The organism is Erythrobacter sp. QSSC1-22B (genome assembly GCF_001678665.1).
Taxonomy (GTDB): Bacteria; Pseudomonadota; Alphaproteobacteria; order Sphingomonadales; family Sphingomonadaceae; genus Qipengyuania.
The window spans coordinates 1-112031 of sequence record NZ_LZRP01000007.1; the positions used below are offsets into that span (position 1 = coordinate 1).

The 112031-nt window shown below is 63.7% G+C and carries 110 protein-coding genes, 5 tRNA genes, 2 pseudogenes and 1 riboswitch (1 of these 118 running past the window's edge); of the genes and pseudogenes, 77 read left to right on the forward strand and 40 right to left on the reverse strand.

All coding sequences use genetic code 11. The features are described 5' to 3' along the window. Positions 1–186, forward strand: a pseudogene (locus A9995_RS17405) (response regulator); the annotation flags it as partial. A 276-nt stretch (positions 187–462) separates the two neighbouring features. Here the strand turns inward: A9995_RS17405 and A9995_RS17665 are convergent. The 8 genes from A9995_RS17665 to A9995_RS12005 all read right to left on the reverse strand — a co-directional run bounded on the left by A9995_RS17665 (position 463) and on the right by A9995_RS12005 (position 7471). Further along, entirely contained in the window at positions 463–975 is a 513-nt protein-coding gene (locus A9995_RS17665) for a BLUF domain-containing protein (protein ID WP_082992692.1), read from the reverse strand. Positions 976–1036: 61 nt separating this feature from the next. Beyond that, entirely contained in the window at positions 1037–3295 is a 2259-nt protein-coding gene (locus A9995_RS11980; RefSeq protein WP_067613324.1) for a bifunctional diguanylate cyclase/phosphodiesterase, read from the reverse strand. A gap of 67 nt (positions 3296–3362) precedes the next feature. Then, positions 3363–3650, reverse strand: a complete 288-nt coding sequence (locus A9995_RS17670) for an alpha/beta hydrolase (RefSeq protein ID WP_369815847.1) — start codon at positions 3648–3650, stop codon at positions 3363–3365. Further along, positions 3545–4252, reverse strand: coding sequence for an alpha/beta hydrolase (locus A9995_RS11985; protein ID WP_233998199.1), 708 nt, complete (start codon positions 4250–4252; stop codon positions 3545–3547). The genes A9995_RS17670 and A9995_RS11985 overlap by 106 nt, the downstream gene beginning before the upstream one ends. A 21-nt stretch (positions 4253–4273) precedes the next feature. Next, positions 4274–4684, reverse strand: a complete 411-nt coding sequence (locus A9995_RS11990) for a response regulator (protein WP_067613328.1) — start codon at positions 4682–4684, stop codon at positions 4274–4276. Beyond that, positions 4681–5700: a sensor histidine kinase gene (locus A9995_RS11995; protein ID WP_233998214.1), complete on the reverse strand. Its 1020-nt coding sequence runs from the start codon at positions 5698–5700 to the stop codon at positions 4681–4683. Before A9995_RS11995 ends, A9995_RS11990 begins: the two co-directional genes overlap by 4 nt. A 5-nt stretch (positions 5701–5705) precedes the next feature. Continuing rightward, positions 5706–6146, reverse strand: a complete 441-nt coding sequence (locus tag A9995_RS12000; protein ID WP_067613332.1) for a response regulator — start codon at positions 6144–6146, stop codon at positions 5706–5708. Beyond that, complete coding sequence (locus A9995_RS12005; RefSeq protein ID WP_067613334.1) at positions 6143–7471, reverse strand: ATP-binding protein; 1329 nt, start codon at positions 7469–7471, stop codon at positions 6143–6145. The genes A9995_RS12000 and A9995_RS12005 overlap by 4 nt, the downstream gene beginning before the upstream one ends. A 331-nt stretch (positions 7472–7802) precedes the next feature. On the opposite strand from A9995_RS12005, the gene A9995_RS12010 reads away from it, so the two are divergent. Continuing rightward, the gene (locus A9995_RS12010; RefSeq protein WP_067613336.1) at positions 7803–8630 is read left to right on the forward strand and encodes an IS5 family transposase; all 828 of its coding nucleotides are present in this window, start codon (positions 7803–7805) and stop codon (positions 8628–8630) included. Between the two features lie 56 nt (positions 8631–8686). On the opposite strand, the gene A9995_RS17090 is transcribed toward A9995_RS12010, so the two are convergent. The 3 genes from A9995_RS17090 to A9995_RS16745 form a co-directional block, all read right to left on the reverse strand. Continuing rightward, positions 8687–8857 (reverse strand): hypothetical protein, encoded by a 171-nt coding sequence (locus A9995_RS17090; protein ID WP_168157397.1) that lies wholly within the window; start codon positions 8855–8857, stop codon positions 8687–8689. Positions 8858–9052: 195 nt separating this feature from the next. Next, the gene (locus tag A9995_RS17675) at positions 9053–9382 is read right to left on the reverse strand and encodes a helix-turn-helix domain-containing protein (protein WP_369815848.1); all 330 of its coding nucleotides are present in this window, start codon (positions 9380–9382) and stop codon (positions 9053–9055) included. Between the two features lie 489 nt (positions 9383–9871). Continuing rightward, complete coding sequence (locus A9995_RS16745; protein ID WP_145916937.1) at positions 9872–10039, reverse strand: SOS response-associated peptidase; 168 nt, start codon at positions 10037–10039, stop codon at positions 9872–9874. 112 nt (positions 10040–10151) lie between these two features. On the opposite strand from A9995_RS16745, the gene A9995_RS12020 reads away from it, so the two are divergent. Continuing rightward, positions 10152–11693 (forward strand): ISNCY family transposase, encoded by a 1542-nt coding sequence (locus tag A9995_RS12020; protein WP_067613340.1) that lies wholly within the window; start codon positions 10152–10154, stop codon positions 11691–11693. A 112-nt stretch (positions 11694–11805) separates the two neighbouring features. Here A9995_RS12020 and A9995_RS12025 read toward each other — a convergent pair whose 3' ends face one another. Further along, complete coding sequence (locus tag A9995_RS12025; protein ID WP_082992695.1) at positions 11806–12300, reverse strand: SOS response-associated peptidase family protein; 495 nt, start codon at positions 12298–12300, stop codon at positions 11806–11808. A gap of 430 nt (positions 12301–12730) precedes the next feature. Then, positions 12731–13669, reverse strand: a complete 939-nt coding sequence (locus tag A9995_RS12030; RefSeq protein WP_067613342.1) for a HEPN domain-containing protein — start codon at positions 13667–13669, stop codon at positions 12731–12733. Between the two features lie 618 nt (positions 13670–14287). Here A9995_RS12030 and A9995_RS16750 point away from each other — a divergent pair. Further along, on the forward strand, positions 14288–14530 hold the full coding sequence (locus A9995_RS16750) for a membrane dipeptidase (RefSeq protein ID WP_145916938.1): 243 nt from the start codon (positions 14288–14290) through the stop codon (positions 14528–14530). On the opposite strand, the gene A9995_RS12040 is transcribed toward A9995_RS16750, so the two are convergent. After that, complete coding sequence (locus tag A9995_RS12040; RefSeq protein ID WP_067613635.1) at positions 14502–14963, reverse strand: Lrp/AsnC family transcriptional regulator; 462 nt, start codon at positions 14961–14963, stop codon at positions 14502–14504. The two genes, A9995_RS16750 and A9995_RS12040, sit on opposite strands and share 29 nt — an antisense overlap. 124 nt (positions 14964–15087) lie before the next feature. On the opposite strand from A9995_RS12040, the gene A9995_RS12045 reads away from it, so the two are divergent. From A9995_RS12045 to A9995_RS12080, 8 genes are all read left to right on the forward strand, one after another. Continuing rightward, positions 15088–16137: a Glu/Leu/Phe/Val dehydrogenase gene (locus A9995_RS12045; RefSeq protein WP_067613346.1), complete on the forward strand. Its 1050-nt coding sequence runs from the start codon at positions 15088–15090 to the stop codon at positions 16135–16137. Further along, positions 16115–16393, forward strand: coding sequence for a hypothetical protein (locus A9995_RS12050; protein WP_168157398.1), 279 nt, complete (start codon positions 16115–16117; stop codon positions 16391–16393). Before A9995_RS12045 ends, A9995_RS12050 begins: the two co-directional genes overlap by 23 nt. A gap of 188 nt (positions 16394–16581) precedes the next feature. After that, a riboswitch (cobalamin riboswitch) is annotated at positions 16582–16819 on the forward strand. A 173-nt stretch (positions 16820–16992) separates the two neighbouring features. After that, the gene (locus tag A9995_RS12055; protein ID WP_067613350.1) at positions 16993–18927 is read left to right on the forward strand and encodes a TonB-dependent siderophore receptor; all 1935 of its coding nucleotides are present in this window, start codon (positions 16993–16995) and stop codon (positions 18925–18927) included. A gap of 17 nt (positions 18928–18944) precedes the next feature. Continuing rightward, complete coding sequence (locus tag A9995_RS12060; RefSeq protein WP_145916939.1) at positions 18945–19493, forward strand: hypothetical protein; 549 nt, start codon at positions 18945–18947, stop codon at positions 19491–19493. Further along, a complete protein-coding gene (locus A9995_RS12065) occupies positions 19493–20422 on the forward strand; it encodes a cobalamin-binding protein (protein ID WP_067613354.1) in 930 nt (309 codons plus the stop codon). The genes A9995_RS12060 and A9995_RS12065 overlap by 1 nt, the downstream gene beginning before the upstream one ends. A 436-nt stretch (positions 20423–20858) precedes the next feature. After that, entirely contained in the window at positions 20859–22001 is a 1143-nt protein-coding gene (locus A9995_RS12070) for a beta-ketoacyl-ACP synthase III (RefSeq protein WP_067613356.1), read from the forward strand. Positions 22002–22049: 48 nt separating this feature from the next. Further along, entirely contained in the window at positions 22050–22802 is a 753-nt protein-coding gene (locus A9995_RS12075; RefSeq protein ID WP_067613358.1) for a phosphatidylserine decarboxylase, read from the forward strand. 155 nt (positions 22803–22957) lie between these two features. Next, positions 22958–23677, forward strand: coding sequence for a phosphatidylcholine/phosphatidylserine synthase (locus A9995_RS12080; protein WP_067613637.1), 720 nt, complete (start codon positions 22958–22960; stop codon positions 23675–23677). Here A9995_RS12080 and A9995_RS12085 read toward each other — a convergent pair. After that, positions 23643–23879, reverse strand: a complete 237-nt coding sequence (locus A9995_RS12085; RefSeq protein WP_067613360.1) for a hypothetical protein — start codon at positions 23877–23879, stop codon at positions 23643–23645. The genes A9995_RS12080 and A9995_RS12085 overlap by 35 nt on opposite strands. 357 nt (positions 23880–24236) lie before the next feature. Here A9995_RS12085 and rpsB point away from each other — a divergent pair, with 357 nt between their 5' ends. The 12 genes from rpsB to rpmE all read left to right on the forward strand — a co-directional run bounded on the left by rpsB (position 24237) and on the right by rpmE (position 36009). Next, a complete protein-coding gene (rpsB, locus tag A9995_RS12090; protein WP_067613362.1) occupies positions 24237–24986 on the forward strand; it encodes a 30S ribosomal protein S2 in 750 nt (249 codons plus the stop codon). A 103-nt stretch (positions 24987–25089) separates the two neighbouring features. Further along, positions 25090–26016: a translation elongation factor Ts gene (gene tsf, locus A9995_RS12095; RefSeq protein ID WP_067613364.1), complete on the forward strand. Its 927-nt coding sequence runs from the start codon at positions 25090–25092 to the stop codon at positions 26014–26016. A 303-nt stretch (positions 26017–26319) separates the two neighbouring features. Then, on the forward strand, positions 26320–27039 hold the full coding sequence (pyrH, locus tag A9995_RS12100; RefSeq protein WP_067613367.1) for a UMP kinase: 720 nt from the start codon (positions 26320–26322) through the stop codon (positions 27037–27039). Between the two features lie 105 nt (positions 27040–27144). Next, on the forward strand, positions 27145–27702 hold the full coding sequence (gene frr / locus A9995_RS12105; RefSeq protein ID WP_067613370.1) for a ribosome recycling factor: 558 nt from the start codon (positions 27145–27147) through the stop codon (positions 27700–27702). A gap of 127 nt (positions 27703–27829) precedes the next feature. Next, positions 27830–28471, forward strand: a complete 642-nt coding sequence (gene uppS, locus A9995_RS12110; RefSeq protein WP_067613639.1) for a polyprenyl diphosphate synthase — start codon at positions 27830–27832, stop codon at positions 28469–28471. Next, on the forward strand, positions 28458–29252 hold the full coding sequence (locus A9995_RS12115; RefSeq protein ID WP_233998201.1) for a phosphatidate cytidylyltransferase: 795 nt from the start codon (positions 28458–28460) through the stop codon (positions 29250–29252). Before uppS ends, A9995_RS12115 begins: the two co-directional genes overlap by 14 nt. Then, positions 29249–30406 carry a 1-deoxy-D-xylulose-5-phosphate reductoisomerase gene (locus A9995_RS12120; RefSeq protein WP_067613373.1) on the forward strand — a complete coding sequence of 386 codons (1158 nt, stop codon included), beginning with the start codon at positions 29249–29251 and terminating at the stop codon, positions 30404–30406. Before A9995_RS12115 ends, A9995_RS12120 begins: the two co-directional genes overlap by 4 nt. A 25-nt stretch (positions 30407–30431) precedes the next feature. Then, positions 30432–31535, forward strand: a complete 1104-nt coding sequence (gene rseP, locus A9995_RS12125; RefSeq protein WP_199797267.1) for an RIP metalloprotease RseP — start codon at positions 30432–30434, stop codon at positions 31533–31535. Between the two features lie 228 nt (positions 31536–31763). After that, positions 31764–34427 carry an outer membrane protein assembly factor BamA gene (gene bamA / locus A9995_RS12130; RefSeq protein WP_067613375.1) on the forward strand — a complete coding sequence of 888 codons (2664 nt, stop codon included), beginning with the start codon at positions 31764–31766 and terminating at the stop codon, positions 34425–34427. Next, the gene (locus A9995_RS12135) at positions 34427–35110 is read left to right on the forward strand and encodes an OmpH family outer membrane protein (RefSeq protein ID WP_067613379.1); all 684 of its coding nucleotides are present in this window, start codon (positions 34427–34429) and stop codon (positions 35108–35110) included. The genes bamA and A9995_RS12135 overlap by 1 nt, the downstream gene beginning before the upstream one ends. 31 nt (positions 35111–35141) lie before the next feature. After that, on the forward strand, positions 35142–35639 hold the full coding sequence (gene fabZ / locus A9995_RS12140; RefSeq protein WP_067613381.1) for a 3-hydroxyacyl-ACP dehydratase FabZ: 498 nt from the start codon (positions 35142–35144) through the stop codon (positions 35637–35639). 145 nt (positions 35640–35784) lie between these two features. After that, positions 35785–36009, forward strand: a complete 225-nt coding sequence (gene rpmE, locus A9995_RS12145; protein WP_067613387.1) for a 50S ribosomal protein L31 — start codon at positions 35785–35787, stop codon at positions 36007–36009. A gap of 132 nt (positions 36010–36141) precedes the next feature. Here rpmE and A9995_RS12150 read toward each other — a convergent pair whose 3' ends face one another. Then, positions 36142–36786 (reverse strand): 2OG-Fe(II) oxygenase, encoded by a 645-nt coding sequence (locus A9995_RS12150; protein WP_067613646.1) that lies wholly within the window; start codon positions 36784–36786, stop codon positions 36142–36144. 222 nt (positions 36787–37008) lie between these two features. Here A9995_RS12150 and A9995_RS12155 point away from each other — a divergent pair. The 10 genes from A9995_RS12155 (at position 37009) to A9995_RS12195 (ending at position 45355) form a co-directional block, all read left to right on the forward strand. Beyond that, positions 37009–37085 (forward strand) — tRNA-His (locus tag A9995_RS12155). Positions 37086–37174: 89 nt separating this feature from the next. Continuing rightward, on the forward strand, positions 37175–38239 hold the full coding sequence (locus A9995_RS12160) for a Glu/Leu/Phe/Val dehydrogenase dimerization domain-containing protein (protein ID WP_067613648.1): 1065 nt from the start codon (positions 37175–37177) through the stop codon (positions 38237–38239). A gap of 49 nt (positions 38240–38288) precedes the next feature. Next, the gene (ccmC, locus tag A9995_RS12165; protein ID WP_067613389.1) at positions 38289–39008 is read left to right on the forward strand and encodes a heme ABC transporter permease CcmC; all 720 of its coding nucleotides are present in this window, start codon (positions 38289–38291) and stop codon (positions 39006–39008) included. A 1-nt stretch (position 39009) separates the two neighbouring features. After that, the gene (locus A9995_RS17095) at positions 39010–39165 is read left to right on the forward strand and encodes a hypothetical protein (protein WP_168157396.1); all 156 of its coding nucleotides are present in this window, start codon (positions 39010–39012) and stop codon (positions 39163–39165) included. Continuing rightward, complete coding sequence (gene ccmE / locus A9995_RS12170; RefSeq protein WP_067613392.1) at positions 39162–39632, forward strand: cytochrome c maturation protein CcmE; 471 nt, start codon at positions 39162–39164, stop codon at positions 39630–39632. Before A9995_RS17095 ends, ccmE begins: the two co-directional genes overlap by 4 nt. After that, positions 39629–41668 carry a heme lyase CcmF/NrfE family subunit gene (locus A9995_RS12175; protein ID WP_082992697.1) on the forward strand — a complete coding sequence of 680 codons (2040 nt, stop codon included), beginning with the start codon at positions 39629–39631 and terminating at the stop codon, positions 41666–41668. Before ccmE ends, A9995_RS12175 begins: the two co-directional genes overlap by 4 nt. Next, positions 41665–42195 (forward strand): DsbE family thiol:disulfide interchange protein, encoded by a 531-nt coding sequence (locus A9995_RS12180; protein WP_067613394.1) that lies wholly within the window; start codon positions 41665–41667, stop codon positions 42193–42195. Before A9995_RS12175 ends, A9995_RS12180 begins: the two co-directional genes overlap by 4 nt. Then, positions 42192–42641 (forward strand): cytochrome c-type biogenesis protein, encoded by a 450-nt coding sequence (locus A9995_RS12185; RefSeq protein WP_233998202.1) that lies wholly within the window; start codon positions 42192–42194, stop codon positions 42639–42641. Before A9995_RS12180 ends, A9995_RS12185 begins: the two co-directional genes overlap by 4 nt. Further along, the gene (locus tag A9995_RS12190; RefSeq protein WP_067613400.1) at positions 42638–43285 is read left to right on the forward strand and encodes a tetratricopeptide repeat protein; all 648 of its coding nucleotides are present in this window, start codon (positions 42638–42640) and stop codon (positions 43283–43285) included. Before A9995_RS12185 ends, A9995_RS12190 begins: the two co-directional genes overlap by 4 nt. Before the next feature lie 120 nt (positions 43286–43405). Further along, on the forward strand, positions 43406–45355 hold the full coding sequence (locus A9995_RS12195) for a potassium transporter Kup (RefSeq protein WP_067613402.1): 1950 nt from the start codon (positions 43406–43408) through the stop codon (positions 45353–45355). Positions 45356–45376: 21 nt separating this feature from the next. On the opposite strand, the gene A9995_RS12200 is transcribed toward A9995_RS12195, so the two are convergent. The 5 genes from A9995_RS12200 to A9995_RS12220 are packed head-to-tail and all read right to left on the reverse strand — an operon-like array spanning position 45377 to position 50640. Continuing rightward, complete coding sequence (locus A9995_RS12200) at positions 45377–46039, reverse strand: inner membrane-spanning protein YciB (protein ID WP_067613404.1); 663 nt, start codon at positions 46037–46039, stop codon at positions 45377–45379. Beyond that, the gene (gene ftsY, locus A9995_RS12205; RefSeq protein WP_067613406.1) at positions 46039–46962 is read right to left on the reverse strand and encodes a signal recognition particle-docking protein FtsY; all 924 of its coding nucleotides are present in this window, start codon (positions 46960–46962) and stop codon (positions 46039–46041) included. The genes A9995_RS12200 and ftsY overlap by 1 nt, the downstream gene beginning before the upstream one ends. Then, the gene (locus A9995_RS12210; protein ID WP_082992698.1) at positions 46959–48146 is read right to left on the reverse strand and encodes a MiaB/RimO family radical SAM methylthiotransferase; all 1188 of its coding nucleotides are present in this window, start codon (positions 48144–48146) and stop codon (positions 46959–46961) included. The genes ftsY and A9995_RS12210 overlap by 4 nt, the downstream gene beginning before the upstream one ends. Next, positions 48128–48952 carry a diaminopimelate epimerase gene (dapF, locus tag A9995_RS12215; RefSeq protein WP_067613652.1) on the reverse strand — a complete coding sequence of 275 codons (825 nt, stop codon included), beginning with the start codon at positions 48950–48952 and terminating at the stop codon, positions 48128–48130. The genes A9995_RS12210 and dapF overlap by 19 nt, the downstream gene beginning before the upstream one ends. 50 nt (positions 48953–49002) lie before the next feature. After that, positions 49003–50640: a bifunctional diguanylate cyclase/phosphodiesterase gene (locus tag A9995_RS12220; protein ID WP_145916940.1), complete on the reverse strand. Its 1638-nt coding sequence runs from the start codon at positions 50638–50640 to the stop codon at positions 49003–49005. 247 nt (positions 50641–50887) lie between these two features. On the opposite strand from A9995_RS12220, the gene A9995_RS12225 reads away from it, so the two are divergent. Further along, positions 50888–51298, forward strand: coding sequence for an EVE domain-containing protein (locus tag A9995_RS12225; RefSeq protein WP_067613412.1), 411 nt, complete (start codon positions 50888–50890; stop codon positions 51296–51298). On the opposite strand, the gene A9995_RS12230 is transcribed toward A9995_RS12225, so the two are convergent. Continuing rightward, the gene (locus tag A9995_RS12230) at positions 51278–52981 is read right to left on the reverse strand and encodes a thiamine pyrophosphate-dependent enzyme (RefSeq protein WP_067613414.1); all 1704 of its coding nucleotides are present in this window, start codon (positions 52979–52981) and stop codon (positions 51278–51280) included. The genes A9995_RS12225 and A9995_RS12230 overlap by 21 nt on opposite strands. A gap of 146 nt (positions 52982–53127) precedes the next feature. On the opposite strand from A9995_RS12230, the gene A9995_RS16755 reads away from it, so the two are divergent. Further along, positions 53128–53319 carry a hypothetical protein gene (locus A9995_RS16755; protein WP_145916941.1) on the forward strand — a complete coding sequence of 64 codons (192 nt, stop codon included), beginning with the start codon at positions 53128–53130 and terminating at the stop codon, positions 53317–53319. On the opposite strand, the gene A9995_RS12235 is transcribed toward A9995_RS16755, so the two are convergent. Beyond that, positions 53316–54629, reverse strand: coding sequence for an MFS transporter (locus tag A9995_RS12235; protein ID WP_067613417.1), 1314 nt, complete (start codon positions 54627–54629; stop codon positions 53316–53318). The two genes, A9995_RS16755 and A9995_RS12235, sit on opposite strands and share 4 nt — an antisense overlap. Positions 54630–54744: 115 nt before the next feature. Here A9995_RS12235 and pgsA point away from each other — a divergent pair, with 115 nt between their 5' ends. Next, positions 54745–55338, forward strand: coding sequence for a CDP-diacylglycerol--glycerol-3-phosphate 3-phosphatidyltransferase (gene pgsA / locus A9995_RS12240; RefSeq protein WP_067613419.1), 594 nt, complete (start codon positions 54745–54747; stop codon positions 55336–55338). Positions 55339–55352: 14 nt separating this feature from the next. Here pgsA and A9995_RS12245 read toward each other — a convergent pair whose 3' ends face one another. Both A9995_RS12245 and rnd read right to left on the reverse strand, forming a co-directional pair. Beyond that, positions 55353–56249 carry a LysR substrate-binding domain-containing protein gene (locus A9995_RS12245; RefSeq protein ID WP_067613421.1) on the reverse strand — a complete coding sequence of 299 codons (897 nt, stop codon included), beginning with the start codon at positions 56247–56249 and terminating at the stop codon, positions 55353–55355. Continuing rightward, positions 56246–57547, reverse strand: coding sequence for a ribonuclease D (gene rnd, locus A9995_RS12250; protein ID WP_082992699.1), 1302 nt, complete (start codon positions 57545–57547; stop codon positions 56246–56248). The genes A9995_RS12245 and rnd overlap by 4 nt, the downstream gene beginning before the upstream one ends. Positions 57548–57713: 166 nt before the next feature. On the opposite strand from rnd, the gene aspS reads away from it, so the two are divergent. From aspS to A9995_RS12280, 6 genes are all read left to right on the forward strand, one after another. Next, on the forward strand, positions 57714–59531 hold the full coding sequence (gene aspS / locus A9995_RS12255; protein WP_067613423.1) for an aspartate--tRNA ligase: 1818 nt from the start codon (positions 57714–57716) through the stop codon (positions 59529–59531). A gap of 169 nt (positions 59532–59700) precedes the next feature. Beyond that, positions 59701–59937: an acyl carrier protein gene (locus tag A9995_RS12260; protein WP_057883643.1), complete on the forward strand. Its 237-nt coding sequence runs from the start codon at positions 59701–59703 to the stop codon at positions 59935–59937. A gap of 98 nt (positions 59938–60035) precedes the next feature. Beyond that, a complete protein-coding gene (fabF, locus tag A9995_RS12265; protein WP_067613425.1) occupies positions 60036–61295 on the forward strand; it encodes a beta-ketoacyl-ACP synthase II in 1260 nt (419 codons plus the stop codon). Position 61296: 1 nt separating this feature from the next. Beyond that, on the forward strand, positions 61297–62268 hold the full coding sequence (gene mltG / locus A9995_RS12270; protein WP_067613427.1) for an endolytic transglycosylase MltG: 972 nt from the start codon (positions 61297–61299) through the stop codon (positions 62266–62268). A gap of 8 nt (positions 62269–62276) precedes the next feature. Continuing rightward, entirely contained in the window at positions 62277–62786 is a 510-nt protein-coding gene (locus A9995_RS12275) for a 2'-5' RNA ligase family protein (RefSeq protein ID WP_233998203.1), read from the forward strand. Positions 62787–62878: 92 nt separating this feature from the next. After that, positions 62879–62955 (forward strand) — tRNA-Met (locus tag A9995_RS12280). Positions 62956–62976: 21 nt separating this feature from the next. Here A9995_RS12280 and A9995_RS12285 read toward each other — a convergent pair. After that, the gene (locus A9995_RS12285; RefSeq protein ID WP_082992700.1) at positions 62977–63330 is read right to left on the reverse strand and encodes a DUF393 domain-containing protein; all 354 of its coding nucleotides are present in this window, start codon (positions 63328–63330) and stop codon (positions 62977–62979) included. Between the two features lie 155 nt (positions 63331–63485). Between A9995_RS12285 and otsB the strand changes: the two genes are divergently transcribed. From otsB to A9995_RS12310, 5 genes are all read left to right on the forward strand, one after another. Then, entirely contained in the window at positions 63486–64229 is a 744-nt protein-coding gene (gene otsB, locus A9995_RS12290; protein ID WP_067613431.1) for a trehalose-phosphatase, read from the forward strand. A 5-nt stretch (positions 64230–64234) separates the two neighbouring features. Then, the gene (locus A9995_RS12295) at positions 64235–66031 is read left to right on the forward strand and encodes a glycoside hydrolase family 15 protein (protein ID WP_067613433.1); all 1797 of its coding nucleotides are present in this window, start codon (positions 64235–64237) and stop codon (positions 66029–66031) included. Further along, positions 66028–67416 carry a trehalose-6-phosphate synthase gene (locus tag A9995_RS12300; RefSeq protein WP_067613435.1) on the forward strand — a complete coding sequence of 463 codons (1389 nt, stop codon included), beginning with the start codon at positions 66028–66030 and terminating at the stop codon, positions 67414–67416. The genes A9995_RS12295 and A9995_RS12300 overlap by 4 nt, the downstream gene beginning before the upstream one ends. A gap of 167 nt (positions 67417–67583) precedes the next feature. Next, positions 67584–68792 (forward strand): acyl-CoA dehydrogenase family protein, encoded by a 1209-nt coding sequence (locus tag A9995_RS12305; RefSeq protein WP_067613437.1) that lies wholly within the window; start codon positions 67584–67586, stop codon positions 68790–68792. A gap of 18 nt (positions 68793–68810) precedes the next feature. After that, positions 68811–69881, forward strand: coding sequence for an acyl-CoA dehydrogenase family protein (locus A9995_RS12310; protein WP_067613439.1), 1071 nt, complete (start codon positions 68811–68813; stop codon positions 69879–69881). A gap of 173 nt (positions 69882–70054) precedes the next feature. Here A9995_RS12310 and A9995_RS12315 read toward each other — a convergent pair. Continuing rightward, positions 70055–71801: pseudogene (locus A9995_RS12315) on the reverse strand (class I adenylate-forming enzyme family protein). 243 nt (positions 71802–72044) lie between these two features. Here A9995_RS12315 and A9995_RS12320 point away from each other — a divergent pair. From A9995_RS12320 to A9995_RS12340, 5 genes are read left to right on the forward strand one after another with little or no spacing between them, the layout of a single operon-like run. Continuing rightward, a complete protein-coding gene (locus tag A9995_RS12320) occupies positions 72045–73277 on the forward strand; it encodes a serine hydrolase (RefSeq protein ID WP_067613441.1) in 1233 nt (410 codons plus the stop codon). Between the two features lie 12 nt (positions 73278–73289). Further along, positions 73290–75326 carry a 3-hydroxyacyl-CoA dehydrogenase NAD-binding domain-containing protein gene (locus A9995_RS12325; RefSeq protein WP_067613443.1) on the forward strand — a complete coding sequence of 679 codons (2037 nt, stop codon included), beginning with the start codon at positions 73290–73292 and terminating at the stop codon, positions 75324–75326. Between the two features lie 21 nt (positions 75327–75347). Continuing rightward, positions 75348–76298, forward strand: coding sequence for an acyl-CoA thioesterase II (locus A9995_RS12330; RefSeq protein ID WP_233998204.1), 951 nt, complete (start codon positions 75348–75350; stop codon positions 76296–76298). A 14-nt stretch (positions 76299–76312) separates the two neighbouring features. Beyond that, positions 76313–77077, forward strand: a complete 765-nt coding sequence (locus A9995_RS12335) for an SDR family NAD(P)-dependent oxidoreductase (protein ID WP_067613446.1) — start codon at positions 76313–76315, stop codon at positions 77075–77077. After that, positions 77074–77898, forward strand: a complete 825-nt coding sequence (locus A9995_RS12340; protein WP_067613449.1) for an SDR family NAD(P)-dependent oxidoreductase — start codon at positions 77074–77076, stop codon at positions 77896–77898. Before A9995_RS12335 ends, A9995_RS12340 begins: the two co-directional genes overlap by 4 nt. A 100-nt stretch (positions 77899–77998) precedes the next feature. Here the strand turns inward: A9995_RS12340 and A9995_RS12345 are convergent, their stop codons facing one another. Then, positions 77999–80419, reverse strand: a complete 2421-nt coding sequence (locus A9995_RS12345) for a TonB-dependent receptor (RefSeq protein ID WP_067613451.1) — start codon at positions 80417–80419, stop codon at positions 77999–78001. A gap of 121 nt (positions 80420–80540) precedes the next feature. Between A9995_RS12345 and A9995_RS12350 the strand changes: the two genes are divergently transcribed. The 4 genes from A9995_RS12350 (at position 80541) to A9995_RS17410 (ending at position 83715) form a co-directional block, all read left to right on the forward strand. Further along, positions 80541–81191 carry a TetR/AcrR family transcriptional regulator gene (locus A9995_RS12350; RefSeq protein WP_067613453.1) on the forward strand — a complete coding sequence of 217 codons (651 nt, stop codon included), beginning with the start codon at positions 80541–80543 and terminating at the stop codon, positions 81189–81191. Between the two features lie 30 nt (positions 81192–81221). Then, positions 81222–82505, forward strand: coding sequence for an MFS transporter (locus A9995_RS12355; protein WP_067613455.1), 1284 nt, complete (start codon positions 81222–81224; stop codon positions 82503–82505). 280 nt (positions 82506–82785) lie between these two features. After that, positions 82786–83400, forward strand: a complete 615-nt coding sequence (locus A9995_RS12360; protein WP_233998205.1) for a serine hydrolase — start codon at positions 82786–82788, stop codon at positions 83398–83400. Between the two features lie 120 nt (positions 83401–83520). Continuing rightward, positions 83521–83715, forward strand: a complete 195-nt coding sequence (locus tag A9995_RS17410; RefSeq protein ID WP_233998206.1) for a hypothetical protein — start codon at positions 83521–83523, stop codon at positions 83713–83715. Positions 83716–84015: 300 nt separating this feature from the next. Here the strand turns inward: A9995_RS17410 and A9995_RS12365 are convergent. After that, positions 84016–84092, reverse strand: a tRNA-Pro gene (locus tag A9995_RS12365). Between the two features lie 148 nt (positions 84093–84240). Here A9995_RS12365 and thyA point away from each other — a divergent pair. From thyA to A9995_RS12385, 4 genes are all read left to right on the forward strand, one after another. Continuing rightward, positions 84241–85158 carry a thymidylate synthase gene (gene thyA / locus A9995_RS12370; protein WP_255360156.1) on the forward strand — a complete coding sequence of 306 codons (918 nt, stop codon included), beginning with the start codon at positions 84241–84243 and terminating at the stop codon, positions 85156–85158. Positions 85159–85253: 95 nt separating this feature from the next. Next, the gene (locus tag A9995_RS12375; RefSeq protein ID WP_067613457.1) at positions 85254–86555 is read left to right on the forward strand and encodes a 3-methyl-2-oxobutanoate dehydrogenase (2-methylpropanoyl-transferring) subunit alpha; all 1302 of its coding nucleotides are present in this window, start codon (positions 85254–85256) and stop codon (positions 86553–86555) included. A 77-nt stretch (positions 86556–86632) separates the two neighbouring features. Further along, positions 86633–87631 carry an alpha-ketoacid dehydrogenase subunit beta gene (locus A9995_RS12380; protein ID WP_067613658.1) on the forward strand — a complete coding sequence of 333 codons (999 nt, stop codon included), beginning with the start codon at positions 86633–86635 and terminating at the stop codon, positions 87629–87631. A gap of 5 nt (positions 87632–87636) precedes the next feature. Further along, positions 87637–88959, forward strand: coding sequence for a dihydrolipoamide acetyltransferase family protein (locus A9995_RS12385; RefSeq protein WP_067613458.1), 1323 nt, complete (start codon positions 87637–87639; stop codon positions 88957–88959). A gap of 17 nt (positions 88960–88976) precedes the next feature. On the opposite strand, the gene A9995_RS12390 is transcribed toward A9995_RS12385, so the two are convergent. Beyond that, entirely contained in the window at positions 88977–89426 is a 450-nt protein-coding gene (locus A9995_RS12390) for a hypothetical protein (RefSeq protein ID WP_233998207.1), read from the reverse strand. 199 nt (positions 89427–89625) lie between these two features. Between A9995_RS12390 and A9995_RS12395 the strand changes: the two genes are divergently transcribed. Continuing rightward, positions 89626–89702: transfer RNA gene (locus A9995_RS12395), tRNA-Asp, on the forward strand. A 14-nt stretch (positions 89703–89716) separates the two neighbouring features. Here the strand turns inward: A9995_RS12395 and A9995_RS12400 are convergent. The 5 genes from A9995_RS12400 to A9995_RS12420 form a co-directional block, all read right to left on the reverse strand. After that, complete coding sequence (locus A9995_RS12400; RefSeq protein WP_067613462.1) at positions 89717–90505, reverse strand: DNA-formamidopyrimidine glycosylase family protein; 789 nt, start codon at positions 90503–90505, stop codon at positions 89717–89719. A gap of 46 nt (positions 90506–90551) precedes the next feature. Then, on the reverse strand, positions 90552–90767 hold the full coding sequence (locus tag A9995_RS12405) for a DUF2842 domain-containing protein (protein ID WP_067613464.1): 216 nt from the start codon (positions 90765–90767) through the stop codon (positions 90552–90554). Then, a complete protein-coding gene (locus tag A9995_RS12410; protein ID WP_067613466.1) occupies positions 90767–91339 on the reverse strand; it encodes a 5-formyltetrahydrofolate cyclo-ligase in 573 nt (190 codons plus the stop codon). Before A9995_RS12410 ends, A9995_RS12405 begins: the two co-directional genes overlap by 1 nt. 231 nt (positions 91340–91570) lie before the next feature. Beyond that, a complete protein-coding gene (locus A9995_RS12415) occupies positions 91571–91879 on the reverse strand; it encodes a cell division protein ZapA (protein WP_067613468.1) in 309 nt (102 codons plus the stop codon). Beyond that, complete coding sequence (locus tag A9995_RS12420; RefSeq protein WP_067613470.1) at positions 91876–92082, reverse strand: hypothetical protein; 207 nt, start codon at positions 92080–92082, stop codon at positions 91876–91878. Before A9995_RS12420 ends, A9995_RS12415 begins: the two co-directional genes overlap by 4 nt. Before the next feature lie 179 nt (positions 92083–92261). On the opposite strand from A9995_RS12420, the gene tkt reads away from it, so the two are divergent. The 3 genes from tkt (at position 92262) to pgk (ending at position 96525) form a co-directional block, all read left to right on the forward strand. Continuing rightward, the gene (tkt, locus tag A9995_RS12425; protein ID WP_067613472.1) at positions 92262–94241 is read left to right on the forward strand and encodes a transketolase; all 1980 of its coding nucleotides are present in this window, start codon (positions 92262–92264) and stop codon (positions 94239–94241) included. A gap of 15 nt (positions 94242–94256) precedes the next feature. Further along, entirely contained in the window at positions 94257–95264 is a 1008-nt protein-coding gene (gene gap / locus A9995_RS12430) for a type I glyceraldehyde-3-phosphate dehydrogenase (RefSeq protein ID WP_067613474.1), read from the forward strand. A gap of 61 nt (positions 95265–95325) precedes the next feature. Then, positions 95326–96525 (forward strand): phosphoglycerate kinase, encoded by a 1200-nt coding sequence (pgk, locus tag A9995_RS12435; protein WP_067613476.1) that lies wholly within the window; start codon positions 95326–95328, stop codon positions 96523–96525. Between the two features lie 27 nt (positions 96526–96552). On the opposite strand, the gene A9995_RS12440 is transcribed toward pgk, so the two are convergent. Continuing rightward, positions 96553–97311, reverse strand: coding sequence for a flavodoxin family protein (locus tag A9995_RS12440; protein ID WP_067613660.1), 759 nt, complete (start codon positions 97309–97311; stop codon positions 96553–96555). A 128-nt stretch (positions 97312–97439) separates the two neighbouring features. Between A9995_RS12440 and A9995_RS12445 the strand changes: the two genes are divergently transcribed. After that, positions 97440–98342: a fructose bisphosphate aldolase gene (locus A9995_RS12445; protein WP_067613478.1), complete on the forward strand. Its 903-nt coding sequence runs from the start codon at positions 97440–97442 to the stop codon at positions 98340–98342. Between the two features lie 18 nt (positions 98343–98360). Here A9995_RS12445 and A9995_RS12450 read toward each other — a convergent pair whose 3' ends face one another. Beyond that, the gene (locus tag A9995_RS12450; protein ID WP_067613480.1) at positions 98361–98768 is read right to left on the reverse strand and encodes a hypothetical protein; all 408 of its coding nucleotides are present in this window, start codon (positions 98766–98768) and stop codon (positions 98361–98363) included. 95 nt (positions 98769–98863) lie between these two features. On the opposite strand from A9995_RS12450, the gene thiE reads away from it, so the two are divergent. Continuing rightward, the gene (gene thiE, locus A9995_RS12455) at positions 98864–99508 is read left to right on the forward strand and encodes a thiamine phosphate synthase (protein ID WP_067613482.1); all 645 of its coding nucleotides are present in this window, start codon (positions 98864–98866) and stop codon (positions 99506–99508) included. Between the two features lie 20 nt (positions 99509–99528). Next, positions 99529–100245, forward strand: coding sequence for a M23 family metallopeptidase (locus A9995_RS12460; RefSeq protein ID WP_233998208.1), 717 nt, complete (start codon positions 99529–99531; stop codon positions 100243–100245). Between the two features lie 12 nt (positions 100246–100257). Here the strand turns inward: A9995_RS12460 and A9995_RS12465 are convergent, their stop codons facing one another. Next, a complete protein-coding gene (locus A9995_RS12465; RefSeq protein WP_145916942.1) occupies positions 100258–100626 on the reverse strand; it encodes an elongation factor P in 369 nt (122 codons plus the stop codon). Between the two features lie 136 nt (positions 100627–100762). Between A9995_RS12465 and efp the strand changes: the two genes are divergently transcribed. The 5 genes from efp to A9995_RS12490 all read left to right on the forward strand — a co-directional run bounded on the left by efp (position 100763) and on the right by A9995_RS12490 (position 105744). Next, positions 100763–101326, forward strand: a complete 564-nt coding sequence (gene efp / locus A9995_RS12470; RefSeq protein ID WP_067613484.1) for an elongation factor P — start codon at positions 100763–100765, stop codon at positions 101324–101326. Between the two features lie 68 nt (positions 101327–101394). Beyond that, complete coding sequence (locus A9995_RS12475; protein ID WP_067613486.1) at positions 101395–102213, forward strand: inositol monophosphatase family protein; 819 nt, start codon at positions 101395–101397, stop codon at positions 102211–102213. 70 nt (positions 102214–102283) lie between these two features. Continuing rightward, positions 102284–102368, forward strand: a tRNA-Leu gene (locus tag A9995_RS12480). Between the two features lie 85 nt (positions 102369–102453). Continuing rightward, the gene (locus A9995_RS12485) at positions 102454–104253 is read left to right on the forward strand and encodes an SLC13 family permease (RefSeq protein ID WP_067613666.1); all 1800 of its coding nucleotides are present in this window, start codon (positions 102454–102456) and stop codon (positions 104251–104253) included. A 168-nt stretch (positions 104254–104421) separates the two neighbouring features. Continuing rightward, positions 104422–105744 carry an amidohydrolase gene (locus tag A9995_RS12490; protein WP_067613488.1) on the forward strand — a complete coding sequence of 441 codons (1323 nt, stop codon included), beginning with the start codon at positions 104422–104424 and terminating at the stop codon, positions 105742–105744. A gap of 84 nt (positions 105745–105828) precedes the next feature. On the opposite strand, the gene A9995_RS12495 is transcribed toward A9995_RS12490, so the two are convergent. Continuing rightward, on the reverse strand, positions 105829–106035 hold the full coding sequence (locus A9995_RS12495; protein ID WP_067613490.1) for a hypothetical protein: 207 nt from the start codon (positions 106033–106035) through the stop codon (positions 105829–105831). A gap of 25 nt (positions 106036–106060) precedes the next feature. Beyond that, positions 106061–107659 carry an isocitrate lyase gene (locus tag A9995_RS12500; RefSeq protein WP_067613492.1) on the reverse strand — a complete coding sequence of 533 codons (1599 nt, stop codon included), beginning with the start codon at positions 107657–107659 and terminating at the stop codon, positions 106061–106063. 136 nt (positions 107660–107795) lie between these two features. On the opposite strand from A9995_RS12500, the gene A9995_RS12505 reads away from it, so the two are divergent. The 4 genes from A9995_RS12505 to prsK all read left to right on the forward strand — a co-directional run. Then, entirely contained in the window at positions 107796–109184 is a 1389-nt protein-coding gene (locus A9995_RS12505) for a short-chain fatty acyl-CoA regulator family protein (protein ID WP_067613495.1), read from the forward strand. Between the two features lie 72 nt (positions 109185–109256). Further along, a complete protein-coding gene (locus A9995_RS12510) occupies positions 109257–109538 on the forward strand; it encodes a hypothetical protein (protein ID WP_067613497.1) in 282 nt (93 codons plus the stop codon). 147 nt (positions 109539–109685) lie between these two features. Beyond that, positions 109686–111071: a TIGR03013 family XrtA/PEP-CTERM system glycosyltransferase gene (locus A9995_RS12515; RefSeq protein WP_067613499.1), complete on the forward strand. Its 1386-nt coding sequence runs from the start codon at positions 109686–109688 to the stop codon at positions 111069–111071. A gap of 4 nt (positions 111072–111075) precedes the next feature. Next, positions 111076–112031, forward strand: the 5' end (the start) of a protein-coding gene (gene prsK / locus A9995_RS12520; RefSeq protein ID WP_067613501.1) for an XrtA/PEP-CTERM system histidine kinase PrsK. It continues 1186 nt past the right edge of the window; only the first 956 of its 2142 coding nucleotides appear in the window; it begins with the start codon at positions 111076–111078; its stop codon lies off the right edge, out of view.

Below are 112031 nucleotides of genomic sequence, written 5' to 3' on the forward strand. Positions count from 1 at the left end.
ACCGAAGGCACCGGCCCTCTCGCCGTCTCGACTATCCTCGATACCCTCGGTCCTGTTCCGGTGATCTTCATCACCGGCACGCCGGACGCTTGCAGCCCCTGCCCACCTGGAGCACCTATCCTCACCAAACCTTTCGACCGTGCCGCCATAGCACGGGCGTTTCACGACCTTATACCCGGCGCCTGAGCGACGCGGCGGCCCGAACTTCCGCACGGGGTTCTGGCACCCCAGAACGGCGGCTCTCTACCCCGCCGTTACCAAAAGCCTTCATTCCGCTCCCCACCCAGTTCATGACCTTCCCGGTGGCCGTCCACGATCCCCAGACCGGTCGGGCAGCTACGGGGGGGTGTTGCAGGAAGCCGAATTTCCCGTGCCGACTCAATGTCGGTCACAGCCTGAAACTTTCTGCTGCCCGAAACCAGCCGTTAACTATGCTCCACCTTTCAGTGGTTTTTTGGCCGACTACGGACCAACATCTTCCTCAGCGCCCTCGGGCCGTCTCATGTTGGTTTGCCGGACCATCAGATCGATCAAACGCGATATCGATTTATCCGTCTGATCTCGGTTGAACAAATTTTGCAAGAGAGGCTTGATGTGTCGATCAATATGAATGGATGGCCCCAAGTATGCCATCGTCCACTCAGAAAACCTTCGGGCGGAGGTGAGCCCCTCTGAGAGAACTTTGCAGTCTCTATGCCTCGAGTCTAACTCAATACTCTTCATGAGGATGCGTATTGAAGTCTCTGGGCCCTCAATAATTTGAGCGAAACGTCCAGCTGTGCACAGAAGAGCGCCAGTGACATCCAGTTCCTTATTCCGCAGATGCGAGGAAGAAAGAATCTTATCCAATTCTACGCGATTTGCCGGCGGTGTTAAATTGCTCTGGCTCACATACAGGCAGAAATAAATTGTATTCGATTCCGGCACATTAGGCGGCGGGTCTTCGTGAGGCTGGAGATTTCGCTTATCCGGCATAGATGAATCCTAAAGGCGGAAGCGTTCCTTTTTCAATTTCTGGAAGCTGCCTTTTCGACGATTACGCGACTTTCAATCCTGAGACTACGCTATTGCGCCTATTTCGGAACCGCATCGCCTTAATACGACACGAGGTCTCGGCCGGACTAAAGAGGTAGCCTTGACCCAGGTTACAGCCGAAGTTCAAAAGGAGGTTCCGTTGCTCCTCGGTCTCAACGCCTTCAGCTATAACTATCACGCCGAGATTATTTGCCATGTTGATAAGCGCTTGAACTATGAGCCTAGTTTGGTTTTCAAAGACAAACGATTTGATGAAACTTTGGTCAATCTTGACCTTGTCGATTGGAAAATCCCTGAGATGAGACAGGGATGAAAATCCAGTCCCAAAATCATCAAGTGCTATGCGAACACCAACCGTGCTGAGGTCCGCCAAAACAGTTTGAACTTTGGCGGTGTCGTTCACCATCAACATGGTCTCAGTGATCTCAAGCGTAATTTTATCAGGGCTGATCCCAGCTCTATTTAGGGTCGCTAAAAATCGGCCTGAAAAGTCCCGACTCAAAAGATCGGCCTCGGTCGCGTTGATGCTTATGAACTGCATCTCTGGCTGCGCCTGCTCGATTTCCGCCAAGTCGCTGCAGACGCAGCTCAACATGCGCTCGCCGATCTCCCGGGATATGATAGGATCCAAGATCGCGGGCAGGACCTGAGTTGCGGTAATCTGAGCGCCAGTAGTGGTGCTAAGCCTCATAAGTGCTTCGAGACCCACTAAACGGTTCGTCTCCAAATTGATGATTGGCTGATAGCCAGCAAATAGACGGTCGCCGTCTAGAGCCTCTCGCACAGTCGCGATTGCTGTTTGCCGATGCTGGTTCGCCTTCTCCATTGCCGGGAGGTAGAGATGCACCCGTCCCGGCTCTCGCTTTTTTCCGTAATAGAGCGCCAAATCGGCTCTTCGGATGATTTCTCTAGCATTCGTGCGCCCATCGATCTCGGCCAACCCGCAAGTTGCGCTTACACCCATCGAGCGCCCCGCAATCTCGAAACTGCGCTCGATGATTACGAGTAAATCGTCACCGACCTTTCTTGCGTCGTCTGAAGAAAAATCTGGCGCGGTTATAATAGCGAATTCGTCGCCACCCCATCTTGCTACGATGGTCTCATTCGGAAGTGCTACAAAAATGCGAGAACTGATCTCCTGTAGAATGACATCTCCCACCAGATGTCCAAAGGTGTCGTTGATGTCCTTGAAGCCATCCAAATCAAGCATAAGCAGAAATGCAGTCGAACCTGATTCCTTGATGCCTCGGACTGTCTCCTGCAGAAAGCGGTCGAAAGCGGTACGGTTGTAAAGATCGGTCAAGCCATCGCGATCGACAGCGCGCTCTAGAGCGAGGCGAGCATGGTTCGCTTCGGTGATATCCTGAATGATGCCAACCAAACGCGCGGCGTTTTGGCCATCGCCCTCCAGATACTCGCCCATCGCTTTCACATGCTTCAAGGTGCCGTCCGCCGCGTTTAGACCTGCTTCAAATACGAATGAGCCACCGACGGTCGTTATCTTTGTGACCGCCTCAGCAACCTTATCTTGTTCCTCCTGAGCGTAATAGGAGAAGGTCTCCTCAATGGAATTGGGAAGATTTTCCGGCGAACCAAAAATTACAAACGCCTCGTTTGACCAAGTCAAGCGCCTCGTTTCAAGGTTTAGTTCCCAAGAACCGATTTTTGCAACCTCTTCCGCCTGCCTAAATATCCGTTCTGAACGAATAAGGCGGTTGTCTTTCTCGTTAGTATTTACATTTCCCGATGACGCTCGCAATATTTGCGAACGAGTGATTATTAGATCCCCTACTGTCGCAGCGAAGGCTTTGAGCTTTGGAATGTGCTGCTGGCTAAATTGGTTCGCACGCGGGTCCGCAATGCACAACGTACCAATTAGTTCTCCGTCAGCGCTTCTGATGGGCGTGCCAAGATAAGAACGAACCGCCATAGATCCGCGGACTTGCGGTAAAGCGCAGAACTGCTCATCATTCAACGCATTGGAAAGCAACAAGCTTTTTCCAGTTTCAATAATGTGAGCTGAAAAGGACATTTCGCGCGGGGTTTCAAAAACATCTGCGCCAACAGATGATAGGAACCACTGCCTGCGCTCATCGACAAGCGTGATGAGCGCGATCGAGCAATCGAAGAAGTCGGCGCAATGCTTGGTAATCCGGTCGAATGAAGGATGGCGGGGCGTGTCAAGAATGCCAAGCTTATGTAAAGAGTCTAGGCGTTTCGTTTCGTTCTGAATGACTGACAACGGGAAGCCTTCCTCCACGCACCGGCCCTAAGGGCGATGAACCGGGCCCGGCATTGGGTCAAGTCGCTGTTATGTTTGACCCAAATCAGTGAACTTTCTCTGAACATAGAGATCGCCCGATGACCCGTTCTAGCCCGTCAATGTGGCTTGCGAAGTCGCGCGGCCGCGGTTCCACAATCGAACCAACAAACGCTTTTGGGGAAGCTCGGCGGTCCGGTGATTGACCGATATTCATGAGCATGAACGCGTGCGGGCTCTCGGGCACCACTAGCAGGTGAGCGTTGCCGTTGGCGGCGTGCCACCGTGCGGCCATCCTTTGATTGTCTTCCAGAAGGATGTCTTTGGTGCCCACCACCAGGAGCGCTGGCGGCAACCCTTCGAGGTTGCCGTAAACCGGCGAGATCGAGGCATCCCGGCGATACGGTTCATAACCTCGTCATGAGCCCGCAGGCGGATCAATGCCCAGGCAGCCAGGTGTGCGCCGGACGAAGATCCCTTGATGATGATCTTGGCGGCTCCGAAGTCGCGTTGCGCACACGCGGTGAGCCATGACATCGCGGCTGCGCACTCCAGGATCGAGGCCTCGATGGGACCGGCCAACGCCAGCGTGTAGTCCACGCTGACCACGGCGACGTTCAATCGCAGCGCTAGATTGGCGTTCTGGCCGTCGGCCATCCGCGCATTGCCGATCGTCCAGCCGCCGCCATGCAGGTCCAGGACCACGCCCCTGACAGGATTGTTCGGCCGGAAAATCCGCAGTTTGACGCTTTGCCCACAGGCTTCGATGACGCGCAGCTCTGTTCGGAGACCATGCTTTCGCTTCTTGAGCAGGGGACAGATTTCGACCAATCGAAGGAGCGCATTCAGCGCGACCCGTCCGACCGGCGTCTGCATCCGCAACCTCGGCAATCGCGCAAGTCTGCGGTTCAGGCGCCGCGCCTCGGCGAGGTCGGCAGGATTGAAATCCGGTGTCACGACCATGTCCTCGCTGACCGGTTAGGCAGCTGGATCGGTGAGCAGCTCTGTCACCAACCTCGTCACCTCTCCGGGCCGATATGGCTTGCGGACGACGTGCGTGATGGCCGGGTTGATCGACTGGCATTGCGGTTCAGTGGCGAAGCCTGCAGTGATGATGATCGGAACGCCCGGTGCCCCGTCCCGCATCCAGGCCGCAAGCCCGAGCCCATCCATGGTGCCCGGCATTCTGACATCCGTGACGACCGCGCGGATCGTCGCGCCATTGCTCATGATCGCGACCGCAGCATCTGCTCCATCCGCTTCGATGACCGCAATCCCGGCATCCTCCAACTCATCGACAAGCATCATGCGGATGATAACTTCGTCTTCGACCACAAGCACCGCCGGCGCGTCGGCAACTCCGTTCTGCGTCACGATCGCATCGTTCATACCAGCCTCAGGGTAACGGTTGTGCCATCTCCGGGCTTGGACGACGTCAGGACTTCAGCCTTGGCCTCGGTAGCAAGTGAACGCACCAGACGCGTTCCCAGGCCCTTGGTCACCGTTTCTTCCTCGAAACCCGCACCATCGTCGATGATCTTCACCTCGGGGTGCGCGTCCTGCGTCCGTAACTCGACGGTGAGTTTTCCACGCTGTGCTTGTGGCCAGGCATGTTTCAGCGCGTTGAGGATCAGTTCGTAGCAGAGCAATCCCAGTGGCATCGCACGGCCGACTTCAAGCTCAAGCGGTCCATCGAAGTCACGATCAAGGCTGATATGGTAACCGCCGATGGTGTTGGTCAGGCCCTCGGCGATCTCTGACAACGAAGCGCTGAAATCGACCCGATCGAGCGCATCGGCATCGTAGATGTGCTCCTGCACCAAGGCGAGCGCTTCCATGCGTCCCGCCATCTCCTGCAAATGCCCGCGCGTTGTGTCATCGACCTGCCGGGAGCGGAGCTGGAGCAGGCTCATGATCATTTGCAGATTGTTCTTCACCCGGTGGTGAAGTTCCCGCGCGATCATGTCCTTGTGCGCGGCGAGCGCGGTCAGTTGCGCCTCTCGTTCACTCAACGCGTTGCGTGACGTTGCGATCTCGACCGCCATTCGAAGCGATGCGCGAAGCCGGGGCATTTGCCGCGGCGACTTGACCACATAGTCGTCGAGGCCGGCCTTGATCAACGCGACGGCGATTGTCTCATCTCCGGTGCCGGTAAACATCACGACGGGGCAGGCAGGGTAAAGTTTCTTGGTCGCGACGAAGATATCACGCCCGTCTGCCCAGCGCAGGTCCAGGTCGGTCACCACCAAATCGGCAGGGCGGGCCTCGAGCGCGGCTTCGAATGTCGCAAGATCGTTGACCTCGATTGCGATCACGCCGGGCCAGAGCGCGGTCAGTTCGCGCAACACCAGCTGGCGATCGTCGGAATTGTCGTCGATGACCAAGATGCGCATCGGGCGTGGCATGTCGGTCAAAGCGCAACCCCATGATTGAGCTTGATCCAATAGGCCTTGAGCGCGCGCGCCATGTCGATCAGCCCGTCGCGCCCGATCGGCTTGACGAGAAACGAGTTGGCGCCGCGCTCGTACGACCGGCGAATATCCGCCTCCTGATCGGACGAGGTGAGCACCACGACCGGCGTGTGCCGGGTCGGTTCGTGCTGACGAATGAAACTCAACACCTCGAGGCCGGAGCGGCGGGGCAGCTTTAGGTCGAGCAGGATCAACTCGGGGAGCGGCAGACCGCTCCGGTCGGCGTAAGCTCCGGTTCGGCCGATATAATCGACGGCGGCATCGCCGTCGGTGACGATCACAAGCGGGTTCCGAATATCGGCCTTCTCAAATGCATACTGAATCAGCTCGGCATCATCGGGGTTATCCTCGACGAGCAAAATGATCGAAAGCTCGTTCAACTCTTAGGCCTTACAGTATCGTCGCTCGCCGTGGCAAGCTGCGCGGCCTCGGCGAACTCGATCCAGAAGCGGCTGCCTTTCTCAGGATCGGATTCGACTCCGGCCCGCCCGCCCATGAGCGCCATTCCCTCCCGGACGATCGCCAGGCCGATGCCGGTGCCGGGAAACGTCTCGTCACCGTGCAGCCGTTCGAACACGTTGAATATGCGCTCTTGGTGCTCGGGCGCGATGCCGATACCGTTGTCCTCGACCCAGATCCGGACGCGGCCGGCCGTGTGCTCGGCGCGCACCGTGACCTGCACGGGCACATCGTCGCGCTGAAACTTGGCCGCGTTGCTGATCAGGTTGGTAAGAACCTGCCCAAGCACGATGGGCTCCGCCATCACCGACGGCATCGGGGCCACCACGTCGATGGCAATGATTGACTCAAGGCCCGCCTGCACCTCTTCGACCGCTCGCTGGACGATCGGCGTTGGATCGACAAGCCAGGCCGCGGGTTCCTGCCGGCGCAGACGACTATAGCCAAGCAAGGCGTCGATCAGCCCCTCCATTCGCATTGAAGCCGCGACGATGCGCTTGGCAAAGCCCCCGCCGGCGTCGCCCAGTGCTGGGGCATAGTCGTTGAGCAGAATGCGGGCAAATCCCTCCATCGCGCGAAGCGGGGCGCGAAGATCGTGGCTGACGGTGTAGGCGAACGCGTCGAGCTGTTCGTTCGACGCGGCGAGCGCGGCGGTCCGCTCGGCCACCTTGATCTCCAGTTCATGGCGCTCGCCGGCTTCCTTGTCGCGCACTTCCTGGATCAGTCGAAAGCGATCCACCGTCGCCGCCAGCAGATTGGCGTAACCGGTCAGAAATGCCGTATCGCTCTCGGTGAACTCGCGCGGCTCGCGACTGTCGACCTGCAGCAAGCCATACGGAGGCTTGTCCTTACCGCCGATGATGATGACGTTGACGACCGCCTTGGCGCCATTCTCGACCAGGAATGACGGATACCGAAAGCGGGTTTCGGTTTCGATGTTGGAGGAGGTCATCGGCTTGCCGGTTTTCAGCGCAAAGCCTTCGGACGTGTCGTCTGCCAGTTTGATGGTCGCCACACCGACAACGCCCGGCTTCCAGCCGACCCCGGCGCGGACCAGCAGGGTTTCGCCATCGGGTTGCAGCTCCACCACCTTGGCGAGATCGGTGCCGAGGCCCTCGCCCACCAGGCGGCAGCTTTCGGTCAGGATTTCATCGAGATCGTCGGATCGCAAGGCAAGCTCACCGAACTGCGCGAAGACGATGTGCTGGCGCAACACTTCAGTTTCGCTCTTGCCGGCTTCAGTCATGACATACTTTCCACGCTGGTCATACGCATGATTGTCGGGATGGGTTCCTGCGATAGCTGAAGATAATCGAACTTGGCGCGCTGGACAAAGCTAGCACGCAGCGGGGTGCAACGATATCAAACCCGACAAGTTGTGGCCTAAAATATTCCCTCGACCCGAATTAATTCTTCCCCCAAGCCGGTTTGCCGCGCCATTTTGGCTCCGAATAGAAAAGCCCGGCGCACGGCTTAGAGCCTGATCCGAAATTAAGTTGAGCGGTGTCAGCGGGTTAGCTTGACGCCAGCCCAGGTCGCTGATTCTGAGGTTTTGCAACGAACCAAGGAAATCAACGATGTGGACCGACACCACTCGGGCGCAGTATGCTCGTGCGCAGCTGACTTTGCCAAGCGATTTGACCGATGCCGAATGGACGGTGCTGGAGCCGTTCTTCCCGCCGCCTTCGCATGTGGGGCGTCCTCGCAAATGGCCACAGCGGCGGATTGTCGAAGCGATCCTGTATCTGCTGCGCGGCGGCTTGCCGTGGCGAATGCTGCCGCCGTGCTTTCCGCCGGTCTCGACGGTGCGGCGCTGGTTTTATCTCTGGCGTGATCAGGGGCTGTGGCTCTCGCTCAATCACGCCCTGCTTTTGATCGGACGGGAAGCGGTGGGTCGCGAGGCCTCCCCGAGTGCCGGGGTTATCGATAGCCAAAGCGTCAAAACCACCGAGAGCGGCGGGCCGCAGGGTTACGATGCGGGCAAGAAGATTAAGGGCCGCAAGCGCCACATCGTGACCGACACCGATGGCAATCTGGTTCATGCCGTGATCCACACCGCCGACATCCAGGATCGCGACGGCGCACCGCTCGTGCTCGCCGAGATCATCCGGCGCTTCCCGTGGCTGCGGCATGTCTTCGCCGATGGCGGATACGCCGGTGACAAGCTGCGGCAGGCGCTGCGCAAGATCGGCAAGAGCAGGTGGACCATCGAAATCATCAAGCGGTCCGACACCGCCAAGGGCTTCGAGGTGCTACCGCGGCGCTGGGTGGTAGAGCGAACCTTCGCATGGCTCGGTCGCAACCGACGCCTCGCCAAGGACTTCGAGCAGACCATCGCCTCGGCAACCGCATGGCTGTTCATCGCCTCGATCCAACTCTTCGCACGACGCATCGCAAGATTATGAAATCACGCCGGATAATTATGAATCAGACTCTTATTTTCCAATGAGAACAATGAGTTTTAAGCCGCAGAATAGTAATTAGACGCCAGCGCGTCCTTTCTGAATTCGGTGATTTCGCCCTGCGATGCGGCGACCTTCAGGAGGTTTTGGGCAAGGCCTGCCGCCTCGTCGGCGAGGCGCTCGACACCGAGCTCTCCGAGTTGGTCGTCCGTTATGGGCACCGAACTCAAGCTCGTGTTTCCTGATCCGACACAAGAGCCCCTTCCAGCCGTAAGCGGCCTGACCTCTCTCCACCAGACCGTGCCGTTCAGCGATACGCGGTTTCCGCTCATGGAGCTTCTAAGCCGCCCGACCGGTATTGGGACCCGCATTTCGGCGTCGGAACGGCCGGGTTTAGGGCGCAATCCAGACGTTCCTGGGCGCGCCTAATCATCACCCTCGACCAGCCCACCGCGCGGCTCCCGTCTCCCGTCAACGAGCCGGCGCAAACTGGCCGTCAGCACTAGCGTCGAGCTACCCAGTTTAATGATCTCCACCTCCCCTTTGGCAATGAGCACATAGAGTGTGCTGCGCCCAATCCCGAGATAGCGGCAGGCGTCCGGTACGCGCATCGTAATCGGCTCGACGGTAGGCCGTCGATCCTGTCCACGGAGATGCTCGGTGCGGTTTGGAGAGGGCATCGGACCGGTCCTTTCATCTGTCGGGTGATGACGGACCGGCCTGGGCTGGGGAGGGGACCATGACCGGCCCGCCATCGACGCGAGTATCGGTCATAGCTGGCCCCCATCGCCACATGACGTTCGTACGCCAGGTCCGCCGATTTCACGACGTGATCGCGACGATCGAAATCCTTCGCGGGTTTCGGATCTTTAGAGGTACCTGCGAACCCGAAGGGACGGCCGTTTCAACAATTCCAAAAGCGCTCTCGGATCGAAATTGTCCGAAAGACGTCGCTTCAACGATTGGAAACAAGAGCAAATTTAGGATGACCGACGGCTGAGCGTTTTGAGCGCCGTCGCCAATTGCTCAACAAATCCAACCACATGCAGCCCGACAGACGGCGCTGCTTTTATCTCGCCATCCACTTTCTCATCCAAATCAGACACTTACGGACGTTTCATACTAATTCACATCAGCCGCAACAAGCATGCAGATCGGGTGCAGCAAGAGCGCAGCACCGTTGTTCGAGGATCGCGGCCTCCGCGAGTCGGTGATGACGCTCCGCATGCAGAACCTCGGCATCGCTACCAGCGCTGATCCGTGCGTTCGATTGCAAGTTCGCCGGTCCATGGATTGCACAGGCGGCGCGCTTCGGGCGGCGTACCATCGGTCCAATTCGACCAGTCATCCTGCGCCAGCAGAACCGGCATGCGCGAATGACATTCTGCAGCAGCACCTGCACTCTCGGTCATGACTGTAGCGCGACGATCTGGATGAGAAGCCGCATTGCCTCACCTGATTTGCTCCCGTCGATAGGGCTGTTGCCTCATCTAGAATGCTCCCGAGAACGGTTGGGAGTGAGTGATGAGGAAAGTGAGTATGGCGACGCGTAGGGAGTTGGTGGAGGCGGTCGGGGAACGGTACCGATCGGCTGATCGAGGGAGCAAGGGACGTGTTCTCGACGAGTTCGTGGCGGTGACGGGATTTCACCGCAAGCATGCGATGCGGTTATTGCGGGCGAGCCGCCCGGCAAAGGCACAAGGGCCACGCGTCGAGCGTCGTATTTACGACGAGGCGGTAAGGATCGCGCTGGTGACGCTATGGGAGGCGTCGGACCGGTTGTGCGGCAAGCGGCTGCGCCCGCTCATTCCGATCCTGCTGGAGGCGATGAAACGCCATGGGCATCTGGACCTGGCACCGGATATAAGCACCAAGCTGACCACGATGAGTGCGGCAACGATCGACCGGGCGCTTCGTGATGTGAAGGCAGCCGGTCGTGTGCCGAAGCGGCGGGGCGTTGCCGGGACAGCGCTCCGGCGGAGTGTGCCGATCAGGACGTTCGACGATTGGGGCGATCCGGCACCGGGCCATATCGAGGCGGACCTCGTCTCGCACAGTGGCCCGGTAGCGAAGGGCAGCTTTGCGTGGACATTCACGCTGACCGACATTGCGACCGGATGGACCGAGTGCGCCCCCCTCCTGGTGCGCGAACAGACGTTGCTGGTCGCGGTGCTCGACGAGCTGCGCAAGTCGATGCCCTTCGAGCTGCTGGGATTCGACACAGACAACGACAGCGTCTTCATCAACGAGACGGTGCGTGATTACTGCGCGTCCAGCGGCATCGCCTTCACCCGTTGCCGGCCTTACCGCAAGAACGATCAGGCGTGGGTTGAGCAGAAGAACGGATCGGTGGTGCGCCGGCTGGTCGGCTATCGTCGCTTCGAAGGACTGGACGCCGCCGTTGCCTTGGCCGATCTGTACGCGGCGGCGCGCCTGTTCGTGAACTTCTTCCAGCCCTCGTTCAAGCTCGCCGAGAAGCACCGGGACGGCGCCCGGGTGCACAAACGCTATCATGCGCCTGCAACGCCGTACCAGCGGCTGTTCGACGATCCGCGAACCCACGATGCTACCCGGGCGCATTTGCGCCAGGTCTTTGCCGGGCTCGATCCGGTCCGGCTGTTGCGCGATATCAGGGCTGCGCAGCAGCGGCTGGTTGCCCTCGCTGACGCGCCGAGCCCGTCGCTGGTGAGTGAGCAACCGGCCCCGCCGCCACTGGAGACGTTTCTGTCCAGCCTGCGAACGGTGTGGCAGAGCGGCGATGCTCGACCGACAGCCTCCGACAAGCCACGACAGAAGCGCGGGCGTCGTCGTCCCGATCCTTTGATTGAGGTGACCGGGCAGTTGAAGCGCTGGTTCGAGGAGGAGCCGTGGCGTACTGGCAGGGACCTGCTCGAAAAGCTGCAGGTCGAGAGGCCCGGCGATTATCCCGACGGTCTGTTGCGCACGGTTCAACGCCGCCTGAAGATCTGGCGATCCGAGCAGGCCTGTGCGCTCGTGTTCACCCGTTCGTCCATTGCGTCCGCGTCCCCCGCCGGAATAGCCTCGCAGACGAGGGCCGAAGGTTGATGGGGGTACTGCACCGCTCCGCCTGCGGCTCCGCTGCGCAGCACCCCCATCAACCGGAGAATGGACCCAATCGACCGATCGACGTAGGGAGCACTTGGGTGAGGCAACGCCATCACCGTTCGGGAACATCTTCTCGTGAGGCAACACGCGCTCGCATCCTGATTGTCGCGCTGCACATGACCATGGTGTAGACCAGACCCCATTCGTCGCTGTTGCGCCATAGCCCGCCAACTGCAAACAACTCGGCATCGGGGCGGTAGAGCCAGGTGCGCGTCTTGCTGCCCGGCTTGCCTTCGGCTTCTGCCCAAGCCATCAGCGGAATGAGGCAACGACGTTCCTCGAAGCTGTAGCGCCACATGTACCCGTCGAGCTTGTCGGCGCGCGCATTGTTAACAGGCTTCGGCTTCAACGGTTCGCCCGTGCGCTTGCTTTTGAGTGTTAACGGGAAGCCCCATGTCATCTGCTGGAGCTTGCCATCCGCGAAGACTGCGCCGGGATATCCCGGAAACACCTCGTCGCCAAAGTTGGCGTTGCCGAGATGATCGATCGCGCCGAACCAGCGTGCGACCTCATCCTGGGCCTTGGTCATGCGGTAGAGATTACACATCAAAGAGAGCTGCCCGGAGCGCTCTCGGGTGTCAATCGACAGCGTGCCAGTGGAAAACTGTTGGCATTAAGTTCCTGTTATGTTCTAACGATGAAGATGATGATTCGACCCGATGACGACGAACTGACGCGAGCGATCGAGATCGCGTTGCTGACGGCAAAGACGTACGCCATTCGCGACGTATTTACTGCAACCCGAGCGCTTAACCGGCGGGTTGCGGTCGACACGCTGACAGCACGCATCGTGGCAGCGCTTCGGCCCTATGAGATCCTGCGCGAGGCAAAGGGATGCGGATCTGGCCGAGAAAACGTTGCCGCTGTTCCCCGACTTCGAAGCAAGAAATTAGCGTCGCGACAGGATTCTGGGACGGTCCTGTGCAAGAAGAGGCCTCACAAAGTAGTCCCAAAACCGCCCTGCAACATCTTGAATATTACTGTTTGTCCAGCCTAGCCAACGCCTCGGCTTCGAGCTTTTCGAGACGCTCGGAACATACTCCGTGAACCACGCGGCCAAGCTCCTCAACCTGCTCACCGAGCCATTCGAGCTCTTCCTTCGTGATGCGGTAATGCTTCGAATAGCGCGCCTTCACATAAGCGTCTTTGAGCTTCTCGAAGCGGGCGCGGTCGCGCTTCGTCTCGTTTGGCCAGACGTAAGTGAGTCGCGGATCGATGCGCTCGGCTTGGGTGCGCAGGAAGCCGAGATTGTGTACGTGCGGCGTGTAAAATGTGCAGACGAGCAGTACACAGTGATAAAGGCGTTCGGTTGCCTGATGCAGCATGAAGGCCGCATCCTTGTTCCACTCGCGGGCTAAGTCATCGCCAAAGTTGACGTGGGCGCGCATCGCGCTTGGATACCACTCATTAAAATACTCCTGCGCCATGGCGAGCGCTTGTGTCGGAGTCTTCGGCTTGGGCGTATGCAACTCGGTATCGTCGGACTGGTAGACCGCGATTCCTTCCTGCTTCACATCCATGAAGAAGTAGCGGCCATGTGCCAGCCCGTCGTTCACCTCCTGGAGGGTGTGGACGATGAAATTGACCGGGGTCTTTAGCGTACCGGTTACGCCATACTCACGCATTAGCCGCTCATCGAGCTTGGCCCAGTACTTCACTCTGTCGGTCAGCCGCTTGTGGTTCACGATGATCAGCAGATCAAAATCCGACTGGTAGCCCTTGGCGGTATGCGGCTCGTCGACCCAGGTGCCGCGCGCATAGCTGCCGTAGAGAATAATCTTGAGGATGCGCCCGGCTTTCTTCCACTCGTGCTTGGCAAGCGCGAAGGCGTCGTCGAATTCCTCGAACATCAGCTGCACCACGCGTTCCATCTCGCGCTGCTTTTGTGGAGGTAGGTGATCGAAATCGGTTCTCATCACCAAGCATCTAGCGAGTTGCTCGAATTGTTGCACCTGTCGATCACTCTTGATCCTCATTGCCGGTTCGCAACGCATCGTTGATCCAGACTCGCGGGTTCGCGTCAATACCAAGAACTGGGGAGGGGCGCATTTCACGTCGCGTGTGAGAGCATTGCACGCTAGTCAGCAACGATGATCGACAGTGTCTCGAGCTGGAGTTAGCCCTGTCTCGACTGCGCTGAGGAAGGCCCAAAAGTGCGCTCAAATTTGCGCTCGAAGTTCAGTTTTTTGGCAAAAAGGTGAACCGAACACCCCTTATATGAACGAAAGTGTGGGGAAGAGTGTGGGGGAGGGATTCAGCTAATTCTGAGAACAGAATTGATTTCAAAAGATTAATTTATTAGTTCGAATCAAGCCCTGCCACCACTTGCCCTTCCCGAAGCATACACTGAAATCCCGAGAAGCAGCCTCGGCTCCGGAGGTGCTTGCGAAGGCAGACGCCTTCCGGATCGAGGGGGCCGAGGTGGTCTGTCCCGGCGTTGCGAGCAACCCAATGTCCGCCATGACGCTGCTCAAAGGGGCGCGCGATATGAGTGAGGACGCGCCTTCAAGAGTGCGCAGCGCGGGACAGAGCGCATGGACAACCTTCGGCGGACTGATCTGATGCAGGGTCTTGAAGACATCGCTGCGCTGCCGGTGGTGACGCCACGTCTGCATGAGGTCGGCTACAGTCGCGAAGGCCTTGAAAAGGTGACCAGCGGCAATTTCCTGAAGCTCATGCGCGCGGCGCAAGCGGCGCTCGAACGCCAGGCCTGCCGATCCGACGCCGCATCGGCCATCCCAGACCGGCTCAGATCGGCAGTTCGTTGCTCGACTTGATCTGCGACAGCGCGACGGTCGAGTTGATCTCCTGCACCCCGGGCAGCTTGCTCAGGCAGTCGAAGAAAAACCGTTCATAGGCGTCGATGTCCTCGGCCACGATGCGCAGCATGAAGTCGGTCGTGCCCATAAGAACATAGGCATCCAGAACCTCTGGAAAGGCCCCGATCGCGGCGCTGAATTCATCGAGATTCGCGCGACCATGCGCGTTGAGCTTCACCTGCGCGAAGATGTGCGCGTTCAGCCCGACCGCGCGCCGGTCAACGAGCGCCACATGGCCAAGGATTATCCCGTCGCGTTCCATCCGCGCAATCCGTCGCCAGCAAGGCGAGGGCGACAGGCCGACTTTCTCGGCGATCTCCGCCGTCGTCTGTTTGGCATCGCGCTGAAGCTCGCGGAGAATTTTCTTCTCGTAATCGTCCAGGGCGGTCAAATTATTCTCCAAGCTGGATAATGGAGGAAAATATAACCGAAAACCTCCGGTATTCCAGTGAAATGAGACAGGACTTTCCTGCCCCCAGGCTCGATAATGCCCGCAAGCAATCAGGAGGGTTTCGATGAACAATCACACGCAGGACAAGCTGGATACCGAGTATTTCGTGCTTCGGGACGAAGCGGCAGGGCTCGATGGCATGATCGCCCTGCACTCGACCGCGCTCGGTCCGGCTGCGGGCGGTTGCCGTTTCTGGCACTATCCCTCGCACGAAGCGCTAACGGTCGATGCCGCGCGGCTGGCGCGCGGTATGACCTACAAGAACGCACTCGCCGAGCTCCCGCTGGGTGGAGGCAAGGCGGTGCTGCGCGTTCCCGAAGGACCGTACGACCGGGCAAAGCTGTTCCGCGCGTTCGGCCGCGAGGTGGAGAAGCTGCGCGGGCGCTACCTGACCGCCGAGGATGTCGGCACCTGTGTTGCGGATATGGAGGCCATCTCGTCCGAAACCGCCCATGTGGCCGGTCTTGCGCAAGTGCCCGGACGGCCCGGCGGCGACCCCTCGCCATGGACGGCGCGGGGGGTGTTCGGAGCGATGGAATATCTGGCACAGACGCATCTGGACCGCGCGATCGGGGATTGCACCGTGGCGATCCAGGGCGTCGGCAATGTCGGCGGCGCGCTGGCGAGGCTGCTGCACGCCAGCGGCGCGAAGCTGGTGCTGGCCGATACCAATTCCGAACGCCTGGCCAAGCTCGCCATCGAAACCGGCGCCGATGTGGCCGGTGTCAACGAGGTCTGCGGCGTCAAGGCAGACATCCTCGCGCCTTGCGCGCTGGGTGGCGTCTTCAATGCGACCACCATCGCCAAGGTAAAGGCCAGGATCGTGTGCGGCGCTGCCAACAATCAATTGGCCACCGAGGAGGATGGTGTCCGGCTGGCCGAACGCGGCGTGCTCTATGCTCCCGACTGCGTGGTCAACGCGGGTGGCATCATCAATGTTGCGGCCGAGCATCTCGGCTGGGATGCCGCGGAAGTGGTCCGCCGGGTCGATGGCACGGCGGAGCGTCTGGCGCGGGTGCTGGCCCGTTCCGATCAGCTTGGCGTGGCACCGAACCTGGCCGCCGACTCGCTGGCGCGCGAGCGGGTCAGACGTGGCGCAGCGCTGGCGGCCTGACCGTCTTGAGCCTGCCATGCCCCAATCTGGCTCAATACGTCGGCTTGAGATCTGCGGGGATCAGGGCCTGGATATGCCGCTGCGCGTGCTCGGGCTCGTTTCCCAGCTCGGGCTGTGTCCCGATCGCATCGTGATCGAGCGTGGCCCGGAGGGACAGTCGATCGATGTGCTGCTGGAAATTACGGAATCGCGGGGCGCGCTGCTGGTCGAAAAGCTGAGCTCGATGGTGCTGGTTCGCGGCGTGACGCTGTCATAGTTCGAGGATGGAGGCGTCCGGTGCGCAAGCCCTGTCCGTCAATTGCCTCTCCCAGCGCCTGCACCGATTCCCTACAAATCTTGGAGATCCCAGCGCTTCCCCCAGGCCGGATTGCGAAAAACCGGCGTGGCGCCCAGCAAGATCCGACCGTGTCTGTTGCAACTCTGCACGCCGTTTGATAGCGGCGTCCCACCGGGTCGACTTGCGGCCCGGTAAAGCGCGCCGGTAACGGGAATGCAGTGCGCTCGGCCATGCCGGGCAAATCTGCAGCTGACCCTGCAACTGTAAGCGGTGAGCACGATGTGCACGCGGATCGGAGACGGTCTGCAGCCACTGGATGGCCGGGCGAATGCCGGGCCGCTGGGAAGGCGCCCATCGTGTGACGACCCGCGAGCCAGGAGACCGACCGATGCGTGTCGCTCTTGCCGGGTCCATGGGACTGACCGGGCGCGAAACCGAATTCGTCTGAGCGACGAACGTGCGGCTGGGGCCGCATCGGACACAACCGGCGGCCGCTCACGCGTCCGGGCGCCGGTGATGGCCGACCGTTCGCGCGGACGCCCCGGTCATGTCGCTCGACGCCGGGAAAGTCTTGTCTCGTGAATAACCACATCCTCATACCTGCCGCGCTGTGCGCGGCCTGCATCGCTGCGCCCGCAATTGCGCAAACCAGCCTCGCCGATCGGTCGTCCGTCGACGCCAATGTAATCGTCATCACCGGCACCCGATCGGGCGATGCGATCCGCGTCGACCAGCATGGCGCGGCGATCACCACGCTCGACGCCGAAGCCCTCGAGCAGCGCCAGACCCGCAGCGTCTCCGACGCTCTGCGCGACGTCCCGGGGGTCGCGGTCAGCCGGATCGCGGGCCAGACGCAGGTCCGGCTGCGAGGCAGCGAGGCCAACCACGTTCTCGTGCTCATCGACGGCATTGAGGCCTCCGATCCCTATTCGGGCGAGTTCGATTTCGGCACTTTGCCCGCCGATGCGGCGGCTCGGGTCGAGATCGTGCGCGGGCAGCAAAGCGCGATCTACGGTTCCGACGCGATCGGCGGTGTGATCCAGTATATCACGCTGACGGGCCGCGAGGCGCCGGGCTTCCGTGCCCGTTTCGAAGCCGGGTCCTTCGGCACCCTGAATGGTGCGGTGCGTGCCGCGGGTGTAGGGGGGAATCTGGACTATGCTCTGTCCGGCACGCTCAATACCACCGCTGGGCCCTCCAACGCCCGCGCTGGCGGGCGCGACCTCAGAAGCGACACCGGCGCGGTGTCGCTCAAGAGCAGCTGGATACTGCGCCCCGAACTGCGCATTACGGCCGTGGGCCGCTATGCGCTCTCGAATGCCGATTTCAACGACACCGACAACGACCCCACCAGCCCCAGCTTCGGGCTGATCGTCGACACACCAGGTGCCCGGGTCCGCAGCGAGGGCTTGTATGGATTGCTGCGCGGCGAACTCGATCTGTTCGACAATCGCTGGAGCCATGCGGTCACGGCCCAGATCGCGGACACCGTGCGCGACGGGTTCAACGCCAGCGGCCGGAGCTATGGCAATGCCGGAACGCGGCAGAAGGGCTCCTATGAAACTACGCTGCGACTGGGCGAAGGCGATGTGCGCCATTTGCTGACTGCAGCTTTCGACGCCGAGCGTGAGCGCTATCGCAACACCGATCCCTCGGGATACGCCTTCACCGGTTCGCGCAGCAACGACAATATCGGCCTTGTCGGCCAATACGAACTCCTGCTCGGCAACCGCGCCTCCCTGGGTGCCTCGATCCGCCATGACGACAACCAGCGCTTCGCTGGCTCCACCACCTATCGTGTCCAAGCGAGCTATCGCCTCGGAAACGATACGCGGTTGCGCGGCGCTGCCGGCTCGGGAGTAAAGAACCCGGGCTTCTACGAGCTGTTCGGATATGTCGACGGTCGCTACATCGGCAACGAGAACCTGCGCCCCGAACGCTCGCAAGGCTGGGAAGTCGGCGTCGAACAGTCGTTGAACGATGGCGCGGTCAATTTCGGCGCAACCTATTTCCAGAGCCGGCTCGAAGACGAGATCTTCACTGCCTACCCAGCACCCTCGTTCATCGCCACCCCCGCCAACAGCGAGGAGGCTTCGCGCCAGCGCGGGGTCGAGACCTATCTCAACGCTCGCCTCGGGCAGGCTTGGCGGATCGATGCCGCCTACACCTATCTCCATGCCCGCGAAGCCGGGCTGGAGGAAGTGCGGCGCCCACCGCACATCGCCAGCATTGCGGTCAGCTGGCGCGCTCCGGGCGACCGGCTCAGCCTGACCGGGGTCGCCCGCTACAACGGCGAGACCGACGACCTCGCCTTTACGGATCCTTCCTACGTGCCGGTGCGCGAACGGCTCGACGATTATGTGCTCGTCAATCTGAATGCAGACTTCCGCCTCACCGAGGAAATCTCGCTCTTCGGCCGCGTCGAAAACCTCTTCGACGAGCGCTACGAGGATGTGTTCAGCTTCACCAATCCGGGCGTTTCGGCCTTCGTCGGCCTGCGCGCGCGAATTTGATCCAGGAGATGGAAACCATGAACGAGAACACCAAATTCGCCGCGGTCGGCTGGCCGCTCACATTGGCCGCAGCAGCGATCCTTGGCAGCCTGGCCCTGGCCTGCATGATGCCATTCGTCGCGCTTGCTACGCTTGCCGCGGTCACCATGTCGCGCGCGCAGGCAGTAATCACGGTGGCCGGCATCTGGGCGGTCAACCAGCTTATGGGTTTCGGGATGTTTGGCTACCCGCTCAACGCCTATGCGCTCGGCTGGGGGGCGGCGCTGGGCGCTGCGAGCATGGCAGCTCTGGTCGTCGCCCGCAGCTTCGCCGGGATCGCGCCGAGGGCGCTGCCGACCCCAATGCGGATTGCGGCTGCCTTCGGCCTCGCCTTCGTCTCCTATGAGGTGTTTTTGTTCGGCTTTGCGCTGGTCGCCGGTGGTACCGAGACCTTCACCGCCGCGATCGTTGGCCAGATCCTCGCCAATGACGCGCTTTGGCTAGTCGGACTCGGTCTGCTCTATACCGTCCTCCAACGCACCGCGCCAAACCTCTTCGGTCCGGCGCTCGCGCTGAGGCCGCGCTGATGGCGACGCCTCCCAGAGTCGTCTCGCTGCTCCCCAGCGCCACCGAAATCGCGGTGGCGGTGGGACTGGGCGAGCAATTGCTGGGTCGTTCGCACGAATGCGACTTCCCGCCCTTCGTCGCAGCACTTCCGGTGCTGACCTCGACCAAGCTGGAAAAGGGGCTGACTTCGCTGGAGATCGATCGCCGGGTTCAGGAAATCGTGCGCCTGGGGCTGTCCGTCTACGCCGTCGATGCCAATCGGCTGCGCGCGCTGAAGCCCGATGTCATCCTCACCCAGTCGCAATGCGCGGTCTGCGCGGTCACCCCCGCCGATCTCGAAGAGTCGCTGGCGGGATGGGTGGGTACCGCACCCACTTTGGTGTCGCTGGCTCCCGATGACCTGAGCGATGTCTGGGGGGATTTCGCCCGGGTGGGCGATGCCGTCGGGGCCCGCGCCGAAGCCGACCGCGCGGTCGCAGGCTTGCGCGAGCGGATGGACGGGCTCGCGAACCGGACCGCGCGGCGCGGGACACGACCGACTGTGTCCGCGATCGAGTGGGTTGACCCTCTGATGGCGGCCGGCAACTGGGTTCCCGATCTCATCGAGCTTGCCGGCGGCGAACCCCTGTTTGCGACGGCGGGGCAGCATTCGCCCTGGCTCGCATGGGATGCACTGCTGGCCGCCGATCCCGATGTCATTGTCATGATGCCCTGCGGCTACCAGATCCCCCAAACGCTGGCCGACCTTGCACCGCTGGTCGATCGGCCGGGCTGGGCCGATCTCTCTGCGGTGCGCGCTGGCCGGGTGTTCGTCGCCGACGGGCACCATTTCTTCAACCGGCCCGGGCCGAGGCTTGTCGAATCCGCCGAAATCATCGCCGCATGCCTCGATGGTCTGCCACCGTCCGCCGATGAGCACCGATGGCTGGCGCTGCCGACGCGTGGTTAGCCACAAACCGGAATGGTAGCTATCGGCCCAATAGCGGCTGGCAGGCATGGGCTGGGTCGATAGCAGGTCTCGGGATGATGAAGGGTGTCTCGTCGGGCCCTGCATTCGGGTCGTCTGGCGAAGTCGGCCACCGGCGATGAGGCCCGCATCGTGACACCGGTCAACCGGCCATCGACAATCTCGAACCGCACGATCGCGTCCTCCCCTGTCCCGCGCCGTTGTCGGAGATTTGTGTGGGGTCCGGGCCTGGATCGGCAACAAATTTGGGAGAGAGTGTGGGGAAACGATGGGCTGGAGAAAAAAGGAGGGCATTACAATTCAGTAGCTTGGTAGTCCGATACAGGCCTTCCGCCACTGGCTCCCCTCGTCGATCCCAAGCAGCGCCCGGCAGACGCGGCCTTGCCGTCGCGGTTACGTGGGATTACGCGTGCCGGCCATGACAGCAGATATCGTTCCGTCCGGTCGTCCCGTCATCTCCGCCACCGGATTGTTCACGCCCCAGGAAAGCATCAGCAACGACGAACTGGTCCAGAGTTTCAACCTCTATGTCGAGCGCTTCAATGGCGAGAACGCGGCGGCGATCGCCTCGGGCGAGCTCGAAGCCTTGCAACCCAGTTCGGTCGAATTCATCGAGAAGGCGAGCGGGATCAAGTCCCGCCACGTGATGACCAAGGCAGCGTTGCTGGATCCTGCGATCATGGCGCCAAGGCTCGACGAGCGCGCCGACGACGAACTGTCCATCCTCGCGGAGATCGGTGTGAAGGCGGCGCGCGATGCGCTGCAGCGCGCAGACCGCGAGCCGGGCGATGTCGATGCGGTGCTGTGTGCGGCATCCAACATGCAGCGGCCCTATCCGGCGATGGCAATCGAGATCCAGCAGGCGCTGGGGATCGACGGCTTCGCCTTCGATATGAACGTCGCTTGTTCCTCGGCGACCTTCGGGATCCAGACTGCTGCCGACTACATCCGCGCTGGCAACGCGCGAAGCGTCCTGGTGGTCAGCCCCGAAATCACCAGCGGCCATCTCAACTGGCGTGATCGCGACAGTCACTTCATTTTCGGCGATGTGGCGACCGCGGTGCTGGTGGAGGATGCGGCGATGGCGCCGGCGGTTCATTGGGATATTCTCGGAACCCGCCTCAAGACGGTGTTTTCCAACAATATCCGCAACAATTTCGGCTATCTCAACCGCGCGCATCCCGAGACTGTGGATGCGCCCGACAAGCTCTTTGTCCAGGAAGGCCGCAAGGTGTTCAAGGAAGTCGTCCCGATGGTCGCGCAGATGATCGTCGAGGAGGCCGAGAGGCTCGAGATCGATCCGCAGGGTTTGCGGCGGCTGTGGTTGCACCAGGCGAATGCGGGGATGAACCGCCTGATTGCCCAGCGGGTGCTGGGTCATGAAGCCAGCGAGGACGAGAGCCCGACCGTGCTCGACACCTATGGCAACACTTCGAGCGCGGGGTCGATCATCGCCTTCCATCTGAACAGCGAGGATCTGCAAGCGGGCGACACCGGGCTGATCTGCAGCTTCGGCGCAGGCTATTCCGCCGGCACGGTTTTTCTCCGCAAAGCAGGGTAGGGCGCCCGCGCGCTTGCGGCTGGGCAGCGCGTACCCTAGACGATGCCGATGGCAGGCGAACTCCTCGACAATCAGGGCCGCGGCGATGTCGCCTGGTCCTTCCCCCGCATTCATCCCGAAGGTCGCAAATACGGCCTGATCGCAGTCGCTGTCAGCCTGGTTTTCCTGCTCCTGTTCGATTGGGAGATCATCGGCTGGCCATTGTTGGCGCTGTCTGCCGGTGTCTTCGCCTTTTTCCGCGATCCGGAGCGGGTGGTCCCGCACGAGGATGCGCTGATCGTGTCCCCTGCAGATGGCCTGGTCTCGTTGATCGTGCAGGTCGAACCGCCCGAAGAACTCAAGATCGACGACGGCAGCGGCCTCGAAGGCCTGCCCGATGGGTTGGTGACGCGGATCTCAATCTTCATGAGCGTCTTCGACGTCCACATCAATCGTGCGCCGATAGCCGGCGTGATCCGGCGGCTGGTCTATCTGCCGGGCAAGTTCATGAATGCCGATCTCGACAAGGCGAGCGAGGAAAACGAGCGCCAGCACATCCTGATCGAGCGCGCCGACGGGACGCGGATCGGCTTTACCCAGATCGCAGGCCTGGTGGCACGACGGATCGTACCCTTCGTCAAGCCGGGCGACACTGTCGGGGCCGGGCAACGCGTCGGCCTGATACGCTTCGGTAGCAGGGTCGATATCTATCTGCCCGCGGGCACCGATTCCAGTGTTCTGCTCGGCCAGCGGTGCGTTGCCGGCGAGACCGTGCTCGGCGAAATCGGAACCCGGAAACTGATCGAGGGGGTAAGCCAGTGAGCATCGATCCGCGAGTAAATCCACGAGCCGATTCACGAGCCGATCCCCGCGCCGATCCAAGGGGCGATCGTCCGCGCCTGGGGCCCAAGGCGACCGAAGACGAAGCTTTCGAAACCACGCAGGCGCGCCCGCGCGGTCTCACGCTGAGGGCGCTGATGCCCAATGCGATCACTGCCGCTGCGCTGTGCGCAGGGCTCACCGGCATCCGCTTCGCAATTTCGGGACAGTGGAGCCTGGCGGTCTTCGCGATCATTCTCGCCGGTCTGCTCGATGGGCTCGACGGGCGGATCGCACGGATGCTCAATGCGCAGTCGCGGTTTGGCGCCGAACTCGACAGCCTGGCGGATTCGCTCTCCTTCGGCACCGCGCCGGCGATCATCATCTATCTGTGGTCGCTTCAGGATATGTCGCGGCTCGGCTGGTTTGCGGCGCTGGCCTTTGCCATCTGCTGCGCGCTGCGGCTCGCACGCTTCAACGCACAGATCGATACCGACGAACAGCCGCACAAATCTGCCGGCTTCCTCACCGGCATTCCCGCGCCCGTGGCCGCCGGTCTGGCGTTCCTGCCGTTCTACTTCTGGATGGCGACGGGTCAGGAGTTCTTCCGCGATCCGCTGCTGGTCGGACCATGGTTGGCGATCATCGCCGTGCTGATGATTTCGAACCTTGCGACCATGAGCTGGACGTCGTTGCGACCGCGCCGGACCATCCGGCTCGAACTGCTCGCGGTTGTCGGGCTGCTGTTTGCCGCTCTGTTGCTGGAGCCATGGTGGACGCTGGTGGTGATCTGTCTCGGCTATCTCGCCGCACTGCCCTACGGCTGGATGCGATACGCGAAAATCAGGCGGCAGCGCGCAGCGCGACCTTCGACATAAGCGTGCGCGATCCCAGCGGCGAACGATCGGCGATACGGCGACGCCCAGTGGTGGGCGCTTGCGCGCAACTGCGATCGCCATCGGCCAGTTGCCGTTTCAGCGCTCCGAAAGCCGACCACCAGCGCAATCCGCTATCGGCCAGCACCGCCACGCTGGCAAGTGCCAGCAGGACCAGGAGCGCAGTCAGAACAAGAGCAAACATCGGGCGTCTTTCCTTATCTTGGTGCCGTCCGCAGTCCGGTGGACAGGATGTGGATAGCCTGTGGAAAACTTCAATCGCCCGATAATCGTTCCGACGACACACCCGGTGTTCTCTATTTGTTCTTGCCAGTCAAGCAGAATCGCGCCTGCAGGACTCTGGAGAGCGACGAATTGACGGTGGATTCAGCCAGCAGCCTGCGGTAAGGGCTCGGCGTCTGCCATGGATTCGGCCATTTCCGGCTCGGCTCCCAGCAGACAAATCCACATGGCAGGCGCTTCATACCGGTGCCCGATAGCGGGAATTCTCCGCATCTCGGGTTCCAGCCTTCCAGAGGTCAAACCGGAAAGGAATTTACTTATGGCGGCTCCTACCGTCACGATGCAGCAATTGATCGAGGCTGGCGCCCATTTCGGCCACCAGACCCACCGCTGGAACCCGCGCATGAAGCCGTATATCTTCGGCGCGCGCAACGGCATCCACATCATCGACCTGTCGCAGACCGTGCCGCTGTTCGCGCGCGCGCTCGATTTCGTTGCGCAGTCCGCGCGTTCGGGTGGCAAGGTTCTGTTCGTCGGCACCAAGCGCCAGGCGCAGGACGCGATTGCGGAAACCGCGCGCGCCTCGGGCCAGCATTTCGTCAACCACCGCTGGCTGGGCGGGATGCTCACCAACTGGAAGACGATCTCGGGGTCGATCAAGCGTCTCAAGACGCTCGAGGAGCAGCTCTCGGGCGACACCTCGGGTCTGACCAAGAAGGAAGTCCTCCAGCTGACGCGCGAGCGCGACAAGCTCGAGCTCTCGCTTGGCGGCATCCGCGACATGGGCGGCATTCCCGACGTGATGTTCGTGATCGACGCCAACAAGGAAGAACTCGCGATCAAGGAAGCGAACGTCCTCGGCATTCCGGTGATTGCGGTGCTCGACACCAACACCGATCCCACCGGCATCGCCTTCCCGATTCCGGGCAATGACGACGCCAGCCGCGCGGTTCGCCTCTATTGCGACGCGATCGGCGAAGCGGCCCGTGCGGGCAAGGGCGAAGGCGTGATCGACAGCGGTAAGGATTTCGGCGCGATGGAAAATCCGCCGGAAGAAGCCGCGGCCTGATCAGCCTGCGCGGGTGCGTCATGCGCCCGTCAAAACTCCAGTCTAGGCGCCGGACCGATTAATCTCGGCCCGGCGCCGCACATCTTTCAAGAAGGATCCCACCATGGCGAATTTCACCACCGCCGACATCAAGGCGCTGCGCGAGCGCACCGGCGCGGGCATGATGGATGCCAAGAAGGCGCTCGTCGAATGCGACGGTGACCTCGAAGCAGCCGTCGATGCGCTCCGCGCCAAGGGTCTCGCCACCGCGCAGAAGAAGTCCAGCCGCACCGCGGCCGAAGGCCTCGTTGGCGTTGCCGTCGAAGGCACCACGGGCGTTGCGGTCGAGGTCAATTCCGAGACCGACTTCGTCGCCAAGAATGACCGGTTCCAGGACTTCGTCCGCAAGGTCACCGAGACCGCGCTCAAGACATCGGGCGATGATGTCGAGACATTGAAGGGCCTCGACTACCCCGACGGCGGCACCGTGAGCGACAAGCTGACCGACAATGTCGCCACCATCGGCGAGAACCAGCAGATCCGCCGCATGAAGACCGTATCGGTCTCCAAGGGCATGGTCGTGCCCTATATGCACAATGCGGTCGCACCCAACCTCGGCAAGATCGGCGTGCTCGTCGCGCTCGAAAGCGAAGCGGGTGCCGATGTGCTCGAACCGCTCGGCAAGCAGCTGGCGATGCATATCGCCGCGGCTTTCCCGCAGGCGCTCAACGCCGAGGGTCTCGACGCCGAGACCATCGAGCGCGAGCGCAAGATCGCGGCCGAGAAGGCAGCCGAGAGCGGCAAGCCCGCCGAGGTCCAGGACAAGATGGTCGAGGGTGCGATCAAGAAGTTCGCCAAGGAAAACGCGCTGCTGAGCCAGGTTTTCGTCATGGACAACAAGACCGCGATTGCCGACGTCGTCGCCAAGGCGGGCAAGGATGCCGGCCATGCGATCGAGCTGAAGGACTATGTCCGCTTCCAGCTCGGCGAGGGCATCGAGAAGGAAGCGAGCGATTTCGCCGCGGAAGTGGCGGCTGCCGTCAAGGGCTGAGCGCGAAACCAACTCCTACAATTTGCGGCCGCCGGACTTCTGTTCGGCGGCCGTTTTTGTGCGCTTCTCCCGAGTCGCGCGGAGTTGGTTGATGAAACACATCGGGAGGGGGTGGGGCTGCCCGGGCGGTTAGAACGCCGAATCGCGGGTGCAAGAAACCGGAGTAGGGCCAGCGCGCGTCTTGCGTGCAGGAAATCGCGCTTTGATCCCGCTTGAGGTCGACATCCCCTTTCCCCTTTGCGCCTCCGCCACGAGGGGGCTAAGGAGCCGCAACCCTTGGATTTAACGGACAGCTCTCGCCCCATGCCCATGCCTCCGATCAAACGCGTCCTGCTCAAGCTGTCGGGCGAAGTGCTGATGGGGGATCAGCAGTTCGGGATCGACCCTGCCTTCGTGATGGAACTCGCCAAGGAAGTGAAATCCGCGCAGGCGGGCGGGCTCGAGATCTGCCTCGTCATCGGCGGCGGTAATATCTTCCGCGGGATGGCGGGCGCGGCGCAGGGGATGGACCGCGCGCAGGCCGATTACATGGGCATGCTCGCCACGGTGATGAACGCGCTGGCGATGCAGAATGCGCTCGAGCAATTGGGCGTGCCCACCCGGGTCCAGTCGGCGATCGAGATGGACAAGGTCTGCGAGCCGGTGATCCGCCGCCGCGCCGAGCGCCATCTCGAGAAGGGCCGCATCGTGATCTTCGCGGCAGGCGTCGGCGCGCCCTATTTCACCACCGACAGCGGCGCCGCTCTGCGCGCTGCGGAAATGCGCTGCGACGCGCTGCTCAAGGGCACCAGCGTCGATGGCGTCTATGATTCCGACCCTAAGAAAAATCCTGACGCAAAGCGTTACGACACCGTGAGTTACGACCGCGTGCTCGCAGACAATCTCAAGGTTATGGATGCCAGCGCGGTCTCGCTGTGCCGCGACAACGATATCCCCATCGTGGTGTTCTCGATCCGCGAGCAGGGCAATCTGGCGCGGGTGCTGGCGGGCGAGGGAGTCCAGACCATTGTCGGCAAGGCGTAGCCGCCGACGCGACAGAGCGCGCAGCGTCCGATAGACCTCAACGACCAGACTCTTCATACCGATCGACTTTTCGAACCGACCACAAGCAGACCGAGGATTCCGACCATGGCCAAATACGACAAAAGCGATATCGAGCGCCGCATGGCGGGCGCGGTGGAAAGCCTCAAGGGCGATCTCTCGGGCCTGCGGACGGGCCGCGCCAATGTCGCCCTGCTCGATCCGGTGACGGTCGATGTCTATGGCTCGATCATGCCGCTCAACCAGGTGGCCACGGTCAACGCGCCCGAGCCGCGGATGCTCGCGGTGCAGGTTTGGGACAAGGCCAACACCACCGCGGTGGAAAAGGGTATCGCCCGCGCCAATCTGGGTCTCAACCCGATGACCGACGGCCAGACCATCCGCCTGCCGCTCCCCGATCTTACCGAGGAGCGCCGCAAGGAACTGGCCAAGCTCGCCGGGCAGTATTCGGAGAACGCCAAGATCGCGATCCGCAACGTGCGCCGCGATGCGATGGAAGCGCTCAAGGAAGACGAGAAGAAGAAGGAAATCTCCGAGGACGATCGCAAGCGTCTTGAGGACGAGGTCCAGAAGCTGACCGACAAGCATGTCGCCGAGGCCGACCAGGTCGCCGAGGCGAAGGAGAAGGAAATCCTCACTCAGTGAGAACCGATCCCTCCTGTCCGGCCCAGAGCCTGCATCAGGGCCTGCACCATTGGCCGCACCCGTGACCGAGCCAGCGAGCGCGACTGCGAATGCCGACCCCGGTCGCGCGCGCCATGTCGCGATCATCATGGATGGCAATGGTCGCTGGGCCAAGCGGCGGCACCTGCCGCGCGCCATCGGTCACCAGCGTGGGGTCGAGGCGGTGCGCAAGCTGGTCCGCGAGGTCGAGCCGATGGGGCTCGACTGCCTGACGCTCTATGCGTTCAGCAGCGAGAACTGGAAGCGCCCCGAGGACGAGATCGACCATCTGATGGGGCTGCTGCGCAAGTTCATCGTCTCCGACCTGCCCGATTTCGTCGCCAATGACGTCCGCCTGAAAATCGTCGGCGATTACAAGGCGCTGGCGCCCGATATTGTCGCCATGATCGAAGATGCGCTGGAACAGACCGCCAATGGTTCGCGGATTCTCGCGGTGGCGCTCAACTACGGTTCGCACCAGGAAATCGTCCGCGCCGCGGCGCTCGCGGCGAAGGAGGGCGAGGTGACCGAAGCGAGCATCGCCCGCCATCTCTACACCGCCGATCTCCCGCCGCTCGACCTGCTGATACGCACCAGCGGCGAGGTGCGGCTGTCGAATTTCCTGCTGTGGCAAGCGGCCTATGCCGAGATGATCTTCACCGATGTGCTGTGGCCCGATTACACGCCCGCGCATCTGGCCGAGGCGCTGGCGCAATATGCCGAGCGGGAGCGACGCTTTGGCGGACGCTGAACCGACGCCGAGCGACGAACCGCAGGACGCGCTCGAGGCCGCGCCGGGGCGCAAGCGCGACCGGGTGCGCGCGCGGATGCAGCGCTACGTCAAGGTCCCGGTGTCGATCCGGACCTCGGATCTTCCGGTCCGTGCGGCATCCGCGCTGGTGATGATCGCGTTGGCCGCTGCGGCGGTCTGGGCGGGCGGACCGTGGTTGACCGGGTTCATCGCCGCGGTTGCGCTGGCGACATTTGCGGAATTCGTGCTGCTGGGCCACCGTGCCTTTTCCAGCTGGTCGGGGCGGGGCGTCGCGCTGGTGTTCGGCCTGGCCTATATCGGCTTTGCCGGGCTGTTCCTGACGCAGATGCCGGTGTTCCTGATGGTCGGGGTGATCGGTACGGTGATCTTCGTCGATACTTTCGCCTATTTCTTCGGCCGCACCATCGGCGGCCCCAAGATCGCGCCCGCGATCAGTCCGTCCAAGACCTGGGCCGGGCTACTCGGCGGGGTGGTCGGCGCGAGCCTGTGGCTGGCCGGCTTCGTCTGGGTCTTGGCCGGGCGCGGGTCGTTCGACATGATTGGCTATGATGCGGTCGAGCTGGCGCAGATCGTGGGCGCGGGCGCGGTGTTCGCGGTCGCGGCGCAGGCGGGCGATTTCTTCGAAAGCTGGCTCAAGCGGCGCGCGGGCAAGAAGGATTCCTCCAATCTCATTCCCGGCCACGGTGGGGTGTTCGACCGCACCGATGGGCTGATCCCGGTCGCGCTGCTCGCCGGGCTGATCCTGGCGCCAGCGGCATGACCCGCTCGCTCACAATCCTCGGCGCTACCGGATCGGTCGGAGCCTCGACGCTCGACCTGATCCGCCGCAACCGCGCCGACTGGCGGGTGGTGGCGCTGACAGCCAATTGCAACGTCGCCGAACTGGCAAGCCTGGCGCGCGAATTTTCCGCCGAGATCGCGGTGGTGGCCGACGAAAGCTGCCTTGCCGATTTGCGCGATGCGCTGGCGGGCAGCGGGATCGAGGCTGCCGCCGGGCGCAACGCGCTTTGCGAAGTCGCCTCGCGCCCCGTCGACATGACTGTCGCGGCCATTGTCGGCTGCGCCGGTCTCGCGCCGGTTATGGCGGCGATCGAGCAGGGCGGCACGGTGGCGCTGGCCAACAAGGAAGCGCTGGTCTCCGCCGGCGAAGTCATGACCGCCGCGGTCACGCGCAGCGGCGCGACTTTGCTGCCGGTCGATTCGGAACACAACGCGATCTTCCAGTGCCTCGCCGGAAACGATCTGGCCGAAGTATCAAAGATCACTCTCACCGCCAGCGGCGGCCCCTTGCGGACATGGACGCTGGCGCAGCTCGAAGCTGCCACCCCGGCGCAGGCGGTGGCGCATCCCAATTGGGACATGGGCGCCAAGATCAGTGTCGATTCGGCGACCATGATGAACAAGGGGCTCGAACTGATCGAGGCCCATCACCTGTTTCCCGTCGGGCTCGATAAGCTCGGCATCGTGGTGCATCCGCAAAGCGTGATCCACTCGATGGTCGAGTTCCGCGACCGTTCGACGTTGGCGCAGCTCGGGCCATCCGACATGCGGGTGCCGATCGCCTCTTGCCTCGCCTGGCCGGCGCGCATGGAATCGCCCTGCGAACCGCTCGATCTCGCCGCGATCGGTGAACTGACCTTCGAGGCGCCCGACGAGACCCGTTTCCCCGCGACCAGGCTTGCGCGCCAGGCGGCCGAAGCGGGCGGGGCGATGCCCGCCGTTCTCAACGCCGCCAACGAAGTGGCGGTCGCAGCCTTCCTCGCCGGTAAGATTGGGTTCACCCGGATCGCATTATTGGTCGAGCAGGTGCTGGAAAGCGGAAACCTGCCGCCCGCACCGCACGCGCTCGACGAAGTCCTGATGATCGATCACGCGGCCCGTGCCACTGCTACCTCTTTGCTGGAGTCTGCCTGACTTGGACGCTTCGATCCCCTTCTGGATGTATCTCATCGGCTTCCCGCTGCTGCTGGGCCCGCTCATAACCTTGCACGAGCTGGGTCATTATCTCGTCGGACGCTGGTTCGGGGTCGAGGCCGAGGCATTCTCGGTCGGGTTCGGCAAGGAGATCGCCGGCTGGACCGACCGCCGCGGTACTCGCTGGAAGCTCTCGGCGCTGCCGCTGGGGGGCTATGTCCAGTTCAAGGGCGATATGAACCCCGCGAGCGTTCCCGACGCCAGCGCGACGGACGAAGATATCGTGGGCGGGTTCCATCAGGCGTCGCTGTGGAAGCGCGCTTTGATCGTCTTCGCAGGTCCGGCGACCAACGTATTGATCGCTCTGGTTATCTTTGCCGGCTTCTTCGCTTTCTACGGCCAGCCGGTTGCTGCCGATCCCGAGCGCCAGCTGACCATCGAGGCTTTCCCCGAACAGTCTCCGGCGCGCGATGCCGGGCTGGAAGTGGGCGATCGGATCGTCGCCATCGAAGGCAGTGCGGTGGAAGATTTCTCCGCCGTGCAGGATGCGGTGATGCTTTATCCCGGGCGAACGCTGGCCTTCACGGTCGAGCGCGACGGCACCGAGCGCAGCTATCCGGTCACGGTCCGCGCCGAGGAGATGGAGGACCGCTTCGGCAACAGTTCCAAGATCGGCTTGGTCGGGATCCAGTCGGCCGGGTCGGACTATGTTTACGAACGCGCTGGGCCGATCGCGGCCATCGGGCTGGCGGTCGATCACTCGATCGGGGTGATGGATATGATGCTGACGGGAATCGCGCAGATTTTCACCGGCGAACGTTCGGTTCAGGAGCTGGGCGGGCCGGTCAAGATCGCCAAATATTCCGGCGAGCAGCTGAGCATGGGGGCGATCACCTTCGTCAACTTCGTTGCGCTGATCTCGCTTAACTTGGCATTCATCAACCTGCTGCCAATTCCGGCTCTCGACGGCGGGCACTTGGCTTTCTATGCGGCGGAAGCGATCCGCCGCAAGCCGGTCGGGCAGCGCAGTCAGGAATTGGCGTATCGCACCGGCATGGCCCTCGTGCTCATGCTGATGATATTCGTCACGATCAACGATCTGGTGAGCCTTCCCGTTTTCGGGAATTAGCCGGGGTCAAAGGAAGCGTCGGCCGTCCGTTACGTCGCCTGCAGTGCTTGATTGCATGGGGCGCATCGGGCAAAGGGCAGCGAGCCTGCCCGGATCAGCGGTGTCGCCCCTCCGGGAGATAGCGTATTGTCCGGGTCCGACGAAGTTTATGGGACGGGTATCTCCTTGTCGAACAATACTTATAAGATCTCCGCAGTAGAATCGAAGCGCGCCTGGCGGCTTCCCGCTATGCTGATGGCGGGGACGATCCTCGCGGGTCTGCCGGTCGCGGGCATGGCGCAGGATGCGCCTGCCGATCCGGAAGCCACGCAACCGCCGGCTCCCGCTGCAGCGCAAACTGCCGCTCCGGCCGCCACCCAGCAGGGCGAGATCGTGCAGACGATTTCGGTCGCGGGCGCCCAGCGGCTCGAGGCGCAGACGATCCTGTCCTACATCAGGCTGCGTCCGGGCGAGGAATGGAGCCAGGTGGTCGGCGACGAGGTGCTCAAGGACATCTACGCCACCGAATTGTTCGCCACCGCCGATGTCCGCTTCGAGAACGGCAATGTGCTGATTACCGTGGTCGAGAACCCGGTGATCAACCGCATCATTCTCGAAGGCAACGACCGGATCAAGAACGACAAGATCGTCCCCGAGATCAGGCTCGCGCCGCGGCAGATCTTCACCCGTTCGAAGGTCCGCGCCGATGTCGCGCGGATCATCGAGCTCTACAAGCGTCAGGGCCGCTTTGCCGCGACGGTCGAGCCGCAGATGGTCCAGCTGGCTCAGAACCGCGTCGATGTGGTCTTCGAGATCGACGAAGGCCCCAAGTCCAAGGTCCAGCAGATCAACATCATCGGCAATGAGGCGTTCTCGGACGGCGATCTGCGCGGCGAGATGATCACCAAGCAGGCACGGCTGCTCAGTATCCTGAGTTCCAACACCAGCTACGATCCCGACCGGCTGGCGTTCGACCAGCAGAAGCTGCGCCAGTTCTACCTGACGCAGGGCTACGCCGATTTCCGCGTGGTCTCTGCAGTTGCCGAACTGACGCCCGATCAGCGCGATTTCATCATCACCTATGTCGTCGAGGAAGGCGAACGCTACAAATTCGGCGAAGTGAAGGTCGAAAGCGAGTTGCGCGACTTCGATAGCGCCTCGATGACCGGGCGCCTGCCGATGCAGCGCGGCGACTGGTACAATGCCGAGCAGGTCGAGAACACGGTCGAACAACTGACCGATCTCGCCGGCACCTTCGGCTATGCCTTCGCCGACGTCGCGCCGCAGTTCAACCGCAGCAAGGAAGACCTCACGATGGACGTGACCTTCTTGCTGCGCGAGGCCCCGCGTGTCTATGTCGAGCGGATCGACGTCAATGGCAACACGCTGACGCAGGACAAGGTCGTGCGCCGCGAATTCCGCGTGGCCGAGGGCGACGCGTTCAACTCGCTCCAGGTCAAGCGTTCGGCGGCTCGGATCAATTCGCTCGGCTTCTTCCAAGAGAATTTCGAGATCACCCAAGTCGAGGGCAGCGCCCCGGACCGGATCATCCTCGAGGCCAATGTCGAGGAGCAGGCAACCGGCGAACTGCAGCTGTCGGCGGGCTTCTCCTCGCTCGAGAGCTTCATCCTGCAGGGGTCGATCCGCCAGCGCAATTTCCGCGGTCGCGGCCAGACGGTCGGGCTCAGCCTCAACTATTCGCGCTTCTCGCGCTCGGCGCAGGCCAGCTTCTCCGAGCCCTATCTGTTCGACCGGAATATCTCGGCGGGTGTCGATGTCTATCGCAAGGACTACAGCAATTTCGGGTTCAACCGGAATCGCAACAGCACGTTTGAACAGTCGACCACCGGTTTCTCGCTGCGCGCCGGCGTGCCGCTGAGCGAATATTCGTCTTTGTTCGCCAGCTATACGCTCAACAACGACAATGTCTCGATCGACGAGGGCCGGTTTTTCAGCGATACCGATGGCGACGGAATCGCAACCTGCGATCCGTTCCTGGCCACCCGCTTCCTGTGTGACGCGATCGGCGAGCGGACGAGCTCGATCCTCGGCCTGACGTTCTCGATCGACTCCACCGACAGCCGCCTGCGCCCCACGCGTGGTCGCAACCTCTCGATCACCACCGAATATGCCGGGCTGGGCGGCTCGGTGAAATATCTGCGCGTGCGCGGCAAGGCCGGTCAGTATTATCCGCTTCCTGCCGGGTTCATCCTCGCACTAACCGCGGAAGGCGGCGCAATCCGCAGCTTCGAGGACCGGGGCATTCCGGGAACCGACGATGTCCGCCTGACCGATCGCTTCTTCCTCGGCGAGCCGCAGATCCGCGGTTTCGACATCCGCGGCGTGGGCCCGCGCGTGCTTCGGCGCCCGATAATCGATCCGGACGGCGATGGTATCGGTGAAGTGGTAACCGACCGCGACAGCATTCAGGACGATGCGCTTGGCGGCACCGCTTACTATATGGGCCGCGCGGAAATTGAGATCCCGCTGGGAACCGGTGCGCGCGAATTGGGTCTGCGCCCCTCGGTCTTCCTCGATGTTGGTGGTCTGTTCAACATCACCAACCCCATCCTGCTGCAAAATCCGCTCGGGGGCGAATTTTTCAATCCGCAGCGCGATGCCAACGGCAATCCGATCTTCTTTAAGCCGGGCGCTAATGGTGAGCTTAGCACCACTGTGGCAATCCCGGAGGGCGATCCCATTCCCGAAGGCTTCCTGGCCCAGGGGAACACCATTCCGGCGTTCGAGGAAGTCTTCCTCGGCGACAGCCCAAGCCCGCGCATTTCGGTAGGCATCGGGGTCAACTGGAACTCGCCTTTCGGCCCGTTCAGGATCGATCTAGCTCATGTGCTCAAGAAACAGCCGGGCGATGACACCAAACTCTTTTCCTTCAACGTAGGAACGCAATTCTAATGAAATTCTTTGCCAAATCGGTCGCTTCGGCGAGCCTCGCCGTCGCCGTTTTCGCCGCTGCTCCGGCCAGCGCGCAGGTCCAGGGCAACATCGGCGTGGTCAACATCCCGCTCGCCATCGCTCAAACCAACGCGCTGCGCACTGCCTTTCAGCAGGTCGGAACCACCTATCAGACGCAGATCACCACCATCCAGCAGCGCCAGCAGCAGATCGAGACGCTGTTGACGCAGCTCGACACCAATAGAGATGGCGGGCTCGACGAGGCGGAGCAGGCTGCGGCGCAGGCCACGCCGCAGTGGCAGCAGATCCAGCAGATCGAGCAGGAAGTCGGCCAGCTCAGCAACCAGATCGATCTGGCGCGCGTCTATGCGCTCGAGCAGATCCTGCGCCAGTACAGCCCGGTTCTGCAGCAGGTCGTGACCCAGAACCAGGTGCAGATGGTGATAACACCCGACGCGGTGATCTATTCGGCACCCGCGGCGGACATGACGACCAAGATCGTCGCCGCGCTCAACACCGCGGTGCCGAGCGTGCAGACCACGCCGCCAGCCGGCTGGCAGCCCTCGCGCCAGTCCGTCTCGGTCTATCAGCAGGTCCAGCAGATTTTCGCGATCGCGCAGCAACAGCAAGCGCAGCAGGCTCAGCAGCAGACCCCGCCGGCGCAGCAGCCGAGCGGCCGCTGACCGCTATCGGCACGCGTAAAGAGTGACAGAAATGAGCGATAGCGGCAGCGCCCCGGGCGCCGGATCCGAAGGTTCCGAGGTCAAGAGCCTCGACATCAGGGGGGTGCTGAAAGCGCTGCCGCATCGCTATCCGCTGCTGCTGGTCGATCGGGTGCGCTCGATCGAGCATGGCGAGCGGATCCATGCGGTCAAGGCGGTCTCATTCAACGAGGAGTTCTTCCAGGGCCATTTCCCCGGCGCGCCGATCATGCCCGGCGTGCTGCAGGTCGAGGCGATGGCGCAGGCCGCCGCGATCCTCGGGATCGAGACGCTCGGCCTCGCCGGTTCTGGCAAGCTGGTCTATTTCATGGGGATCGAGAACGCCAAGTTCCGCGCTCCCGTGACGCCGGGCTGCCTGCTCGAGATGGAAGTGGAATTCACCCAGAAGCGCAGCCGGGTCTACAAGTTCAAGGGCAAGGCCAGCGTCGAGGGCAAGACCACCTGCGAGGTCGATTTCACCGCGATGATCGCGGACCCGCCAGCAGCATAGCTTCTGTTTATTGTTTCCGCAGGCCGGATCGCGTGCGGAATACAAAACTTCGGTTGCTTTCCGAAACAACCCAAACTAGACGCGCGCCTTCCCGATACACAGCGGGGCCGGTCGGAACCGGTCCTCACGCTTGGAGACACGAGCCATGAAGGCCGAAACCCATCCCGATTACCACACCATCAACGTCAAGATGACCGATGGTACCGAATTCCAGACTCGCTCCACCTGGGGCAAGGAGGGCGACACGCTCTCGCTCGACATCGACCCCACCAGCCACCCGGCGTGGACCGGCGGTCGTCAGCAGCTGCAGGAAGGTGGCCGCGTTGCCGCCTTCAACAAGCGCTTTGGCGGGCTCAGCCTCAAGAAATAATCCCCGGTTCCTCCGCATCGGCGGGGGCAGGGTTCACCAGTTGCGGCCGCAAGGTCGTGAGGGAGGGCGGTCCGACGGGGCCGCCCTTTCCGTATCCGGGCCCTTTTCAGCTTCTGGATCCAGGGCTCGAATCTAGATGTAGGGCCGTTCGCGGTACCATTTGGTGATCACGTATTTGCGGCCCTTGCGCACCTTCATTCCGTGGTGGAGCGTGTTGGGATTGCCGCGAGGAAAACCGTCCGGATCGGGGCGGCGGTTGTTCCAGCACACCAGCTTGCCCGCCTCCGGGGCAAAGCTCTTGCCGATGGTCTTGAAGCGGGTCGCGCCGCCGGCCTCGACCTCGTTGAGATAGACCATGAAGGTCCAGGTCCGTTGTCCGGCGACCGCGCAATATTGTTCGTAATCCTGACCGTCGGGATTGAACCAGTCGCAATGGGGTTTGAATTCCTGTCCGACATCGTAGCGCTGGCCCTGCACGGGTTCGCCATGCACCGGATTGATCCCCGACAGCGCCAGCAGCCGCTCTTCCAGCGCCTGCACGGCGGGATTGCCGGGAGCGAGGTCGCAGGTTTCGCTGGTGCGGAAATAGCGGTCGCCATTGTCGTCGGCGATTGTGGAAGGGCGGCGATCGGTCTCGATCATCTCGATCAGCTGGCTGCACAGGTCGGGATCGATGAAGCTGCGCAGCTGGAACAGTTCGAGCCTGTCGGTCGGTACGCGTTGCGCGCCTTTGTGGGCGAGCAGCCGCGCCGCCGAGGATTCGCCTGGGGAGTTCATCTCCCCGATCCTTATCGATCCGGTCGCCAGGAACAAGCCGGGCGAAACCGACCGGGAAAGATAATTGCGCCAGCCGATGTCGAGACGCCTTTTTCCCTTCCCATCCAGCCCGCCATATGCAACAGGCACGCGCCGCGCCCCCAAGCCGCTTGACGCTTGGGTTCAGCGCAGTAACAGCCCCCACTTCACGGGCCCGGTACATGGCCGGCCCGGGGGCATGTGGCGATCGTAGCTCAGTTGGTTAGAGCGCCGGTTTGTGGTACCGGAGGTCGCGGGTTCAAGACCCGTCGATCGCCCCATTTTCCCCCCATCCGCGAGCCCCGCCGGGCCGCAATTGCACGAAGCGGGCCCGCGGGCTGCGCTCATTCTGGACGGGATCGATACCAATATGACGGCATTCTGGACCGAAGCGGATTACGACGACCACGAACTGGTCCAGCTCGTCCGCGATCCCAAGTCCGGTCTGACCGCGATCATCGCGCTCCATTCCACCCATCTCGGACCCGGTGCCGGCGGAACGCGGTTCTGGCATTATCCCGATCCCAAGGATGCCATTCGCGACGCGCTGCGGTTGAGCCGCGGCATGAGCTACAAGAACGCCATGGCCGGGCTGCCGATGGGTGGCGGCAAGGCCGTGATCCTGGCCGACGCGGCCAAGGGCAAAAGCCCCGAAATGCTCGCAGCCTTTGCCGATGCGGTCGAAGCGCTCAATGGCCAATATGTCACCGCCGAGGATGTCGGCATCTCCGAAGCCGATATGGCGCTGGTTGCCGAGCGCACCCAATATGTCTCCGGCCTTCCCAACAGCGATGCGGCTGCGGCTGGCGGCGACCCGGGACCCTTCACCGCGATGGGCATCTATCACGGCATCAGGGCGGCGGTTCGCCACAAGCTGGGCAAGGACAGCGTCGCAGGCGTCCATGTCGCGATCCAAGGCACCGGCAGCGTCGGTGGCGGAGTCGCCCGCCTGCTCGCCAAGGATGGCGCGCGGCTGACCCTGTCGGACATCCACCGCGACCGGGTCGAAGAACTCGCGCGCGAGCTCGATGCCGAGACCTGCGCCAGCGATGCGGTTATGGGCGTGACCTGCGATGTCTTCAGTCCCAACGCGCTGGGCGCGGTGCTCGACGACGACGGTATCGCGCGGCTTGATTGTGCGGTGGTCGCGGGCGGGGCCAACAACCAGCTTGCGCGCGCACACCACGGCCAGCTGCTGGCCGAGCGCGGCATCCTCTACGCCCCCGACTACGTGATCAACGCCGGCGGCATCATCAGCGTCACCCTGGAATATCTCAGCCGCCGAGAAGGCAAGGATTGCGACATCAACGAAGTCCGCAAGCGGCTCGCGCAGATCCCCGGACGGCTCGAGGAAATATGGACCGAAAGCGACATTAGCGGCGTCTCGCCCGACCAGGTCGCGGACCGGATGGCACAAAAGCTGATCGGACGCTGATCCGGGCTCTTGCACCCGGCGCGGGAGCCTGTCAGAATGGTGATATCCGATGCATGGCTTCGCCAATCCCAAGCGCTTCCTGTCGCTGGCCCGCTGGCTGACCCCTTTGCTGCTGGTGGGCGGACTGGTGCTCGTAACCGGCGCTCTGCTGTGGGGGTTTTTCGTCGTTCCGCCCGACCGGCTGATGGGCGAGACCGTGCGCATCCTTTTCCTCCACGTCCCCGCCGCCTGGCTTGGGATGGGCGGCTGGTCGGCGATTGCGCTTTCCAGCCTGGTCTATCTCGTCTGGCGCCATCCGCTCGCCAATCTGGCGGCGCGCGGCGCGGCGGTGCCGGGGCTGGTGTTTACTGCGCTGTGTCTGATCACCGGATCGATCTGGGGGCGTCCGACCTGGGGAACATGGTGGGTTTGGGACGGGCGGCTGACCAGCATGCTGGTGCTGGCGTTCCTCTATCTGGCCTATATCGCGCTGGCGCAGGCCGCCGAGCGCGAAGGCGTGAGCCCGCGGATCCCGGCGATCTTCGGATTGTTGGGCGCGGTCAACATCCCGATCATCAACCGTTCGGTGGTATGGTGGAATTCTCTTCACCAGCCGCCCAGCATTACCGCCGGGGGCAGCAGCATCGATGCCGAGTTTCTGGTCCCACTGCTTGTCTCGGTGCTTGGCTTCTCGCTACTGTTCGGCGCGATCGTGCTGATGCGGATGCGCGCCTTGCTGGCCGATGCCCAAGCCGACTCGCGGCTGCGGCGCAAGGCGATGGAGGCATGAGGTGATCCGCGAAGCGCTCGACCAGTGGGATTTCGTTCTTGCCGCCTATGCGGTGGGGGTGATCGGCATCGTCGCGATGACCGGCTGGAGCTGGCTGGCGATGCGCCGCGCCGAACGCCGCCGCGACCTTGCCCGCGACCGGATGCGCGGCCAGTGAGCGCGCTCAAACCCAAGCACCAGCGCCTCGTGCTGGTCGTGGTCGCGCTGATCGCGCTGGTCGCGGCGGGGCTGCTCGCGGCCTATGCGCTGCGCAGCCAGGCGAGCTATTTCTACCTCCCCGAGCAGATGCGCGACGACCCGCCGGCGATCGGCCAGGCGGTCCGGCTGGGCGGCATGGTCGAGGAAGGCTCGCTGGCGACCGACGCGGACGGTTTCACGCTGCGCTTCATGGTCGCCGGCAATGACGGCGCGCGGGTGCCGGTGCAGTTTGCCGGGATCGCGCCCGATCTGTTCGTCGAGGGCTCGGGCGTGGTCGCCGAAGGTCGGCTTGCCCCCGGCGGGATCTTCATCGCCGACAACCTGCTGGCGAAGCACGACGAGAATTACGTCCCCCGCGAACTGGAAGGCATGACCGGGCTCGAGGCCGCGGAATTCGCCAAAGACACCACGGTCGGGCTCGAATGATCGCCGAACTCGGTCTTGCCGCACTGTGGCTCGCCGCCGCTCTGGCGGGGCTGCAGACGATCGCCGGGTTCCTCTCCGTACGCGCGGGCACGACCACCGAGCTCGGCGGGCTGATCCGCCCGGCAGCGGTGGTTCAGGGCGTGTTCGCAGGGCTTTCCTTCTGCGCGCTGCTCTATGTCTTCGCGATCACCGACCTGTCGGTGAAGCTGGTCGCGAGCCATTCGCACGCGCTCAAGCCGATGGTGTTCAAACTGTCGGGCGCTTGGGGCAATCACGAGGGCTCGATGCTGCTGTGGGTCACGGTGATGGCGCTGGCGGGCGCTCTGATCGCGGTGGTCGAGCGACGCCTGCCCGACCGCACCATGCAGGCGGTGCTCGCGGCGCAGGGCTTCGTGGCGCTGGGGTTCTACGCCTTCCTGCTGCTCAGCTCGAACCCGTTCGAGCGGTTGCCGATCCCCGCCGCCGAGGGGATGGGGCTCAACCCGCTGCTGCAGGATATCGGGCTCGCCTTCCACCCGCCGACGCTCTATTTCGGATATGTCGGTCTCTCGATCGCCTTCAGTTTCGCGGTCGGCGCGCTGATCACGCGCGAGGTCACCCCGGCCTTCGCCCGCGCGATGCGGCCCTGGGTGCTGGGCGCCTGGGTGTTCCTCACCGTCGGGATCACTGCGGGCTCATACTGGGCCTATTACGAGCTGGGCTGGGGCGGCTGGTGGTTCTGGGACCCGGTCGAGAACGCCTCGCTGATGCCGTGGCTCGCCGCGACCGCGCTGCTTCATTCGGTCAGCGTGCTGGCCGCGCGCGACGCCTTGCGGGTGTGGACGATCATGCTCGGCGTGGTCGCCTTCTCGATGAGCATGCTCGGCACCTTCCTCGTGCGATCGGGCATCCTCACCAGCGTCCATTCCTTCGCGGTAGACCCCGAGCGCGGAACCTTCATCCTGCTGCTGCTGGCGCTCTATATCGGCGGCGCGCTGCTGCTGTTCGCGCTGCGCGCCAGCACCATCTCCGAAGGCAAGCGCTTCGCCATCGCCAGCCGCGAGGGCGCGCTGGTGGTCAACAATGTCATGCTCAGCGCGATCCTCGCAATCGTCCTTCTCGGCACGCTCTATCCGCTGCTCACCGAAGCCTTCGATATCCGCGTCTCGGTCGGGCCGCCCTATTTCAACCCCGTCGGGGCGATCTTCGTCATTCCGATGCTGCTGGTGATGGCGGTCGGCCCGCTGCTGCGCTGGCGCGAAGACCGGTTCGCGCGGATCTCGCGCGAGATGATCGTGCTGGGCGCGATCCTGGTGGTCGCGCTGGTGCTGATTGCAGTCCTGGGCGATGTCGCGCTGCTGCCGTTGCTCGGGCTGGCGGTCGCGGCAATGCTGACCGTGGCAAGCTTCCTGCCGCTGCGCGGGCGCAAGCTCACGCGCGTCCCGATCGCGACCTGGGGCATGGTGGTGGCGCATTTCGGGATTGCGGTGGCGCTGTTCGGCATGGCCAGCGAAAGCGCCTTCACCAAGGAGCGCCTCGCCGCGCTGGCACCGGGCGACACCACCCAGGTCGGCCAATGGGCGGTTACGCTCGACGCCATCGTCCCGGTCGCGGGGCCCAACTGGACCGCAATCGAAGGCCAGCTCAGCGCAAGGATCGGCGATGGCGAGCCGATCTCGATGCGCCCGCAGTCGCGGACCTTCTGGGCGCCGCCGCAAGTCACCGCCGAAAGCGTGCTGGCCACCCGCTGGAACGGCCAGTTGTATGCGGTCATGGGCGAGTCGGCGGGTGACGGACGCTGGCAGGTGCGCCTGTGGTGGAAGCCATTCGTGACGCTGATCTGGTATGGAGGCCTGCTGGTGGCGCTGGGCGGAGTGCTGGCCATCATCGGCCGGGTCAGGGATGACCTGAAGAACCGCAGCGTGCTCCGCCGCGCCGCCGAACGCCGCGAGGACATGCGCCCCGAGGACATGCGCCCCGAGGACATGGGTTCCGAAGACATGGCTTACGAAGATATGCGTTCCGAGGACATGCGGCCCGAGGAGAGCGCGCTATGAGCGGCTGGCGCCTGTGGGTTCCCCTGCTGATGTTTGCGGGCTTCTTCGGTGTGGCCGGTTACCAATTGTCGCAGCCCAAGAACGAATTCATCGAGAGCCGCATGGTCGGCCGCGAACTGCCCTATTTCGATCTGCGTCCGGCCACCACCGACCTGCCCGGGATCGCCAGCGCGCAGTTCGGCGACGGCCAGCCGCGTCTCTTGAACATATGGGCGAGCTGGTGCGTCCCCTGCATCGCCGAAGCGCCTTATCTCGAGCAATTGCAGGAGCAGGGCGCACCGATCGTCGGCATCGCCATCCGCGACCGGCCCGAAGATGTCGCACGCTTCCTCGAACGCCATGGCAATCCCTATGTCGCGGTCGGGGCCGACGATTTGTCCGAAGTGCAGTTCGCGATTGGATCCTCGGGCGTCCCCGAAACCTTCGTGATCGACGGGCAGGGCCGGATTACCCACCAGCATATCGGCGACATTCGCGAAACCGATGTGCCGGTGCTGCTTGAGAAGCTGCGGGAAGCGGGCGCATGACCGCTTTGCGCCCGTTCTCCGCCGCTGCGCTGCGACAGGCCCTGATGGCCCTGATGGCGCTGCTGATGCTGTCTCTGGGGGCGCCACTGCTCGCGCAGCAATCGCTTCCGCCTGCACCCTATGCCAATCGCCAGCTCGACGACCCGGCTCAGGAAGCCATCGCGCATGAGCTGATGGCGACGCTGCGCTGCCTCGAATGCCAGTCGCAGGCGATCAACGACAGCGATTCGCCCATGGCGGGCGACATGCGCCACCAGGTCAGGATCAGTGTCGCCTCGGGCGAGCATCCCGAGGCGATCCGAGCCTGGCTGATGGAGCGTTATGGCGATTATGTCAGTTACACGCCGCAGGTCAGCGCAACCACCTGGCCGCTTTTCGTGGTGCCGCTGTTGATCCTGCTGGTGGCCGGCGCGATCTTCTGGCGCCGCTTCGCGAGGCGCGCATGACCTGGCTGCCGATCCTTGCGCTGGCGGGTCTTGGGTTCCTTGCCGCGGCCTTGCTGTTCGGTCTGGCACGCAGCGGCTGGACGCTGTTCGGCGCGACGCTGCTGTTCGGGCTGACGGGCTATGCGCTGCATGGCGCGCCCGGCCAGCCGGCGGCCCCGAGCGTCGATCCGGAGCGGGTGGTGGAAACCGGCGAACTGATGGTTGAGGCAAGACGCGAGTTCTACGATCCCGTAGGCTCGATGCCGTCGCGCTACGTCGTCAGCTCCGACGGTTTCGCCCGGCGCGGACAATACGAGGATGCAGCAAATTTCCTGCGCAACGCCGTGGCCGAGAATCCCGCGGACGACGAGGCCTGGGTCGCACTGGGCAATGTGCTGGTCGAACACGCGCAAGGCCAGCTCAGCGCCGCCGCGCTGTTCGCCTATGCCCGCGCCGAGGAACTCGACGGCGACAATCCCGCCCCCGGCTATTTCGTCGGCCTGGCGATGCTGCGGCAGGGCGAGTTCGCGCAAGGGCGACGGATGTGGGCGGATATTCTCGCCGACGCGCCAGCGGACGCTCCGTGGCGCCCGGGTCTGGTCGAACGGCTGGACCGGCTCGACACGCTGCTGTCCGGAGGCGGGATACCCCCCGCCACCCGCTAGGCCGGATGGGGCCGCTGTGTTGCCCGCCCGAAACCTTCCTGCTAAGCGCCCCCACCTTGCGGAGCGGCACTGCTGCCGCGCGCGAAGGGGCAACCACATGAGAGCAGGGACGCCGCACCTATGAGCGAAAGCCAGGTGCCCCAGAAGCACCCGTCCGCCGAGGGCACCGGCGGAACACCGGGCACAAGCGGTGTCGGCAAGAAGGCGACCAAGGGCGCGCTTGCCGTCGGCGCGATCGGTATCGTCTTCGGCGATATCGGCACCAGCCCGCTCTATGCCTTCCGCGAAACCTTCGCGGGATCGCATCCGCTGGCGCTCGACAGCATGCATATCCTCGGCGTGGTCAGCCTGATCTTCTGGTCGATGACGTTGGTCGTCTCGCTGCAATACGTCACCATCCTGATGCGCGCCGACAACAAGGGGCAGGGCGGCAGCCTTGCGCTGGTGGCGTTGATCTCGCGGCATATCAGCGGCTCGCGTTACGGCTGGCTTGCGGTGCTGCTGGGGGTATTCGCGACCTCGCTGTTCTATGGCGATTCGATGATTACTCCTGCGATCTCGGTGCTTTCGGCGGTGGAGGGGCTGACCGTGGTGAATCCCGACATGGAGGAACTGGTCATCCCTATCGCGCTGGTGCTGCTGATCGGGCTGTTCGTGATCCAGAAGCGCGGGACCGCCAAGGTGGGCGCGCTGTTTGCGCCGGTGATGATCGTCTATTTCGTCGTCATCGCGGGGCTCGGGATCAACCAGATCCTCCAGCATCCCGAAGTGCTGTGGGCGCTCAATCCCTATTACGCAGTCAATTTCTTTGTCATCGACGGCTGGCTGGCATTTCTCGCGCTGGGTTCGGTCGTGCTGGCGGTGACGGGGTCGGAAGCGCTCTATTCCGATATGGGCCATTTCGGTCGCGGGCCGATGCGGCTGTCTTGGTTCGGCTTCGTCATGCCCTGCCTGCTGCTCAATTATTTCGGCCAGGGTGCCATGGTGATGAGCCTGCCGCCCGAGATGGCGCAGGAAGCGATCCAGAATCCGTTCTTCTTCCTCGCGAGCGAGGATTTCCGATTGCCGCTGGTTCTGCTGGCGACGGTTGCGACCTTCATCGCCAGCCAGGCGGTCATCTCGGGCGCGTTCTCGATCACCCATCAGGCAATCCAGCTGGGTTTCATCCCGCGCCTCTCGATCCGCCACACCAGCGAGACCGAGGCCGGACAGATTTACATTCCGGTGGTCAATTGGGCGCTGATGGTCGCGGTGATCATCCTGGTGCTGACCTTCCAGAATTCCTCCAACCTCGCCGCCGCCTACGGGATCGCGGTGACCGGCGCGGTAACGATCGACACGCTGCTGATGGCGGTGCTTTTCGTCGGGGTGTGGAAATGGAAATGGTGGTACGCCGCGCCGGTGGTGCTGGTGTTCCTGATCGTCGATGGCGCCTATTTCGCCGCCAACCTCACCAAGGTCGCCGATGGTGGCTGGTTCCCGCTGGTGGTCGGTCTGTTCGCCTTCACCCTGCTCACCACCTGGGCACGGGGGCGCAAGCTGATGCGCGATCGCATGACCGAGGTTGCGCTGCCGATCGAGATCTTCGCCAAATCGGCCAAGAACAGCACCACCCGCGTGCCGGGCACCGCGATCTTCATGGCCAGCCAGACCGCCGGCGTACCCTCGGCGCTGCTGCACAACATCAAGCACAACAAGGTGCTTCACGAACGGGTGGTGATTCTGACGATCGATATCGCCGACGAACCCTATGTCGACGAGAACGCCCGATGCGAAATGCACGATCTGGGCGACGGCTTCTATCGCGCGGTGCTGCACTACGGCTTTATGGAGGAAACCGACGTGCCGAAGGGGCTCAAAAGCATGTCGCGCTGCGGCGGGGAATTCGACATGATGAACACCAGCTTCTTCCTCAGCCGCCAGACGCTGATCGCCAGCGACAAGCCGGGGATGCCGATCTGGCGCGAGAAGATCTTCGCCTGGATGCTGCGCAATTCGGCGACCGCGATGGAGTTCTTCCGGCTGCCGACCAACCGCGTGGTCGAGCTGGGAAGCCAGGTGGAAATCTAACGGCGCTGGAGTGGGGCCGGGTTATTCCCCGGTGGGGGGCTGGTCCTTGAGCACTTCGTCGGCGTCTTCCAGCGCGAGCCCGTGCTTGAGCAGCATCGGGATCTGGGTGAAGGTGAACACGAAGGTCAGCGGCATGAAGACCCAGATCTTCGCCCACAGCCAGCTTTCGAAACTCAGCTGCGCGCGCAGCACCTCGTTGAGCACCGCGAGCGCGAGGAAGAACATCCCCCAATTGCGCGACAGCTTGAGCCAGCCCTCCTGGGTGACCCCTTCGAAGGCGGCCTCGAGCAGGGTCTGCAGCAGCGCGCGCCCGCGGGCGTAGCCGACCAGCAGCACCACCCCGAAGAAGATGTAGATCGCGGTCGGCTTTACCTGGATGAAATCGGGATCGCGCAGCCAGATGGTGAGCGCGCCGAAGCCGACGATCAGCGCGGTCGAGAGCATCAGCATCGGCGAAATCTTGCCGAACTTCCATTTCGAGAACGCCAGCGCGACGACTGCGGCCACCATGAACGCCACGGTGCCGTAGATCACCGCGGCGATCTCGCCCAGCGGACCGGGTTCGTCGGGCGCGGCGAACTTGTAGGCGCCGAGAAACACCAGCAACGGCCCGTAATCGACGAGGATGTTGAGCCAGCCGGTCTTGGGCTTGGGTTCATTCGTGGCGGTTGTGGGCTCGCTCATCACGCGACCCCCGCGATCACGCGCGCGACCAGATCGGGGTCGAAGGGGCGCAAGTCGTCGATTTTCTCGCCGACGCCGATGGCATGGATCGGGAGCCCGTATTGCTCGGCCGCCGCGACCAGCACGCCGCCGCGCGCGGTGCCATCGAGCTTGGTCATCACCAGCCCGGTGACCCCCGCCATTTCGCGAAACACGTCGATCTGGTTCAAGGCATTCTGTCCATTCGTGGCATCGAGCACCAGCAGCACATTGTGCGGCGCATCGGGGTTGAGACGGCCGAGAACCTTCCGGATCTTGGTCAGTTCGTCCATCAGCTCGCGTTTGTTCTGCAGCCGCCCGGCGGTGTCGACGATCAGCACATCGGTGCCGCGATCGGTCGCTGCCTTGACTGCATCGAACACGATGCTCGCCGGATCGCCGCCCTCGTGTCCGCGTACCAGCGGCACGCCCACCCGGTCTGCCCAGGTGGCGAGCTGGCCGATGGCGGCGGCGCGGAAGGTGTCGCCCGCGGCCAGCATCACCGAATAATCGTCTTCCTGGAACAGATGCGCCAGCTTGGCGATGGTGGTGGTCTTGCCGCTGCCGTTGACCCCGATCACTAGCACCACCTGCGGGCGCGGGAAGGCAGTAATCTCGAGCGGGATCGCCACCGGGCGCAGGATCGCCGCGATCTCCCCGGCGACCGCTTCCTTGAGCTGTTCGGGCGAGATCTCCAGCCCGAAGCGCTTCTCCCGCAGCTTCTCGCGGATTCGCGCCGCGGCCGAGGGTCCGAGATCCGACATGATCAGCGCATCCTCGACCTGGTCGAGCGTCGCATCGTCGAGCCGCGCGGTGCCGACCGCCTCGGTGAGGTTTTCAGCCAGCCGCTGCTGGGTCTTGCGGAAACCGCCGAACAGCCGCTCGCTCCAGCTCGTCTCGCTCATGTCAGCAGGCCGTCCTTGATAGTCTTGGGGGTGATAGCGACAATCGAGCCTGCGGGCGTCCCGGGGGGCAGCGCCACGCGGGCGAAGCCGGGCGTGTAGCCGGTCCCGTCGCGTTCCGCGAGGACGGCGGCGGGCTTTTCGACCAGCGTTGCCAGCCACTCGCTGCGCGCCTTCGCCACCGCCTCGCGCAGTTCGGCGGCGCGCTGCTTGATCAGCAGACGGGCAAGCTGCGGCATCCGCGCGGCGGGGGTGCCGGGGCGGGGCGAGTAAGGGAAGACATGGCCGTGGACGATGTCGAGCTCGCGGATAATCGAAAGACTGGCGGCGTGGTGCTCGGCGCTTTCGGTCGGAAAGCCGGCGATGAGATCGGCGCCGATTGCGAGATCGTGGCGGCGCTCGCGCAGCCGCTCCACCAAAGCCACGGCATCGCCGCGCAAGTGCCGACGCTTCATCCGTTTGAGGATGAGATCGTGGCCGTGCTGCAGCGACAGATGGAGATGCGGCATCAACCGGGGCTCGTGCGCGAAAAGCTCGAACAGCAGCGGGTCGATCTCGATCCCGTCGAGCGAGGACATCCGCAGGCGTTGCAATTGCGGGAAGCGGTCGAGGATCGCTTGAACCAGCGTGCCCAGAGCCGGGCGCTCGGGCAGATCCTGCCCCCAGCTGGTGACATCGACCCCGGTCAGCACCACTTCGGCGGCGCCCTGGTCGCAATGGCGTTCGACCTCGGCGCAGACCTGATCGACGCTCAGCGAGCGGCTGGGTCCGCGCCCCTGCGGGATCACGCAGAAGGTACAGGCGTGGTCGCAGCCGTTCTGGACCGCGATGAAGGCGCGGGTGTGGAGGCTCGCCACCGGAGCGGGGCGCGCAGGCACGTTCCAGGCGCGCGGATCGAGCTTGGCGGTGTTGGCGATCAAGCCATCGACCTCGGGCATGGCGGCGAGCTGTTCGCGTTCGATCTCGGCGGCGCAACCCGTCACCAGCAGTCGCGCATCGGGATACGCCCGGCGCGCCTTGCGGATCGCCTGCCGGGTCTGACGCACCGCCTCCATCGTGACCGCGCAGCTGTTGACCACCACCAGATCGCTGTCCGCGCCCAGCATGGCGCGGATATCCTCGCTTTCGGACAGGTTGAGCCGGCAGCCGAGCGAGATCACCTCGGCGCTCACGCGTAGTCTTCCCATTCGAAGGAGCCGCGATAGGCTTCGCTCGCGGGGCCGGTCATCACGATGCTGGCACCCGCCGCCGGGTTGGTGTCCGCCCATTCGATCGTCAGCGGACCGCCGGGGAGCACGACGGTGACCCGGTTGTCCACCAGTCCGCGCCGCATCGCGACGACCGCGGTGGCGCAGGCGCCGGTGCCGCAGGCGCGGGTCAGCCCGGCGCCGCGTTCCCACACCCGCAGGCGGATTCGGCTGCGGCTCTCGATGGCGGCGCAATTGACGTTGACGCGCTCGGGGAACAGCGGATCGTTCTCGATCGCCGGGCCGACCTGCTCGAGAGCGATTGCATCGCAATCCTCGACGAAGCAGACGACATGCGGGTTGCCGACATTGACCGCGCCGGGATTGTCCATCACCTCCCAGCCGACCGGCATTGAGGCCGTATCCATCGGATAGGCGAGCGGGATCGCATCCCACTCGAAGCGCGGCCTGCCCATATCGACCCGTGCGCCTGCGTCATCGGGTTCGACGCTGATGATTCCGCCTGCGGTTTCGACCCGCGCCGCGCTGCCATGGAGCAGCGCCACCGCACGCGCCGCATTGCCGCAAGCGCCGACTTCGCCACCATCGCTGTTGAAGATCCGCATCCGGAAATCGGCGTCGGCGCTGGGTTCGAGCAGCACCAGCTGGTCGCAACCGATGCCTTCGCAGCGGTCCGCCAGCGCCGCAGCGATGCGCGCGGTTATTGGCGGCAGGGCATTGAGGCGCGCATCGAGCACGACGAAATCATTGCCGAGGCCGTGCATCTTGATGAAGGGAACGCGCATGTCTGCGCGCATCTATGCCGCCGGGCGGCGAATTTCCACCCCGTGGCGCGTCAGATCGCGCGATTGCCGATGATCGCCTGGGGCGGTTGGTCGGCGGTTTCGGCTTCGACCGCGGACAGCAGGCCGCTGTTGTGGAGCCGGGTCAACACTTCGTCGGCGGGTTCCGGGCGACCGTAGTGGTAACCCTGGCCCTTGAGCTGACCCATCTTGCGCAACATTTCGAGCACCGCCTCGTTCTCGATTCCCTCTGCGGTGATCGGCATCTTGAGCCCGTTGCCCATCGAAATGATGGCATCGACCAGCTGGGGCCCCGCTGCGCCGCCGCCGTTGAGTTCGCGGATGAAGCTGCGATCGATCTTGAGCCGGTCGAAGGGCAGCGAGCGCAATTGCGACAGGCTGGCATAGCCCGTGCCGAAATCGTCGAGGCTGACCCGCACGCCCTGATTGCGCAGGCTCGTGATCATGCTGCGCACCAGTCCGACATTGTCGTGCAAGGCGCTTTCGGTAATCTCGATCTCCAGCCGCGAGGGCGGGAAATTGTGCTGCAGCAGCAACTTGAGCAGCTTTTGCGCAAACCACGGATCGCGCATCTGCACCGGCGAGATATTGACCGACATGGTGAGTTTGGGGTTCCAGCGCTTGGCGTCTTCGAATGCCTGCCTCATCAGGTTCTCGGACATTTCCGCGACCACGCCGATTTCCTCCGCGATGGGAATGAAGATATCCGGGCCAACCACACCCAGCTCGGGCGAAAGCCAGCGCGCGAGCATTTCGAAACCGACCAGTTCGCCGGTCTCGAGATCGATCTGCTGTTCGTAGAAGGGGACGAATTCTCCCTTCGCGATTCCCTTGCGGATGCCGCTTTCCAGCTCGTTGCGGAAGCGCAATTCCTGCTCCATCGCCGGTTCGAACCAGAAGAAGCGGTTCTTGCCCTGCTTCTTGGCCTGATACATCGCGATATCGGCCTTGTGGATCAGCCGGGTGGAGACATCCGCGTCCACCGGATTGACGAGATTGATGCTGCTGGCGATTCCCACCGACATGGTGATCTCGATGACGGCATCGTCCACAGTGATCGGCTGGGCCACGCGCTCGATCAGCAGCGAGGCGAGATGTTCGACCTTGCCGGGCATGACGGGGTCGTAGACCACCGCAGCGGCGAATTCGTCGCCGCCCAGCCGCGCGAGCAGGGCATCGGCGGGCAGGATATCGCCCATCCGTTCCGAAGTTTCGGTGAGTACGGCATCCCCGGTGTTGTGGCCGTTGACATCGTTGACCTGCTTGAAATTGTCGAGATCGACGAGGATGATCGCCAGTGCCCTGCCTTCGCTTTCGGCTGCCATGAGCAGCTCGGCCATGGCCGGAGCGATGCTGCGGCGGTTGTAGCAGCCGGTCAGAGGGTCGATCTGCGCGAGGCGCCGGGCTTCCTCTTCCGAGCGGCGGCGGTCGCCCAGTTCCGCGTTCATCGACTTGTAGCGGTTCCAGCCGAGCAGGATCAGCGCGATGTTGAGCAGCAGCGCGCTGCTCAGCATCGCGTCGGGCTGTTCGGCCAAGCCGCGCCAGGCGCTCACCAATTGCGGTACGACCGTCCCACCGGTGCCAACGAACAGGATGATCGCAGCGGCAGCGATGCCGAGGGCGACGACATCGCGTTCCCGGCGGCCGGCCTGGGAGAATTTGTCGGTCACCGCTTGGCGGAATGACGTTGGTTCAGACAAGTTTCGCCCCCTTCGTGCTGAGCGACCGCGGAACCTATGCCCGAAGAGGTTGAAGAACCGGTTAAGCGCCGCGTGTTTCGCGGGAGAAGCGCGCGGGAAAGGTTTGGATTGGCGGTGGCGGACCGCGCTGGGATTGCCTATCGCAACCGGGCTTCAAAGATCACCCGACCCCGATCCGATACCGACCCGATACCGACGAAAAAAGGACCCCGCCACCATGCTCCGTTACTGGCTGTTGAAATCCGAACCGTTCAAATATGGCTGGGACGATCTCGTCGCCGAGGGCGAGGGCACATGGGACGGAGTGCGAAATCATCAGGCGAAGAACAATCTCGCGGCGATGGCGGTGGGCGACCAGGCGTTCTTCTATCACTCCCGAGAAGGGCTCGAGATCGTCGGGATTTGCGAGATCAGCGTGGCGGGCATCACCGATCCGACCGACCCCGAAGGAAAATGGGCCGCGGTCAAGGTCGAGCCCAAGACCAAGCTGCCGCATCCGGTGACGCTCAAGCAGATCAAGGCCGAGCCCAAGCTCGCCGAGTGCCAGCTGGTGCGCTATTCGCGGCTGTCGGTCGCCGAGATTACGCCGGCCGAATGGTCAGTGATCCTAAGCATGGCCGGAATCTGACGTTGCTGCTGCGCGCGCGCGCAGCCCGCTGACGCTGGCGCCGCTGGCGGCCAGCTGTTCGATATCGATGCGGCAGTGGATCAGGCGCAGCCCGCTGCGGCCTTTCGCCGCCACCAGCGCATCTTTGAACTGCTGCGTGGTCTCGGCGCGCTCGGACCAGCCGCCAAAGGCCTCAGCCAGCGCGGCGAAGTCCGGATTGACGAGCTCTGTGGCAGAGACCCGCGCGGGGAACTCGCGCTCCTGATGCATCCGGATGGTGCCATAGGCGCCGTTGTCGACCACGATCACGATCATGTCGCAGCCATGCTGGACAGCGGTCGCCAGCTCCTGACCGTTCATCAGGAAATCGCCATCGCCCGCCAGCGCGACCACCGTGCGCTCGGGGTAGCGCCGCGCCGCGGCGACCGCAGCGGGGACGCCATAGCCCATCGCCCCGGCGGTGGGGGCGAGCTGGGTCGGGAAGCCTTCGTAGCGCCAGTAGCGGTGCCACCAGCCGGAAAAATTGCCCGCGCCGTTGCAGATGATCGTGTCCGCGGGGAGCGTGTCGCGCATGAACTGCACGCAGGCCCCCATGTCCAGCGCGTGATCGGTCGGGTGGGCGGTGGCCCATTCCAGCCATTCGGCATGCGCTTGCGCCCCGGCATCGAAATCGATCGCGGCGTCGTCGTCCCACAGCATCGCCGATTCGGCGAATTCGGCCATGTCGGCACAGATCGCGAGATCGGTCTGATAGACCCGCGACAGTTCCTCGGGGTCGGGATGGATATGAACCAACGTGCGGTCGGGACCCGCCAGCGCGGGCACGGTGTAGCTATCGGTGGTGGCCTCGCCGAGCCGCGCGCCGACCGCGATGACGAGGTCCGCCTCGCGCACGCGCTCGACCAGTTTTGGGTTGGGGCCGTAGCCGAGGTTGCCGGCATAGACCGGGCTCGACGGGCTGATCGAATCCTGACGGCGGAAAGCGGTCGCGACGGGCAGGCCGAGCCGTTCGGCGAAGAGCTGGAAATGCGCGCGCGCCTTGGCGTTCCAGCCCGCGCCACCGATGATGGCGATCGGCGCGGCGGCATCGGCGATCAGCGCCATCAGCGCCTGCATCGCGTCGGGGCAGGGCGCCTGCGCCGGGCGGGCGACGAAGGGGCGCGGCATGCCGTCGACCGGGCACCCGAGCATGTCCTCGGGCAGCGCGAGCACCACCGGCCCCGGGCGACCCGAGATCGCGGTGGCATAGGCGCGCGCGACATATTCGGGAATCCGCGCAGCATCGTCGATCCGCGCCGCCCATTTGCAGATCGGGCCGAAGAAAGCGGCGAAATCCATCTCCTGAAAGCCCTCGCGATCGCGCATCGAGGAAGCGACATCGCCGACGAACAGGATCATCGGCTGCGAATCCTGCATCGCGACATGGACCCCGATGCTGGCATTGGTGGCGCCCGGGCCGCGAGTGACGAAGCAGATGCCCGGGCGGCCGGTCATGGTTCCGTCGGCGCAGGCCATGAAGGCGGCGCCGCCCTCCTGCCGGCAGGTCACCACATCGACGCGGGTCTCGCCATGCAGCTCATCGAGGACCGGGAGGAAGCTCTCGCCCGGGACGGTGAAGATGCGGTCGCAGCCCTGTTCGACAAGGCAATCGACCAGCAGGCGGGCGGCACCCGGCGTTGCGCCGGCGGGGGAAGTCTGAGTCATCGGGCCGGGTTAACCGGACGGGCGGGCGCAGGCAATCGGCAGCAAACCCCCAATCCCAACCGCAGGACCGCTCGATCCTGTGCCAGAACGGAACGATTTGCATTTTTGGGGGAGCGAAATGGTTACCAAAAGGTTAACACCCCATCATGAGAAGATCGCTAGTCCTCACCGATGAAACCGCTCGCCACCCATTCCGCGCGAGCCTGCCGCCGCATGTGCGCAAGGTCGAGGAGGCCGAATCGCTGCCTCAGTCCTGGCGGCTGACGGCGAGCGATGTCCGCGGGGTAGCGACGACCTATTTCGCGACCTTCGCCGCGACGCTCGCCTTTCTGGTTTAGGCTGCGGCCTCCGCCGCGCATTCGATCCGATAGAGCCGGCGACCGAGCCAGGCCGAGACAAGGCACATCGCCGCGCTGAGCAGCACTTGTTCGATCACCGCAACGCCCATTGCGGTTAGCGCCATGACCAGTATCGCCCCTCCTACCATCGCCAGCGAATTGACGATATTGTTTGCAGCGATGGTTCGCGACGCCTGTTCGGGCGCTACGCGGGTGGTGAGAAAAGCGTAGAGCGGCACCACGAACATGCCCCCTGCGATCGCGATGCCAAACAGGCTGAGCAACAACAATGCCGCCATCGGCTGGACAAGAAATTCGCCGATCGTCAGTAGGCCGGTCGAGACATCACCGTTCCAATTGTGCGCGACCAGATAGAAGCCGATCACGAAGAGCCCCATTACGATCACCGAGACCGGAGCGTGCTTGGCAGAGACAACGTTCCTGAGCAGTGTGTTGATTCCCACCGAGCCAATCGCCACCCCGACGGAAAATATCACCATGAAGAGGCTGGCGACTTCCTTGCTTGCCATGAACACGTTCTTGGTAAGCGGAATGAACTGGATGAACAGTACCGCGCCGATGGTCCAGAAGAAGCTTATCGCAAGGATCGCGTACCACACCTGCCGGTCGTGCATCGCGGCGGAAATCAGCCTGATCGAACTGCGCAGGAAGTTCCAGTCGATTGGCTCTATCGCCCCGATGGGCGGGGCGTCGGGGATTTGCCGACTGACCAGATAGCCGATCACTGCGGTCACCATGATGCCCGCTGCGGCATATTCGACGGGGATGATTCCGGCCAGGATCGTGCCGGCGAGAATGGCGATATAGGTGCCGGCCTCGACTAGGCCGGTACCCGCTAGGACCTCTCTCTTGCGCAGATGCTGCGGCAGGATCGCATATTTGATCGGACCGAGAAAGGTCGACTGGAGACCCGCAAGGAACAGGGCGAACAGCATCAGCGGGATCGCGAAAGTCTCGACCACGATGCCCCGCCAGGCGAGAATCAGCCCGATTGTACCAAGCATCATAATTCCGAATTCGCACATCTTGACGATGCGGATGATCCGGGCCTTGTCGCGCATATCGGCGAGTTGCCCCGCCAAGGCAGAGAAGACAATGAAGGGTATAATGAACAGCGCGGAGGCGATGCTGGAAAACATCGTCTCGTCTTCTTCGGAATTGTACACGCTGTAGACCACGAACAGCACCATCGCGGTCTTGTAGAGATTGTCGTTGAAGGCGTTGAGCAATTGCGTGCAGAATAGCGGCAGGAAGCGCCTTCTGGAGAGCAATCTTGTCGTCGTGGTCATATCCGCGAGCGTGTCCTTGGGAAGACAGTTTGCCCGCCCCTAGAGCACACCGGACAAGCGACAAAGGAGAAAGCAGCGCTTTTGCCTGCCGCAATCCCACGCTAGAGGGAGGGCGATGCTTTCGCTGCCCAACCTCCTGACGCTTTCGCGCATCGTCGCGGTTCCGCTGCTGGCCTTCCTGTTGTGGTGGCCCGGCTGGCAGCTTGGCTATGCGCTCGCCTTCGCGCTCTACTGCCTGATGGGAATCACCGATTATTTCGACGGCTATCTCGCGCGTTCGAGCGGTGCGGTGAGCCGGCTGGGAATCTTCCTCGATCCGATCGCGGACAAGATCATGATCGCTGCGGTGATCCTCGTGCTGACCGCGCAAGGGTGGCTGCGCGGGCCGCTGGTGGGCGATTTCCACGTTATCGCCGGGCTGATCATTCTGGTGCGCGAGATCGCGGTTTCGGGCCTGCGCGAATTTCTCGGAGGGTTGCAGGTCTCGATGCCGGTCAGCCGGTTGGCCAAGTGGAAAACCACCTTCCAGATGGTATCGCTGGGCGCGCTGATCCTGGCGGGCGCGATGCCCGGCTGGAATTTCGTTGCTGCAGATACGCTGTTCAACGTGCCGCACACGGTCGGTATATGGACACTGTGGGCCGCCGCGATCCTGACGCTGATTACCGGTTGGGACTATCTAAGGGTCGGCCTCAGGCACATGGACTGACCGGTCGGGCGGGGTTACCCGGCGCGCAATTCCTCGGCCAGCAGTTCGAAATCGCTGCGGCGCGGCGAGTTTTTTCGCCAGATCAGCGAAATCTCGCGCTTGGCGTTGATCTCCTCGAGCGGCCGGGCGACGACCCTGGTTCCTTCCAGAATACCGGCATCGATGGCCATCTGGGGTAGCATCGTGACGCCCAGGCCGTTGTCGACCATCTGCACCAGCGTGTGCAGGCTGGTAGCGATCATACTCGCGGAAGCGCGCAAACCCGGGCGGTCGCAGGCCGCCAGCGCGTGATCGCGCAGGCAATGGCCATCCTCGAGCAGCAGCAGCCGGCCTTCCTCGAGCATGCTCGTCGGGATCTGGGCAGGCGGATCGCGCGGATCGTCGTGCGGTAGCGCCACATAGAGCAGATCATCGGCGATATGGGCCTGTTCGACTTCGCCGGTGGCGAAGGGCAGCGCCAGCAGGACGCAGTCGGCGCGGCCATGCTGGAGCGATTCGACCGCGTCGGCGCTGGTTTCCTCGCGCAGCATCAATTTCAGATCGGGGCGCTCGCGCCGCAGCCGCGGCAGGATGCGCGGCAGCATGAAGGGCGCGATCGTCGGGATCACGCTCATCCGCAACTGGCCAGCGAGCGGCTTGCCAGCAGCCTTGACGAGATCGGACAATTCCTCCGCCTCGCGCAGGATGCGATGCGCCTTCTCGGTCACTTCCTGACCCAGCGAGGTAAAGCGGACGACACGGCGGCTGCGCTCGACCAGAGTCACACCGAGCAGCGATTCCAGTTCGCGGATCCCTGCGCTAAGCGTGGATTGCGAGACGAAGCTCGCTTCGGCGGCACGCCCGAAATGCCCATGCTCGTACAGCGCAACCAGATATTGCAGCTGTTTGATGGTGGGCAGGTAGGTGCTCATCCGGCCGCCTGCTTCGCGTCGCGATCGTCCTGGCCGTCGTCGTCCTCGTCGATGAAGTCGTCGTCTTCGCGCAGATCATCGTCGTCGGACAGATCGTTCTCGTCGGTCAGGGCATTGGCCTCGTCCTGCGCAGATTTGTCCATATGAGTCATGTGCAGCTTGCCGCGCTTGACCGCGAAGGCGGTGCGCCCCTCGACCAGCTCGAGCGCGTCCTTGCCGAAGACTTCGTAGCGCCAGCCCTGGAGGATCGGCAGGTCGCGGACGCCCGCCGCCAGCGCTTCCATTTCCTCGGTGCGGGTGAGCAGGCGCGAGGCGACATCGATCTCGCGGGCGCGAATCTTGAGCAGCAGCTTGAGCAGGTCGGCGACCAGCGCGCCTTCCTTGCCCAGCGGCGCGCCGCGCTTCATCTTGAGCGGCAGCTCCTCCTTGGGCAGCGGCTCAGCCTGTTCGAGGACCTTCATCATCCGCTTGCCGATGTCGTTGTCGCGCCAGGCGTTGGAGAGCCCGCGCACCTTGGCGAGATCGGCCTGGGTCTTGGGGGGGTGCCCGGCGATGTCGGACAGCGTCTCGTCGCGCACGATCCGGCCGCGCGGGATGTTCTTGTGTTGCGCCTCGCTCTCGCGCCAGGCGGCCAACGCCTTCAACCGACCCAGCACCGCGGGATTGCGACCCTGCTGGCGGATGCGCTTCCAAGACTCGCCCGGCTCGTTGACGTAATTGGCGGGGTCCGAGAGCTTGTCCATCTCGGCATCGAGCCAGACGCCGCGCCCGGTCTTGATCAGCTTCTTGAGCATCCGCGGGAAGATGGTGGAAAGATGGGTGACATCGCCGATCGCGTATTCGATCTGGCGGTCGGACAGCGGGCGGCGGCTCCAGTCGGTGAAGCGCGCGCCTTTGTCGACGGTAAAGCCGAGCCAGCTTTCGACCAGATTGGCATAGCCGATCTGCTCGGACTGGCTGATCGCCATGCTCGCGATCTGGGTGTCGAAGATGGGGTGCGGGGTCTTCCCGGTAAAATTGTGGACGATCTCGACATCCTGCCCACCCGCGTGGAAGACCTTGAGCACGTCCTCATTGTCGCACATCAAATCCCACAGCGGCTTGAGATCGATCCCGTCGGCCAGCGGATCGATCGCCGCGGCTTCCTCCTCATTGGCGATCTGCACCAGGCACAGCTCGGGCCAATAGGTGTTCTCGCGCATGAATTCGGTGTCGACGGTGACGAAATCGCTTTTCGCCAGACGCTCGCACAGTTCGGCGAGCGCGTCGGTGGTGGTAATCAGATCGTGGATTTTCATCGTTCATTTCTTCTCTGTGGGCGGAGTACCGCCCCCGGCCGACCGCTCGCCTTGACAAAGCTGGGGTCATGCCCTGTTAGCGCGCGCGTTTCCTGCTAAGGAGCGCGCCACGCCCAATCGATGGACGCCCCTAGCGCCTTACAGCCCAAATGTGAAAGACTTCCAGATGCACGCCTATCGTACCCACACCTGCGCCGCGCTCACCAAGGAGCAGGTCGGCGACACCGTGCGCCTGTCGGGCTGGGTGCACAAGAAGCGCGATCACGGCGGGGTGCTGTTCGTCGATCTGCGGGATCACTACGGGATGACCCAGATCGTCGCCGACGAAGACAGCGAGGCGCTGGCGCTGCTCGACGGGCTCAAGCTGGAATCGGTCGTGACCATCGACGGCACGGTTAAGGCGCGCACCGAGGGAACGGTTAATGCCAACCTGCCGACCGGGGCGATCGAGGTCTATGCGCGTTCGGCGACGGTGCAGAGCCGCGCCGCCGAACTGCCGCTGCCGGTCGCGGGCGAGCAGGAGTATCCCGAGGATATCCGCCTCAAATACCGCTTCATCGATCTGCGCCGCGAGCGCGTTCACGCCAACATCATGCTGCGCAACCGGGTCATCACCAGCCTGCGCGGGCGGATGATCGACCAGGGCTTCTCCGAGTTCCAGACACCGATCCTGGGTGCTTCCAGCCCCGAGGGCGCGCGCGACTATCTGGTCCCCAGCCGCCTGCATCCCGGACGCTTCTACGCGCTCCCGCAGGCGCCGCAGATGTTCAAGCAGCTGCTGATGGTCTCGGGCTTCGACCGCTACTTCCAGATCGCGCCCTGCTTCCGCGACGAGGATTTGCGCGCCGATCGCGCGCCCGAATTCTACCAGCTCGATTTCGAGATGAGCTTCGTTACCCAGGAAGATGTCTTCCAGACGATCGAGCCGGTGCTGGCAGGCGTGTTCGAGGAGTTCTCGGGCGGCAAAAGCGTGACCCCGGCAGGCGAGTTCCCGCGCATTCCCTATGCCGAGGCGCTGCTCAAATACGGTTCGGACAAGCCCGATCTGCGCAACCCGCTGACCATTTCCGACGTCACGAATCATTTCCACACCTCGGGCTTCGGGTTGTTCGAGAAGATCGTCGGCGGCGGCGGACGGGTGCGGGTGATCCCTGCGCCCGACACCCATGAGAAGAGCCGCAAGTTCTTCGACGAGATGAACGACTGGGCGCGCCGCGAAGGCTTTGCCGGCCTGGGCTATGTCACCCGCAAGGGCGGCGAGTTCGGCGGTCCGATCGCCAAGAACCACGGCCCCGAGAACATGCAGAAGCTCTATGACGAGCTCGGCCTTGGCGAGAACGACGGGCTGTTCTTCTCCGCCGGCAAGGAAAAGGACGCCGCCAAGCTGGCCGGCGCCGCTCGCACCCGCGTCGCCGAAGAGCTCGGGCTGATCGAGCAGTATTGCTTCAAATTCTGCTGGATCGTCGATTTCCCGATGTTCGAATATGACGAGGAATTGAAGCGCGTCGATTTCAGCCACAACCCGTTCTCGATGCCGCAGGGCGAGATGGAGGCGCTGGAGAGCAAAGACCCGCTCGATATCCTCGCTTGGCAATACGACATCGTCTGCAATGGCTACGAATTGAGCTCGGGCGCGATTCGGAACCACAAGCCCGAGATCATGTATAAGGCGTTCGAAATCGCCGGTTACTCGCAGGCCGAGGTCGATGCCAACTTCTCTGGCATGATCGAGGCATTCAAGCTGGGCGCCCCGCCGCATGGCGGATCGGCGCCGGGGATCGACCGGATCGTGATGCTGCTCGCCGACGAACCCAATATCCGCGAGGTGATCGCCTTCCCGATGAACCAGCGCGCGCAGGACCTGATGATGGGGGCCCCCTCGGTGGTCAGCGCGAAACAGCTGCGCGAGCTCAGCATCCGCACCATCGAGCCGCCGCAGGCCGACGAAGCCAAGAAGGTCCGCACCGACAATATCGGCGCGTGAACCGCCGGGGGAAGGTCACGAGCGACAGCCACGCTGGTAACACAGCACGATCTCGAGGCGGCCGCTACGGCAGCCGGGTTCGGATGGGCCAAGCCAGCCTCTTGCGCTCCCCCGCCGCGTTCATTAGGGCGACAGACAATTCGGTAACCCCAACCCAAGAGGGAATATTATGAGCGATACTGCCGACCGCGTGCAGAAGATTGTTGTCGAGCATCTCGGTGTCGAGGCCGACAAGGTCACCCAGGAAGCCAGCTTCATCGACGATCTGGGTGCAGACAGTCTCGACATCGTCGAGCTGGTCATGGCGTTCGAAGAAGAGTTCGGTGTGGAAATCCCCGACGACGCGGCCGAGAAGATCGCCACCGTCGGCGACGCCACCAAGTATATCGAAGAGCACAAGGGCTGATCGGGCCCATCTGCTCAACCCGCCGCGACTGAGCGAGCGGGACCGGACAGGCCCGACCCGGTAGCGGGCCGGGCCTGTTGCATTTTTCGGAGACACACATGCGTCGAGTGGTCGTAACAGGGCTTGGTCTGGTCACTCCCTTGGGGAGCGATGTCGAGACGGTCTGGAAGAACATTCTGGCGGGTGAGAGCGGCGCTGGCCCGATTACCCATTTCGATGCATCGGGCTACAAGTGCCAGATCGCCTGCGAGGTGAAGCCAAAAGACCACGCCTGGGGCTTCGATCCCGACCGCCGCGTCGATCCCAAGATCCAGCGCCAGGTCGATCCCTTCATCATTTTCGGCATCGACGCCGCAGGCCAGGCGCTCGAAGACGCCGGTCTCACCGACATGTCGGAAGAAGAGAAACTGCGCACCGGCTGTTCGATCGGCTCGGGGATCGGCGGTCTGCCGGGCATCGAGAAGGAATCGATCAATCTGCACGAGCGCGGGCCCGGCCGGGTCAGCCCGCATTTCGTCCACGGTCGGCTGATCAATCTGATCACCGGGCAGGTGCAGATCAAATACGGCTTCATGGGCCCCAACCATTCGGTCGTCACCGCCTGCTCCACCGGCGCACATTCGATCGGCGATGCGGCGCGGATGATCCGCGACGACGATGCCGATGTGATGCTGGCGGGCGGGGCGGAAGGCACGATCAACCCGCTTGGTATCGCCGGTTTTGCACAGGCGCGCGCTCTCAACATGAGCATGAACGACCGCCCCACCGAAGCCAGCCGCCCCTATGACCGCGACCGCGACGGTTTCGTCATGGGCGAGGGCGCTGGCGTGGTCGTGCTCGAGGAATACGAGCGCGCCAAGGCGCGCGGCGCCAAGATCTATGGCGAAGTGACCGGCTATGGCCTCTCGGGCGATGCCTATCACGTCACCGCGCCGCACCCGGAAGGCAAGGGCGCCGAGCTGGCGATGCGGATGGCGCTGAAGAAGGCCGGGCTCGACACCAGCGATATCGACTACATTAACGCGCATGGCACCTCGACGATGGCCGACACCATCGAACTGGCCGCCGCGATGCGCGTCTTCGGCAAGGATCTTGGCGGCGCCTCGATGTCGAGCACCAAATCGGCGATTGGGCACCTGCTCGGCGGCGCGGGTGCGGTCGAGGCGATCTTCTGCCTGTTGGCGATTCGCGACCAGATCGTCCCCCCCACGCTCAACCTCCACAATCCGGATGAGGGCACCGAGGGTGTCGATCTGGTGCCGCTGGTGGCGAAGCAGCGCGAAGTCCGCGCGGTGCTCAACAACAGCTTCGGTTTCGGTGGCACCAATGCCAGCCTGATCATGCAAAAGGTCGACTGACATGAAACGCATCGGCTGCATCGCCGCGGCCGGGCTCGCTCTCCTGGTCGCGCTCGCCGCGATCTGGTTTGCGAGCGGCTGGTATTCCAGCGCCGAGCTCGAAGAGGACTCGGCTTTCATCGTTCCCTCGGGCGCGACGCTGACCTCGGTGGCGTACAAGCTGGAGGAAGACGGCGTCATCGCCGCGGCCGATTCCTTCCTGCTGCGCGCAAAGATCCTGGGCTCCTCCGATCCCGTGCAGGCGGGCGAGTTCCTGCTTCCCGCCGGTGCCAGCCAGGCTAAGTTGCTCGACACGCTTCAGCACTCGCAGCCGATCCGGCGGATGATCACGATCCCCGAAGGCACGCCCTCGATCATCGTCCATGAAAGGCTGATGGCGGAACCGCTGCTGCAGGGTGAAATCCCGGTCCCGGTCGAAGGCTCGGTGCTGCCCGACAGCTATGATTTCGAACGCGGCGAGGAACGGGCGGCGGTACTGGCGCGGATGCAGGCGGCGATGCAGAATTATCTCGCCGAAGCCTGGCCGCGCCGCAAACCCGATATCGCGGTGGACAATATCCGCGACGCGGTGATCCTCGCCTCGATCGTCGAGAAGGAAACTGGGGTCGCCCGCGAGCGGCGCATGGTCGCGGGGCTCTATTCCAACCGGATCAAGGACGGGATGATGCTCCAGGCCGATCCGACGATCATCTATCCGATCACGCGCGGCAAGCCGCTCGGTCGGCGCATCCGCCAGTCGGAGATTGCGGATGTGAACGACTACAACACCTATTCGATGACCGGTCTGCCCAAGGGCCCGATCACCAATCCGGGGCGCGAGGCGATTGCCGCGGTGCTCGACCCCGAGGCCACCGATGCCCGCTACATGGTAGCGGACGGGACCGGTGGACATGCCTTTGGCGAGACGCTGGCCGAGCACAATCGCAACGTCCAGAAATGGTTCGCACTGCGGCGCGAACGCGGCGAGATGTAGCGTCGGCGGTGTCGGACGGGGCGCTTATCCTGACGGCCGAACTGCCGCCCGAGCTGCATCGCTGGGCCACCGATCTGCGGACCGCGCATTTCCCGCCCGAGCGCAATCATCTCGAGGCGCACGTCACGCTGTTCCACGCGATCCCGCCGCAATGCGAGGAAGAATTGCGTCGCCTGCTGGCGCGCGAAGTGGGCAGCATCGCACCGATCCGTGCGCGTCTCGAAGGTCTGATGCCGCTGGGCAGCGGCACCGCGCTCCGGCTGGCGAGCCCCGGCATCCTCGATCTGCGCGACGCCATCGCCGAGCATCTCCACGGTCTGCTTACGGCGCAGGACCAGCACCGGCCGCGGTTGCATGTCACGATCCAGAACAAGGTTGCACCCAAGGAAGCCAAGGCGTTGCGGGCCTTGCTCGCCGGAACGTTCGAGCCGCGCGATTTCGAGTTTCCGGGGCTGGCGCTGCATCGTTATCTTGGCGGCCCGTGGGAGTTCGTGCGGCGCTTCGCCTTTCGCGGTTGACCGCATTGCGACCCGGCCCTAAATGCGCCGCCTGTTCCCGCGCAAACGGGAAGCTGTCGTGAGCCATTCTGGCCGCCGTGCAGTGCCCTTGGGGCGGAGTAGCTCAGCTGGTTAGAGCAGCGGAATCATAATCCGCGTGTCGGGGGTTCGAGTCCCTCCTCCGCTACCACTTTTCCACCGATAAGACGGACTAGGGCGCCAGTAGGCGTTGCAGCTTCGGGCGATGGCGCAGAAATATCCTGTATGCGCGCTCCAGGAACCACAGGACTGCGGGGATGCGCGCCAAGAGGCCGATCGGCCTAAGGATGGGAATAACGCGCCACATCGCAGCAAAGGCTGCAGCTCCCGACAGGACCTTGCCGTCCTCCTGGGCATGAAACCGGGCAAGAAGCTCACCGCGATCAATTGGGCAATCGATTGGGGCATCATGGGCAATATCAACAAATTCGATAGCGTTTCGCTGATCGAGACGTCGCATGACCGCGATCTCTTTGCGGCATAGAGGGCATGCGCCATCGAACCAGACTGTGACTGCCGTGTGCATCTGTGGAATATGGTAAGATGTAGCCTGATTTAAAGTTGCGTGTCGGGGGTTCGAGTCCCTCCTCCGCTACCACCTTTCGCCAAATCGCCAGCCTCCCCCACAGTGGGCAAGATCGGGGTTTGACCTGTGGGCGTCAGGCCCTATTGCCGCGCGCCATGGGCCGAACCGCTCCGCTTTTGTCGCCGCCGTCTCTCGCAGAGCTGCTTGCCGCCGGGCCGGTGGCGCTGTTTCTTGATTTCGACGGGACGCTGGTGGCGATTGCGCCGCGTCCCGATGCGATCCATGTGCCCGAGGGCCTTGGTCGCAGGATCGAGCGTCTCGCCGATCGTCTGGCAGGGCGGCTCGCGCTCGTCAGCGGGCGCGCGCTCGACGATCTGGGATCGCATCTCGGTGCAGTCTGTGTGGCGCGCGCAGGCTCGCACGGAGCGGACCGGCGCTGGTCCGATGACTCCGTGCTGGGCGGCGCACCGCGCGGCCTCGAGGGTGGGACCATCGCTGAGGTCGAGACCTACGCCCGGTCTCACGGCTTGAACTTCGAAACCAAGACGCATGGCTGCGCGCTGCATTATCGCACACGGCCCGAAGCCGGCCAGTATGCCGAGTCTTTCATGCGCGCCGTCGCCAGCCGCGAGGGGCTGGCGGTCAAGGCCGGCAAATGCGTCGTCGAGCTGGTGCAGCCGGGCGCGGACAAGGGCGGGGCAGTGCGCGCTTTCATGGCGCAGACGCCGTTCGCTGGCGCGAGAGCGGTGTTTCTGGGCGACGATGTTACCGACGAGGACGGCTTTGTGGCCTGCGCGGAATTGGGCGGCTTTGGCATTCTCGTGGGCGACCAACGCGAAACACACGCAAATTTCCGACTTTCGGACGTTGACGCAGTGCACAATTGGCTGGAGTTGTAGGACCCTTGCACACACCCAACCTCGAACTCTGGCCGATCGGCAATTGTCAGGTCAGCGCGCTGATCGACAGCGAAGGCACCTTCGCCTGGGGCTGCGTACCGCGCGTGGATGGCGATCCGGTGTTCTGCTCGCTGCTCAATGGTGACGCGCGCGATCAGGGCGTCTGGCGGTTCGAGATCGAAGGGCAGGTCTCCGCGACGCAGCATTACCGCCGCAACACGCCGATCCTGGTCACCCGGCTCGAGGCGGAAGACGGCAGCGCGGTCGAGATTCACGATTTCTGCCCGCGCTTCGAGCGCTCGGGGCGGATGTATCGTCCGGTGGCCTTCACCCGCATCCTGCGCCCCGTGGCAGGCACGCCACGGCTGCGGATGAACCTATCGCCGATGAAAAATTACGGCGGCACCCGCGCCGAGACCACCAATGGCACCAATCACATCCGCTACCTGGTCGAACCGCAGGCACTGCGGCTGAGCACCGATGCGCCGGTCGGTTACCTGCTCGAGAGCCGCGCCTTCCGGCTTGAGCATGACATGCATTTCTTCCTCGGTCCCGACGAGCCTTTCGTGGGCAATTTGCGTTCCGAAGTCCGCCAGATGGAAGCGCTGACCGAGCGATACTGGACGCACTGGACCCGCGGGTTGCACATCCCGCTGGAATGGCAGGAGGAGGTAATCCGCTGCGCTATCGCGCTCAAACTGTGCCAGCACGAGGAGACCGGTGCGATCGTCGCTGCGCTGACCACTTCGGTTCCCGAAGCGCCGAACAGCGAGCGCAATTGGGACTACCGGTTCTGCTGGATCCGTGATTCCTATTATACCGTCCAGGCGCTGAACCGGCTCGGCGCGCTCGATGTGCTGGAAAAGTATCTCGCCTATCTGCGCAACATCATCGACGGCGCGAAGGGCGGGCACATCCAGCCGCTCTATTCGGTGATGGGGCAGAGCGAACTCAACGAAGGCCACGAAACCGCGCTGGCGGGTTATCGCGGGATGGGCCCTGTGCGGAGCGGCAACGCAGCCTTCAAGCAGGTCCAGCACGATTGCTATGGCCAGATCGTCCTGCCGACGGTGCAGGGCTTCTTCGACCGTCGCCTGCTGCGGATGGCCGACGAGCGCGATTTCGAAAGCCTCGAGCAGGTGGGCGAGATGGCCTGGGCGATGCACGACCAGCCCGATGCAGGGCTGTGGGAATTCCGCACCCGTCGGGAAGTGCACACCTATTCGGCGGTGATGTGCTGGGCGGCCTGCGACCGGCTCGCCAATGTCGCCGAACGACTGAAACGCCATGATCGTTACGAACATTGGCAGCAGCGCGCCGATGCGATCCGTGCCAGGATCGAAAGCGACGCCTGGGTTGAGAACGGCGAGGAGGGCGGCCACTACGGCGCCAGCTTCGAGAGCGACTATCTCGACGCCAGCCTGCTGCAGATGGTCGAATTGCGTTTCCTCTCGCCGGACAACGAACGGTTCCTCGCCACCTTCGCCGCGGTCGAGCGCGATCTGCGGCGCGGCGACCATATGCTGCGGTATGCCGCCGAGGACGATTTCGGCGCGCCCGAGACCGCTTTCAACGTCTGCACCTTCTGGCTGATCGAGGCCCTCCATCTGGTCGGGCGCGATGCCGAGGCGCGGGTGCTGTTCGAGACCATGCTCAGCCATACGACCCGTTCGGGCCTGCTGAGCGAGGACCTCGATTACGAAACCGGCGAGCTGTGGGGGAACTTCCCCCAGACCTACTCGCTCGTAGGAGTAATCAATTGCGCTGGTCTGTTGTCCAAACCGTGGAGTGAAGTCCGATAGGCAAACTCATCGTCATCTCGAACCGGGTTGCGGTACCCAAGGCGCGCGGCGCTGCCGGCGCGCAGGGCGGGCTCGCCGGCGCGCTCAATTCGGCGCTCCGCGATCACAAGGGTATCTGGTTCGGCTGGTCGGGCGAAGAGAGCGACGACGAAGACAACGAGATTTCCACGCAAAGTCACGACGGCGTGACCACCGCGACGATCGACCTGTCGAACCGGGACATCGACGAATATTACAATGGCTACGCGAATGCCACGCTGTGGCCACTGTTCCATTTCCGCCTCGATCTCACCGAATACGAGCGCGAGACCGGCAAGGGCTACGAGCGGGTCAACGAGCGCTTCGCCGATAGCGTGGCCCCGCTGATCGAGGAAGACGACCTCGTCTGGGTCCACGATTACCATCTGATCCCGCTGGGCGAGCGTCTGCGGTCGCACGGGCTCAAGAACCGGATCGGCTTCTTCCTCCACATCCCCTGGCCGCCGACGCGGCTGTTCGTGTCCCTGCCCTATCATGAGCGGCTGGTGCGCACGATGTTGCAATATGATCTGGTCGGCTTCCAGACCGTCGACTGGCGCGAAAGCTTCCTGCATTACTGCTCGGAAGAGCTGGGTGCCGAAGTCGACGAGGAGACCGGCGCCGTCACTCTGGATGGCTGGACAACCTATGCCCGCGCCTATCCGATCGGCATCGACTGGGATCATTTCCAGTCCGAGGGCGAGACCGGCGATGCGCGTCAGGCGGGCCAGCGGCTGCTTTCCTCGACCAGGCGCCGGACCGCGATGATCGGCGTCGACAGGCTCGACTATTCGAAGGGATTGCCCGAACGGCTCGACGGGATCGCGCGCTTTTTCGATCAGTTTCCCGAGCGCGTCAGCGATCTCGTCTTCATCCAGATAGCGCCCCCCAGCCGCGAGGATGTCGACAGTTACCGGCAGATCCGTGCCGAGCTGGAGCAGAAGGCGGGCCAGATCAACGGCGCGCGCTCCGAGGTGGACATGGTCCCGATCCGCTACGTCAACCGCGGCTACAGCCATGCCGAATTGTTCGGTTTCTTCCGTGCCGCCAAGATCGGGCTGGTGACACCCTTGCGCGACGGGATGAACCTGGTGGCGAAGGAATACATCGCCGCGCAGGATCCGCTCGATCCGGGGGTGCTGATCCTCTCGCAATTCGCGGGCGCGGCGCTGCAGATGCCAGAATCGCTGATCGTCAATCCGCACAGCCCCGACGATCTGGCGTACGCCATCCGCACCGCGCTCGACATGCCGCTGGCCGAACGCCAGCGCCGCTACGAGGCGACCATCGCCACGGTGCGTGATGACAATGTCAAACAATGGACCGACGATTTCGTCAGCGATCTGGCAAATACCGGGCTCGGCTGAGCAGCCGGACGATGTGGCCAATGCCGGAGTATGACATGTGCCTGGCCGATTACGCGGGTTCGCAAGGGTACGGCCAAACTGGAAGAAATAGCGCAACTGGCACAATGATGGCAGTATCCGCTTTAGACACGCGGCCCGCAGGCCGGTAACGCAAAGGAGAAGCAGGCATGGCCACCCAGCCACAGATCGACAGCCATAGCGGGGAGGAGGCGTTCCGCGAAGAAGTGGTCCAGTTCCTCGCCGAGCATTTCCCGCCGGAGCTCAAGGGCAAGGGTAATGCGCTGGCCTCCGTCGAGGGACCCGATCAGGAAACTCCGGCGCAGGAAGGCTGGCGCAAGGCGGTGGGCGAGCGCGGTTGGGGCACCCCGACCTGGCCTAAGGAATACGGCGGTGGCGGACTCTCGCGCAAGCAGGCGGCTATCCTCAACGAGGAAATGGCCAAGGTCGGCGCTTTCAATCCGATCGGCGGCATGGGTGTGATGATGTTCGGCCCGACGCTGCTCGAATATGGCAGCGAAGAACAGAAGCTTGCGCACATTCCCCCGATCTCCCGCGGCGAAATCCGCTGGTGCCAGGGCTATAGCGAACCCAACGCCGGGTCCGATCTGGCGAACCTGCAGATGATGGCGGAGGACAAGGGCGACCACTACCTCGTCAACGGACAGAAGACCTGGACCAGTGGCGGGCAATGGGCTGACAAGTCCTTCTGCCTCGTGCGCACCGATCGCAGCGACAAGCACAAGGGCATCAGCTTCCTGCTGATCGATATGGATGCGCCCGGCGTCGAAGTCCGCCCGATCCAGATGATCAGCGGCATGAGCCCGTTCTGCGAAACCTTCTTTACCGATGTGAAAGTGCCCAAGGGCAACCTGGTCGGCAAGGAAGGCGAAGGCTGGACCATCGGCAAGCGCCTGCTCCAGCACGAGCGCACCAACCTATCGGGCGGCGGAAGTATGGCCCGGCTGATGGGTGCGAGCCTGGCCGATATCGCCAAGAAATATGTCGACACCGATGCTGATGGCCAGATCGCCGACAAGGTCCTGCGCGACCGGATTGCCGATTTCGAGATCCGCTGGGGGGCTTTCCTGCTCACCGCGCGCCGCGCAAGCGACGAGAGCAAGGCGGGCGGCGTGTCCGAGATCAGTTCGGTGCTCAAGAAGCTGGGCACCAAGCTGGGGCAGGAACGCGCCGAGCTCATGATCGAAATCATGGGCCTGCAGGGGCTGGGCTGGGAAGGCGAGGGCTTTTCCGAGGCCGAGCTGGGAGGCGTGCGCGCCTGGCTGTTCGGCAAGGCCACCACGATCTACGGCGGTTCGACCGAGATCCAGAACAACATCATCGCCAAGCGTGTGCTTGGCATGCTCGACCACCAGTAAGAAAGAGAGCACAGGAATATGGCGGTTCTCAACGAAGAACAGGAAATGCTGCGCGACATGGCGCGTGAGTGGACGAGCAAGGAAAGTCCGGTCACCGAATTTCGCAAGGTTCGCGCCGGCGGCGCAGAGGAGGCCTTCGATCGCAAGGCTTACGCGACCATGGCCGAAATGGGCTGGGTCGGCGTAGTTATTCCCGAAGCCCATGGCGGTTCGGATTTCGGCTGGCTTTCGGCCGGGCTGGTGGTCGAGGAATTGGGCAAGACACTAACGGCCAGCCCGCTGGTCGCCAGCACCATCGCCGCCTCAGCTATCCTGCTGGGCGGCAGCGACGAGCAGCAGGCCAAATGGCTGCCGGGGCTCGCCAGCGGCGAGATCATCGGCACGCTCGCGGTCGACGAAGGCTCCAGGCACGATCCGGCGAAGCTCGAAACCACGGTGTCTGGCGGGAAGCTGTCGGGCACTAAGGCCTTCGTTCACGAGGCCCACGGCGCAGACCTGTTCGTGGTTGCGGCCAGCGACGGGCTCTATCTGGTTGAGAAGGGCGAGGCCGTTTCGCTTTCGACCCGCAAGCTGACCGACCAGCGCAGCCACGCCGAGGTAGTGTTCGATGGCGCTGCGGCGGACCGACTGGCAGGTGGCGGCGACAGCCTGCTCGACGATGTACTCGACCGGGCCCGGATCCTCACAGCCAGCGAGATGCTCGGAATGGCGCAGGCCGTCTTCGATGTCACCCTAGATTACCTCAAGCAGCGCGTGCAGTTCAACCAGGTGCTGGCGACCTTCCAGGCCCTGCAGCACCGCATGGCCGATCTGTTCGGGGATCTGACGATGATGCGTTCGGCGGTCGAAGGCGGCCTCCAGGCGCTCGACAGCGGGTTCGGCGTGGCGCGCGCCGCCACCATCGCCAAAGCGGAAGCCAATCGCGTCCTCAACATCGTCAGCCGCGAAGGTGTCCAGTTGCACGGCGGGATGGGCATGACCGACGACTACGATATCGGCTTGTATCTCAAGCGCGCCCGCGTGCTGGAAGCCAGCTTCGGCGGCACGGCCTTCCTCAAGAACCGTTTCGCGACCATCGGCGGCTATTGAGTAGTCGGAGCCGTTCGGTGATCCCGAAGGGCTGAGCACACCGGCCGGCGTGCAGGCCCGCGCGCTGGCCGGTCATCTGCGCGGGTCACACAGCAATTGCGATGCCGCATGGATAATCGCCTGACGCTTCTCTCCGAAGCGTGCCGTCTCCCTGCCGGTGGCGCGCAGCCATCTCAGAAAACCGCCAGCAGGTCCTTCTTCAGGATCTTGCCATTGGCGTTGCGCGGCAGCGTCTCGGCGGAAAACACGATGCGAACCGGTACCTTGAATTTTGCCAGGCGAGCGGCGACCCATTGCTGCAGCTCCGCCTCGTCGGCGCTGGTGCCTGGGGCGAGATGCACGACGGCGGCCGGTTCCTCGCCCAATTGCTTGTGCGGCAGACCGATCAATGCTGCGTCCGTTACCGCCGGATGGTCGTAGAGGGCATTTTCGACCTCGGAGGAATAGATGTTCTCGCCACCACGGATGATCATGTCCTTCGCCCGGTCGGCGATATAGCAATAGCCCTCATCGTCGAGCCGCGCGAGGTCGCCGGTCCGGACCCAGCCGTCGATGAAGGTTTGGGCCGTTGCCTCCGGATTGCGCCAGTATCCTTTGACCACCATCGGGCCTCTGGCCCACAATTCGCCGATCTCGCCCACCGCCATTTCCCGCGTACCGTCCTCGCTCATGATCCTGAGATCCGCGACTGCGACCGGAGGGCCGCAGCTGTCGGGGCGGTTGAGATAGTCCTCGCTGGAATGACCGGTGACGGTCGCCATGGTCTCGGTCATGCCCCAGCCATTGCCGGGCAGCGCGCCGAAGACCTCGCGGATCTTGCGCACCAGTTCGGGCGCCGCGGGTGCGCCACCGTAGGCGATCGTCTCGAGGCTGGAGAGGTCGTAGTTCTTGCGCTCGGGATGCTCGATCAATTGCCAGGCGATGGTCGGGACCCCGCCGGTGGCATGGACCCGTTCGCGCTCGATGATCCGGAACGCCTCGACGGGATCCCAGCGAAGCATGAAGATCAGCGTGTTGCCCGCGGCAATACTGCCCATCAGCCCGGCCGAACAGGCGGTGACGTGGAACAGCGGAATGACCGTCAGCGACGTCTTGGGGGTGGGGGGCGGGCAATTGCTCGCCGCGACGCAGCACCGCGCAGGCGGCGTTGAAGGCGCTGGAAAGGACGTTGGTGCACAAATTGCGGTGCGTGCCCAGCGCGCCCTTGGGCTTGCCGGTGGTGCCGCTGGTGTAGAAGATCGTCGCATCGTCGTCGGGCGCGATGTCGACCTCGGGCAGCGTCGCAGGGGGAAGCTCGGAATAGGTCGGAGGAGTACCGATGATCGCTTCGAGCCGTCTTGCCCCCTCCGGCTCTGCTTCGCAGCGTGAAACCAGCACCGTCCCCAGCTCGGGGCATTCGCCGCGATGGGGTGCGATACGTTCCCAGCGCTCCTCGTCGCAGACCAGCAGGCTGGTGCCGGAATCGGTCAGCCCATAGGCGAGCTCGGGCCCGGTCCACCAGGCGTTGAGCGGTACGCAGATCGCGCCGATGGTGGTCGCTGCGAAAAACGCCACCGTCCATTCGGGAAGGTTGCGCATCGCCAGCGCAATCCGGTCGCCCTTCTCGATCCCGCAGGCCTCGAATTCATGCGCCAGCCTGGCGACCGCGCGGAACCAAGCATCATAGGTGACACGCTCGCCTTCATAGATGGCGAACTCGCGTTCCCCATGCGTCTGGCCATGCAGGGCAATGGCGCGCAAATTTGCCGGCGCATTCTTCCATACCCGCGTCGGCACCCCCCCGATATCGGCGGTATCCATCTCGAAACGCTGGCCGGGTGCGGTCAGCATGGCCGTGCATTCGCCACGGCTGCGCGCGGGCCAGCCTGGCGGCGGGGTCCATCCGATTGCTGCTGCGAGATCGTCTGTCCTGATTTGCATGATCACAATACCCCACACACGCCGGTGAAAACGAAACTAGCGTCGTGCATCGGGTCCTCTCCTCTCCGTGCCTCCTGGACACGATTCCATCGGCGCGGTTTAGCCAGGTGCGTCGCCCGCGTGCAAGCCGGAAACCGAGCCCGCCTAAAAACAAGGTACGAGGGTTCAAACGGCGGAAAAAACCGCTATCGTTACCGCCAGAACAAAAGGTATGGCCCCGGCGGGGCATTGGGGAGCAGAGTGATGGAGATGGGTAGGCCGTCGGATCTTGGGTTCGACGCGGCGCGGCTGGCGCGGATCGATGCGTTTCTCAAAGAGCGCTATCTCGACACCGGGCGGCTCAGCAACACGCAAATCCTCGTCGCGCGGGAAGGGCAGCCGGTGCACTACGGGCATGGCGGAACCTTGCGCGACGACGGCACCGCGATGCGCGAGGATGCTCTGTTCCGGATTGCCAGCATGACCAAGCCGATCACCTCGATCGCCTTCATGCAGCTGGTCGAACGGTGCAAGGTGGCGCTGGACGACCCGGTCACCAGCGTGCTTCCCGAGTTCGCCGGGCTGGGCGCCTACGCCGGTGGCGGCGGTTCAGTCCCATTCGCGCCGGTGGCGCTTGGCAGACCGATGCGTTTCGTCGATCTGATGAACCATATGTCGGGCCTCACCTATGGGTTCCAGAACCGCAGCAGCGTGGATGCCGCCTACCGCGAAGCCAAGCTGGATATGTCGCGCAACACGATCGGTTCGGACGAGTATATCGCGGCGCTCGCGGGTATTCCGCTGGAGTTCGAGCCTGGCGCGCAGTGGAACTATTCGGTTGCGACCGACGTGCTCGGCGTCTGCGTCGAACGCCTGTCGGGCATGACGCTTGGCGACTATTTCGCGCGCCATATTTTCGAACCGCTCGGCATGGTGGATACCGGCTTCGATGTTCCTGCCGACAAGGCGGACCGCCTTGCCGACGCCTATGGCTACCGGCCCGGCAAGCCGCCGCGCCTGATCGACAAGGGCTCCGAAAGCCGCCTTGTCGAACCTGCAAAGTTTCATTCAGGCGGCGGCGGCCTGATCGGCTCGATTGCCGACTACCACCGGTTTTGTTCGATGTTGCTTGGCAGAGGCGTACTCGACGGGGCGCGGATCGTGAGCCCAAAGACGCTCGACCTGATGACCGAGAACCATTTGCCGGGCGGCGCGGATCTCACCCAGATGAGCCAGAGCCTGTTCAGCGAGGCCAACAATGCCGGCACCGGGTTCGGGCTCGGCTTTGCGATGGTGGTGGATCCAGCGAAGACGCTGATCCCTGCCAGCAAGGGCGAATTTTACTGGGGCGGGGCCTATTCGACCGCCTTCTTCGTCGATCCGGTAGAGCGGATCACCATGGTCTTCATGACGCAGCTCTACCCCTCATCGACCTATCCCATCCGCCGAGAGCTCAAGACCCTGATCTATTCGGCCCTCACCGACAGCTACGCATAAAGGAGAGCACCCATGCCATCCCCGATCTCGACCAGTAAGCAGGGCGACGTCCTCGTCGTCACCTCCGACAATCCGCCCGTGAATGCGCTCGGCCACGCCGTGCGATCCGGTTTGCAGGATGCCATCGCGCAAGGCGCCGCCGACGATGAGATCAAGGCGATCGTGATCCGCTGCGACGGGCGGACCTTCTTTGCCGGCGCGGATATCACCGAATTCGGCAAGCCGCCGCAGGGCCCCAGCCTGCCCGCAGTCTGCGACGCCATCGAGGCGAGCGACAAGCCCGTCGTCGCGGCGATCCACGGCACCGCATTGGGCGGCGGGTGTGAAATCGCGCTCGCCTGCCACTACCGCGTCGCCGTCCCGAGCGCGAAGCTCGGCCTGCCCGAAGTAAAGCTCGGCCTGATCCCGGGCGCTGCCGGGACGCAGCGCCTGCCGCGGCTGGTCGGAGCCGAGGCGGCGCTGCCGCTGGTGGTCATCGGCAACCCGATTTCTGCAAAACAGGCCAACGAGATCGGACTGGTCGATGCCCTTGTGGACGAAGGCGATCTGGCTGGCGAAGCGGTCGCCTTCGCGAACTCGAAGATCGGCCAGCCGGTACCTCGCACCTCGGAAATGGACCGCAACCGCGACGGGGTCGCAAACCCCGACATCTTCGACGAATTCCGTGCCAAGAACGGCCGCAAGCTGCACGGCTTCGATGCGCCCAATGCCGCTATCGAGGCGGTAAAGGCTGCGGGTGAGCTGTCCTTTGCCGATGGCGTAAAAAAGGAGCGTGAGCTGTTCTCCAAGCTGATGACGGGAACGCAGTCGGCCGCCATGCGCCACTATTTCTTCGCCGAACGCGCTGCCAACAAGATCGACGGCCTTGCCGCCGACACCAGTCCGATCCCGGTCGAGAAGGTCGGCATCATCGGTGCGGGCACGATGGGCGGCGGGATCGCGATGAACTTCCTGTCGGCGGGCATCCCGGTGACCATCCTCGAGATGAAGCAGGAGGCGCTCGAGCGCGGCACTGCGACCATCCGAAAGAACTACGAAAACACCGCCAAGCGTGGTCGCATGACCGCTGAGCAGGTGGAGGGCGCGATGGGCCGCCTGACCCCGACGCTCGACTATGGCGATCTGGCCGATTGCGATCTGGTGATCGAGGCCGTCTACGAGAGCATGGATGTGAAGAAGGAGGTTTTCGGCACGCTGGACGAAACCGTCAAGCAGGGGGCGATCCTGGCGTCCAACACCAGCTATCTCGATATCGACGAGATCGCGACCGCAACGAAGCGGCCGGGCTATGTGGTGGGGCTGCATTTCTTCTCGCCCGCCAATGTGATGAAATTGCTCGAGGTGGTGCGCGGCGAGAAAACGCGTGACGACGTGCTGGCTACGGCGATGAAGCTGTCCAAGGCCATCGGCAAGGTCGCCGCCGTGTCGGGCGTCTGCCCGGGGTTCATCGGCAACCGGATGCTGTCCAAGCGGCAGGAGCAGGCCAACCAGTTGATCATGGAGGGCGCGAATTACTGGGATGTCGATGATGTCCTGCTCGAGTTCGGCTTCCCCATGGGGCCGTTCCAGATGGGCGATCTGGCGGGCATCGATATCGGCTGGCATCGCGATCCATCGAAGGTCACGACTATCCGCGAGGCGCTGTGTGCGGTGGGTCGCTTTGGCCAGAAGGCGGGCAAGGGTTTCTACGATTACAACGAGGCGCGGCAGCGCACGCCATCGGATGAGGTCAAGGCGATCATCGCCGACTTTGCCCAGAAGAGTGGCACCCCGCAGCGCGATATCTCCAAGGAGGAAATCCGGGAACGGCTGCTCTATCCCATGGTCAATGAAGGCGCGAAGATCCTCGACGAGGGCATGGCGCAGCGCGCGAGTGATATCGATGTCGTCTGGATCAACGGCTATGGCTGGCCGCTCTACACCGGGGGTCCGATGTTCTGGGCCGACACGATCGGGCTCGATACGGTCGTCGCCGGGCTCGAGAAGCACGATCTGCCGGTGAGCGACTATCTGCGCAGCAGGGCGGCAGCGGGCAAGACCTTCAACTGACCGCTCTTAGCAGGCCGGCTCGTGAAAGCCGGCCTGCGCCAGCCGGCCTTCGTAGGCCAGACAAGGTACCGCAGGAACGACCGGGGGGCGACAATCGAAAATCTGGAAGCGATACTGACCGTGGCACGCGCGGGCGAGGGCTGTTGGAACGGGCTTGCGGGCCCGGCGATGGGGCCGCGGCTGTTCGGCGGGCAGGCCATTGCGCAGGGGGTGATGGCGGCTTGCGGCGAGGAGGATGGCGGGCGACTGCCGCATTCGCTCCACGCCTATTTCATCAAGCCGGGATCGCGCGAAGATCCGGTCGATTACCGGGTCACCAGCCTCTCACAAGGGCGCAGCTTTGCCACGCGCCGGGTCGAGGCGATGCAGGCGGACACGGTGATCTGTTCGATGATGGCCTCGTTCCATGTTCCCGAGCCGGGTTTCGAGCATCAGCAGGAAGCGCCGTTCTCGCTCGACATCGACGCCGCGCTCGAGAGCCTCGCGAGCTGGAACGCGCATAGCGAGAGCGCCGCCAATTCTTCCCTCGTCGAAAGGCTGCAGAAACGGCCCATCGAACTCGTCCCGCTCGATCCCGGGGTTTTGTTCGGCGCCAGACCGCGCGAGCCGCGCACCGGAGTGTGGATGCGGATGCGCCAGCCCTCCGGTGCAGGACCTGCCATGCAGCGCGCCTTGCTCGCCTACGCGTCCGACATGATGTTCCTGCGCAATGCGATGCTTCCGCATGCGATTCGGCCGGGCAGCGATAGCGTGCAGGCGACCTCGCTCGATCATGCGATCTGGTTTCACGAGACGCCCGATTTCGACCGCTGGCACCTGTTCGTCACAGAAAGCCCATGGGCGGCCCATGCCCGCGGGCTGAACCGCGGGTTCTTCTTTTCCGAAGAGGGCAGGCTGGTGGCAACCGCCAGTCAGGAAAGCCTGATGCGCCCCAGGGGCGAAGCGCTCGACCGTATCAAGCCACGCAATTGAGAGGAGAACGAACAATGTCCCTATTTGACCTGACCGGAAAGGTGGCGATCGTCACCGGATCGAGCCGCGGCATCGGCAAGGCCATCGCCGAAGAACTTGCCGCCCATGGTGCGCGCGTTGTCATTTCCAGCCGCAAGCAGGAGGTCTGCGACGAGGTCGCCGCGGCAATCAATGCCGAGCATGGCGCCGGACGCGCAATCGCCGTCGCGGCGAGCATCTCCGATAAAGGCCAGCTGGAGGACCTGTTCGCGCAAACCAAGGAGCAGCTCGGCCCGGTCGATATCCTGATCTGCAATGCCGCCTCCAACCCCTATTACGGTTCGATGGACGGGATCGAGGACGAGCAGTTCCGCAAGGTTCTCGACAACAACATCCTCTCCAACCACTGGCTGATGCAACTGGCTTTGCCCGACATGCGCGCCAAGAATGGTGGGGCCATCGTCGTGATCAGCTCGATCGGCGGGCTGCGCGGCTCAGCGACCATCGGGGCATACAATGTCTCCAAGGCCGCCGATTTCCAGCTGGTGCGCAATTACGCGGTCGAGAACGGCCAGCACGGAGTGCGCATCAATGCGATCGCTCCGGGCCTGGTGAAGACCGATTTCGCCCGCGCCCTGTGGGAGAACCCCGAGGCGCTGGAACGGACCGAGGCGGCACTGCCGATGCGCCGGATCGGCGAGCCGCGCGATATCGCCGGGGCTGCGGTGTACCTGTCCTCGCCAGCGGCGAAATGGATCACCGGCCAGATGGTCGTGGTCGATGGCGGCGCGACCATATGACCGCGTCAGCCAGCGGACGGCTGTCCGGCAAGGTCGCCATCATCACCGGGGCGGCCTCGGGGATCGGCCGGGCGAGCGCGCTGCTGTTCGCCAGCGAAGGCGCACAGCTGGTTCTGTTCGACCGGACCGAGGAAGTTCACCACACCGCCGCCGCCGTCGAACAGGCGGGCGGGCGTGCGCTCGCCATGATCGGCGATGCCGGGGATGAGGCGGATGTCGCAGCCGCGGTCGCCATGGCGGGCGAGGCCTATGGCAGGCTGGACATCTTCTTCGCCAACGCCGGGATCACCGGCGGCGCGCGGGGCGGCTTCTTCGATGCGACGCCTGAAGTGTGGGAAGAGGTCCTGCGGGTCAATCTGATTGGCCCCTTCCTGGCGATCAAGCACGCCGCGCCGGTAATCCGCGATGGCGGCGGCGGCGCGATCCTGTGCACCGCCTCGGTCGCGGGCCTGCGTTCGGGGGCAGGGCCGGCGCAATACTCCGCCAGCAAGGCGGGCGTGATCAATCTGGTGCAGACCGCCGCGCAGCAGCTTGCCGGGACCGGAGTACGGGTCAACGCCGTCCTCCCCGGCCTGACCGAGACCGGCATGACCCAGCCGATGTTCGACGGTGCCCGCGCGGCGGGCAAGGAGCACAAGATCGGACAGCTCAACCCGCTGCTGCGCGGGGGCCAGCCCGAGGAAATCGCGCAAGCAGCGCTGTTCCTCGTCAGCGAGGCGGCCAGCTACGTCAACGGTCAGGCGCTGGCCGTCGATGGCGGCCTGTCGTCCTCGCACCCCACCGCGCGTCCGCCGGGCGACGCGGGCCGCCCCACCTCCTGACGGAGCTTTGGCTGACGCGTTCGCGAAGAGGGGGGCGGCTTGTGCCGCCCCCCCTGTTTCGAGTCCGACGCGGGCTATCCCCGCACCGGATTGCTGGCGCCTAGAAGCGCACCGTGCCGGTGACGAACACCTGACGCGGGTTGCCGTAGAAGGCGGTCAGCGTGCCTTCGGTGCCCAGCGACGGGGTCGGGAAGCCGTTCGGTCCCAGGGGGATCGCCCCGGTTACGGCGTTGGCAGCGATGAACGTGTAGCCTGAGGTCTTGTATTCCTTGTCGGTCAGATTGCGACCGTGAACGCCGATGCTCCAGGCCCGTCCGGGCGCGGAGTAGACCAGGTTCGCATCGAGCAGGGCATAGCCGTTCTGGTCGATAAAGGCGTTGGGGACCTCGAACTGGTAGGTCTTCGAACGGTAGGAAACGGTGCTGGTGAAATCGAGATCGCCGGCGCCGACCGGGGTGGAATAGGCCAGCGTCGCGCTGCCGGTGTATTTGGGCGTGTTCTGCACCTCGCGGAACTCGGCCACGTCGGTCGGCACACCCGCGATATTGGTGATGTATTCGGTGTATTCGGCGTCGATGAAGCCTCCGGTCAGCGCCAGCGAGAGGCGATCACCGGCACTCATCAGATCGCGTCCCAGCCGTGCAGTCGCCTCGAGTTCGAGCCCCTTGAACGTTGCTCCGCCGGCATTGGATACCACACCGCAGAATGTCTGGGTCGGCTGGCCATTGATGATCTGGGTGCAGGCAACCGAACCGGGGATCTGGACATCGGTGTAATCGGCATAGAATGCCGCCGCCGCCAGATAGAGCGCGCCGTCCATCAGACTGCCCTTGTAACCCAGTTCGTAGCTGTCGACCTGTTCGGGAGCGAAGCTCAGGAAAGCAGCGATTTCATCGTCGCTGCGTATTCCATCGTCGTTGAGATCGGGGGCGTTGGTTCCGACCCCGCGCGGATCGAACCCGCCGCCCTTGAATCCCTGCGAGTAGCTTGCGTAAAGATTGTGATCGGGTGTCGGCTGGAAACTGACCGACGCGCGCGGGGTGAATTTCTTGAATTCACGGCTGCCGTCGAAATTGGTGCCGGGTGCGCCGAACGGGACGCCCGCGCCACCGAAGACCGGAGAGCCGCCACCGAGATAGTTCTGCCGCAGGATGCTCGCCGTGCGCTCGTCCCAAGTGTAGCGACCGCCGAGCGATAGGCTCAGCTGGTCGGTCAGATCGTAGGTGAAGTCGCCAAAGACCGCATAGGTTTCTGTATCGACATCCGCCTGGGTGAACGCTGTAAGGCCGGCCAGGACGTTGAAGATACGCACGTCGAACAGTGTGTCGGCGGTGGCGTCGAGGTAGTAGAAACCGACCAGCCCCGAAAACCGGTCGCTTTCGTAGAGCAGCTGGAATTCCTGGCTAATCTGTTCGTTGAGATAGATCCCGGGGACGTCGAGGTCGACCGCAGGAAGCGCATCGAAATCGATCGGGGTGTAGGTGTCGTCCTTGCGCCAGGCACTGATCGAGCGAAGCGTGAGCGTGTCCGTCAACTCGGCAGAGATATTCATCGCCAGGCCGTAGCCTTCGACCGATTGCTCGGGGTCGACGAGCCCGCCGCGGGTGTCGAAGACATTGTCGAGCACGGGCGCCCCGGTCGCCTGACCGGGGATGAGGCGATGGCCGCCGCGCGGATTGCTGTCGTCCTTGGTGTAGTCGCCGGAAATGCGGATCAGGACCGGTTCGCCATAGCCGCCCATCTCGAAGGTCGCGCGGGCACCGAACACATCCTTGTCGTAATTGTCGAGCCCGGTCGTCAGGTTCTCGCCATAGCCGTCGCGGGTGAGCTTTGCCACGGCGCCGCCGACCCGGATCAGGTCGCTGACGGGCGCCGAAACACTCAACACGCCATCGAGCTGATTGTAGGTTCCGTAGGTGGCCCGCGCCCGGAGCGAGAACTCGTCCGGCAGCGTGCGGGTGACATATTTGACCGCGCCGCCGATCGTGTTGCGACCGTAGAGCGTGCCCTGCGGACCGCGCAGGACTTCGATCCGTTCGACATCGTAAATGTCGAGAACGGCGGCCTGCGGGCGGTTGAGATAGACGTCGTCGAGATAGATGCCGACGCCCTGTTCGAAGCCGGACACGGGATCCTGCTGCCCGACGCCGCGGATGAAGGCACTGAGCGTGGAATTGGTGCCGCGCGACGCTTCGAGCGTGGTGTTTGGCGTGGTCTGCGCGATATCGGTGATATCGATCGAACCCGCCTGTTCCAGCGCTTCGCCGCTATAGGCAGTGACCGCGATCGGCACGTTGAGCAGGCTTTCCTCGCGGCGCCGTGCGGTCACCACGATCATGCCTTCGGCAGCTTCGGTTTCGACCGTGTCTGCGGGTGCGGGCTGTTGCGGTGCGGGGGCCTGTGCCGGTGCTTGGGCCGGAGCTTGTGCCTGGGCGGGGGTCGCAAATGCGCCCCATGCAAGCGGCACGGCCAGACCAAGAGCACTAACCGTGCTGGCGAATCCGTTGGCGAATTTTTTCATTCCGATCTCTCCTCCTGCGCGTGTTTTCAACCCACGCTTGCCATCCTGATATTGTAAGATGAACCAGGTTTCAACTTTTGAATTGCGTCGTGGCGAAACTTGCCTTAGCCAGCGTGACACGATGGCAACAGCAAAGCGCCCAGACCCGCCCGACACGCGGTCCGCCAGCCCCGGCAAGGAGCCGCGCACCGCGCGCGGTCGTGCCACGATGCGCAAGCTGCTCGATGCTGCGGCCAAGGAGTTCGGCGACCGGGGGTTCTACGAAGCCTCCATCAGCGACATCACTCGCCGGGCCGGTACCGCGCTGGGCAGTTTCTACACCTATTTCGACAGCAAGGAGGCGATCTTCTCGGCGCTGGTACAGGACATGAGCCAGGCAGTAGCGAGGACTGCAGCAGCGGCGGTGTCACCGGGCTCGGGCGGGGTCGATCGCGAGCGCGAGGTGCTGATCGCGTTCCTCAATTTTGCCCGCGACAACAAGGCTATCTATCGCATCATCGACGAAGCCGAGTTCGCGGATCCAGCAAGCTACCGGGCGCACTACGAAGGTGCGGCCAGCCGGATTGCCGCGCGTCTCGACGAAGGCGTGGCGAACCACCTTGTCCGGCCCGGCGACAATGAAGCGCGGGCCTGGGCGATCATGGGAATGAATGTCTTCCTCGGCTTGCGTTACGGTATCTGGGAGGACTCGCGGCCAAGCGAGGAGATCGCTGCCGCGACCGAGGATCTGCTTCGCAACGGTATCGCTGCGCCGACGACCGAACCCAGTTGATGGAGCATATGGGCTGATGGAGCATACGGAATGAGCGATCGGGCCGCTGCGCCGGCACCGGTGCAGCATGCGCGTCGGGGCATCGTCCTGGCCATGCTGTTGCTGGTCTACATCTTCAATTTCGTCGATCGCCAGATCCTCGCGATCCTTGCCGCACCGATCCAGGCGGAGCTGGATCTGAGCGATGGCCAGATGGGCCTGCTGGGCGGGCTGGCCTTTGCACTGCTCTATTCCACCCTCGCGGTGCCGCTCGCGGTACTGGCCGATCGCACCAGTCGCAGTTGGGTGATCACCATTTCGCTAGTGTTGTGGAGCGGTTTCACAGCGCTGTGCGGACTGGCGCAGAATTTCTGGCACCTGTTGTTCGCCCGGGTCGGCGTGGGCGTGGGCGAGGCTGGCGGGGTTGCGCCTTCTTATGCGCTGATCGGGGATTATTTCCCCAGCGAGCGCCGCGCGTCCGCGCTCGCCATCTACTCGCTCGGGATACCCGTGGGATCGGCGGTCGGCGTGCTGGCGGGGGGCTATATCGCCGCGACGGTCGATTGGAGGCTGGCCTTTTTCGTTGTCGGCTTCGCGGGCATCCTCGTCGCGCCGGCCTTCAAGCTCCTGGTCAAGGACTTGCCCAAACCACCGCCGGTGCCCGCTGTTTCGCCCGGGGTGAATTCAGCCAGCCTCTCCTCGACCGCGCGGATCCTGGCCGCCAAGCCTGCCTTCTGGTTCTTGGCTTTCGGAGCAGCCGCTTCGTCGGCGCTGGCCTACGGGATCGGCTTCTGGCTCCCCAGCCTGCTGATCCGGAGCTTTGGCCTGGGGCTGGTCCAGACCTCGCAATTCATCGGTGCCCTGCTGCTGCTCGGCGGCGTGACGGGCATGCTTGCGGGAGGGTGGCTGGGCGACCGCCTGGGCAAGCGCGACCGCGCCTATTACGGCTGGTTGCCCAGTATCGCCTTTCTGCTGGGTGCACCGCTGTTCGCCGCCGGTATTCTCAGCACCGACACGAAGCTGGCCTTCCTGCTGTTCCTGATCCCCCAGGCGCTGTCCTACGTCTGGCTCGGCCCTGTGCTGTCCGCAGTCCAGCATCTGGTGGAACCGGCAGCCCGCTCGACCGCCTCGGCGCTGTTCCTGCTGATCAACAATCTGATCGGGCTCGGCGGCGGCATCTTCGCACTGGGTGCGCTGTCCGATTTTCTGGTTCCCTACTACGGGGACGAAGCGCTGCGCTATTCGATGCTCTACTCGCTCGGCCTCTACGCAATCGCCGCCCTGCTTATGGCGCTTGCCGGACCGAGCCTGAGACGCGACTGGGTCGAGGAATGACCCCGCCTCGAGTGGACGTACCCCGGCTGTAACGAACAGCTGCGGGCACAGGGGGGCCTGTCCGCTTGCCCGTCCCGAAGAAACCGGTGGGTCCGAAGACCCTTAAAGCGTGCACTCCGATACCGAGCCCCCATATGGATTGAATGCGCTCCAAGCTATTGCCTTCATTCCCTTAATCCTCGTCAGCTGCGGCTCCTCGCAGCCTGCGCCGCCACCGGTCGAACAGCCGACGGACAACACCGCAGCGGCTCCGCAGACATCGGGGCTCAGCCCGCCGATAATGGCCAGGACGGTCGCTTCGGCCGAAGAACTCGACCGCCTGCGCTCGATCATCGTGCTGCGCGATGGCGAGGTGTTGGCGGAGCATCGCTTCAACGGTGGACCGCGGCTCGATCGGCCGGTGAATATCAAATCCGCATCCAAGTCGGTGCTATCCGCGCTGGCGGGCATCGCCATCGAACGCGGGGTCCTGAGCGGCGTCGATCAACCGGTCGTAACGGTGTTTAGCGCCGATGCGCCATCCGATCCCGACCCTCGGCTGGAGCGGCTGACGCTTGGCAATCTGCTATCGATGCAGGCGGGGATCGAGCGCACCTCGGGCCAGTATTACGGCCGCTGGGTCACCAGTCCGAACTGGGTTCGCTATGCGCTGTCCCGGCCGTTTGTGGCCGAACCTGGCGGCGCCATGCTTTATTCGACCGGCAATTCGCACCTCGTCTCTGCCATGCTGACCCGGGCTTCAGGGCGAAGCACTCATGAGCCGGCGCAGGACTGGCTGGCCGAACCGCTGGATATCAGCATTCCGCAATGGCCTCGCGATGGGCAAGGGGTCTACTTCGGCGGCAACGACATGCTCATGAGCCCGCGGGCCATGGCCAGGTTCGGAGAACTGTAGCGCCTTGGCGGCGTCACCGAAGCCGGAGACCGGGTCATCCCAGCGCGCTGGATCGAGCAAAGCTGGACACCCCGCACGACTTCCCCGTGGAGCGGGGAGAACTATGGCTACGGCTGGTTTGTGGGGGAAGCCGGCGAGTATCCGGTCCGCTACGCCTGGGGTTACGGTGGGCAGATGATCTATGTCGTTCCGGATCTTGCGTTGACCGTTGTCATGACCTCCGATTCAGGCGGCGCGCGCGAGGGGGGCCACATCGATGCGCTCCATGCAATGCTGTCGGAAGGGATCGTCCCGGCGGCTACCGCGGGAGGCTGAGCGAACGGCTCGATGGCAGCTTGGGCTCGGCGAACTGCTGGGGCAGGCATCGGAGGGTGAGATGCCTGCAATCGGCGTCCTCTGGCAATCAGCGTCGTCTGGAGGCGCCCGCGAGCGACGAGCTAGTTCCACCAGAAGGCGGATCTGGCGACAGACGGCCACGCCCACCCCTCGGTTACGGGGCAGGGCGGCATGTCAGTTCAATTTGTGGCACAATTTGCGCAGAAGATTCCCGACCGATTTCCTCGGTTAAAGGAAAGCGGCGGAATTCTGGCTATTGTTGTCGAAAACGAGGAAAAATGGTCGGGGAGAGAGGATTCGAACCTCCGGCCCCTGCCTCCCGAAGACAGTGCTCTACCAGGCTGAGCTACTCCCCGACCGGATCGGCCCCGCGAAAAACTGTCCCGCGGGTCGAGGCAAGGCGCGCCCTATAGGTGTGGACGGTTGGCGGTGCAAGCGGGCATTTGCCGACGATCCGCGCTAGGTGGGCCGCTACAGTCATTTGCCTGCAGGATCACCGCCGCCGTGCACCCCGAACAGCAATATCTCGATCTCATGCGGCGCATCTGGGAACAGGGCAGCGAACGCATCGACCGCACCGGGGTTGGCACGCGTTCGGTGATGGGGGCCTTGCTGCGCTACGATCTGGGCGACGACGCGATGCCGCTGGTCACCACCAAGCGGGTCTACTGGAAGACTGCGACGCGCGAATTGCTGTGGTTCCTGACCGGAGAAACCAATATCCGGCCGCTGGTGCTCCAGGGGGTCAAGATCTGGAACGACTGGCCACACGCCCGCTATGTCAAGGAAAGCGGCGATGAGATCGCGCTCGACGAATTCGTTCAGAGGATCGCCGAAGACGAGGCATTCGCGCAACGCTGGGGCGATCTGGGGCCGGTCTATGGCAAGCAGTGGGTCGACTGGCCGACCTATCATTATCGACCCGATGGGCTCTACGAGAAGGGGCCGGGGATCAACCAGGTGGCGCTGTTGGTCGATTCGCTGCGCGACAATCCTGGCAGCCGGCGGCATATCCTCGAGGGCTGGAACGTCGCCGAGCTCGACCGCATGGCGCTGCCGCCGTGTCACAAGACCTATCAATATCACGTCGCAGACGGTCGGCTGAACTGCGTCCTCTATCAGCGCAGCTGTGACGTGGCGCTGGGGCTGCCGTTCAACCTGTGGTCGGCGGCGCTGCTCCAGCTGATGCTCGCGCAGCAATGCGGGCTGGAGCCCGGCGAACTGGTATGGATGGGCGGGGACACGCACCTTTACCTCAACCATGCCGAGCTGATCGCCGAGCAGCTGACGCGGGAACCGCAGGGACGCCCGCGGCTTGAAATACTGCGGCAGCCGCCGACGATCTTCGATTATCGCATTGAGGATTTTGCGGTTCACAACTACACGCCTCACGCAGCGCTCAAGGCGCCCGTGGCGGTGTGAACCGGTCGTCTTGACCCAGCCGCATTGCTGAAATATTATAACGCATTCACGCAAGATTGCTTGCAACCGCGTTCGTCGCAAAGGGAGAGCGCCACATGGCCGACAGGCCCGACAGCGCAGCCGGCCAGGGTTCGAACAAGCCCTCGCTTTCGCTGCATGTCCCCGAACCCCACTACCGTCCCGGCGATGCCGTGGATTTCAGTCATGTCGATGCCGGCGAGGCGGGCCGCGAGCCGCGCCCCGACGAGGCCTGCGATCCGGCCGAGATGCGCGATCTCGCCTATGGCTTGATCCGCGTGCTGGGCGACGACGACCGCGCCCACGGAGCATGGGATCCCAAGCTCGACGCCGATACGCTGCGCACCATGCTCAAGAACATGGCGGTCACCCGCGCCTTCGACGAACGCATGTTCCGGGGCCAGCGGCAGGGCAAGACCAGCTTCTACATGAAGTGCACCGGCGAGGAGGCGACCAGCATCTCCGCCTCGATGGCGCTGGCGAGCGACGACATGGTCTTCCCCAGCTATCGCCAGCAGGGCATCCTGCTGTCGCGCGGCTATCCGATGATCGAGATGATCAACCAGATCTATTCGAACCGCGGCGACAAGCTCAAGGGTCGCCAGCTGCCAATCATGTATTCCAGCCGCGAGCACAGCTTCTTCACCATCAGCGGCAATCTCGCGACCCAGACGCCGCAGGCGGTGGGTTGGGCAATGGCGAGTGCGATCAAGGGCGATTCGCGGATTGCCGCGACCTGGGTGGGAGAGGGCAGCACCGCCGAAGGTGACTTCCACGCCGCCTGCACCTTCGCTGCGGTCTACAACGCGCCGGTGATCCTCAACGTGGTCAACAACCAGTGGGCGATCTCGAGCTTCTCGGGCTTCGCCGGGGGCGAACGCACGACCTTCGCGGCGCGCGGGCTGGGCCACGGCATCGCGGCGCTGCGAGTCGATGGCAATGACGCGCTGGCGTGCTACGCCGCCGAGCGCTGGGCCGCCAATCGTGCCCGCGCCAACGCCGGTCCGACGCTGATCGAATTCTTCACCTACCGCGCCGAGGGGCATTCCACCTCGGACGACCCCTCGGGCTATCGCAGCGCGCAGGAGCGCGAGGAATGGCCGCTGGGTGATCCGGTGATGCGCCTGAAACGCCATCTCATCGCGCTCGGCGAGTGGGACGAGGAGCGCCAGGAGACGATGGATCGCGAGGCCGCCGAAATGGTCCGCGCGACCACCAAGGAGGCCGAGGCCAACGGTATCCTCGGCCACGGCCTGCACCATCCCTTCCGCACCATGTTCGAGGATGTGTTCGAAGAGCTGCCCTGGCATCTCAGGGAACAGGCCGAACAGGCGGTCAAGGAACGCGAAATCAAGTTTCCGGAAGGGGTGCCCAAATGAGCGCGCCAGAAGCTCAAGCCGAAACCCAAACCGCTCCCGGGGGCGACGCGGAAGGCAGCACCGAACGCCGCCTCAACATGATCGAAGCGATCAACGAGGCGCTCGACGTCACCATGGCGCGCGATCCCGATATCGTGATCATGGGCGAGGACGTCGGCTATTTCGGCGGCGTGTTTCGCTGCACTGCGGGCCTGCAGGAGAAATACGGCAGGACCCGCGTGTTCGATACGCCGATCTCGGAATGCGGGATCATCGCTGCGGCGGTGGGGATGGGGGCCTATGGCCTGCGTCCGGTGCCCGAAATCCAGTTCGCCGATTATATCTATCCGGGCCTCGACCAGCTGATCTCCGAGGCGGCGCGGCTGCGCTATCGCTCGGCGGCAGAATATATCGCCCCGATCACCGTGCGCACGCCGTTCGGCGGCGGTATCTTCGGCGGGCAAACGCACAGCCAGAGCCCCGAAGCGATTTTTGCGCATGTCTCGGGCCTCAAGACCGTCATCCCCTCGACCCCCTACGACGCCAAGGGGCTGCTGATCGCGGCGATCGAGGACAATGATCCGGTGATCTTCTTCGAGCCCAAGCGGATCTACAACGGCCCGTTCAACGGCTATTACGACAAGCCCGCGCAGCCGTGGAAGAAGCACGCCGCAAGCATCGTCCCCGAGGGACACTATACCATCCCGCTGGGCAAGGCGCGGATCGTGACCGAGGGCGAGGCGCTCACTGTGCTCGCCTATGGCACCATGGTCCATGTCGCCGAGGAAGTGTGCCGCCAGAAGGGCGTCGACGCCGAAATCCTCGATCTGCGCACGCTGGTGCCGCTCGATATCGAGGCGATCGAGGCCTCGGTCAGGAAGACCGGACGCTGCATGATCGTTCATGAGGCGACCCGCACCGCCGGTTTCGGCGCCGAGCTTTCGGCGCTGGTGACCGAGCGTTGCTTCTATCATCTCGAAGCGCCGGTGCTCCGCGTCACCGGCTTCGACACACCCTATCCCCACAGCCTCGAATGGGCCTATTTCCCGGGTCCGGTCCGCATCGGCGAGGCCATCGACAAGATCTTGAGCGAGTAAGCATCATGGCGACTTTCACCTTCACAATGCCCGATATCGGCGAAGGCATCGCCGAGGCGGAGATCGTCGCCTGGCACAAGGCGGTCGGCGACCGTGTCGAGGAAGACGAGGAATTCGTCGACATGATGACCGACAAGGCCACCGTGCCGCTGGAAAGCCCGGTCACCGGCAAGATTGTCGAGATCGCCGGCGAGGAAGGCGAGATGGTCTCGATCGGCGCGATGCTGGTGGTGATCGAGGTTGAGGGCGAAGTGCCCGAGGATGTCGCCGAGGAGAGCGGGGCCGTTAGTCCCGCGCCCTCGGAAACCTCCGGCGATGCGCCCGGTCCGAAGGACGAAGAGGTCGAGCAGCGGATTGAGACCGAGAATCCCGACGCTTCCGATGCCGACGACGCGCACGCCGCCGATCCAAAGCCGGCGGATATTCCTGCGCCGACGCCGGCTCCCGCGCCCGCTGCGAGCGCCAAGGTCCTCGCCTCACCCGCGGTGCGCCAGCGCGCCAGGGAACTTGGCGTCGATCTGGGGGATGTGAAGCCCGCCGAGGATGGCCGTGTCCGTCATGGCGATCTGGATAGCTTCCTGTCCTACAGCGGCGGCTATGCCCCCGCCGGGCGCGTTCGTGAGGACGAGCAGCGCAAGGTCATCGGCATGCGCCGCCGCATCGCCGAGAACATGGCCGCGTCGAAGCGCAACATCCCGCACTTCTCTTACGTCGAGGAAGTCGATGTCACCGATCTGGAAGTGCTGCGCGGACAACTCAATTCCAACCGCGGAGACCGTCCCAAGCTGACGATGCTGCCGCTGCTGATCGCCGCGATCTGCAAGACCATTCCCGATTTCCCGATGATCAACGCCCGCTACGACGATGAGGGCGGGGTGGTCACGCGCCATGGAGCGGTCCATCTCGGCATGGCGGCGCAGACCGATGCCGGGCTGATGGTCCCGGTCATCCGCGATGCGCAGTCGCGCAATCTGTGGCAGCTCGCGAAAGAAATCGTCCGGCTCGCCGAGGCGGCGCGCGATGGCAAGGCGACCAGCGAGGAACTGCAGGGCGGCACGCTCACCGTGACCTCGCTCGGCCCGCTGGGCGGGGTGGCGACCACGCCGGTGATTAACCGGCCCGAGGTTGCGATCATCGGCCCCAACCGGATCATCGAGCGCCCGATGTATGTCAGCGACGGGCAGGGCGCCGAGCGGATCGAGAAGCGCAAGCTGATGAACATCTCGATCAGCTGCGATCACCGCGTGGTCGATGGCTACGACGCGGCGAGCTTTGTCCAGGCGCTCAAGCGGCTGCTCGAGGCGCCCGCGCTTATGCTGGTGGATTGATCAAGGTGTGAGCGGCTTCAGCGTACGATTGCGCTGAAGCTGCGCATCCCGCTGCTGTCGTTCGTGCCGATCCGCCAGCGCAGATTGGTGACTTCGTCGGGCTGCGCCGCGCGCTGGCCCTGGCGCAATTCGCCCAACTGGCCCCAGCGCCGTCCGCCATCGACCGACACCTCGACCCGGTCGTCGCCGCTGCGCTGATACGACAGCGTCTCGGGAACCCGGCTCGCCAGCGTAAACGGCCGCGCGGGCTTGCCCCCGTCCCATTGCATCACCAGCACCACACGGTCGCCGCGCGAGAGCGTATTTGCCGGCTCGAGCGCGATGCCATCGGCTTGCGTGGTTTCGACGAAGACCGAGCGCTGGATCGACAGCGCCGAACCCGTCGCCGTGGCGGCTGTGGCCATAAACAGGATGCTCGCAATGAGCAGGATCGAACGCATGGATTTGCCCCCCGTAGTGTTCGTCATCGGCTATGCGCTGGCAACCTCAAGATAGGGTTAATTCGCGTTCACCATGAGGCATTGCGGGCGTGTCCGGAGCGGGCGTCGGCAAAGGTTTTGCAAAGCCCCGTTTTTTCCGTCGGACGGGCATTGACAGGAATCGGGGGCTGCCTTAGTGGCCCGGCTCCCAAGCGGCGCTGGTCGCTCCCGGTCGCTTCCTAGATGCGCGGGTGTAGCTCAGTTGGTTAGAGCGCCGGCCTGTCACGCCGGAGGTCGCGGGTTCAAGTCCCGTCACTCGCGCCACTTGGGAACCTACCTTACGATTGATGGGCCGGGCAGTAATAGGCCGTCCGGCCACCCACTTTACGGTGGGTCAGTTTGCCCTCGCAACCGGCGCGCGGGCAGTCCGACTTGGACTTGCGGTTGGGGATCAGCCAATCATCCGGCAGGCGCGAGTAGTCGGCCTCGACGACAACTCCTTTGGACAGGGTCGTAAGCATGGCATCGAACACCGTGTCGAGCCTGTCGGCCTTGAGGTCGCTCCCCTTGCGCGCCGGATCGAGACCTGTCTGGAACAGGATTTCGTCCGACCACAGATTGCCGATCCCGGCGATCCGGTTCTGATCCATCAGCGCCGATTTGATCGCGGCCTTCGATCCTCCGAGGAAGTCGACGAAAGTGTTCCTCTCGATCGACAGCGCATCCGGCCCCAGCTTTTTTGCGGCAATATAGGCGTCGGGGTCTTCGATGACCTTTACATGGCCCAGCTTGCGCGGGCAGCGGAAGGCCAGCCGCCGATCGCCTTCGAAGACGATCCGGAACTTGGTGTGGTCGGGTTCGGACTCCGGCAGATCGTAGGGAATCAGCCAGCCGCTCATCCCCAGATGGACCGTGATCCACGGACCGGTCTTGCTGCCCAGGAAGATGTTCTTCCCATGGCGGCGCGTCTCGGTGAACTGGCGCCCCTTGAGCCGGCCGAGCTCGTTGTCGCCGGGGAGATCGATATGGGTAATATTATCGCCAAGCTCGGCGGCCTCGACCGTGCGGTTGAGGCAGGTGCGTTCGAGCGTCAGGCGCTGGGCTTCGTTTTCGGGCAGTTCCGGCATGAATGGTGAACCGCGGTGCGCTGGCCCCGGTTCCCGTCGGCGAAGCTCAGCCCCAGTTTCCGGTTTCCATCCAGATCAGGAACCGTCGCAGCGGCAGCAGCCAGATGAGCCCGAGGACGAGATAGACCAGCGTTTGCACAAAGGTGTGCCAGCTTGCGATCAGCGGTGGGATGAAGGTTGCCACCACGATGCCATAGGCAAGCAGCGCCATGAGCAGCGCAAGTACGCCAAACGGGATCCTGAGCGTCGGTTCTTCCCGCATCAGAACGGTCCGTAAAAGCGGGTGGGGGTAACCACTGCGGTCATCGGCATGTCGTGCGCCTCCTGGGGAATCTCGTCGAGCTTCTGCACATCCCAGGCCAGCCCGATCGCCGTGGTGCCGGGGTGGTCGGCCAGCCAGCGGTCGTAGTGACCGCCTCCCTGCCCGATCCGCGCGCCGGTGTCGGTAAAGCCTATCAGCGGTACGAACAGCAGGTCGGGGGTGAGTACCCCGGCGCTGGCGAGCGGCTGGAACAGGCCGAAGGGACCGATCTCACAATCGGCCTCCTCGAAGGGATCGTCGTGGTGGGCGAATTCCATCACGGCATTGCGCGTCGCGAACCGCGGGAGGGCGAGGGTGTGGCCCGCCTCGAAGAAGAATTTCGCATAGGCGGTGGCGGGGGCTTCGAACGGACCGGCGCGGTAAAGACCGATCGTCGCGTCGGCGGGGACGAGCTCGAGCAGCGGGGCCGGCGGGCGGTGCAGGATCAGCGCGCGCATCGCGGCCGGAATGGCCTGCACATGCTCGCGGCGCAAAGCGCGCAAACGGGTCCTGATCTCACTCTTGTCTGGCACGCGGCGCCCCTGTCGTCGCCCGGCCGGACCGGGGCTATGCAAAGCGGTGACGGAACCACCATGGGTCGTTTGCCATGAAATCCTCTGACGCGTGGACGTCAGGTGGGCACCGTATGCACCGGACCCGCAGGACGAACCCGTGATCCGGACAGGGACAGCTCCCTAGGTATTTACTTATAGCCTCAGGGATGTTCATGCGGCTCGTGCCGGGCAGTCCCGCCAATTGCCTATTTAGGCGTTCGGACGGTCTTGCTCAAGTGCCTGCGCTGTATTTTCGAGCCGGAGCGCCAGCGCTTCGAGACCATCGGCGATCCGGCCACTGTCATCAGAGCCACTCGGCTTCCGCGCTTCTTCCAGTTCGTCGGCCAGAAACAGCGCCGCAAACAGCAGGTTCTTGGCTTCCATGGCGGGCAATTGGCTCACGCCTTCGCCGAGCTTGGCATCGACCGTGGCGGCAAGATGGCGGATATGATCTTCCTGCCCGTCCTCGCAGCGCAACGTATAATTGCGCCCGCCCACAGTCAGCATGACTTCGCTCATCGTTCGAGTCTTTCGATCAGCTGGTCGAGTTCATCGAGGCTTGCGGCAACCGTCTCGCGCAGCGCGGCATGGCGTGCGGCCAGCTCGGCAATCTCCTCGGAGCTGCTGCCCGGAGATAATGCAGGCGCATTGGCGCAGCGCTCGATGCGGCCAAGGGCTGCCTCGATCCTCTCGAAGGCAGACGCGATGCGATCGTCCGACATAATCTGCTCCGAATACCCGTATTCGGCTGCATGGTCAAAGGCTTGCCATGTCCTGTTGATAAGTGCTCCGAGGCGTGGACTAGAGGCTGGCAACCGTGCGCCCGGCTTGACCTTGCGCCACGCCTTCGCGATGGCTTCGCGCGCGTCGAATCGCCTCTATTTTTCCGGAGAATTGCAGCATGAGTCTCGAGACACCGCGCCTGGTCCAGATGGCCAATGCCATCCGGGCCCTTTCGATGGATGCGGTGCAGGCGGCCAATTCCGGCCACCCCGGGATGCCGATGGGCATGGCCGATGTCGCGACCGTGCTGTGGAGCGAATATCTCAACCACGATCCCGACGCGCCCAACTGGGCCGATCGCGATCGCTTCATCCTCAGCGCGGGCCATGGGTCGATGCTGATCTACAGCCTGCTGCATCTCTCGGGCTACGCCGCGCCGACGATGGACGATTTGCGCAATTTCCGTAAGCTAGGCAGCCCCTGCGCCGGACATCCGGAGAATTTCCTGCTCGAAGGCGTCGAATGCACCACCGGCCCGCTGGGTCAGGGGCTGGGCATGGCGGTGGGCATGGCGATCGCCGAACGCCATCTCAACGCCCAGTTCGGCGACGGGCTGGTCGATCACCGCACCTGGGTGGTGGCGGGCGACGGCTGCCTGATGGAAGGCCTCAACCACGAGGCAATCGGGCTTGCGGGTCATCTCAAGCTCGGCCGGATGAACGTGTTGTGGGACGACAACCGGATCACCATCGATGGCGCCACCGATCTCTCGACCAGCGAGGACATCAAGGCGCGCTACGAAGCTACCAACTGGCATGTGGTCGCCTGCGACGGGCATGACTTTACCGATATCCGCCGCGCGATCGACGAGGCGCTGGCCGACGAGCGCCCATCGCTGATTGCCTGCCACACGGTGATCGGCAAAGGCGCGCCGGGCAAACAGGGCACCAGCGCCACGCATGGTGCACCGCTCGGCGACGAGGAAATCGCCGCCGCTCGCAAGGAGCTCGGCTGGAGTTCGCCGCCATTCGAACTTCCCGAACAGGTGCGAGCCGATTGGCGCGACACGGCGGACCGCGGCGTGCAATTGCACACCGAATGGCTCTCGCGGCTTTCCGCTTCCGACCAACGCGCCGAGTTCGGTCGCCGGATGGCAGGCGATCTGCCCGCTGGTTTCGATTTGGCATCCTATATCGACGGGCTGATTGCCGAGCCGCAGAAGGTCGCGACCCGCAAGGCGAGCGAGATGGCTCTGGGCGCGATCAACGAAGCTCTGCCCGAAACGATCGGTGGCAGCGCCGATTTGACCGGGTCGAACAACACCAAGACCGGCGGTATGACCGCCTTCACCGCCGACGACCGCAGCGGGCGCTATATCTACTACGGCATCCGTGAATTCGGCATGGCCGCGGCGATGAACGGCATGACGCTGCATGGCGGGGTGATCCCCTATGGTGGCACCTTCCTGGTGTTCACCGACTATTGCCGCGCTGCGATCCGGCTCTCCGCTCTGCAGCAGGCGCGGGTGGTCTATGTCATGACGCACGACAGCATCGGACTGGGCGAGGATGGCCCGACGCACCAGCCGGTCGAGCACGTCCAGTCGCTGCGGATGATCCCCAACCTGCTGGTGATGCGCCCGGCGGATGTGGTCGAGACCGCGGAATGCTGGCAAATCGCGCTCGAGCAGAAGGACCGGCCCACCGTGCTGGCGCTCAGCCGCCAGAACTTGCCGCAGTTGCGGATCGAGGCCCAGAAGACCTTGCTCAGTGCGCAGGGCGGCTACCGCCTCCGGAGCCCCGAGGGGAAGCCACAGGTCACGCTGATCGCCACCGGTTCGGAACTCCAGCTCGCGGTCGAATGCGCCGAGCGGCTCGAACAGGAGGGCATCGCCGCCGCGGTGGTGTCGATGGTCTGCACCCAGCTGTTCGACGAGCAGCCGGACGCCTATCGCGCCGAAACCATCCCGGCGGATACCCTGCGGGTCTCGATCGAGGCGGGGACAACCTTCGGCTGGGAACGCTACACCGGCGAACACGGGCTCAATATCGGGCTCGACCGGTTCGGCGCATCCGCCCCGGCTGAAGATCTGTTCGAAAAATTCGGTTTCACGGCGGATGCCATCGTTCCGCGAATCATGAACAAGCTCAAAGCCTAAGCAGGAGTTATTCGTATGACCACCAAGGTTGCAATCAATGGTTTCGGACGCATCGGCCGGCTCGTGGCGCGCGCCATTCTCGAGCGCGACGATCACGATCTCGAGCTGGTCTCGATCAACGATCTCGCCGACACCAAGTCCAACGCGCTGCTGTTCCAGTATGACAGCACCCATGGCCGTTTCCCCGGCACCGTCGAAGTCGGCGACAAGGCCATCATCGTCAATGGCAAGACCATCCAGGTCACTTCCGAGCGCGAACCGGGCAATCTGCCGCACGCTGCGCAAGGGATCGACATTGTCCTCGAATGCACCGGCTTTTTCCAGTCGCACGAGGCCGCCGAGCCGCATCTCAAAGCCGGCGCCAAGCGGGTACTGATCTCGGCCCCGGCCAAGAACGTCACCGCGACGGTCGTCTATGGCGTGAACCACGAGGTGCTCACCGCCGAGGATGTCATCGTCTCCAACGCCAGCTGCACCACCAATTGCCTCGCGCCGGTGGCAAAGGTGTTGCACGACACCGTCGGGATCGAGCGCGGGTTCATGACCACGATCCATTCCTACACCAACGACCAGCGGATGCTCGACCAGATGCATTCGGACATGCGCCGCGCGCGCGGCGGGGCGCAGAACATGATCCCCACCACCACCGGCGCGGCGCGCGCGGTCGGGCTGGTGCTGCCCGAACTCAACGGCAAGCTCGATGGCAGCTCGGTTCGCGTTCCCACCCCCAATGTCAGCCTGATCGACCTGGTATTCACCCCGGTCCGCGACACCAGCGTCGAGGAACTCAACGCCGCGCTCAAGGCGGCTGCGGATGGCCCGATGAAGGGCGTTCTCGACTACACCGACCAGCCGCTGGTCTCGAGCGACTTCAACCACCATCCGGCGAGCTCCACCATCGACAGCCAGGAAACCTCGGTGATGGAAGGCAAGCTGGCGCGCGTGGTCAGTTGGTACGACAATGAGTGGGGCTTCTCCAATCGCATGATCGACACCGCCGGGGTGATGGCCAAACTCATCTGATGCCGGGATCGAGGGGGCCGAAACACCGGTCCCCTCGTCTCGCCAGCGCAAGGAACCACCAATGCCCTCCTTCAAGACCCTAGACGATCTGGGCGACCTTACCGGCAAGGTCGCGCTGGTGCGCGTCGATCTCAACCTGCCGATGAAGGACGGCTCGGCCACCGATGTCACCCGCGTCGAGGCCTCGAAGGACACCATCCTCGAACTGGCGGACAAGGGCGCCAAGGTGCTGCTGCTGGCGCATTACGGCCGCCCGAAAGGCGCGCGCAATTCGACCATGAGCGTCAGCTTCGTCCAGGGCGATGTCGGCGCGGTGCTCGGGCGCGAGATCATGTTCATCCCCGAGGTCATGGGCCCGGTGGTCGAGCAGTCGATCGGTATTTTGCGCCCCGGCGATATCGGTCTGCTCGAGAATGTCCGCTTCTGGCCGGGCGAGGAAGCCAACGACCCCGAATTCGCACGCGGCATCGCGGCGCATGGCGATATCTACGTCAACGACGCCTTCTCCGTTTCGCACCGCGCGCATGCATCGACCGAGGGGCTGGCGCATCATCTGCCCGCCTATGCCGGTCGCTCGATGGAGCGCGAGCTGAAGGCGCTCGATGCCGCGCTGGGCAATCCGCAGACCCCGGTCGCGGCGGTGGTCGGCGGCGCCAAGGTCTCGAGCAAACTCGACGTGCTGAGCCACCTCGTTGGCAAGGTCCAGCACCTGATCATCGGCGGCGGGATGGCCAACACGTTCCTTGCCGCGCGGGGAGTGGCGGTGGGCAAGAGCCTCGCCGAGCACGATCTGACCGCCACCGCCAACCGTATCATGGACGAGGCCGATCACGCCGGCTGCACGATTCACCTGCCCTACGACGTCGTGGTGGCGAAGGAGTTCGCCGCCAATCCGCCGAGCCTGCGAACCTGCAACGTCCACGAGGTCGCCGAGGACGAGATGATCCTCGATATCGGCCCGCTTGCTGTCGAGGCGCTCGCCGATGTGCTCAAGACCTGCCGCACGCTGGTCTGGAACGGCCCGCTGGGCGCCTTCGAAACCGAGCCTTTCGACGAGGCGACGGTTGCACTGGCAAAGACTGCCGCGGCGCTGACGCAGGACGGCTCGCTGGTATCGGTCGCGGGCGGCGGAGATACTGTGGCGGCTCTCAACCAGGCGGGCGTCGCAGGTGATTTCAGCTATGTTTCAACCGCTGGTGGCGCGTTCCTCGAATGGATGGAAGGTCGCGACCTGCCCGGCGAGGCCGCGCTTGTCGGCTGAATACTTTCGTTCGAACGTAGCTCGGGCCTAGCGGTGTTCGGGGTTGGGTGCGTCGAATCGGCGGCCCTCGCTCCACAGATCGACCGAATTGCCATGGCAGGGAATCCCGCCCGCATCCTTGAGCATGCGTGCCATGTGCATCAGGTTCCAGGTCGCGAATGTGGTGTTGCGGCGGGTGAAATCATTGTCGAACCCGACGCGGCTTTCGCCGTTGTCGGCCGCATCGCCATAGCTGGGTCCCGGTCCCGCCTCGCCGATCCAGCCGGCATCGGCCTGCGGCGGAATGGTATAGCCGATGTGCTGCAGCGAATAGAGCACGCCCATCCCGACATGCTTGATCCCGTCCTCGTTGCCGGTGACGATGCAGCCGCCGACCTTGCCATAGAAGACATACTGTCCCTTGGCGTTTGTCTGCCCGGAATGGGCGTAGAGACGCTCGATAAGCCGCTGGCAGACCGAGCTTTTCTCCCCCAGCCAGATTGGCGTTCCGATCAGCAGAATATCCGCGGCGAGGACCTTCTCCCAGATTTCCGGCCAATCGTCGCGCGTCGCGCCCTGCTCGGTCATATCGGGATAGACTCCCGGGGCGATCTCGTGATCGACCAGCCGGACCTGCTCGAGCTGCACTTGATTGCGAACCAGGATCGCCTCGGCGACACCCATCAGCTTGGCGGTATGTGAGCCCTCGGGCGAGCGCTTGAGCGTGCAATTGATCGTCAGCGCTTTCAAATCCGAGAAATCGGTGGTGTTGGTGTCGCAAAGTCGTTCCTGGGTCTCGTCGAGCATCGCTTTCTCCATGGCTTGTCACGGTAATACGGACGACTGACGTCGAAGTTGCTCACGTGGCCAGTTGCGGCGACCCCTGGGGGTGGGTATGGCCCGCAAAAAATTGCGCCAACAGCAGGGATTGTCTTATGAATTTCGAGGAAATGAAGGCTCGGATCGCGACCGGCCAGGGCTTTATTGCCGCACTCGACCAGTCGGGTGGTTCGACCCCCAAGGCACTGAATGCTTATGGTGTCGAAGACAGCGAATGGAACGGCGAGGAAGAGATGTTCGCCAAAATCCACGAAATGCGGTGCCGGATCGTCGATTCGCCGTCTTTCTCCAACGGCAAGGTGCTTGGCGCGATTCTGTTCGAACGGACTATGGAAGGCTGCGGCAAGGACGGCTCGCCGATTCCGACTCTACTCGCTCGCCGCGGCGTCGTGCCCTTCCTCAAGGTCGACAAGGGGATGGAAGACGAGGCCGATGGCGCGCAGCTAATGAAGCCGATTCCCGATCTCGACGCGATGTGCGCGCGGGCGAAGGAGCTTGGCGTGTTCGGAACCAAGATGCGCTCGGTCATCCATGATGCGAACCGCGATGGCGTCGCCGCCATCATCGCCCAGCAGATGGATTTCGGACTCCAGATTCTCGGCAACGGCCTGATGCCGATCCTCGAGCCCGAGGTCAGTCTGAAGAGTGAAAGCCGCCCGCAGGCCGAGGCGCTGGTGCTGGCTGCGGCGCTCGACCAGCTCGAGCGCGTGCCCGAGGGTCAGCAGGTGATGTGGAAGCTGACCATCCCCAGCGAACCCGATCTCTACAAGCCGCTGATCGACCATCCCAAGGTGCTGCGCGTGGTCGCGCTCTCGGGGGGCTACAGCCGCGAGCAGGCTTGCCGCGAGCTGGCGAAGAACGACGGCATGATCGCCAGTTTCAGTCGCGCGCTGCTCGAAGTGCTGCAGGCCAAGATGGACGACCAACAGTTCGACCAGGCTTTGGGCGCTGCGATCGAGGAAATTTCCTGCGCGAGCACTGGCGAGACCGCAACCTGAACGATTGAGAACCGGGGGCTATTGCCCGGCGGTGAAGGCGAACCGATAGGCGCCGGGCGGGATTTCCTGCCCGGCGTTCTTCGTCGGGGTGGCCGAGACCAGCACGAAATTGCGGCTCATAACCTGATAGGGTTCGCCCAGTGTCAGCGGCACGGTTTGCCGCCAGTGCGTCGCGGTGATCCGGGTCGAGACCGTCAGCTTGCCAGCCTGGACGCATTGCGCATCAACCGGGCAGCGGCTGTCCTCGACAATCGCCAGTGGCGTTACGATCGCATCGCCCAGCCAGGCCGATTGCCCGAGCGCGATCGGCGTCCCCTGGTTCGCCGCCTCCTGTCCCACGCGCGGGGTATCGGGGATGATTGCGCAGCCGCCCAGCGCGGGGAGGGCGAGCAACAGGGCGAAGCGGGTGAGGGCAAGGGTGGTCATGGCGCTCGCCTGCGCGCGCGCCGCTGTCGCGTGGCTGAATGGCCATGCCGGTTCAATGCGTGACGAAACCGCAACCCGGCGCTAACAGCCGGGTCATGACCGATACTGGATGCCAGCTTTACCTGATTTCGCCGCTCGACGTTTCCGGTGCGTTTCCCGAGCGTCTCGAACGCGCGCTGCAGGCGGGTGGCGGGCTCGTCACCGCGTTCCAGCTGCGGATCAAGGATACCGACCAGCACGAGGCGGCGCGGCTTGCCGAACCGCTGCAAGCAATCTGCGCCGCGCATGATGTCGCCTTCATCGTCAACGACAGCGTGGCGCTGGCGAAAAGGATCAGGGCCGACGGCGTTCATCTGGGCCAGGGAGACGGCGATCCGCGCGAGGCGCGTGGCGAGCTGGGCCTCGAAGCCCAGATCGGGGTAACCTGCCACGCCTCGCGCCATCTCGCGATGGAAGCGGGCGATGCGGGCGCGGATTACGTCGCCTTCGGTGCCTTCTTCGACAGCACCACCAAGGCATCCGAACACCGCGCCACCACCGAAATGCTCGAATGGTGGAGCGGGTTGTTCGAGATACCCTGCGTCGCGATCGGCGGGATCACCCCGGATAATTGCCGTCCGCTGGTCGCTGCAGGCGCCGATTTCCTCGCGGTCTCGGGCGCGGTCTGGAACGGCGACGAGACCAAGGCGATCAAGGCTTTTGCGGCGCAGATCGAGGCGGCACAGGCGGATCCTGCCTAAACGCTGCTGCCAGCGCAGGGATGGCGCTGGAATTCAACGGCAAAACCGGGCTATGGGAAGTTATGGGCCTGATCGATCGCATCCTCACCATCGTCGTCACCGCGACCCTGACCAGCGCGGTCTGGATCGTCGCGGGCGGGAGCCTGATCGAAAACGCCACCAGCGAGAGCCAGCGCAAAATGACGCGCCCCGCCGAGGCGGCACCGAGCCCCTCGCCTGCAGCAGATACGATGCAGACCGACGCAGCCCCCGCCAAACCGCTCGATGGCGAGGCGGACCGCCAGGCCGGTTCGGGAAACAGCGACAATCTGATGATCCCGGTGCTCAATGTCCGCGCTTCGGACCTGAGCGACACCTTCACCCAGTCGCGCGGCGACGGCGCGCGGCTGCACGAGGCGCTCGATATTATGGCTCCAACGGGCACCACGGTGCGCGCGGCGAGCGCAGGCAAGGTGGAGAAGCTCTATCGCTCCCGCGCGGGGGGCAACACGATCTATGTGCGTACCAGCGATGGCACCACGATCCACTACTACGCCCATCTCGAAAAATACGCAGAGGGCCTGAAAGAGGGGCAGCGGATCCGTCGCGGGCAGCGGCTCGGTTCCGTTGGGAGCAGCGGAAATGCCGAGAGTGACACCCCGCATCTGCATTTCGCAATCCTGCAGACCACCGCCGATGCACAATGGTGGGAGCCCGCCAATGCGATCAATCCCTATCCGCTGCTGACCGCCGATTAATCTGCGATTGAGCTAGTTGCCGACCCGGTGACAGCGCAGCCGGCCAAGCTCGCCATCTGAACCGACCTGCTGCAGCAGGCCCGAAGCCTGGCGCCTCATCCGCATGTCCTTCATTGGACCGCGGGTGAAGATCACGTCGTGGCCGGTGAGCAGATAGGTGCCCTTGCCCTTGGCGCTGACATAGCGCGAGGCGCTCGAGATCGAGAAAGTGTAGGCCGGATCGACCACCCAGGCCTCACCCGTAGCATCGCCCGGCAGCCCGCATTCGTAACGCCCCTGCGGCAGAGTCCCGATCCGGTCGCGCGTGTCGGCGTGGGCCAGGTCGCCCCCGAACAGGGCGAAGCCGCAAAGGGCGAGAAGGGCGGTCTTGGGTATCATCATCGCGTGCGTCCCGGATAGCGTAGCGGCGCTCCTAGCGCCAGCCACCTTGCTCAGGCCTGAGCGCTCGGCTAAGCGCGGCGGCACAATCCGGTTGCGCCGCTGCGCGCACCGCCATCAAATCGAAAGCAGAACCTCCATGAAGATCAGCGGTGTGGACATCCGTCCCGGCAATATTCTCGAATACGAGAAGGGCATCTGGAAGGTCGCCAAGATCCAGCACACCCAGCCGGGCAAGGGCGGCGCCTATATGCAGGTCGAGATGAAGAACCTGCAGGATGGCCGCAAGACCAATGTCCGCTTCCGCAGCGCCGACACGATCGAGAAGGTCCGGCTCGAGACCAAGGACTACCAGTTCCTGTTTCAGGACGGCGAGGCGCTGGTGTTCATGGATCAGGAAAATTACGAGCAGATCAATCTCGATACCGATCTGCTGGGCGACGAACGCCCGTTCCTCGAGGACGGCATGGTGGTGACGCTGGAACTGTGGGAAGACCGCCCGATCTCGGTCCAGCTGCCCGACCAGATCGAGGCCACCATCGTCGAAGCCGATGCAGTGGTGAAGGGGCAGACCGCCTCTTCCAGTTTCAAGCCTGCCGTGCTCGAGAACGGAGTGCGGGTGATGGTCCCGCCGCATATCGAGAGCGGCACGCGGATTATCGTCGATGTCTATGCGCGCAGCTACGTCGGCAAGGCCGGCTGAGCGCCACGCAATACCCGGGGGCGCCGTCATCCGGCGGCACGCTCCCATGATGAAAGTACAGGACAAGCATGCCAGCCCTATCCGGATTGATCCGCGTCATGGAACGCGCCGCGCGCAAGGCGGGCAACCGCCTGCGCCGCGATTTCGGCGAAGTCCAGCATCTCCAGGTCAGCCGCAAGGGGCCTGCCGATTTCGTTTCCAAGGCCGACCAGATTGCCGAGCGGACGCTCTATGACGAATTGCTCGCCGCGCGGCCCGACTGGGGCTTCGTGCTCGAGGAAGGCGGCACCATCGAGGGTGATCCCGACAAGCCGCGCTGGATCGTCGATCCGCTCGACGGAACCAGCAACTTCCTCCACGGCATCCCGCATTTTGCGATCTCGATCGCGGTGCAGGAACCCAAGCCCGGCGGCGGCGGATGGGACGATGTCACCGCTGCGGTGATCTACCAGCCGATCACCGACGAGACCTTCTGGGCCGAAAAGACCCGCGGCGCCTGGCTCCACGACGGGCGGCTGCGCGTCTCGGCGCGCTCGCGCCTGTCCGAAGCGCTGGTCGCTACCGGCATCCCGTTTATGGGCCATGGCGATTTCGGCGAATGGGCCAAGATCTTCGCCGCGATCGGCCCGCAGGTGGCGGGGATCCGTCGCTATGGCGCGGCCTCGCTCGATCTCGCCTGGCTCGCTGCCGGACGTTTCGACGGCTTCTGGGAAAGCGGGCTGAAGGATTGGGACACGGCTGCGGGCTGCCTGATCGTGCGCGAGGCGGGCGGCTTCGTCTCCGACTTCCGCGGTCGCTCCAACCCGATCCATTCGGCGCAGATTCTGGCAGCCAACGATTCGTTGCATTCGCGCCTGCACAAGCTGCTGGCCGGCTCGCTTCGATAGCGCTGCGCGCGGTGCTGCAAGCCGCTTGAAAGCGCAGCCGGGTCCCGCTATCCGCCGCTTTTGCGAGGATGCCCCTGTGGTGGAATTGGTAGACGCGCTCGACTCAAAATCGAGTTCCTAACGGAGTGCCGGTTCGAGTCCGGCCAGGGGCACCACCTGTACCGGCGCCGTAAATCGCGCACCCAGGCGTCGAATTAACTTGTGTTCACCCGCCGCCTTTGGGAATCGCGCCAGCCTATGATGCCCGGCATTCCCAGTCCCCACGCGATCGCGGCGCTCGCCGTCACGGTCGCGATGTTCATCGGTTTTGCACGCGGGCGGCTGTCGGTCGAGATCGTCTCGCTGCTCACTATCGCGGTGATCGCGGTCGGGCTCTATTTCTTCCCGCTGCCTGGCACCGGACCGACCGACGGGCTCCAGCTCGCCTTTGCCGGTTTCGGCCATTACGCGCTGATCACCATCTGCGCGCTGATGATCATGGGGCGCGGGCTGGTCGTGACCGGGGCGCTCGAACCCGCCGCGCGCTTCCTAGAGCGGGTGTTCAAGTTCAACCTCCAGATCGGGCTGCTGGTGTCGCTGGTGCTGGCTATGGCGCTGTCGATGGGTATCAACGACACGCCGGTGCTGGTCCTCCTGCTGCCGATCTTCGTCACGCTGGCAGCGCGCGGCGCAATGCCGGCGTCCAAGACGCTGATCCCGCTTAACGCGGCAGTTCTGATCGGCGGGATGGCGACGACAATTGGCACCTCGACCAATATTCTCGTCGTCTCGATCGCCGGCGATCTCGGGATGCCCCCTATAGGCGTATTCGAGTTCACCCCGATCGTGCTGGTCGCGGCGCTGGTCGCGCTGCCCTATCTGTGGCTGGTCATGCCACGGCTGCTGGGCGACAATTCCGTCGCCGAGGCCGGGCTCAACCGGCGCTTTTCGGCGCGGCTGCGGGTAACCGAGGGGAGCCTCCTCAACGGCAAGGAGCTGTCCGAAATCCTCCCGCGGCTTCCCGCAGACATCGAATTTCACGAAGCCCCCGCCGGGCTGTTGCGCCCGCAGCAGCGGCTGCGGATGTCGGGCCCGCATGAATCGCTGGAAGAAGCGATGCGCCTGCTCAAGGGAGAGGCCGCACCCAGCTGGGTGCTCGACCGAATCCGTCGCAAGGCGCAGGAGAGCCGCCAGGATATCGTGGTGGTGGAAATGACCGTCACCGCCGATTCGCGGTTGATCGGCCGCACGCTACCCAGTTCGGGGATCGCCGACCTCTACGGCGTGGCGGTTGTCGGGGTGCATCGTCCCGACCGGCTGATTGGCGCGAAGGACCAGTACAGCGAAGGCGGCGATCTGCGCTTCGTCGAGGGCGATGTGCTGCTGGTCATGGGACTGCCCGACGAACTGCAGAACTTTGCGCGCAGCGATAGCCTGCTTACCCTCGAGGGCATGCGTGAACTGCCGCGCCGCTCGAAGGCGGTGCTTTCGGCAGTGATCATGCTCGGCTCGGTCGGGACCGCCTCGATCGGGCTGTTCCCCATCGCCATCGCGGCGCTGGGCGGGGCGATTCTGATGTTCGTGACCGGCTGCGTCAAATTCGACCGGGTGGGCCGTGCGCTTTCGGCCAAGGTCATCGTGCTGATCGCCGCCAGCATCGCGATCGGGCGGATCGTGGACGACAGCGGTGCGGCCCTATGGCTGGGCCAATTGCTCGCCTACGGGCTGCAATATCTCGCCCCGGCGGCGGTGCTGGCGTCGATCATGCTGTTCGTGACCGTGCTGACCAATTTCGCCTCCAACGCCACCGCTGCCACGGTCGGCACGCCGATCGCCTTCGCCATTGCGGATCAGCTCGGCCTGCCTGCCGAGCCGCTGATCCTCGCGGTGCTGTTCGGCTGCAATCTGTGTTACGCCACCCCGATCGCTTATCAGACCAACATGCTGATCATGGCCGAAGGCTCCTACGAATTCCGCGATTACATCCGCACTGGCGTGCCGCTGGTGCTGCTGATGGTCACGACGCTCTCGATCATGCTGGTGCTGACCTACGAGCTGTGAGGACTTTCCTGTAGCGCACCAGTCTGCAACACTGCGCCAGATGATACCAAGCGGCTGTCTTTCTTGAATCTGCGGGATTCGCGAACAGGACGGAGCATGGTGTCGATTGTATCAACACTCCGGGGGAGAAACCTAGCCATGAGAATTTCAGCAATGAGACGGTTTGCCATGACTTCGGCCGCCGCGATATCGGCCAGCGCGCTGGCGTTCGCCACGCCCGCGCAGGCCGACGAACTGCGCGACGATCTGATGGCCGACATGCCCGAGTTGATGGAGCTCTACCGCGATCTCCACGCCAACCCCGAACTCAGCTTCGAGGAACACGAGACCGCCGCCAAGCTGGCTGCGCGGATGCGTGACCTCGGCTTCGAGGTGACCGAGGGCGTCGGCCAGACCGGCGTGGTCTCGGTGATGCGCAATGGCGAGGGTCCGGTGGTGATGTTGCGCGCCGATATGGACGGGCTGCCGGTGGTCGAGCAGACCGGGTTGCCCTACGCCTCGACGCAGACCGCCACCCCTGCCAGCGGCGTCACCACCGGTGTGATGCACGCCTGCGGCCACGATACCCACATGGCTGGTTTCATAGGTGCGGCGCAGCTGCTGACCGAGCGCAAGGACGAATGGCAGGGCACGCTGGTGATGATCCTCCAGCCCGCCGAGGAGCTCGGACTGGGCGCGCTCGCCATGCTCGAGGACGGGCTCTACACCCGCTTCCCCAAGCCCGATTATGCGATTGCCTTCCACGATGCGGCACAGTTTCCCGCCGGAATGATCGGCTATTCGCCCGGCTTCGCTCTCGCCAATGTCGACAGCGTCGACATCACCGTCCCCGGTGTCGGCGGGCATGGTGCCTATCCGCATACCACCAGGGACCCGGTGGTGCTCGCAAGCGCTATCGTGATGAAGCTGCAGACGCTGGTCAGCCGCGAAAGTTCGCCGCTCGACCCGGCGGTGGTGACGGTGGGCAGTTTTCATGCCGGCGCGAAGCACAACATCATCTCGGACGAGGCCAAGCTGCAGCTCACCGTGCGCAGCTATTCGGACGCTTCGCGCAAGCTGTTGCTCGACGGGATCGCGCGGATCGCACGCGGCGAGGCGATGGCGGCGGGAATGCCCGAGAACAAGATGCCGGTGGTAACGGTGGAGGATCCCTATACCCCCGCGACCTACAACGACCCCGATTTCACCGAAACGGTGATGGCGCATTTCCGTACCCGGTTCGGCGAGCAGCGGGTCATGCAGGTTCCCAGTGTGATGGGGGGCGAGGATTTCGGCCAGTTCCGCCGTGCCGCGCCCGATGATGTCGAATCGCTGATTTTCTGGGTCGGCGGCGTCCCGCAGGAGCAGATCGACAAGGCGGCAGCGGGCGAAACGACGTTGCCGTCGCTCCATTCGCCCTACTGGGCGCCGGATGCGGAAAAGGTCATCGCAGCGGGTGCCGAGGGGCTTGCCAGTGCGGCGCTCACGCTGATGCCGGCACAGGGCGGCTGAACGGTTCGCTTCAATAGGTACGGCCGCCGGCGTGCATAACACACTCCGGCGGCCGCTTTCTCCTCCCCAGGAGAAAAGGGTCAGCTATTCGGCGTCGGGCGCATAATTGCCCAGCCGGTGATGTAGCGCGTTGATTTTCGCCAGCTCCTCGCGATCCTCGGTCTGGCGGGCATGGCTGGATAGCGCCGTGCGCAGCAGGCGGAAATCCGCAGTCGAAAGCAGCGCGCGGGCGCGCCCTGGCTCACGGGCGGGTTCCTGAGGCGTTTGTTCGGCAGTGGTGTCGGTGGTCATGGAAGAATCCTCTCTCCGGCGCGGCTCATGCGGCCGCGAACTGGTTCATGGTATTGTCCTTGCCGCCGGCCTTCAATGCCGCTTCGCCGGCAAAATATTCCTTGTGGTCGTCACCGATGTCCGAACCGGCCATGTTCTGGTGCTTGACGCAGGCGATCCCCTCGCGGATTTCACGACGCTGCACCTGCTCGACATAGCCCAGCATGCCTTCCTCACCGAAATAGCGCTTCGCGAGATTGTCGGTGCTGAGCGCGGCGGTGTGATAGGTCGGCAGGGTGATGAGATGATGGAATATCCCGGCGCGCCTGGCACCATCGGCCTGGAAGGTGCGGATCTTCTCGTCGGCCTCGATCCCGAGCTCGGTCTGGTCGTAATCGACGCTCATCAACCGAGCGCGTTCGTAGGCCGACAGATCCTTGCCCGCCGCTTCCCAGGCATCATAGACCTGCTGGCGGAAGTTCAGCGTCCAGTTGAAGCTGGGCGAATTGTTGTAGACCAGCTTGGCATTGGGCACCTCCTCGCGGATGCGATCGACCATGCTGCCGATCTGGTCGACATTCGGCTTCTCGGTTTCGATCCACAGCAGGTCCGCGCCGTTCTGCAGCGCGGTCACGCAATCGAGCACCACCCGGTCGACGCCGGTATCGGCGCGGAACTGGTAGAGGTTGGAGGGCAGCCGCTTGGGGCTCATCAGCGTGCCGTCGCGGCTGATGAAGACCTGGCCATTGGAAATGTTGGCGGGATCGACTTCATCGGCGTCGAGGAAAGCGTTGTACTGGTCGCCGAGATCGCCGGCTTCCTTCGAATAGGCGATCTGCTTGGTCAGGCCGGCGCCGAGCGAATCGGTACGCGCGACGATGATACCTTCGGGAACACCGAGTTCGAGGAAGGCATAGCGGATCGCGCGGATCTTCTGGAGGAAGTCCTCATGCGGCACGGTGACCTTGCCGTCCTGGTGGCCGCACTGCTTTTCGTCCGAAACCTGGTTCTCGATCTGCAGCGCGCAGGCACCGGCCTCGATCATCTTCTTGGCGAGCAGATAGGTCGCCTCGGCGTTGCCGAAACCGGCATCGATATCGGCGATGATCGGCACGACATGCGTTTCGTGCCCGTCGATCGCGGTCTTGATGCGCTTGGTCTCGACCTCGTCGCCGCGCTCCTTGGCGGCGTCCAGTTCGTGGAACATCATTCCCAACTCGCGGGCATCGGCCTGCTTAAGGAACGTGTAGATCTCGCCGATCAGGCCCGAGACACTGGTCTTCTCGTGCATCGACTGATCGGGAAGGGGCCCGAAATCGCTGCGCAGCGCGGCGACCATCCAGCCCGAGAGGTAGAGATACCGGCGCTTGGTGCTGCCGAAATGCTTCTTGATCGAGATCATCTTCTGCTGCGCGATGAACCCGTGCCAGCAGCCCAGCGACTGGGTGTACTGCGCCGGGTCGGCATCATAGGCGTCCATGTCCGCGCGCATGATCTTCGCGGTGTACTTCGCGATGTCGAGCCCGGTCGGGAAGCGGTTCTGCACCTGCATGCGCGCTGCGCTCTCGGCGTTGATCGCCGCCCAGGGCGGGCCGTTCTGCCCGATGGTCTTTGCAAAATCGTCGATGGTGGCTTGATAGGTCATGGGTATCTCCTGTGTAATTCGTTGCCGCCAAATTGCGCCTTTCGGTCTGAAAAGACAGGAAATCTTACAAACTATCTTGTCAAAAGTGAGGATTCTACGCTACGCTGTCTGTAATGTTGTAAAGGAAATTACAAGATTGGCCGATCCATCCGTCTTTGCCGGGCCTGCCCTGCGCCGCATCCGCCGTCGCGAAGGCCTGACTCAGGCCGCGACCGCCGCGCGCCTCTCTATTTCGCCCAGCTATCTCAACCTGATGGAGCGCAACCAGCGCCCGGTGAGCGCTCGGGTGATGATGCGGTTGGTCGAGGAATTCGACTTCGATCCCAGGACCTTGCGCGAGGATTCCACGATCGGTGGGCTCGACGGCCTGGCGCGCCGCTTTGCCGACCCCCGGTTCGCCGATCTCGCCATCGACCGCGAGGAAGTGGATGAATTCCTCTCCTCGGCGCCGCAAGCCGCCGCCGCCTTCGCCCGGCTCTACGACCGGGCCGGGGATTCGACCGCGCCCGCTGCCGACCCTATCGTCGCATCACGCCGCGAGATCGAGCGCTGGCGCAATCATTTCGGCGATCTCGATCATGCCGCGGAGGAATTGTCCGACGAGATGCGGTTGTCGCGTGGCGATCTGTCGGTCGCCTTGACCGAGCGATTGCGCGAGCGCCACCAGTTTGCCGTCCGGCTGCTGCCACGCGAGATCATGCCCGGCGCCGTCCGCCGCCTCGATCTTCACGCGCGCCAGGTTCAACTGTCCGAGATGCTTCCTCCTGAATCGCGCGTGTTCCAGCTTGCCGTGCAACTCGCGCAACTCGAGCAGCGCGAGGCGATCGACACAATTGCACAGGGCGCCCGGTTCGACGACGAGGCGGCGCGCGAGCTCTTCCTCCACCATCTGACCGGCTATTTCGCCGCCGCGCTGATCATGCCCTACGGCCGCTTCCTGCGCGCCTGCGACGCGACCGACTACGACCTGCCGGTCTTGCAGCGCCGCTTCGGCGTCAGTTTCGAACAGCTCGCCCATCGCCTCACTACGCTGCAGCGCGTCGGGCAACGCGGCCTGCCGTTCTTCATGGTTCGGCTCGACCGCGCGGGCCAGTTCTCGAAACGCATCGTCGGGGCTAGCGGTGCCGAACTGATCGAGGCCGATCACAGCTGTCCGCTCTGGATTGCGCACAAAGCCTTCGAGCGATCGGGCGACTTGCTGGTCCAGACGGTCAATTCGCAAGGGGACGGCCATGGCGCGGACGTCTGGTTTACCATCGGGCGGACGGTGGAGGGGACGGGAACCGGGAGCGCGGCAAGGTTTGCAGTGCTGCTCGGGCTCGATGTCTCGCTGGCGGGTTCGCTGGCCCAGGCACGCGGGGTTTCGCTGAGGCCCGAAGACGCGGTCCCGATCGGGCCAGGCTGCCGCCGCTGTCAGATCATAGGCTGCGAACAGCGCTCGCTGCCGCCGACCGGCCGCCGGCTTCGCTTCGACCCGGTGACGCGCGGAACCACCCCCTTCGACTTTGGCGATCAGGTAGCGTAAGGCTAACAATTGTCAGGAACTGGTGGGATACCGATGGGTTACGGCTCCAATATAATAACAACGGAGAGCGCAATGACCGAAGAACGCATTACCGAGACCCGTACACCTTCGGGCGACACGCATACCACGCAAACCGTGATCACCGACGAGAAGCGAGGCGGATCGGGTTGGGTGATTGCTCTTATCGCGGTGCTGGCTATCGGTGTGGCGGTTTGGTTCTTTTCACAGCAGAGCCAGTCCGAAATCGCGCGCGACAATGCGGTCGCAGGCGCTGCCGGTGAAATCGGCGCGGCTGCGGGCGAAGTCGGGGATGCGGCCCAGCGAGCGGCGGACTCGGTCGGTAGCGAGGAATAAGGACCGAATCAGGGCTCGCGGGTGTCGAAAATCTTGACGCCCCGCGCTTCTTTCGGTCCTTTTCCCGGCTGACCGCTGTAAAATTTACCGACAGTTCACCTGTCGAGGCTATAGCCGGTCGGCAATGAGCGATCGGGCCGGCCTCGCATGATCAGACTGTTCAAACATTACATACCATACGCCGTATTGGTGCTTGGTATCGTGGATGTGCTGCTGCTGGTGCTGGCCGGTGAAGCGGCGTGGCAATTGCGTGTCTGGCAGATCGATACCGACGCGGGCCGGTTCCTCGAACGCTTCCCCGAAATCCTCGCCTTCGCGCTAGTCGTCAATCTGGCGATGATTGCCGTGGGTAGCTACGGCCCGGATGCCTTGCGTTCGCTGCGTTTCGCTACGGCGCGGTTGCTGGTCGCGGTGAGCCTCGGTGTCCTCGGGATCTCGCTGCTCGACTTCCTTATTCCGGGCAACATGTTCTGGCGGTCGGTGCTGCTTTACGCGATGATTTTCGCGATCGCGCTGCTGATTCTCAACCGCGTGATCCTGGGCCCGAAGCTGGGTACCTCCACTTTCCGCCGCCGAATCCTGGTCCTCGGTGCCGGCGCGCGAGCGCAGCGATTGTGCGAACTTTCAGCCAAATCGGGGAGCAGTTTCGACGTCGTTTCCTGCATCGCCATGGATGATGGCCCAGCGGTGGTTGCGAATGCGGTGACGCGCGAGTCCATCGGTGACCTGGGGCGCTATGTCGAACGCCTCGGCGCAGGCGAGGTCATCGTGGCGTTGCAGGAGCGGCGCAATTCGCTACCGCTCAAGGATCTGCTGCGGGTCAAGACCCGCGGTGTCTATGTCAATGATTTCAGCAGCTTTCTTGAGCGCGAGACGGGGCGGGTCGATCTCGACACGCTCAATCCGAGCTGGCTGATCTTCTCCGATGGCTTCTCCGCCGGCCGCGTGATCTCGGGGGCAGGCAAGCGGGGTTTCGATCTCATCGTCAGTATGCTGCTTCTGCTCGTCACATTCCCGGTCATCGCGTTCTTTGCCGTGCTCGTGAAACTGGAAAGCAAGGGCCCGGCTTTCTTCTGTCAGACCCGGATCGGCTTGTTCGGTCAGCCCTTCGCGGTGATCAAGCTGCGCTCGATGGCGCAGGATGCCGAGAAAGACGGCGCGCAATGGGCGACCAAGAACGACCCGCGCGTGACCCGCATCGGCAAGTTCATCCGTAAGGTGCGGATCGACGAATTGCCGCAGCTCTGGACAGTGCTGAAGGGCGAGATGAGCTTCGTCGGTCCGCGCCCCGAGGTGCCGAAATTCGTTGCCGATCTCGACGAACACCTGCCCTATTATGCCGAGCGGCACATGGTGAAACCGGGCATCACCGGCTGGGCACAGATCAACTATCCCTATGGCGCCTCGATCGAGGATTCGCGTCACAAGCTCGAGTACGATCTTTACTACGCCAAGAACTATACCCCCTTCCTCGATATCCTGATCCTGTTGCAGACCTTCCGCGTGATCCTCTGGCCGGAAGGCGCTCGCTAGGACCATGGCGGCACTTATCGCCTTCATCGCGTTCGGTATCGCCGCGCTGGCCTGTATCTTTGCCGTCGTGTGGATCGCCCGCAGCAGCCGGCGCGATCGCTCGGATCGCATGGCTACGCTCGTGGCGCTCTTGATCACCGCACTGTGGTGCCTGGCCGTCGCCGCGCTCGGTGCCGACCGTTCGCTGGCGCGTTTTGCCGAAACGGCGCGCGACCTGGCCTGGACGATCGTGCTGTTCCGCCTGTTCGCAAATGATGGCCGCGATGCGAGCCTGCAACTGGTGCGTCCCGTGATCGGAGCGCTCGTTTTCGTCCAGTTCCTCCAGGTGGTGGTCATCGTCATCGGAATCTATGGCGATGCGGACCGCGAGGCGGCACGAACCGCGTTCGAGACATTGGCGCTGTTCCATATCCTCGTTGCAGCGGGCGCGCTGGTTTTGCTTCACAATCTCTATGCCGGCGCTTCCGAGATGTCGCGTCGGCTGCTGGCCTGGAGTTCGGGCGCACTCGCGCTGTTCTGGGCCTTCGAGCTCAATTATCATACCGTGGTCTATCTTGGCGGTGGAGCGCTTGCCGATCTCAACGCGATGCGCGGGCTGATCATGGCTGGAATGGCCTGCGGTATCGCGGTCGGTTTTTCCCGTTCGGGACGCGAGCTGACCTTCCGCCCTTCGCGTGCAGTGACTTTCCAATTGCTGTCGCTCGTGCTGATCGGGGCATATTTCGCGGCGATGGTGCTGCTGTCCGACTGGGCCGCGCGCTTCTCGGGGGATCTTGGACGGATCACACAGGTCGGTTTCCTCCTGGCCGCCGCTGCCTTTGCCGTGCTGTGGCTGCCATCGCAACGCGTCCGCGACTGGCTGCGGGTGATGGCGACAAAGCACCTGTTCAAGCACCGCTACGACTATCGCGCGGAATGGCTTCGCTTCACCCACACCATCGGTCGGCCCACAGGCGTGGG

Excerpts from the sequence above, each read along its gene's own strand:
- A9995_RS12355 (WP_067613455.1), top strand. The coding sequence starts at position 81,222 with ATGAGCGATCGGGCCGCTGCGCCGGCACCGGTGCAGCATGCGCGTCGG.
- A9995_RS16745 (WP_145916937.1), bottom strand. The coding sequence starts at position 10,039 with ATGACCGAGAGTGCAGGTGCTGCTGCAGAATGTCATTCGCGCATGCCG.
- fabF (WP_067613425.1), top strand. The coding sequence starts at position 60,036 with ATGCGTCGAGTGGTCGTAACAGGGCTTGGTCTGGTCACTCCCTTGGGG.
- A9995_RS12045 (WP_067613346.1), top strand. The coding sequence starts at position 15,088 with ATGAACAATCACACGCAGGACAAGCTGGATACCGAGTATTTCGTGCTT.
- tkt (WP_067613472.1), top strand. The coding sequence starts at position 92,262 with ATGAGTCTCGAGACACCGCGCCTGGTCCAGATGGCCAATGCCATCCGG.
- A9995_RS12305 (WP_067613437.1), top strand. The coding sequence starts at position 67,584 with ATGGCCACCCAGCCACAGATCGACAGCCATAGCGGGGAGGAGGCGTTC.
- A9995_RS12510 (WP_067613497.1), top strand. The coding sequence starts at position 109,257 with ATGACCGAAGAACGCATTACCGAGACCCGTACACCTTCGGGCGACACG.
- rseP (WP_199797267.1), top strand. The coding sequence starts at position 30,432 with ATGTATCTCATCGGCTTCCCGCTGCTGCTGGGCCCGCTCATAACCTTG.
- A9995_RS12160 (WP_067613648.1), top strand. The coding sequence starts at position 37,175 with ATGACGGCATTCTGGACCGAAGCGGATTACGACGACCACGAACTGGTC.
- A9995_RS12135 (WP_067613379.1), top strand. The coding sequence starts at position 34,427 with ATGAAATTCTTTGCCAAATCGGTCGCTTCGGCGAGCCTCGCCGTCGCC.
- A9995_RS12020 (WP_067613340.1), top strand. The coding sequence starts at position 10,152 with ATGAGGAAAGTGAGTATGGCGACGCGTAGGGAGTTGGTGGAGGCGGTC.
- A9995_RS12075 (WP_067613358.1), top strand. The coding sequence starts at position 22,050 with ATGGCAGGCGAACTCCTCGACAATCAGGGCCGCGGCGATGTCGCCTGG.
- A9995_RS12025 (WP_082992695.1), bottom strand. The coding sequence starts at position 12,300 with ATGTGTAATCTCTACCGCATGACCAAGGCCCAGGATGAGGTCGCACGC.
- A9995_RS17665 (WP_082992692.1), bottom strand. The coding sequence starts at position 975 with ATGCCGGATAAGCGAAATCTCCAGCCTCACGAAGACCCGCCGCCTAAT.
- A9995_RS12285 (WP_082992700.1), bottom strand. The coding sequence starts at position 63,330 with ATGCACACGGCAGTCACAGTCTGGTTCGATGGCGCATGCCCTCTATGC.
- A9995_RS12085 (WP_067613360.1), bottom strand. The coding sequence starts at position 23,879 with ATGTTTGCTCTTGTTCTGACTGCGCTCCTGGTCCTGCTGGCACTTGCC.
- frr (WP_067613370.1), top strand. The coding sequence starts at position 27,145 with ATGGCCAAATACGACAAAAGCGATATCGAGCGCCGCATGGCGGGCGCG.
- A9995_RS12440 (WP_067613660.1), bottom strand. The coding sequence starts at position 97,311 with ATGCTCGACGAGACCCAGGAACGACTTTGCGACACCAACACCACCGAT.
- A9995_RS12485 (WP_067613666.1), top strand. The coding sequence starts at position 102,454 with ATGCCCGGCATTCCCAGTCCCCACGCGATCGCGGCGCTCGCCGTCACG.
- aspS (WP_067613423.1), top strand. The coding sequence starts at position 57,714 with ATGCACGCCTATCGTACCCACACCTGCGCCGCGCTCACCAAGGAGCAG.
- A9995_RS11995 (WP_233998214.1), bottom strand. The coding sequence starts at position 5,700 with ATGCCACGCCCGATGCGCATCTTGGTCATCGACGACAATTCCGACGAT.
- pgsA (WP_067613419.1), top strand. The coding sequence starts at position 54,745 with ATGCTTTCGCTGCCCAACCTCCTGACGCTTTCGCGCATCGTCGCGGTT.
- A9995_RS12415 (WP_067613468.1), bottom strand. The coding sequence starts at position 91,879 with ATGAGCGAAGTCATGCTGACTGTGGGCGGGCGCAATTATACGTTGCGC.
- A9995_RS12070 (WP_067613356.1), top strand. The coding sequence starts at position 20,859 with ATGACAGCAGATATCGTTCCGTCCGGTCGTCCCGTCATCTCCGCCACC.
- pgk (WP_067613476.1), top strand. The coding sequence starts at position 95,326 with ATGCCCTCCTTCAAGACCCTAGACGATCTGGGCGACCTTACCGGCAAG.
- A9995_RS12515 (WP_067613499.1), top strand. The coding sequence starts at position 109,686 with ATGATCAGACTGTTCAAACATTACATACCATACGCCGTATTGGTGCTT.
- A9995_RS12235 (WP_067613417.1), bottom strand. The coding sequence starts at position 54,629 with ATGACCACGACGACAAGATTGCTCTCCAGAAGGCGCTTCCTGCCGCTA.
- A9995_RS12495 (WP_067613490.1), bottom strand. The coding sequence starts at position 106,035 with ATGACCACCGACACCACTGCCGAACAAACGCCTCAGGAACCCGCCCGT.
- A9995_RS12340 (WP_067613449.1), top strand. The coding sequence starts at position 77,074 with ATGACCGCGTCAGCCAGCGGACGGCTGTCCGGCAAGGTCGCCATCATC.
- gap (WP_067613474.1), top strand. The coding sequence starts at position 94,257 with ATGACCACCAAGGTTGCAATCAATGGTTTCGGACGCATCGGCCGGCTC.
- A9995_RS12420 (WP_067613470.1), bottom strand. The coding sequence starts at position 92,082 with ATGTCGGACGATCGCATCGCGTCTGCCTTCGAGAGGATCGAGGCAGCC.
- A9995_RS12080 (WP_067613637.1), top strand. The coding sequence starts at position 22,958 with ATGCCCAATGCGATCACTGCCGCTGCGCTGTGCGCAGGGCTCACCGGC.
- A9995_RS12465 (WP_145916942.1), bottom strand. The coding sequence starts at position 100,626 with ATGATGATACCCAAGACCGCCCTTCTCGCCCTTTGCGGCTTCGCCCTG.
- A9995_RS12010 (WP_067613336.1), top strand. The coding sequence starts at position 7,803 with ATGTGGACCGACACCACTCGGGCGCAGTATGCTCGTGCGCAGCTGACT.
- A9995_RS12320 (WP_067613441.1), top strand. The coding sequence starts at position 72,045 with ATGGAGATGGGTAGGCCGTCGGATCTTGGGTTCGACGCGGCGCGGCTG.
- dapF (WP_067613652.1), bottom strand. The coding sequence starts at position 48,952 with ATGCGCGTTCCCTTCATCAAGATGCACGGCCTCGGCAATGATTTCGTC.
- A9995_RS12345 (WP_067613451.1), bottom strand. The coding sequence starts at position 80,419 with ATGAAAAAATTCGCCAACGGATTCGCCAGCACGGTTAGTGCTCTTGGT.
- A9995_RS12375 (WP_067613457.1), top strand. The coding sequence starts at position 85,254 with ATGGCCGACAGGCCCGACAGCGCAGCCGGCCAGGGTTCGAACAAGCCC.
- A9995_RS12260 (WP_057883643.1), top strand. The coding sequence starts at position 59,701 with ATGAGCGATACTGCCGACCGCGTGCAGAAGATTGTTGTCGAGCATCTC.
- A9995_RS12360 (WP_233998205.1), top strand. The coding sequence starts at position 82,786 with ATGGCCAGGACGGTCGCTTCGGCCGAAGAACTCGACCGCCTGCGCTCG.
- A9995_RS12350 (WP_067613453.1), top strand. The coding sequence starts at position 80,541 with ATGGCAACAGCAAAGCGCCCAGACCCGCCCGACACGCGGTCCGCCAGC.
- A9995_RS12200 (WP_067613404.1), bottom strand. The coding sequence starts at position 46,039 with ATGAGCGAGCCCACAACCGCCACGAATGAACCCAAGCCCAAGACCGGC.
- A9995_RS12195 (WP_067613402.1), top strand. The coding sequence starts at position 43,406 with ATGAGCGAAAGCCAGGTGCCCCAGAAGCACCCGTCCGCCGAGGGCACC.
- A9995_RS12150 (WP_067613646.1), bottom strand. The coding sequence starts at position 36,786 with ATGAACTCCCCAGGCGAATCCTCGGCGGCGCGGCTGCTCGCCCACAAA.
- A9995_RS12500 (WP_067613492.1), bottom strand. The coding sequence starts at position 107,659 with ATGACCTATCAAGCCACCATCGACGATTTTGCAAAGACCATCGGGCAG.
- A9995_RS12030 (WP_067613342.1), bottom strand. The coding sequence starts at position 13,669 with ATGAGAACCGATTTCGATCACCTACCTCCACAAAAGCAGCGCGAGATG.
- A9995_RS12185 (WP_233998202.1), top strand. The coding sequence starts at position 42,192 with ATGACCGCTTTGCGCCCGTTCTCCGCCGCTGCGCTGCGACAGGCCCTG.
- otsB (WP_067613431.1), top strand. The coding sequence starts at position 63,486 with ATGGGCCGAACCGCTCCGCTTTTGTCGCCGCCGTCTCTCGCAGAGCTG.
- A9995_RS12230 (WP_067613414.1), bottom strand. The coding sequence starts at position 52,981 with ATGACTCAGACTTCCCCCGCCGGCGCAACGCCGGGTGCCGCCCGCCTG.
- A9995_RS12210 (WP_082992698.1), bottom strand. The coding sequence starts at position 48,146 with ATGGGAAGACTACGCGTGAGCGCCGAGGTGATCTCGCTCGGCTGCCGG.
- A9995_RS12190 (WP_067613400.1), top strand. The coding sequence starts at position 42,638 with ATGACCTGGCTGCCGATCCTTGCGCTGGCGGGTCTTGGGTTCCTTGCC.
- A9995_RS12180 (WP_067613394.1), top strand. The coding sequence starts at position 41,665 with ATGAGCGGCTGGCGCCTGTGGGTTCCCCTGCTGATGTTTGCGGGCTTC.
- A9995_RS12460 (WP_233998208.1), top strand. The coding sequence starts at position 99,529 with ATGGCGCTGGAATTCAACGGCAAAACCGGGCTATGGGAAGTTATGGGC.
- A9995_RS16755 (WP_145916941.1), top strand. The coding sequence starts at position 53,128 with ATGAGAAGATCGCTAGTCCTCACCGATGAAACCGCTCGCCACCCATTC.
- ftsY (WP_067613406.1), bottom strand. The coding sequence starts at position 46,962 with ATGAGCGAGACGAGCTGGAGCGAGCGGCTGTTCGGCGGTTTCCGCAAG.
- fabZ (WP_067613381.1), top strand. The coding sequence starts at position 35,142 with ATGAGCGATAGCGGCAGCGCCCCGGGCGCCGGATCCGAAGGTTCCGAG.
- efp (WP_067613484.1), top strand. The coding sequence starts at position 100,763 with ATGAAGATCAGCGGTGTGGACATCCGTCCCGGCAATATTCTCGAATAC.
- A9995_RS12445 (WP_067613478.1), top strand. The coding sequence starts at position 97,440 with ATGAATTTCGAGGAAATGAAGGCTCGGATCGCGACCGGCCAGGGCTTT.
- mltG (WP_067613427.1), top strand. The coding sequence starts at position 61,297 with ATGAAACGCATCGGCTGCATCGCCGCGGCCGGGCTCGCTCTCCTGGTC.
- A9995_RS12490 (WP_067613488.1), top strand. The coding sequence starts at position 104,422 with ATGACTTCGGCCGCCGCGATATCGGCCAGCGCGCTGGCGTTCGCCACG.
- rnd (WP_082992699.1), bottom strand. The coding sequence starts at position 57,547 with ATGAAAATCCACGATCTGATTACCACCACCGACGCGCTCGCCGAACTG.
- A9995_RS12120 (WP_067613373.1), top strand. The coding sequence starts at position 29,249 with ATGACCCGCTCGCTCACAATCCTCGGCGCTACCGGATCGGTCGGAGCC.
- A9995_RS12065 (WP_067613354.1), top strand. The coding sequence starts at position 19,493 with ATGGCGACGCCTCCCAGAGTCGTCTCGCTGCTCCCCAGCGCCACCGAA.
- bamA (WP_067613375.1), top strand. The coding sequence starts at position 31,764 with ATGCTGATGGCGGGGACGATCCTCGCGGGTCTGCCGGTCGCGGGCATG.
- A9995_RS17675 (WP_369815848.1), bottom strand. The coding sequence starts at position 9,382 with ATGGCGGGCCGGTCATGGTCCCCTCCCCAGCCCAGGCCGGTCCGTCAT.
- A9995_RS12380 (WP_067613658.1), top strand. The coding sequence starts at position 86,633 with ATGATCGAAGCGATCAACGAGGCGCTCGACGTCACCATGGCGCGCGAT.
- A9995_RS11990 (WP_067613328.1), bottom strand. The coding sequence starts at position 4,684 with ATGAACGATGCGATCGTGACGCAGAACGGAGTTGCCGACGCGCCGGCG.
- A9995_RS12405 (WP_067613464.1), bottom strand. The coding sequence starts at position 90,767 with ATGCGGGAAGAACCGACGCTCAGGATCCCGTTTGGCGTACTTGCGCTG.
- pyrH (WP_067613367.1), top strand. The coding sequence starts at position 26,320 with ATGCCCATGCCTCCGATCAAACGCGTCCTGCTCAAGCTGTCGGGCGAA.
- uppS (WP_067613639.1), top strand. The coding sequence starts at position 27,830 with ATGGATGGCAATGGTCGCTGGGCCAAGCGGCGGCACCTGCCGCGCGCC.
- A9995_RS12245 (WP_067613421.1), bottom strand. The coding sequence starts at position 56,249 with ATGAGCACCTACCTGCCCACCATCAAACAGCTGCAATATCTGGTTGCG.
- tsf (WP_067613364.1), top strand. The coding sequence starts at position 25,090 with ATGGCGAATTTCACCACCGCCGACATCAAGGCGCTGCGCGAGCGCACC.
- A9995_RS12385 (WP_067613458.1), top strand. The coding sequence starts at position 87,637 with ATGGCGACTTTCACCTTCACAATGCCCGATATCGGCGAAGGCATCGCC.
- A9995_RS12225 (WP_067613412.1), top strand. The coding sequence starts at position 50,888 with ATGCTCCGTTACTGGCTGTTGAAATCCGAACCGTTCAAATATGGCTGG.
- A9995_RS12400 (WP_067613462.1), bottom strand. The coding sequence starts at position 90,505 with ATGCCGGAACTGCCCGAAAACGAAGCCCAGCGCCTGACGCTCGAACGC.
- rpmE (WP_067613387.1), top strand. The coding sequence starts at position 35,785 with ATGAAGGCCGAAACCCATCCCGATTACCACACCATCAACGTCAAGATG.
- ccmC (WP_067613389.1), top strand. The coding sequence starts at position 38,289 with ATGCATGGCTTCGCCAATCCCAAGCGCTTCCTGTCGCTGGCCCGCTGG.
- A9995_RS12325 (WP_067613443.1), top strand. The coding sequence starts at position 73,290 with ATGCCATCCCCGATCTCGACCAGTAAGCAGGGCGACGTCCTCGTCGTC.
- A9995_RS16750 (WP_145916938.1), top strand. The coding sequence starts at position 14,288 with ATGGACAACCTTCGGCGGACTGATCTGATGCAGGGTCTTGAAGACATC.
- A9995_RS12060 (WP_145916939.1), top strand. The coding sequence starts at position 18,945 with ATGAACGAGAACACCAAATTCGCCGCGGTCGGCTGGCCGCTCACATTG.
- A9995_RS12005 (WP_067613334.1), bottom strand. The coding sequence starts at position 7,471 with ATGACTGAAGCCGGCAAGAGCGAAACTGAAGTGTTGCGCCAGCACATC.
- A9995_RS12390 (WP_233998207.1), bottom strand. The coding sequence starts at position 89,426 with ATGACGAACACTACGGGGGGCAAATCCATGCGTTCGATCCTGCTCATT.
- A9995_RS12175 (WP_082992697.1), top strand. The coding sequence starts at position 39,629 with ATGATCGCCGAACTCGGTCTTGCCGCACTGTGGCTCGCCGCCGCTCTG.
- A9995_RS12335 (WP_067613446.1), top strand. The coding sequence starts at position 76,313 with ATGTCCCTATTTGACCTGACCGGAAAGGTGGCGATCGTCACCGGATCG.
- A9995_RS12450 (WP_067613480.1), bottom strand. The coding sequence starts at position 98,768 with ATGACCACCCTTGCCCTCACCCGCTTCGCCCTGTTGCTCGCCCTCCCC.
- rpsB (WP_067613362.1), top strand. The coding sequence starts at position 24,237 with ATGGCGGCTCCTACCGTCACGATGCAGCAATTGATCGAGGCTGGCGCC.
- A9995_RS12310 (WP_067613439.1), top strand. The coding sequence starts at position 68,811 with ATGGCGGTTCTCAACGAAGAACAGGAAATGCTGCGCGACATGGCGCGT.
- thiE (WP_067613482.1), top strand. The coding sequence starts at position 98,864 with ATGACCGATACTGGATGCCAGCTTTACCTGATTTCGCCGCTCGACGTT.
- A9995_RS12475 (WP_067613486.1), top strand. The coding sequence starts at position 101,395 with ATGCCAGCCCTATCCGGATTGATCCGCGTCATGGAACGCGCCGCGCGC.